The following is an 87,067-nucleotide window of genomic DNA, read 5'->3' as shown; positions in this document are numbered from 1 at the left end:
CCACCGCCGCCGTGGGCAAGACCCGCGCCGAAGTGAAGGCCGAACTGGCCGAAGCCCTGCGCACGGGCGACTACGTGATCGACGGCCAGACCGGTGTCAAGGCCAACGAACTGTTCTCCGGCCAATACGCCCAGCCGGTGCTGGCCGACAGCAAGGCACGGGGTGACGTGCGCGCCGAACGCGTGGAATCGCGCAGCAGCAACGGCGGCTAACCCGCGGTTCTGACCACGCCCCTGGCCGATGGCCGCCGATGGACGATCCGTCCATGGCGGCCATCGGCTTTCTGGGGTCCATCACCAAGACGCTATGCTGGTTGGCCGTCCTGTCCCGCAGGACCCATGAAAGGCATCGCGTGAGGAACCCATCGCAGCGGCTCATGGCCGCCCTGCGTTTTCGCCAGCTGGAGCTGCTCAGCACGCTGGCCGACACCGGCAACATGCGGGCCGCGGCGCAGCGGCTGCACATGACCACGGCCGCGGTGAGCAAGGGCCTCAAGGACGTGGAGGCGCTGTTCGAGCAGCCGCTGTTCCACCGCCTGCCGCGCGGCGTGGTGCCCACCGTGGCCGGCACGCTGGTGGTGCAGCGCGGGCGCGTGCTGCTGGCGGAGATGGAGCAGCTCTCCGACGAACTGGCCGCGCCACTGCGCCCGCTGCACGAGCGGCTGAAGATCGGCGCCACGCCGTTCCTGACCTGGACCGTGCTGCCGCGCATCCTCTCGGTGCTCGCGGCGCAGGACCAGCTGCCCGGCGTGCTGCTGCTCGAAGGGCGGCTGGCCGACATCTCGCGCCAGCTCGAGGCCGGCGAGGTGGACGCCCTGATCACCATGGACACGCCCTCCGAACTCGGCAGCCTGTCGGCCCAGGGTTTCACCATCGAGCACATCGGGCTGGAGCAGTGGCGCGTGGTCGGCTCACCGCAGCATGCGCTGGCCGCGAACCGCGGCGCGAACAGCCCGCCCCTGCGCTGGGCCGAGGTGGCGCAGGCCCACTGGATCCTGCCGCCCCGGCCGACCAACTCGCGCATGATGCTGGAGCACACGCTGCGCGGGCACGGCCTGCCGGCGCTCATCCCGCACATCGAGACCATGAGCGCGATCACCCACCTGGAGCTGGCCGAGCAGAACCTGGGCCTCACGCTCGCGGCCCAGGGCACGCTGACCGAGCGGCTGCGGCGCGGCAGCCTGGTGGAGCTGCCGATGGAGAGCCTGCCGCCGCCCGTGCCCATCGCCATGGTCTACCGCCGCAGCGGCAACGACCGGGCTCAGCTGGCCGGGCTGGCCGCCGCCGCGCAGCGCGCCAGCAGCGCGTCGGCGCCGCCGCCCGCGATGTCCAGCGCGTCGAGCAAGAAGTTGTCGGCGCGGAAGTCGCGCCCGTAGGCCACGGCCAGCAGGCCGAGGCAGGCCGAGAGCACCGGCGTGCGCACCCCGGCCGCGCGCCCGAGCGCTTCCAGGAAGGCCAGGCCGAACGGCGCGTCTTCCAGCACGTAGCGGTGCTGCAGCGAGGCCGGCCCGTTCGGGCTCATGCCGTTGGCGGTGATCGCGGCCGCCATGGTGTGCAGCGGCCCTTCGGGCACGTGGTAGGAGCGCGCGTAGTGCTGGCGCAGCGACGGGACTTCGAGCCCGAAGCCCTGCGCCACCGCGCGGCGCTCGAGGTCCAGCGCCTCGGCCATGCGGCCCACCACCGCCGTGAAATGGCCGAACAGCGACCAGGCTTCGCCGGCCTCCATGCGCGTGAGGTTCGGGATCACCTCGGCCGCGTGCGCGATCGGGTTGATGTTGGCCAGCGTGGGCGTGAGCAGGTTGTCCGCCGCGACGAAGCGGTCGCCGAACAGGTCCGCGCACAGCTGCCGCGCCTCCGAAGGGTCCAGCGGGCCCACGGTGGCCATGTCGATGCGGCTGCGCAGCGGGTTGACGTGCAGGCTGCCGTCGGGCTGGAAGTGCGTGGTCGTGAGCGTGGTGCCCCAGCCGCTGACCTGCACGCCCTCGGCCGCCGCCGCGATCCACAGCGGCGCCAGCGACAGGGCGCCGCTCACGATCACGTGCTGGCCGGGCCGCCACAGCGCGTTCAGCGGCCCGAGCACGCGGGCGTAGGCGTCGGCCGGCAGGCAGACCAGCACCACGCCGAACTCGGCGAGGCGCTCCGGCGAGGCCAGCCATTCGACCTCGACCTCGCCGCCGACGGCGCCCGAGCAGCTGAAGCTGGCGCGGCCCGCGTGGCGCCGCACCCGGCGCCCGGTGGGCGACCACAGGGCCGGCGCGATGCCGTCGCGCGCGAGAAAGGCGGCGGCGGCGCAGCCGACCGGCCCCGCGCCCACGATGGCGATCCGCGACGTCATGCGGCGCATCAGTCCAGCGAGAGCTTGCGCTCGCTGATCAGCCGGCCCCACTTGGCGAGGTCGTCGGCCGCGTCCTTGCGCAGCTCCGCCGGGCTGGCGGCGACCAGCTCGATGCCTTGCTGGCGCAGCCGGTCCTTCAGTTCGTCGTTCTTCTGCACGCTGCGCACCGCCTCGTAGAGCCGGTCGATGACGGCCGGTGGGGTGCCGGCCGGCGCGAACAGCGCGAACTTGGTGGCCGACTCGAAGCGCGGCACGCCCGCTTCTTCCACCGTGGGCACCTGGGGCAGCACCGGGCTGCGCGTGCTGCCGGAGACGGCCACCGCCTTCAGGCGGCCGGCGCGGATCAGCGGCACGGCCACGCCGATGTCGACGAAGCCCAGGTCGACCTCGCCGGAGGCCACGGCCAGCGTGGCCGGTCCACCGCCCTTGTAGGGGATGTGCGTGATGGAGGTGCGCGTGAGGTCCTTGAACAGCTCGCTGGCCAGGTGGCTGGTGGAGCCGTTGCCGCCCGACGAGTAGTTCAGCCGGCCGGGCTGCTGCCGCGCGAGCGCGATCACGTCCTTGACGCCTGGCGCGTTGAGCGTGGGCCTGACGGTGAGGATCAGCGGACTCGTGCCCACCAGCGAGATCGGCGCGAGCGCATCGGGCCCGTAGGGCAGCGGCTTGATCAGGTGCGGCGCGATCGCGTAGGTGCTGTTGGTCGCGAGGATGATGGTGTAGCCATCCGGCTTGGCGCGGCTGGCTTCGCTGTGGGCGATCGTGCCCACGGCGCCCGCGCGGTTGTCCACCACCACCGGCTGCTCCAGCTGCCGGGCCATGTGGGCCGCGAGGTGGCGCGCCAGCAGGTCGGTGGCGCCGCCGGCCGTCCAGCCCACGAGCAGCTTGATGGTCTGGTTCGGGTAGGTGCTCGCCTGCGCGAAGGCGGTGGGGGCGGTGCCGACCGCGATCGCGGCCAGGCCCGCGGCCAGGGCTTGTGTCAATGTCATCGTCGCAACCTCAGGGTGTTTCGCTGAGCGCGAGTCTAGGCAGCGGCGCGCGCCACCACCAGCGAAGCCTTCTCAAGAGGTCTTAACCGCCGGTGAACGCAGGGAGCTCAGGCCGAGGTTTCCAGCGCCGCCGAAATCGCCTGCGCGCAGCGCCGCACCTCGGCCGCGAAGGCGGCCTCGTCGTAGTGCGCGAGCTCGAACACCAGGCTCACGCCCGCCACCACCTGGCCGTCGCCGAACACCGGCGCGGCGATGCCCACCCGGCCCCGGGCCACCTCCGAATCGGTGCAGGCGAAGCCGGTCTCGCGGATCGCCTTCATCTGTTTCGCGAAGTCCTTCCAGCCCCCCAGGCCCACGGATTCGCGGATCTCCTGCTCGTGGTCGAGGTAGATCTGCTTGAGCGCGCGGTCACCCAGGTTCGCCAGGATGGCCTTGGACGTGGCCCCCTTGAACATGGGCAGGGCCACGCCGCGCTCGTAGGTGGACGAGGGCGGGTGGTCGCTGCCCTTCTCCTGGTGCACGCACATCACCTGGTCGCGAAAGCGCCGGCTGATCAGCACCACCGCGTGCTGCGTGGTGCGCGCCAGCAGCTCGCGCATCGGCCCCGAGGCCGCCTTCACCAGCGGGTCGCCCTGGCGCATCAGCAGGTCGTAGCGGATGAAGGCCGGGCCGAGCATGTACGCCGAGCGCGTCGACGGCGCCAGGAAACCCAGGGTGCTCAGTTCCTTGACATCCCGGTAGGCCGAGCTGATGGACACGCCCATCTCGGCGGCGATCGCCTCCACCGTCCACAGCGTGCGCCGCTCGAAGAGCTGAAGGATGTGCAGCGTCCGGTTGCGCGTGCGGATGCCCGCGCCCTCGCCCGAACGAACTTGTTTCGCATTTGTTTCCATTTTGCTATTATTCGCACTTGTTGCGAAAACTGATGCACCGCAAGCCGGTGCGATTTTCATCAAGGAGAGCCATTATGAGTTCCGATCGTGCGCGCTTGCCGGTGGCCCTGCTGACCGGTTTCCTGGGCAGCGGCAAGACCAGCCTGCTCAACCGCTGGCTGCGCGAGCCCGCGCTGTCGAACGCGGCGGTGGTGGTCAACGAGTTCGGCGACATCGGCATCGACCACAACCTGATCGCCAGCAGCAACGACAACACCATCGAGCTGAGCACCGGCTGCCTGTGCTGCAGCGTGCAGGGCGATCTGGTGGAGACCCTGCGCGAGCTGCTGGACAAGCGCAGCCGGGGCCTGGTGCGCGCCTTCGACCGCGTCGTGATCGAAACCACCGGCATGGCCGACCCCGGCCCGGTGCTGCAGGCCCTCATGACCTTCCCGGTCTCCAACGGCTACCGCCTGGCCCAGGTGATCACCACGGTGGACGGCGTCAACGGCGCCACCACGCTGGACGGTTTCGAGGAAGCCACCAGACAGGTGGCGGTGGCGGACCAGCTGGTCGTCACCAAGATGGACCTGGCCGACCCGCCGCAGGCCCAGGCGCTGCAGCAGCGCCTGCAGGCGCTCAACCCGGGCGCCACCGTGAGCTGGGCCACGCCGACCCAGGTGCCCTGCCTGGAGGTGCTCACCGAGCTCGACGTGTACGCCGCCGCGACGCCGACCCCCGCGGTGCGGCGCTGGCTCAACGCCGAGGCCCACGCCGACCAGCCCGCGCGCTACCGCCCGATCGGCGCGGCGGCCGCGCCCCACCACACCGAGGGCATAGCGACCTTCTCGCTCGTGTACGACGAGCCGCTGGCCTGGCAGGAACTCGCCGCCTGGCTCGATGCGCTGGTGCTCGCGCACGGCGACGACCTGCTGCGCGTCAAGGGCATCCTGAACATCGCCGGCGAGGCCCGGCCCATCGTCGTGCACGCGGTGCAGCACCTGTTCCACCCGCCCGCGCCGCTGGCCGAATGGCCCTACGAGGACCGCCACTCGCGCCTGGTCTTCATCACCCGCCGCCTGGACCGCGCCTACGTCGAACACATCTTCGACGTGATCCGCGGCCGCGCGCCCAGCCCGTCCCCTTCTTCCACCACCCCCCTCGCTCACAAGGAGAACATTTCATGGACACATTGATCCGCCACGGGCTGATCGTCACGCCGCAAGGGCGCCGCGTCGCCTCGATCGGCATCCAGGGCGGCCGCATCGCCGGCATCTACGAACCCGGGGCCGAGCCCGAGGCGCGCGAAGTCATCGAGGCCGATGGCCTGGCCATCGTGCCCGGCGCCATCGACATGCATTCGCACCACCGCCAGGGTTCGCTGCCGGGCTTCGAATACAAGGACACGATCCACACCTCCACGCTGCAGTGCGCGGCCGGCGGCGTGACCACCAGCGTGGCCATGCCCAACGTGCAGCCGCCGCCGAACTCGCTGGAGCTGCTGGAGCGCCAGTACGACATCTACCGCAGCGACGCGATCGTGGACTGGAACTTCAACCCCGCGCCCACCATCAGCGAAGAGATGCCCGGCATGGCCGACACCGGCATCGCCGCGTTCAAGATCTTCATGGTCGTGGACACCGGGCGCGACTACCCGCACATGCCCGGCATCGGCGTGCACGACCACGGCAAGATCCTGGAGATCATGCAGCGCTGCGCCGAGCTGAACGTGCCGCTGATGGTGCACCCGCACGACCAGGCGCTGATGGACGTGATCGAGCAGAAGTTCTGGGACCGCGGCGAGCGCGACGCCCTGGCCTACGCCAAGGCCTACGCCGCGCACGACGGCGTGATCTGGGAAACCGCCATCGCCACGCTGCTGCGCCTGCAGCGCGCCTCGGGCTGCCACCTGCACATCCTGCACACCCAGACCGCCGGCAGCGTGGAGCTGATCCGCCAGGCCAAGGCGGCCGGGCAGAAGGTGACCTGCGAGATCAACCCCTGGGCGCTGTTCCTGGGCTGCGAGTGGTCGGCCATCCAGCGCCTGGGCTCCTACGCGCTCTCGTACTGGGTGCCCGAGAAGAACGTGCCCGGCCTGTGGGAAGGCCTGCGCGACGGCACCATCGACATCGTCGCCACCGACCACGCACCGCACACGCGCGAAGAGAAGGAGATTGGCTGGACCGACGGCTGGAAGGCCCACACCGGCACGCCCTCGACCCAGTTCTACTACAGCATGTTCATGACCGCCGCGCTGGAAGGCAAGATCAGCCTGGAGCGCGTGGTCGAGGCCTGCAGCGCCAAGCCGGCCGAGCTGTTCAAGCTCGCGAACAAGGGCGCGCTGACCGTCGGCGCGGACGCGGACCTGGTGCTGGTCGACCTGAACCGCGAGTACGAGGTGCGCGACGAGGACGTGCTCAGCCTGATCGGCTGGAGCCCCTACGCCGGCCGCAAGCTCAAGGCCAAGCCGGTGCGCACCATCGTGCGCGGCACCACCGTCTACCTCAACGACCAGGTGATCGGCCAGAAGGGCTTCGGCCAGCACGCCAAGGCCGTGCGCGAACCCGCCGCCGCCCTGGCCTGAACAGCCCCCACCCCTGCCAGCCAAGGACTTTCCATGAAACGACGCTCCTTCGTCCAACACTCCCTGCTGCTGCCCGCCCTGGGCGGCCTGGGCCTGGCCACCACCACCAGCGCGGCGCGCGCCCAGGCCAACTGGCCCGAGCGCCCCATCAACATGGTGGTGCCCTACCCCGCGGGCGGCAACACCGACTTCGTCGCCCGCATGACGGCGGACTACCTCAACCGCGCGCTCGGCGTGCCGGTGGTGGTGGACAACCGCGCCGGCGCGGGCGGCACCATCGCCTCCATGCACGCGGCCAAGCTGCCGGCCGATGGCTACTCGGTGTTCCTCGCCTCCATCGCCCAGATCTCGCTCGCGCCCTTCCTCTACAAGATCCGCTACGACCCGTTCAAGGACTTCCTGCCGATCGCCAACGTGGCGGGCAATCCCCAGGTGGTGGTGGTGCCGGCCGCCTCGCCGCACAAGAGCCTGAAGGACCTGGTGGACCACGGCCGCGCGAACCCGGGCAAGCTGCTGATGGCGCACGCGGGCACCGGCTCCATGTCCTTCCTCGCGGGCGCGGCGTTCCTGAAACGCGCGGGCATCGACGCGGTGATGGTGCCCTACAAGGGCGGCGCGGCGGCCATCGCCGACACCATCGCGGGCATGACCGAGGTCTACACGGCCAACATCTCCGAGACCCTGCCCTACCTGCAGAGCGACCGCCTGCGCCTGCTCGGCGTGACCAGCCCGCAACCCGTGGCCATGCTGCCGGGCGTGCCCACCATCGCCTCGCTGTTCCCGGGTTTCCAGACCGAAACCTGGAACGGCCTGCTGGCGCCGGCCGGGCTGCCGGCCCCGATCGCCGACCGCCTCGCGGGCGCGGTGGCGAAGATGTTCACCGACGACGCGGTGCTCTCGCGCATGGCCAAGGCCGGCCTCATTCCGCAGACCGGCCAGCAGACACCGAAGGACTTCGCGCGCCGCATCCAGGCCGACGTGGAACTCTGGCGGCCGGTGATCAAGGCCATCGACGTCAAGCCCGAGTAGGCCCGGGCCGGGGCTTCTTCGCTGCCGGTGGGCGTGGCTGCCGTTCTCCGGCGCCTGCTCGCGGGCGCCTGCGCCCGGCAACCCCACCCACCGTCGAGAGTGCACCGCAGGCATGCGGTGCCTTCCTTTCGGCGGGCCCGGGACGACCTCTCGGCGGATGGTGTTCCCCCCGGACGCAGGCGCCCCATTCGCGGTTGCCACAGAGCTTGAGCGTCGGGGTCGTGTTGACGAAGGGGTCGCTGCGGACCCGGGCAGACGCCCTCGAGCAGGCGCCGGAGAACGGGGGGACGCCAGCCGACAGCGAAGAAGCGGCCCACAATGGCGACCATGACCCTGGAAGACTTGATGGCCATCGCCAAGCAAAGCCGCACCACCACCACTTGCCCCCACTGCCAGGCCCTGGTGTGCAAGGGCTGGGCCTCCGTGCCCGGCGGCTTCGATCTCTCGCGCCTGACACGCGCCGGCAGCTTGCGCGATCCCGACGCCGACGAACCCACACTGGCCGAGCACCACCCGAACGGCACAGGCGCCTGGTCCGACGACGCGCCCATCGCCCTCGGCTGGTTCCCCTACAACCGCTGCGACGTCTGGCAATGCAGCGGCTGCGCCCGGCCCTTCCTGCGCTACACCGAGGTCGGCGGTTACTACACCGACGAGCGCATCCGCGAACTGCAGGCCCACCTGATCGTGCGGCCTCCCCCCAACCCCGCTTGAGCGGCCGGCCGGGCCAAGCCCCTCAGAACGAGTGCCGGATGCCCAGCGCCAGGCCCGTGCCCGAGCGCAGGTTCGTGGCGCGGTCGGCGATCGCCACGCCGTACAGGTCGGTGCGCTTGGAGAGCGCGTGGATGTAGCCCGCCGACAGCGTGCTGCGCACGCGGTCGCTGACGCCGGCCTGCTCGCGCTTCGTGCGCGCCCAGGACGCGACGATGCGGCCCGCGCCCACCGGCACCTGCGCGCTCAGGCCCAGCGTGTCCAGGTCGATCTCCCGCAGGCCGCGCGCCTGCACCGTGCCGGTGGAGTACTGACCAAACACCTTCACCACCTCGAAGTCGTAGGACACGCTGGCCAGCGTGCTCTTGGTCTCCAGGATCACGTAGGGCGCACCGGCGGGTTCGGCCGCCGCGCGCGGCGTGGTGATGGCGGCCCCGTCCACGCGGCGGTGGTTCAGCGCGGCGGCGAAGGCACCCTGGCGGTAGTTCGCCGTGAGGTCCACACGGCGGCCTTCGGTGGAGGCCTCGCGCGCCACGTACTGCAGGTTCGCCGACAGGCCGCCGAAGGTGGGCGTGGTGTAGGCGACCGAGTTGCTCCAGATGCCGTCGGTGGCGCCGTTCACCGCGTTCATGGGTTGTGAACCCGTGATGGTGTGCATGAGGAAGGGACCGAGGTTCACCGACTCCGCGAAGGGCGTGAACTGCAGCGTGGCGATGTAGCTGCCGGTGGGAATGCGGCCCATGCGCAGGAAACCGAAGCCGCCGCGCAGGCCCACCCACGAGGCCAGCGAGAAGGTGCGGCCCACCGCCGTGTCGCCCGGGTGGCGGCCCGCTTCACCGGTGTCCATGCGGAAGTGGCCGCCGATGTCGAACGCGGCGCTCAGGCCGCCGCCCAGGTCTTCGCTGCCGCGCATGCCCCAGCGCGGCATGGAGAGCAGGCCGCTGTCCATGCGCGAGACCGTGGCCTCGCCGGCGAGGTTGCGGCGGTAGTAACCGCCGTCGAGCACGCCGTAGAGCGAGACCTGGCTGCTGCCGCTGCCGCCACCACCGGGCGCTTGCGCGAAGGCCTGGGGCGCGGCGCCGATCAGCGCGAGGCTGGCGAGGGCCAGGTGCACGCCACGGCCGAGCGAGCGCGGGGCACGGGAGGTTTTTGAAGAATGGGGCATCGATGTCTCCGTCCCTCTCTCTGCGGAGAGGGTGATGTGGTTGATGAGAAGAAAGAGAAGCAGATGCGATGCCTTCAGGCACCGGCGTCGGCATGATGTTCAGAGGGGGTCGCGAGCGTCAAAGCCTTGCCTCAGATGATGAGAAACGGCGCCTCACTTCGCCCACGCCGCGTCGTCCACGCGCGTCGCTTGAAAGCCGCGCAGCTTCCACGCACCGGCGGTGTGGACCCACAGTTGCGACACGAAGGCGGTGGAGGCCACGGCCTCGCCGCCCGGCATCCGCTGGCCGCGCAGGCGCATCAGGCCCGCCATCCACGCCGCGTCGCCGTGGGGGTGCACCACGAGGCCCTGGCGCTCCACGGCCTCGTAGCGGATGCGGTGCGCGAGGAAGTCCAGCAGTTGTGGCTTGTCGTTGACCAGGCCGGTCGAATGCACGTAGACCAGCTGCGCGTCCAGCACCGCGTCGATGCCACTCAGGTCGCCCGCCACCAGGGCCTGGCAGCGGCGCGCTTCGAGCGCGATCAGGGCCTCCTGCACGCTCAGGCCTCCTGCACCACGCCGTTGCTCAGCACGCCCACCGAGGAGATCTCCACCTCCACGAGGTCGCCGGGCTTGAGCCACAGCGGCGGCACGCGCTTCACGCCCACGCCGCCCGGCGTGCCGGTGACGATCACATCGCCCGGCACCAGCGTCATGAAGGTGGACACATAGGCCACCAGGCGCGGGATCGGGAAGATCATCTGGTCGGTGCGCGCCTGCTGCACCACCTTCCCGTTGACGCGGGTCTGCAGCGACAGCACGCGGTCGGCGGGCAGTTCGTCCAGCGTCACCAGCGCGGGGCCGAAGCCGGCCGTGCCCGCGAAGTTCTTGCCCGGACCGAACTGGCGCGTGTGGTGCTGCCAGTCGCGCACGCTGCCGTCGTTGAAGCAGCTCACGCCCGCGATGTGCGCCCAGGCGTCGGCCTGCGCGATGCGGCGCCCGCCCCGGCCGATCACGACGGCGAGTTCGCCTTCGTAGTCCAGCTGCGTCGATTCGCGCGGGCGCACCAGCGCCACGCCGCTGCCCCGCAGCGACTCGGGATGGCGGAAGAAGATGGAGGGGTTTTCGGTGGGGTCGCGCTGGGTCTCGACGCGGTGCTCTTCGTAGTTGTGGCCCACGCAGGCGATGGTGCGCGGCTGCGGGATCACCGGCAGCGGCGTCAGCGCCGCCAGCGCGTGGTCGGCCTTCGCGCCCGCGTGGGAACGCGCGAGCGCCTGCCAGTCCGGCAGGGCCAGCAGCTCGCGCAGCGTGGGCGCGGTCGCGCCGAGGCGGCGGCCGAGGTCGATCACACCGGCGTCGGTGCACAGGCCGTAGGAGGCACGGCCACCGATCTCAAAACTCATCAATTTCATGGGGGGTTCCTGTGAAAGAAAAAAAGAAAGGCTCAGGCCGGCTGGGGCACGACGGCGTAGACGTAGCGGTCCGGCCGCAGCACCAGGGCGGCGGCCCCGAAGCGCGCGAGCAGGGCCGCGAGTTCGCCGCTCGCATCGCGCACGCGCACCACCGCGCCGCCGTCGTCCGCGGGTGTGTCGAGAAAATCGTCTTCGCTGCGCACCAGCGCCACCTGCCCGGTGCACAGGCCGCTGGGCACCACCTGGCGCGCGGCCTCGCGCACCACGGCCGCGTCCCAGCCGATCACCGAGAAGCCCGCGCCCAGCACCTCGTCCAGCCGCAGCTCTTTCGCCGGGCGCTGCTGCACCCAGGGCTGGGGCGCGAGCTCGGTCGCGCTCAGGTTCGGCGAAGGCAGGAAGCAGCCTTGCGCGAAGCGCGGCTTGGGCTTGAACTTGAGCTGCAGGATGTAGTCGCGGCAGACCGGCAACAGGCAGGCCGCGCGCAGGGCGGTCTGGGTCAGCGCCGCGCCCACCACGCTCTTGGGCTGCATCACGCGGCCGATGCGCAAGGCCATCTGGATCAGCGCCGCCGCGTGCGGGCGCCGCTCCTGCTCGTAGCTGTGCAGCACCGACTCGGGCAGGCTGCCGCGCAACACGGCCGCGAGTTTCCACCCGAGGTTGGCGGCGTCGCGGATGCCGCTGTTGAGGCCCTGGCCCGCGAACGGCGGCGTGAGGTGGGCCGCGTCGCCCGCGAACAGCACGCGGCCTTCGCGCCAGCGCGTGGCCACGCGGGCGTGGAAACCGTAGATCACCTTGCGCACCAGCGGCAGGTCGCGGTCGGCCGGCACGCGGCGCGCGATCCACTCGCGGAAGTTGCGCTCGTCCAGCACGTCCTCGTCGCGGTCGCCTTCGCGCAGCATGAACTCGTAGCGCAGCGCGCCGCGCGGCCCCGGCAGGCGGATGGTGGGCCGCCTCGGGTCGCAGTAGGTGCTGGTGTGGCGCAGCGGCACGGTGCGCTCCGCGAGGTCCACGATGAGCCAGCGCTCGGCGTAGGTCTCGCCTTCGAGCACGATCTGGCAGAACTCGCGCACCGGGCTGCGCCCGCCGTCGCAGGCCACCAGCCAGCGCGCGCGCACGGGGCGGGCTTCGCCCTCGGCCTGCACCTGCACGGTGATGCCTTCGGCGTCCTGCTCGAAGGACGTGAAGCTGTGGCCGAATTTCACCGCCACGTGTTCGAAGCGCGCCAGCCCGTCGAACAGCGTTCGCACCAGCAGCGGCTGGCGAAACGCGTTGCGCTTGGGGTAGCCGTATTCCTGGCGCGTCGGCTGGATCGCCGCGAAGGGCCGGCCGCGCCAGTCGTGGTACTGCACGCCGTAGCCCAGCACCACGTCCTTCAGCACCGCGTCCAGCAGGCCGGCGCCCTGCAGCGTGCGCAGGCTCTCGTCGTCCAGCGTCACCGCGCGGGGCTCAGGCTCGAGCGCCGCGTTGCGTTCGATCACCAGCGTGCGCACGCCGTGCGTGCCGAGCAGGTTCGCCAGGGTGAGCCCGACCGGACCCGCGCCGACGATCACCACGTCGGGGTCTTTTCCATCCATCCACATAAGTTGCTAGCGCGGCGTTTCCAGCCGCCCTCCGATGCGCAGCGCCGCTCGCAGGACGTGGTCCGCGACGCGCTGCGGGTTGATGTTCGGTGCCTGGGCCCACATCACCACCGAGAGGCTGCCCAGCAGCAGCTCCCCCTGGTGGATCGGTGCGGCCCAGCCACAGGCTTCGGCGTCCACCTCGGCTGCCGTCACACAGACCTTGTCGCGCCGGATCTGCGCCATCAGCGCCGACAGCGCGTCGAAGCTGCCCGGCAGGCCCGCTTCGCGCAGGGCCGCCGTGTCGTGGCGCACGAGGTCGCGCAGGTCTTCGGGCGCCATGTGCGCCAGGATCACCTTGGACGTGGCGCCCCGGTACAGCGGCATGGCCCGGCCGCGCTCGTAGCTCACGTGCGGCGGCCCATGGCGCCCGCGCACCTGGTGCACGCAGACCACCTTGCGGCTGTGCAGGCGGCTGAGCAGCACCACGCCACCCGTGCGCTCCGACAGCGTCTTCATGATCTCGCTGGCGGCCGCGATCAGCGGGTCGTTGATGCGGATTAGGCGGTCGAGCTCCACGATCTCCGGGCCCAGCACGTACTGGCCGATCGAGGTGCGCTCGATCAGGCCGGCCTCCTCCAGGTCGGCGAGGTAGCGGTAGGCCGTGGCGGTGGAGATGCGCAGCTCGGTCTCCACGTCCACCGCGCGCACGTGCTTGAACCCCTGCTTGAACAGGCGAAGAACCTGCAAGGCCTTGGCGGTGGTGGTCATGGGTGGCGCTCCTGAAAGGGCAAGTCGGTGGGGCTAGCTTCGCATGATGGCCACACCCCAGCGGTTGAGGGTTGAGGGCTGGTGCGGCCATTCGCCGACCGCGCGCCCGGGCTCGCAGACCTCCAGCTCGGCGGAGATCTCCGCCATGTTGCCGTCCATGTCCTTGAGCATGAAGAAGGTGTCGTTGCCCGGCCCGTGCCGGCCCACGCCCCAGGCCAGCGGGAAGCCGGCGTCGGCCATGTGGTCGGCCCAGTCGCGCAGCGCGGCCCAGTCCTGCGCCTCGCACGAGAAGTGGTCGAAGCGCGCCAGCGGCGCGCGGAAGATGGCCATGGCGTGGTGCTCGGCGTCGGTGCGCAGAAAGGCCGCCGTGATGGCGCCGGCCTCGTCGCGCACGCGGTCCGACAGCACGAAGCCGAGTTGCTCGGTGTAGAAGGCCAGCAGCGCGGCGGGGTCGGGCGTGCGCACCGCGAAGTGCTGCAGCCGCGCGCTCGGCAGGCCGTCGGCGGTGGACGCGGCGGGCGCGGCCGGGCCGTGCTCGAAGCGGATGCGGCGGCCTTCGGGGTCGAGCACGGTGTGGGCGCTCTCGCCCACCTCCTGCAGGGCCACGCCGCGCGCCTGCAACTGCGCGCGGTGCGCGAGCAAGGCAGCGGCCGTGTCGAAGCGGAAGCAGGCCAGGTGCAGCTGGCCGCCTTCGCCGGGCCGCAGCACGAGTTCGCGTTCGGGCGCGCGGCACACGTGGGCATCGCCCTGGTGCGAGACCGCGAAACCGAAGGTGCGGGCGTAGAAGCCGGCCAGCGCGGCCGGGTCGCTGGCGGTGAGTTCGAGTCGCGCGAGGTGCGCTCCGATTTCCATGGATGTCCTTTCGAGATCGAGTGGGTCGATCATGGACATCGGGTGCCGGCCGGTCAAAACCGTTTCTCGTTTCCTGAGAAATGAGAACCCAGATGGCTCAGGCGCGCCGGCGCCGGGCCTCTTCCTTCCACAGCGCCCAGGGCCGCTCGGCCTGGGCCTCGTGGCTGCTCATGCACGAGGCGCACTCGGCCTCGCTCAGGTAGCTCACCTCGCCCAGACCCAGGGCGGTGGTCTGGACGCGCGCGTTCACCTCGGCGTAGACCGCGCGGTACACCACCTGCTTCAGGCTCTCGCCCACCACGGTGCTGCCGTGGCCGCGCATGAGCACGATGGGATGGCCCTCGAACTGGCGCGCCAGCGCGGCGCCGATGCGGCCGTCGCGCACCAGCAGGTCGCTGCCGTCGCCCACCACGTCGCGGATCTCGAACACCGGCGCGCCGGTGCCGATGAAGCCGGCCATGTGGAACACCGCGCGCAGCGGCGTGCCGCGCGAGATGGTCAGCGGCACGATGGCCGGCGAGTGGCTGTGCACGATGGCCTGCACCTGCGGGTGCGCGCGGTAGATTTCGGCGTGGATGAAGCGCTCGATGTAGACGCGCCGCCCGCCCGCGTCGATGGGCTCGCCGTCGAGCGTGAACGAGACGATGTCCGATGCGCCCACCTGGCCGGGCGCCATGTTGCGCGCGAGCAGGAAACGCTCGGGGTCGCGGTCGTGGCGCACGCTGACGTGGCCGAAGGCATCGACCACGCCCTGGTCGTAGAGGATGTGGTTGGCGCAGACCAGGTCCGCGAGCAGGCCGTCGCCCGGGGGCAGCGGCGCGCGCTTCACGTCATCGAGGGCAGCGGCCAGGGAAGTGGAGGGTGGGCACATGCGCTCATTGTCCGGGAGGCAGCTCGGTATTCAGGAAATCCAGTGTGCGCTGCCAGGCCTGGGCCGCCGCGCCTTCGCGGTACATGGCGGGGCGCGCGTCGCACAGGAAGGCGTGCCCGGCGCCCGGGTACACGTGCTGCGCGAAGCGCACACCGGCGGCCTGCAGCGCGTCATCGATGGCCTGCACCTGCGCGGGCGGGATGGTCGGGTCTTCCGCGCCCACGTGCAACAGCAGCGGCGCGCGGATGGCGCCCGCCTCGCCCAGCGTGGCGTGAGGGCCGGCGGCGATGCCCGGCCCGTAGAACACCACGGCCGCGCCCAGATCGGGCAGGCGCGTGGCGGCGGTGAAGGCGGCGCGGCCGCCGAAGCAGAAGCCCACCACGGCGGTGCGGCCGGCCTCGATCTGCTCCGCGGCCTGGAGGTGCGCGAGCACGGCCTGCACGTCTTCGAGGATGGGCGACACGCCGATCTGCGAGATCAGGGCCACGGCCTCGCTGTGCTGCGCGTAGGCGAGTTCGCGCGTGCCGCTGCGGTGGAACAGGTCGGGCGCCAGGGCCAGGAAGCCCTGCGCGGCGAAGCGCCGCGCGATGTCCTGGATGTGCGGGTTCACGCCGAAGGCTTCCTGCAGCACGATGACCGCGCGCGTGGCGGGCGCGGCGGGGCGCGCCACGTAGGTCTGCATGGGGCCGGCGGCGGTCGGCACGGTGATCCAGGGGGTCTGGTCTTGCAATTCAATCTCCGGTGGAAAGGGTCAGGGTTTCACCACCGCCATCCAGATGGGCAGGGTGCGGGTGCGGGTGGCTTCCAGCGCCTCGTTGACCTGCTGCAGGCCGAAGCGGTGGGTGATGAGGTCTTCCGCGTCGAGGCGCTGGTCGGCCAGCAGGGCCAGAACTTCGTCGGTGTCGGAGCGGGTGCAGGCGCGCGTGCCGACGAAGCGCCAGCAGAAGATCATCATGTCGCGCAGCGCGAAGGGCAGCGCGGCGTTGCTGCCGCCCATGTGCACGAAGCTGGCGCCCTGGGCCATGGCCGAGGCGGCCTGCGCCGAGCCCGGCCCGTCGGGGAAGTAGTCGAGCACGGCGTCGGCGCCGCGTGGCATGAGTTCGCGCAGGCGCTTGGTGAGGCCTTGCGTCTCGGCCCAGTCGGGCGCGAGTTCGTCGAGCACCGCGAGCTGCACCGGCAGATCGCCGGCCAGCGGGCGCAGGGCTTCGAGCCGCTCGCGCGAGCGGCCCACCAGCACCAGCTCGCGCGCACCGTAGAAGCGCGCGAGCTTGATGCTGGCCGTGCCCATGGTGCCGGTGGCGGCGGTGATGACCAGGCGGCCGGTGGCGGGCAAGGCCGCGCCCTTGAGCGCGCGCACCGCGTTGGCCAGGTCGTGCACCTTGGCGCCCACGTCGAAGCTGACATGCGCGGGCAGGCGGTCCAGCAGGTCGGCGGGCACGCAGGCGTACTCGGCCAGGCCGCCGTTGTGGTACTTCGCGTACAGCGCCATCGGGCCACGGCCGAAGCCGGCGTGGCCCATCATGGCGGCGTCGTTGCACATCTGCTGGCGGTCCGAGCGGCAGTAGTCGCACTGGCCGCACGAGAGCATGGGGTGCACGCGCACCCGCGCGTCCTGCCAGGCGGCGTCCACCCCACGGCCCAGCGCCACCACGGTGCCGGCGATCTCGTGGCCCGGCGTGGTGGGCAGGTGCTTGAAGCGGCCCATTTCGAGCAGCTTCATCATGCCGGGCGCGATGCCGGCCGACGCCACCTTGACCAGCACCTCGCCGTCGCCCGGCGTGGGCACGGGCAGGGTCTCCAGGCTGAGTTCGCGCGCACCCTGGTGGGCGCGCGCGGCCATCATCGTTGACATGTCTGTCTCCTTGTTGTGATTGGTTCTGAAGCGCTCAGGCGCCGCGCAGCCAGGCCAGCTCGTCGGCCGGCAGGCGCGTGCCCTGGCGCAGGGCCGGCGCCACCTGCGGGATCGGCAGGGTGCTGGCCAGGGCCAGGTGTTCGCTCGGGCCGCTGTGCAGGCTGGTGAAGGCGATGCCGCGCGGGATCTGCACGAAGTCGCCCGGCACCAGGTGCACGCTGCCGCGCTGCGTGACCAGGGTGCGCTCGCCCTGGATCTGATACTGCACCTCGCAGGCGTCGCGGTGCCGCGTGTACACGGCGCCGTCGTCCGAGGCCTTGCGCGAGCGGCCGATGGCAACGGCCGCGCTGCGGTACAGCCATTGCAGGCCCTCGCCCTCGGGGTGCAGCACCTGGATGCGCTCGGCGTCGTGCTCGGCGTGTTGCAGCAGCAGGGTCTCGTCGACCGGCGAGAGCGCGAGGTCCTGGCCCGGGCCGCCCACGCCTTCGGTGGTGAGCTCGTTGATCACGGCCGGCGTCCAGCCGGGGAAGGGCGTGCTCAGGTACTCGGCCTGGCGGCTGAAGGGCACGAGCTCGCGCACCGGGCCGGGCACGTAGAACAGCAGGTGCACGTCGTGCCGGCCGAAGTTGTCGTGCGCCACGCCGTTGGGGATGCGCGAGAAGTCACCCGGCCGCAGTTCCACCGTGCCCAGTTCGGTGATCAGGGTGCGCTCGCCGCACACCTGGAACGACAGCTCGTCCACGCCGGTGTTGCGGTGGTAGAAGGGCTGGCGGCCGTTCATGTTCTGCCATTCGATGCGGATGTCCGCGCTCTCGTACACACCCACGGGCGGCGCGAAGGCGCGCTCCACGTAGGCCGCGCCGAGGTGCGCCACCTCGATCGGCGGGTACTCGCGCGCCCGCTTCATCGGGGACGGCAGCGGATCGGCGAGCAACAGCGCTTCGCGGCGCTCCAGCACATAGGGCGGCGCATCGAAGGGAAAGGCATCGATGTGTTCGCGGACCAGCTTCATGGGGTTTCTGCCTGACATGGAAATTGCGTGAAGGAAAACAGCACGGTGGGAGCATGCCCACCGGGGCGGCCGGGGTCAAACCCGTTTCTCGGATGCTGAGAAACGGGGTCGGCAATCATCGCTCGTCCACGATGGGGTTGCGCAGCACCCCCACGCCTTCGACCTCCACCTCGCACACGTCGCCCGGCTTCATCCACAGCGGCGGCTTGCGCGCCAGGCCCACGCCGGCGGGCGTGCCGGTGATGATGAGGTCGCCCGGCACCAGGGCCATGGCCTCCGAGCAGGCGGCCACCAGCGTGGCCACGTCGAAGATCATGTCGCGCGTGTTGGCGTCCTGCACCACCTGGCCGTTGAGCCGGCATTGCAGGCGCAGGCCGTGCGCGCCCGGGGGCAGTTCGTCGGCGCTCACGAACTCGGGGCCGAAGCCCCCGCTGCGGTCGAAGTTCTTGCCCATCATCCACTGGTTGGAGCGGAACTGGTGGTCGCGGAGGGAGCCGTCGTTGAACAGCGTGTACCCCGCGACGTGGTCCAGCGCGTCTTCCTGGCGGATGTAGCGGCCGCCCTTGCCGATCACCGCCACCAGCTCGGCCTCGTAGTCGAACTGCGCCGACACGTGCGGCCGCACCAGCGGCTGCCCGTGGGCGACCCAGGACGAGGGGTAGCGGTGGAAGATCACCGGGTGCTTCGGTTTCTCGAAGTGGCTTTCGGTCGCGTGGTCCACGTAGTTCAGGCCGATCGCGAAGGCCTTGGCGGGCTCCAGCACCGGCGGCAGGTAAATGAGGCCGGCGAGCGGGCGCGCGTGCTGGCAGCGCTCGATGGCCGCGCGCGCCGCGCGAAAACCCGCCTCGCCCTGGCGCAGCAGCTCGTCGAGCGAATCGGGCAGGCCGGCCGCGGTGAGGTCCAGCAGGGTGTGGTCGTTCACGCGCGCGCCCAGGCGCGCGGCGCCGTTCTCGTCTTGGAAGGCAATCAGTCTCATGGGATCTCGTGGTTGGTGATGAAGTGGGTGGGAACGGCCGGGCCCCAGACGAACAGCGCGTCCTCGGCGGGGTGGTCGGCGGCGGGCCAGTCCAGGCCGGCGGGCACGTGGTCGATGCCGGCCGAGTACTCGCAGAAGCTGCCCCAGGGGTCTTGCACGTAGTTGAAATAGTTGGAGCCGAGCACGTGCCGGCCCACGCCCCAGCCGTCGCCGTAGCCGGCGCTGCGCATCTGGTCCATGCCCTGCCCCACCTCGTCGAGGCAAGGCACGTCCCAGCTGCTGTGGTGCAGGCCGGGGCCGTGGGATTTCGCGAAGGCCACCAGGTGGTGGTCGCTACCGTGCGGCGTGTGCAGGAAGGCGATCACGTCGCCCGAGCGGTCCGACAGGCGCAGGCCGAGCATCGATGAACAGAAGGCCAGCATGCCCAGCACATCGGGCGTGAACTGCAGGATGTGCGAGAGGTAACGCGGCCGCACGGGCCCGAGCCGGCTGCGCGGCGAGGCCTGGCCCTGGCCGGGCACGGCGGGCACCGGCGGCCGGGGCACCGAGGGTGCGGAGGGCGAGACCTTGGGCGCGACCACCAGCTGCAGCGCCAGGCCATCGGGGTCGCGCAGCCACAGCCCCGGCTCCTGCGCCAGCGGGTGCGGCTCGCCCGCGCGGCCCTGCGCCGCGATGCGCTCGGCGAAGGTCTCCACGTCGTCGGCGTGGATGCCGTAGGCCACATATTGCAGGCGCTTGCGCTCGCCGCCTTCGAGCACGTGCGCCCAGACGTGAGGGTGGCCGAAGGTGCGCAGCAGCAGGCGGTCGCCGTCGCGCCGCACGTCCAGGCCGAAGCAGGTGTAGAAGCGCTCGGCCTCGGCCAGGTCGGGCACGGTGAAGGTGAAGCGGTGCACCGAATGCACCGCGGCGGGCAGGCGGGTGTTCATGCGAGGGCCTTCTGTCGAGGGGAAGCCACGAGGGTGTGGCCGGTGATGCGCGCCACCAGCGCGTCCGGCGCGTCGGGCCAGTCATCGCCGCGCCAGGCCACGTGCTGGTCGGGCCGCACCAGCGTGAGCCGGGTCGGGTAGAGCTCGGCGAACGCGCCCCAGGCCGGGCGCAGCACGGTGAGCGGCACGCCCGCGGCGCGCAGGCGCTCGCGCACGGCCTGCACCACGGTCTCGGGCACGTCGGCGTGCGCGAGCAGAGTGAAGCCTTCGCCGAAGTGGTCGTACAGCGAGCTGCCGTCGTGCAGCCAGGCGTGCGGCGCGCGCGCGCCGGGCCGGTTGGACGGCACGTAGTTCAGGTAGTCCATTTGCGGCGCGCGGCTGCCGTCGTGGGCGATCACGGGCGAGTCCTCGTAGCGGTAGCCGAGCACCACACCCAGCGTGGTGAACTCGCGCGACTTGGCGGCCTGGATGCGCGCGCCCACGTCCTCGCGCAGGGCCGCGCCGGCCGGGTCGTCGGCGTCCAGCCCGGCGCGCGCGAGCTGGTTGCCCAGCAGCGCGTGGTTGGCCACGGCCTCGTCGAGCACCATCTGGTGCACCGGGCGGCGCTCGGCCATGTAGCTGTCCAGCAAGGCCTCGCCGCCCCAGCCCGCCAGCACGGCCGCGAGCTTCCAGCCCAGGTCCACGCTGTCGGCCACGCCCATGTTCATGCCGTAGCCGCCGAAGGGCGGGTGCAGGTGGCAGGCATCGCCGACCAGGAACACGCGCCGGTCGCGGTAGTTGTCGCCCAGGAATCGGCTGGCCACCCATTCGTCGGTGGACAGCGCGCGGTAGGGCAGGTCGATGCCGGTGGCGCGGCGGATCAGCGCCGCGCTGCCCTCGGCGTCGAGCCGGAAGTCAGCGGGCACGCCGGTGGGCATGAAGAACCAGGTGTCGCCCCGGTCCATCGGGCCGATCAGGCTGGGCACGTCTTCATTGATCTGCCAGTACATGATGGCCGGCCCCAGCGCGTGGGCCTGCGCCAGGCCCGGCGCGTGGAACACGATGTTGTAGTTGCGCGAGAGGCCGTACTGGCCTTCCAGCTTCGCGCCCATGCCCTCGCGCACCAGGCTGCGCGCGCCGTCGGCACCCACCAGGTAGTCGGCGGAGACGGTGTAGGTGTCCTCGCGCTGGAGGTCGCGCACCGTGACGTGCACGCCTTGCGCATCCTGCTCGAAGGCCAGCACCTCGCTGTTGAAGCGGATTTCCACGCCCGGCAGCGTCTGGGCGTGGGCGCGCAGCACCTCTTCCAAGCTGTACTGCGGGATCCACTGCGCGTGCTCGGCGTAGAGCGGGTTGCGGCCCGGCGCGCAGAAGAAGGCGTTCTCGAAGCGCGTGAGTTCGTGGCCCGAGAGGCGGGTGCAGAACACCACGTTGGACGGGTAGTCCACGCCCAGCGGCGAGGCCGCGCGCAGCTGCGGCGCGATGCCCCAGCGCCGCAGGTGCTCGCGGGTGCGCACGTTGGTGGTCTTGGCGCGCGGCGCGTAGCCCACGCGGTCGTTGCGCTCCAGCAGCAGGCAGGGGATGCGGCGCTGGCCCAGCTCGATGGCCAGGGCCAGGCCGGCGGGGCCGGCGCCGACGATGAGCACGCGGGGAATCACGGGGGGCGAGGTCTTCATGCGGCCGCATCGTAGGCAGCCACCGCGAATCGGAAAAGACGGAGAATTGCGGGATGCGATATGTTTTTTCGATCACCCCGGGCGGCGCGGCATGAAGTTCAACGCCTTGCGGGATTTCCTCGCCGTGGCCGAGCGCGGCAGCCTGCGCGCGGCGGCGCGCCAGCTCGGCAGCGCGCAGCCCGCGCTGAGCCACAGCATCAAGGAACTGGAGAAGGAACTCGGCGTGGTGCTGTTCGAGCGGCGCTCCACCGGCGTGGTGCTGACCGACATGGGCGCGGCCTTCCACAAGCGCGTGGCCTGCGCCATGCACGACCTGCGCCGCGCCACGGAAGAGCTGGACCAGCTGCGCGGCGAGGTGCACGGCAACCTCGCGGTGGCCATGTCCAGCGTGGCGCACATCGCCCTGCTGCCGTTTGCACTCGGCGCGTTCCGCGCGCGTTACCCCCAGGTGCAGATCGACATCGTGGACGCGGTGTACCCGGGCAGCGAGCCCGGCCTGCTCGACGGCAGCCTGGACCTCTACATCGGCCCGGCCCCGGCCGACGTGGTCTCGGCGCTGCAGGTGGAAAAGCTGTTCGACAACACGCGCACCATCGTGAGCCGAAAGGGCCACCCGCTGGCGCAGGCGCGCTCGCTGCGCGAGCTGGTGGACGCGGAATGGATCACGACCTCGATCACGCACAACGCGGAAGAAGAGCTGGGCCCGCTGTTCGCGCAAAACGGGCTGCCGGCGCCCCGGCTGGTGATGAAGGCGCACTCGGCGCTCACCTTCATGGTGGCGCTGGCGAACTCCGACCTGCTGATGATGCTGCCGGTGCAGTGGATCCAGTCGGAGTCGCTGGCGCCGCTGCTGGCGCGCATCGACGTGCGCGAGCCCCTGCCCGCGCCGCCGGTGTGCCTGGTGCGCCGCGCCGGCCTGCCGCCCACGCCGGCGGCGGAGTACTTCTGCGACATGGTGCGCCGCGCGGTGCAACACATGCGCGCGCCCTGAGCGAGGGCGCTGCGCGCAAGGCTCAGAGGTGGCCCGCGGCCTCGTAGTAGCGGCGCGCGCCCGGGTGCAGGGCGATCGAGGTCCGCGCCATCGCCGAGGGCACCAGCGGGTAGCTCAGCGGGCTGCGCTGCGGCGGCAGGTGGCGGTACTGGCGCTCGATGGCCGCGCGCGTTTCCACCAGGCACCAGGTCAGCAGGTGGGCGATGTCGTCGGGCATGTCGTCGCGCACCAGGATCAGGAAGTCCGAGAAATCGAGCGCGGGCAGCGAGGTCTGCAGCGAAGGCCAGTAGCCGGCCGGCAGGTCGTTGCGGCCGAAGCCGTAGTCCTTCTGGAGCTGCTGCAGCACCGCCTCTTCCGACGGCAGCGGCACCACCTTGCCGGTCTCGACGATGTCGGACCACCAGGGCGTCATGATCGCTTCCTGCAGCACGCCGTCCACCTCGCCGTCCTGCATGCGCTGCAGGCTTTCGCGCGGGTTGGAGTCTTCCACGTAGCGGCCGCCCCAGCTGGCGAAGGTGGCGTCGTCGATGCCGTGCGCCTGCATGAACAGGCGCGCCACGTAGCCGATGAAGTTGGTGCCGTCGTTGCGCGAGGTCGCGAGGCGCAGTGCCGGCTTCTTCTGGCGCAGCTCCTCGAAGCTGCGGATGCCCAGGTCCGGCCGCAGGGCCAGCACCATGCGGTCGTTCTGCGGCAGCACGGCCAGGGCGCGCAGGTGTGGCGCGGCGCGGCCCTGGAAGATCAGGCGGCCGTCGAGCGCGGCGGGCATGAGCATGGCCGGCGTGACGATGCACAGATCGGCCTCGCCTTCCTCCACCAGGTCGATGGCCTCGATGCCACCGGCGCGGATGCTCCAGATCGCCACGCGGCTGCGTGGGCCGCTGCGCTTGCAGAACTCTTCGCACAGCCAGGAGCAGATGCGGTGGAAATTGGCCTGGCCCCAGTCACCGACGAAGCGCAGGTGGTGGGAGTGTTCGAGGCGGGGTGCGGTCATGGTGGGGACTTTCATTCGGGCTTGACGTCGGCGTCCTTGATCACCTTCTTCCAGTAGGCGGTCTGCGCCACGATCAGCTTGCCGAACTCGGCCGGGCCCTGGCTGTGCGGTTCGAGGCCGAGCGTGATCAGGCGCCCCTTGACCTCGGGCTGGGCCAGCACCTTGATCACGTCGCGCGAGATCTCGTCCACCAGCGGCTGCGGTGTACCGGCCGGCACCACCAGGCCGCCGAAGCCCACGGTCTCGAAGTCCGCGTAGCCGGCCTCCTTCATCGTGGGCACGTCGCGGCTCAGCGGCGAGCGCTCGGCGCCGGTGCTGGCGAGGATGCGCACGCGCCCGCTCTGCACGTGCGGCACCAAATCGGAATAACTCGCGAAGGTGGCGGTGACCATGCCGGCGGCCAGATCCACCACGGCCGGCGCCACGCCCTTGTAGGGCACGTGCAGCATCTCGATCTTGGCCTGGTGCGCGAGCTGGCTCGCGTTCAGGTGCGGCGTGGAGCCGTTGCCCGGCGAGGAGTAGGCGAACTTCGCGTTCGGCGCCTTGGCCAGCGCCACGAACTCCTTGACGGTGCGCGCGGGCACCTGGGTGTTCACCGCCAGCCACAGGCGCGCGTCGAACATCTGCGCGACCGGCGCGAAGCTGGTGACCGGGTCGTAGTCGAGCTTGGTGGAGAGGAAGGGTGCCTGGATCGTGGGCGTGACGGACAGCAGGATCGTGCGGCCGTCCGGCGCGGCCTTGGCCGCCACGCTGGTGGCCAGGATGGTGGCGGCGCCGGGGCGGTTGTTCACCACGACCGGGATGCCCCAGGTCTTGGCCAGGCCGTCGGCCAGGGCGCGCGCGGCGTTGTCGAACGAGCTGCCCGAGGAGGCCGGCGTGATCAGCGTGACGATGCCGCCCTGGAAAGGGCCGGCCCAGGCGGCGCTCGCGGCGCCCAGGCTGAGGGCGGCCAGGGTGCGCGCCAGGATGCGGGTAGGTTTCATGGGGTCTCCAGTATCGAATGGGAAGCGGTGTGAGGGTCGGGATGGTGGCGCCGCGCCCTGGGACCGGTCAATTTGCATTCTCGTTTGATGAGAATCCGCCTCGGAGATGCGGCCCGCATTCCCCGCCGACCTAGGGTTTGTACCAATGCCTCCGACCAGACTTCAAATCTACATTTCAAATTGAAATTTGAATTTCACATGAACACCCCTGCCCCCAAACCCAAGGACTCGACGCGCTCCAAGATCGTGATGGCCGCGCTGCGCGTCTTCGCCACGCGCGGTTTCGAGGCCGCCTCGCTCAAGGAGATCACCACCGCGAGCGAGACCAACGTGGCGGCGATCCACTACCACTTCGGCTCCAAGGAAGCGCTGATCCGCGAGGTGCTGCAGACCGTGGCCGACCCGGTGAACCAGCTGCGCATGGAGATGCTGGCGCAGCAACCCGACGGCCCCGGCCGCACGCTCGAGCACGTGGTGGAAGCGCTGCTGGCGCCCCCGATCCGCCTGAGCGCCGACGCCACGGGCGACGGCCGCCTGCTCACGCGCCTGATCCTGCAGGCGCGCGCGCTGCCCAGCGAGTTCACGAACAGCGCGCTGTTCCAGCAGTACGACAGCACCGCCCTGCTGTTCGTGCAGGCCCTGATGGACGCCGAGCCCGGCCTGAGCCGGCAGGACGCGTTCTGGCGCTACGCCTTCGCCATCGGCGCCATGCACTACATCGTGTCCGACGCGGACGCGGCCTACCACCGGCTCAACCGCCTCTCGGGCGGCCTGTGCGACACCGACGACCCCGAAACCATCGTGCGCCAGCTGGTGGCCTTCGTGGTCGCCGGCCTGCGCGCGCGGCCCGCCTCGCCTTCTTCCCCCTCCTCACCGTAAGCAAGCCCCCATGCCCCGCCGCATCATCGACCTCTCCGTCACGCTGGAAGACAAGCCCACCTCGCCGGCCCACCACCGCCCGCAGATCCAGTACGCCGACCACGACCAGTCGTGGGAGCTGTTCTCCAAGCTGTTCCCCGGCATCGGCCCCGACTCGCTGCCCGAAGGCAAGGCCTGGGCGGTGGAAAAGATCTCGCTCTCCACCCACGCCGGCACGCACATGGACGCGCCCTGGCACTACCACCCCACCACCGACCACGCGCTGCAGGAAGGCGGCCGCCCCGCCCCCGGCATCGACGAGGTGCCGCTGGACTGGTGCCTGCGCCCCGGCGTGAAACTCGACTTCCGCCACTTCGAGGCCGGCTACGTGGTCACGCCGCAGGACATCGAAGCCGAGCTCAAGCGCATCAACTACGAGCTGCAGCCGCTGGACATCGTGGTGGCCAACACCCGCGCCGGCGCGCGCCAGGGCCAGGAGGACTACTGGGAGAGCGCCTGCGGCTTCGGCCGCGCGGCCACGCTCTACCTGCTGGAGCGCGGCGTGCGCGTGGTCGGCACCGACTCCTACAGCTGGGACGCGGCCTTCAAGTTCGTGGTCGAACGCTTCGAGCGCGACGGCGACCCTTCCATCATCTGGGAAGGCCACAAGGCCGGCCGCGACATCGGCTACTACCAGATGGAGAAGCTCTCCAACCTCGACCAGCTGCCCTCGCACGGCTTCGACATCAGCTGCTTCCCCATCAAGATCAAACACGGCTCGGCCGGCTGGGTGCGCGCGGTCGCGGTGCTCAACGACTGACATCCCCCTTCTCTCTTTCTTTCCCCTCTCTGGAGACAACATGAGTCACGCTTCCCTTCCTTCCACCCGCCGCCGCACCGTGATGGCCGGTGCCATCGCCCTGGCCGTGGGTGGCCTGCCGCTGGCCGCCAGCGCGCAGTCGGGCGCCTACCCGAACAAGACCATCCAGGTGATCGTGCCCTTCCCGGCCGGCGGCATCGTGGACAACGTGACGCGCAAGCTCGGCACCGAACTCAGCGCCAGCCTGGGCCAGACCCTGGTGGTGGAGAACAAGGCCGGCGCGGGCGGATCCATCGGCGCGGCCCAGGTCGCGCGTTCCAAGGCCGACGGCTACACCCTGCTCACCGCCTTCGACACGCACGCCGTCAACCCGCTGCTCTACAAGCTCAGCTTCGATTCCGACAAGGACCTCAAGCCCATCGCGCTGATCGCCACCTCGCCGCTGGTGCTGGTGGTGCACCCCTCGGTGCCGGCCAAGAGCCTGCGCGAACTCGTGGACCTGGCCAAGGCCAAGCCCGACACCCTGCACTACGCCTCCACCGGCGCGGGCAGCTCCAACCACCTCACCACCGAACTCTTCAAGGCCACCTCGGGTGCCTCGTTCAACCACGTGCCCTACAAGGGCGGCGCACCCGCCATCACCGACGTGCTCGGCGGCCAGGTGCAGGTGATGTTCGTCAGCGTCACCTCGGTGCTGGCCCACATCCGCGCCGGCAAGATGCGCGCCCTGGCCGTGACCACGCGCGAGCGCATCGCCGCGCTGCCCGACGTGCCACCCGTGAGCGACACCTACCCCGGCTTCGAGGCCACCTCCTGGGTCGGCCTGCTTGCGCCCGCCGGTGTGCCGGCCGACGTGGTCAGCAAGCTCAACGGCGGCGTGAACGCCGCGCTGAAGTCGCCCGAGTTCCAGAAGTTCCTGGAAGAACAATCGCTGCGGCCCGCCGGCGGCACGCCCGAGCAGTTCGCCGCCTTCATGAAGGCCGAGACCCAGAAATGGGGCGCGGTCATCAAGCGCCAGAACATCCAGGTGGAGTAAAGCCCCATGGCAGCGCACCGCATCGACGACACCCACGGCGCCGGCCTGCAGAGCTGGCTGGCGTCCGCCAACGAACCCGGCACCGACTTCCCCATCCAGAACCTGCCCTACGGCCGGTTCACCGTGGGCGATGAACCCGGCTGGCGCATCGGCGTGGCGATCGGCGACCAGGTGCTCGACCTGCAACGCGCCGGTGTGCTGGACCACAGCGACATGGCGCGCCTGCTGGCGCTCGCACCCGAACAACGGCGGGCCCTGCGCCGCACCCTCAGCGAAGGCCTGCGCCAGGGCAGCCCGAAAGAAGCCACGTTCAAAGCCGCGCTGCACCCGCAGGCCGGCGTGCGCATGGGCATGCCCTGCGACGTGGGCGACTACACCGACTTCTACACCGGCATCCACCACGCCACCACCGTGGGCAAGCTGTTCCGGCCCGACAACCCGCTGCTGCCCAACTACAAGTGGGTGCCCATCGGCTACCACGGCCGCGCCTCCACGCTGCGCGTGAGCCCCGATGAATTCAAGCGCCCCATGGGCCAGCTGAGCCCCGGCAACGGCGCCGCGCCCACGCTGCAACCCACCAAGCGGCTGGACCACGAACTCGAACTCGGCCTGGTCATCGGCCAGCCCAGCCAGCAGGGCGAGCCCATCGCCATCGAAGACGCGGAAGACCACCTCTTCGGCATCGTGCTGCTCAACGACTGGAGCGCGCGCGACATCCAGGCCTGGGAATACCAGCCCCTGGGCCCCTTCCTCTCGAAGAACTTCGCCAGCACGCTCTCGCCCTGGATCGTCACCCTGGAAGCGCTCGCGCCCTACCGCCAGGCCTTCACGCGGCCCGACGGCGACCCGGCCCCACTGCCCTACCTGGACTCGGCCAGCAACCGCGAACAAGGCGCGATCGACATCGCGCTGGAAGCCTGGGTGCAGACCGCCGCCATGCGCGCAGCCGGCCATGCGGCCGAGCGGCTCAGCCGGTCCAACTTCACCGACGCCTACTGGACCGCCGCGCAGCTGGTGACCCACCACACCGTCAACGGCTGCGACCTGCGGGCCGGCGACCTGCTGGGCAGCGGCACGCTCTCGGGCCCCGCGCCCGAACAGGGCGGCTCACTGCTCGAGCTCACGCAAGGCGGCCAGCGCCCCTTGACGCTCGCCAACGGCGAGACCCTGGGCTTTCTCGCGGACGGCGACACCATCGTGCTGCGCGCGCACTGCGAGCGCGCGGGGTTCCGGCGCATCGGGTTCGGGGAGTGCCGGGGGACGGTGTTGGCTCGGTAACCGAGACCCTCGGGCGCCGCCCGGCCGGCCTCAGCGCGCCAAGCACCGCGAGAGACGATCGACCACGTCTCTCTCCGCGCGGCCTTCGTCGGCCCCCGCATGAAACACCGCGCAGGTCGCCGAACGGGCACCCTGGGCGCAACGGTAGACCGCCACCACACTGCCCGGCCCGACGCCGGTGTGCCCGGCCACCGTGAGTCCCGCGTCCACGGTGCCCTGCATCAGCCCCAGGCCATAACCCGCCGACGTCCACGGCCGCCCGGGGATGGCCCCGCCCAGGTGGCGCGCCGTCTGCATCTCGCGCAACAGCGCATCGGGCAGCAGCTGCCCGGCCAGCAGACCGTCCAGGAACCGCGCCGCGCCCGACAGCGGGCCCACCAGCAGGCCGTGATAGACCCAGCCCGGGTGGTAGGCCAGGCCCGCCACATCCGCTGGCGTTTTCGCGAGAAGAGCACCCGCCACACCCAGCGGCGCCAGCGCCCGCTGCACCAGCGCGTCTTGCAGCGCGAGGCCGGTCACGCGCTCGATGAGCCGCGCGACATACAGGTAACCCACATTCGAGTACCGCCAACCGGTTCCGGGCTCATACCGCAGACGGCTGGCATCCAGGCGCTGCAGCATCTCACCCGCCGGCCAGGGCGCCTCATGGCGCGCCACGGCGGCGTGGTAGTCGGGCAGCTCGCCATAGTCCGCCAGCCCGGCCTCGTGCCGCAGGAGATGGCGCAGCGTGAACGGGCCTTCGAGTACCGCATCGTCAAGCCCGACCAGACCGTCGCGCACCAAGGTCAGCGACGCGGCCGACAGCACGGTTTTCGTGAAGCTCCACCAGGGCACCGTTGGGTCGTGCCCCTCATGAGGCAGGGGCGAACCGTTGAAGATCAGCGAGAAGGCCATGCTCAACGTTGGCCCGCCAGGTAGTCATCCATCGCCTTGAGAGACGTGGGCCCGTCGGTCATGCGCGCGAGCAGGGCTTCGGCCTGGCGGATCTGCTCGGGCGTCATGCGCTCCCGGTACGCCTTCACCAGCGGAATGGCTTCGTCGTTGTCCAGCTGTTCAGCTCGCGTCACCAAGGCCAGGGCCAGCACCAGGTCCTGAGGCGCCAGCAGACCTTCCGCATGAAAGGCCCCAAAGTGCCGGTAGGCCAACGACATGTTTTTCTCCAGGGCCAACCGGTTCAGGCGCACCGCTTCGGCCATGTCGCGGGGGGTACCACGACCGTAAGCCATCATCTCCCCGAGGTTGGCGCCTGCCCACAGGTACACGGACGGACATCAACGAACAGCTTGGGGCATATCAGCACCTGTTCGCAAACAAAACCATCATCACGTCGGCGTACGCGATGTACTTCGATAAGAACCTGCAAAAGCCCCGCAGGGGCGCTGGCGGCAAAGGAGGCGGATCGGCGCGCCGGCTCGCTACCATCGCGCGCCAACTCGAACTCACGCATGACCTGCAGGAGTGTTCTCCTGCCAAATTTCTGACGCTGCTCCCCCGCGAGTTCAAGGGTTGGGTTCGGCAGGCTGACACCCCTGCCTGAGACAACATCGAATGTCTGATTCCAAGCGGTAACCGCTTTTCTTTCGCTAGGCAGACGCAGGCGCTTTGGTCTGGGGCAGCATCCTCGACATGGTATTTTTCAGGCTTCGCCCGTGCGCAGAACAGCTAGGAGAAGTCTCGATGAAGTCCGATGAAAACTGCGACGTCCTAGTCATCGGCGGCGGCCCCGCCGGTTCGACCATCGCAGCCCTGCTCGCGCGCGAAGGCCGCAAGGTGGTGTTGCTGGAGAAGGAGCACCATCCCCGCTTCCACATCGGCGAGTCGCTGTTGCCCGGCAACGTGGCCTTGTTCGACAAGCTCGGTGTGCGCGACCAGATCGAAAAAATCGGCATGCCGAAGTTCGGCATCGAGTTCGTGCCGCCGGATCTGGACTACTGCAGCTATGTCGATTTCGCCGAGGGGTGGGACCCTTCCATGGCCTCGGCGTGGCAGGTGCGCCGCTCCGAGATGGACGAGCTGCTGTTTCGCCACGCGGCCAAGGTGGGCGCCGAGGCGCTCGAAGGCGCGAAGGTGACGGAGGTGGCTTTCGACGACGAGGGCGCCAGTGCCGAGGCCGTGCTCGACAGCGGTGAGAAGCGCCGCTGGCGCGCGCGCTTCGTGGTGGACGCCACGGGCCGCGACACCTTGCTGGCCAACAAGTTCAAGTGCAAGCAGAAGAACAAGGACCACAACAGCACGGCGCTGTTCGGCCATTTCCGAGGCGCGCGGCGCCTGGAAGGCAAGCGCGAAGGCAACATCAGCATCTGCTGGTTCGAGCACGGCTGGTTCTGGTTCATCCCGCTGGCCGACGGCACCACGAGCGTGGGCGCGGTGTGCTGGGCCTATTACTTGAAGGCGCGCGACAAGCCGCTGAAGGACTATTTCTTCGACACGATCGCCCTCTGCCCGGAGCTGCACGATCGCCTGAAGGACGCGACGCTGGTGGACGACCAGGTGCATGCCACGGGCAACTTCGCCTACTCCAGCACCCACGCCACTGGCGACCGCTACCTGATGGTGGGCGACGCGTTCACCTTCATCGACCCGATGTTTTCTTCGGGCGTGTTTCTGGCGATGCAGAGCGGCTTCGACGGCGCGCAGTTCGTCGCCACGGCGTTGGACCAACCGCAGCGCCTGCCTGCGGCCCGCGCCGCGTACGAGAAGCGCGTGCGCATCGGCCCGCGCGACTATTCGTGGTTCATCTACCGCGTCACCAACCCGACCATCCGCGACATGTTCATGCACCCGAACAACCGGTTCAAGGTGAAGCAGGGCCTCATGTCGCTGCTGGCGGCGGACATTCACCACGGCCCGAGCTATCGGCTGTCGCTGGTGATGTTCAAGCTGATCTACTACGTGGTCTCGGTGGCGAACTGGCGCCGCACCTACGCGGGCTGGAAGCGGCACCGCTTCAACATCCGCGACATGGGGGCCCTGCGCGGCGAGACGATCATGAAGGCCGACTGACTGAGATCCTCTCAGGGCCGGACGGCGGTGTACTCCGAGAACACGCCGAGCTCGGTGTGCCGCTGCACCTGCTGGAAGCCCGCGCGCTCCATGGCCTGCAGAATCTGCGCGGGCGGGATGCAGGTTTCGATGGTGTCCCAGTAGTAGCGCCACAGCTCCGCGCTGCCGCGCTCGCGGGCCACGAAGCGCGCCAGGGTGGGCACGATGCGGCGCATGTAGAACTTCACCAGGGCGCGTGAGAGGCGGCTTGAAGGCTGGCTGATTTCCAGGATCAGCAGCCGGCCGCCGGGCCGCAGCACCCGGAGGAACTCGCGCAGCGCGGCGTCCACATCCGACACGTGCCGAAAGGCATAGCCAAAGCTCAGGAAGTCGGCTTCGCCCGTGGCGCAGGGCAGTTCCTCCGCCCGGCCGGCGCGCAGTTCCACGCCCGGCAGGTCCACCTGCGCCAGCATGCCGGGGCTCGGGTCCACGCCGATCAGGCGGCCGTGCTCGCCGATCAAGTCACAGGCCTGGCGCGCGAGCAGCCCCGTGCCGATGCCCACGTCCACCACCTTGTCGCCGGCCGCCAGGCCCGCGCGGACCAAGGCTTCGCGCCGGTACCAGCCACCCGAGCCGAACGCCATGGCGCGCTCGATGCGGTCGTAGTCGACGGCGGTCTCGTCGAAGATGCGGCGCACGTAGCGCGCATGGTCCGCCTCGTCGCGGTAGTAGGCGGGCAGGGGCGCATGCGGCAGGGAAGGGGTGGTGGGTTCCATCGAAGGTCTGCTCCTTGGGTTCAAGACTGGGGCGTGGGCGCGTCCGGCTGCGCTTTCTTCGCGCGCCGGCCGACACCCGAGAACAGCGTCATCAGCGGCGTGGTCATGGCGGTGGTCACCAGGGCCATCACAAGAAGGATGGTGAAGAGCTCCGGGCCGATCAGGCCGGCGTCCAGGCCGATCTTCATCACGATGAGTTCCATCAGGCCCCGCGCGTTCATCAGCGCGCCGGTGGCCAGGCTGTCGCGCCACGAGTAGCCGGCGACGCGCGCGCCCACCGCCCCACCGGCGATCTTGCCCACCGTGGCCACCCCGAGCACGAGCAGCATGGCGCCGAGCCCGCCGCCGACGAAGGCGTTCGCCGTGGTGCCCAGGCCCGCCAGGGCGAAGAACAGCGGCATCAGCAGCACGATGGAAAACGGTTCGATGCGCTGGGCGAGCGAGTTGAGCAGCTGGTCGTCGCGCGGCAGCGCGGCCCCGAAAAGAAAGGCGCCGAAGACCGCGTGCAGGTGCAGCCATTCGGTGGCCAGCGCGGTGGCCAGCAAACCGATCATGAGCGCCGCGAGCACGGAGAGGCCAGGCTCGCCGTCGGGCGCGTGCTTGCGCAGCCACCACGCGAAGGCCGGGCGCACGACCCAGAAGAGCGTGCCCACGAGCACGACCACGCCGATGCCGATCCGGGCCAGCCCCGCGTAGCCATCGCCCGCGCCCACCAGGGCCACGACGAAGGCCACGAGCACCCAGGCGAACACGTCGACCACGGCCGCGGAGGCCAGCGAGAGTTGCCCGAACCGCGTGTGGGCGAGGCCCTGGTCTTTGAGGATGCGGGCCATCACCGGGAAGGCGGTGATCGACAGCGCCGCGGCGATGAACAGCGCGAAGGGCCAGAAGCCCACACCGGCGGGCGCCAGCGTGGGGTGCAGCGCGGGCGAGATGGCCAGGCCCAGCGCGATGGGCACGACCACGCTCAGGACACCCACGGCGCCGGCGGATCGAAGCTGCTCGCGCACGCCCTTGTGGGCGCGCAGTTCCAGGCCCACGATGAACATGAACATCACCAGGCCCACGGTCGACAGCGCGGACAGACCGGCGAGCGAGGCCTTGTCGAAGATCTGCGCGTGCAGCGAGGGGAACAGCGCCCCCATGACGACCGGCCCGAGCAGCATGCCGGCGGCCATTTCACCGACCACGCTGGGCTGGCCGAGGTAACGAAGCAGCCAGCCGCAGGCGCGCGCGGTGACCAGGATGACGATGAGCTGGAGCAGCAGAACCGTTGCCGACATGGACGCCTCGTTCGTTGATGCAGCCCGGATGGTACAAGCGCGCGCGGAAAAGCCCGGCGCATTGTTGACGCAATAGAAACAGACTACTCCTGGTTATCGTCTTTATCCGAAGCGAGGTCGTGCCTATAGTTCTTTCCATGGGCTTCCACCTTCGTCATCTTCATTGCGCCATCGGCGCAGGCGCGCTGCGCGCCGTCTTCCAGGCCGCGGCACCACCGCCTTCCTGACCGCCCCCGCCCTCCCGTTCCTTCCATGGAAATGCCAACCCCGGTTTTCGCCAGGGACGGCCTCGTTCGCCCTCAACTTTCTTTACCCAAGAAAAGACACCATGAAAAAAATCGCCGCCGCAGCCGCTCTTGCAGCACTTGCAGTTCCCTCCTTCGCCCAGTCGAGCGTCACGCTGTATGGCGTGGCGGACATGTTCTATCAGTACGCCGATGGCGCGAACTCGCTGTCCCGCGCGCAGTCGGGCGGCCTGGCCGGCAGCCGGTTTGGTCTGCGTGGCACGGAAGACCTGGGCGGTGGCCTGCGCGCGAACTTCACGCTGGAAGGTGGCGTGAACGTGGACGATGGCACCAGTGGCCAGGGCGGCGCGCTGTTCGGCCGCCAGGCGCACGTGGGCTTGTCGGGCGCCTTCGGTTCGGTCTCGCTCGGCCGCCAGTACACCGCCCTCTACGCCGCCACGAACGACCACAGCCTGTTCACCAGCGCGGCCGCCGGCCCGTCCACCGCACTCATCGGTGGCTTCGGCGGCGGCTACGAGCTGGTGCGGGGTGCGTCGGCCACCGGTGCGCCTCCGCAAGCGGGCGCCACGGGCAACGGTGGTCCCGCGCGGATCAACAACTCGATCAAGTACGAGTCCCCGAGCCTGGCCGGCTTCAAGCTGGGCGCGGTCTACGGCATGGGTGAAGTCGCCGGCGCCAGCGGCGACAACCAGGTGATGGAAGCCTCGGTGCGCTACACCGGCCATGGCTTCGACGTGATCGGCTCCTACCTCACCGACGAAGCCCGTGGCGGCATCGGCGTGAATTCGACGGACGCGCGCATCGGCACGCTGTCGGGCGCCTACAACTTCGCGCCGTTCCGCGTGGTGGCCGGCTACATCAACTTCGACGACAAGCGCGTGGCCGATCTCGATGGCGAAGGCGCCTGGATCGGTGTGGACTACCAGACCGGCAAGACCACCTGGAAAGCGCAGTACGTGCTCAACTCGCCCAAGAACCTGAGCAACGCGGACAGCAAGGCCTTTGGCGTGGGCGTGGTGTACGACCTCTCCAAGCGCACGGCCCTCTATTCGAGCCTGACCCGCTTCCGCAACGACGCCAACGCCGGCGCCGGCGGCCTGGGCCGTTTCAATGCGGCGCTGCCGGCCGGCCTGACCTCGGCGGCGGACAACGACATCACCGAATTCGCCGTCGGCATCCGCCACACGTTCTGAACTTTTTCTGGAAGGCGCCGCTCAGACACTTATCTGGCGACGCCGTCGCAACGACTCTCCAAGGGTGGTCCATCCCAGATGACTCCACCTTTTTCACAGCCCCCTCGGGGGCTGTTTTTTTTGCGCGAAGAAGAAGCGCTGGGGTCGCTGAAAAGATGCATAGATTGGATCAATAGTTAGCGATAAATTTTTGAATGGATTAAATGGCTGAGGGGGCGTGCGCTGTCACGGATCTGTCAAACGGCGTCGAAATACTGCCCTCATCCCAGTTGCAAGGCCCATCGCCACCCCGGCGCGCAAGGCCTCCATTCCATGAATCCCATCGTCTTGAGCGCAAGCGCCGTGCACCGCAGCTACGGCAGCCATCAGGCATTGCGCAATGTGTCTCTGGAGGTCCGGCGCGGTGAGCGCGTGGCCCTGCTGGGGGCGTCCGGCTCCGGCAAGTCGACGCTGATCCGGTGCCTGTGCGGGCTCGAAACCACCGACCCGGACGGCGGGCGCATCGAGGCCTTCGGCCAGTTGCTGCAGGCGCGGGGCCGGCTCAGCCCGGACATCCGCGCCCTGCGGCGGCGCATCGGCGTGATCTTTCAGCAGTTCAACCTGGTCGGCCGCCTGAGCGTGATGCAAAACGTGATGACGGGCCTGGCCGCGGAGGCGCCGCTGTGGCGCGCACTCGCCGGCCGGTACGACATGAGCGACCAGGCCCGGGCCTTGGACGCGCTCGATGCCATCGGCCTGATGCCTCAAGCCTTCCAGCGGGCGTCCACGTTGTCGGGTGGGCAGCAGCAACGCGCGGCCATCGCGCGCGTCCTGTTGCAAGGCGCCGAACTGGTGCTGGCCGACGAGCCGGTCGCGTCCCTGGATCCGCAGTCCACCCACCGCGTGATGGAGCAACTGGCCGCCCTGAACCGCGAGTCGGGCATGACGCTGGTGGTGAGCCTTCACCACGTGGCGCTGGCGCAGCGCTACTGCGATCGCGTGGTGGCGCTGCGCGATGGCGCCCTGGTCTACGACGGCCCCAGCAATGCACTGACGCCGGGTTTCCTCCAGCACCTCTACGGCACCGCCGCGGCGGAACTGCTGCACGAGCCCGGCACCGAGGCCCCTGCGCGCGACATGTTCCCACTGGCGCTGGCGGCCTGAGGCCGGCGCCCGCTTCTCTCACACCCCAACCTCCCAAAGGAAATTCCATGTTCAAGCTTCACACCCTGGCCATCGCCGCGCTGTCGCTCGCGGCCACCGTCGCCCATGCGCAGGACATCAACTTCGGCATCATCGCCACCGATTCGGCCTCGACCCAGCGCGAACGCTGGGAGCCCTTCTTCCGCGACATGGAGAAGAAGACGGGCCTGAGCGTCAAGTCCTTCTACGCACCCGACTACGCGGGCGTGATCGAGGCCATGCGCTTCAACAAGATCCAGGTGGCCTGGTACGGCAACAAGTCGGCCATGGAAGCGGTCGATCGCGCCAACGGCGAGGTCTTCGCGCAGGTCATGTTCGCCGACGGCAGCTTCGGCTACAAGAGCCTGCTCATCACCCGCCAGGACAGCCCGCTGAAGTCGTGGGACGACGTGGTGAAGAACGGAAAGTCGCTGAACTTCGGCATCGGCGACCCGAACTCCACGTCCGGCTTCCTCGTCCCGACCTTCTACCTGTTCTCGCAGAACAAGATCGACTACCGCACGGCCTTCAAGACCGCGCGCAACGCCAGCCACGGCGCCAACATCCAGGCCGTGCTGGCCCGCCAGATCGATGTGGCGACCAACAACACCGAAGAGCTGGACAAGCTCAAGGCCAACAAGCCCGAGCTGGCCAGCCAGATTCGCGTGCTGTGGGAAAGCCCCCTGATCCCCAGCGACCCCTTCGTCTGGCGCAAGGACCTGGACCCGACCGTCAAGGCCAAGCTCAAGGGCTTCATCCTGAACTACGCCAAGACCGACGAGCAGGAAAAGACGATTCTCAAGAACATCTACAACTACGGGGGCTTCCGCGAGTCGAGCAATGAACAGCTGGTGCCGATCCGCCAGCTCGAGCTGTTCAAGGACCGCAGCAAGATCGAGAACGACACCGCGCTGGATGCCGCGACGCGGGCCAGGCAGATCGCCGACATCGACGCCAGGCTGGCGGCCCTGAAGCTGTGAGCGCCACGACCCTCCCCCGCGCCGCGCCCAGCGCGGCGGCGCTGGATCGACTGAGGGCGCGCGCCGAAAGCGAGCGGCCGGGCCTGCTGACCTACCTGGCGTGGGCCGTGGTGCTGGGCGTGCTGGCCTGGGCCTGGCGCGGCGCGGAGATCCGGCCGCTCGATCTGATCCGCGACGCCGGCAACATCGGCACCTACGCCAGCGACTTCTTCCCGCCGGACTTCCGCGACTGGCGCATCTACGCCAACGAGATGCTGGTCACCGTGCACATCGCCATCTGGGGCACGGTGTTGGCGCTCGTGGCGGCGGTCCCGGCCGGGTTGCTGTGCGCCTCGAACGTGGCACCGCCCTGGGTGTACCAGCCCATGCGCCGCCTCATGGACGCCTGCCGAGCCATCAATGAAATGGTGTTCGCGATGCTGTTCATCGTGGCGGTCGGCCTGGGTCCGTTCGCAGGTGTGCTGGCGCTGGCCATCCACACCACCGGCACGCTCGCCAAGCTCTTCTCCGAGTCGGTGGAAGCCATCGACCCGCGCCCGGTCGAAGGCATCCGCGCCACCGGGGGCCACCGTCTGGTGGAGGTGATCCACGGTGTCATTCCGCAGGTGCTGCCGCTGTGGCTCAGCTTCACCTTGTACCGTTTCGAGTCGAACGTGCGCTCCGCCTCGGTGGTGGGCATGGTGGGCGCCGGCGGCATCGGGGTGGTGCTGTACGAGGTGATCCGCAGCTTCCAGTACGGGCAGACCGCCGCGGTGCTGTTGATCCTGGTGGTGACGGTCTCTCTGATCGACCTGGTGTCGGCCAAGGTGCGGAAACGATTCATCTGAAAAAAAGCGCCTGGCCTGTTTCTCATCGAACTCCAAAAAAATGACGGACATCCTTCACACGCCCAGCACCGCGCCGTCCCACTTCGACCTGATCGTCGTGGGCGCCGGCATCGTGGGCCTGGCCCACGCCTACACGGCGGCCAGCCGAGGCCTGAAGGTCTGCGTGGTCGAGCGCGACGCCGCCTGCATCGGCGCGTCGATCCGCAACTTCGGCTTCGTCACGGTCACGGGCCAAGGCGCGGGCAGCACCTGGCGCCGGGCGCGCCGCTCGCGCGAGGTGTGGGACACGGTGGCCCCACAAGCCGGCATCGACGTCCTGCACCGCGGCCTGTACCTCTGCGCGCGGCGACCGCTGGCGCGCGCCGTGGTGGAAGCTTTCATGCGCACGGAGATGGGTGAGGGCTGCGAGCTGCTCACGCCGGCCGAGGCCCGGCGCCGTGCACCGGTGCTGCAACTGGATGAAGCGCAGGCCGTCCTGTACAGCCCGCACGACATGCGGGTGGAGTCCCGCACCGCCATCGGCTTGCTGGCCCGCTGGCTGGCCGAGCGGCACGGCGTGGTCTTCCGCTTTGGCGAAGCCGTGCTGGAGGTCGCCACGCCGCGCGTTCGAACCTCGCGCGCCGTGCTGCACGCCGATCGCGTGGCCGTGTGCACCAACACCGAATTGCACGGCCTGTTTTCCGAGCGGCTGGCCGCACAAGACTTGCGCCTGTGCCAACTGCAGATGTTGCGGGTCACGCCAGAGGCCGGGTTCCGGCTGCCGGGCTCGGTGATGGGCGATCTGAGCCTGGTCCGCTATCACGGCTACAGCCAGTTGCCCGAAGCCGCGCCCTTGCTCGCCCAGCTTCGGCACGAAGAGAGCGAATCGCTGGCCCACGGCATCCACCTCATCGTGGTGCAAAGCGCCGACGGTTCGCTGGTGGTGGGTGACTCGCATCACTACGGCGCGGCACCCGAGCCGTTCGCGCAAGAGCACGTGGACGCATTGATCCTGCGCCACCTTCGCGAAACGCTCAAGCTCCAGCAGGCGACCGTCAGCGCCCGGTGGGTCGGCACCTACCCCTCGTCCGCCACCCGCGACTGCTTCATCGACGCCCCCGACGATGCCACGCGCCTCGTGCTCGTGACCAGTGGCACCGGCGCGAGCACCGCCTTCGGCATCGCCGAAGACGTGTTCGCGGCCTGGTAGCCGCCGTTCGGCCCTCAGGCCAGCTTGAGCCCGATCACGCCAGCGAGGATGAGCGCGATGCACAGCAGGCGCAGCGGCGCGACCGGGTCGCCCAGGAGCGCCATGCCGAGCAGCGCGGTGCCCGCCGCGCCGATGCCGGTCCACACGGCGTAGCCCGTGCCCACGGGCAGCGTGCGCAGCGAGAGCGAGAGCAGCACCACGCTGCACACACCGGTGGCGACCGTGAGCAGCGAAGGCCACAGGCGCGTGAAGCCCAGCGAGGACTTCATCGCCAGGGCGAAGGCGATTTCGAGCAGGCCGGCGATGCCGAGCAGGGTCCACGCCATGGCGTTCAGGCCTTGGCGGCGGCGGCAGGCGTGGCGCGGAAGGCCACACCGAAGCGGTTGAAGGCGTTCATGAGGCCGATGGCGTAGGTGAGGTCGGCCAATTCCTTGTCGCTGAACTCGGCGGCGGCGGCCGCGTAGTCGGCATCGGGCACGCCGGTGTCGGCCACGCGCGTGACGCTCTCGGCCCAGGCCAGCGCGGCGCGCTCGCGGGGGGTGAACAGGCCGCGCGCGTCGTGCCACACGGGCACCAGCGCGAGCTTGTCCACCGCGAGGCCGCCCTTGAGCAGGTCGCGGGTGTGCATGTCGATGCAGAAGGCGCAGCCGTTGATCTGCGAGACGCGCAGGTACACGAGGTCGACCAGGCCCTTGGGCAGGCCGCTTTTCTGGACGCTGGCGTACACGCCGCCAAAGGCCTTGTAACTCTCGGGCGAGACCTGGGCGTATTCGATGCGATACGGGCTCATGGCGGTTCCTTGAAAGAAAGTTTCGAAGGTCGCCATGGTGCGCATTCATGGCCCATCCAGAAAGAGCCAAGATGCGCGTTTCTCTCTGGGCCATGATCTGGCCCCTTCCGCTACAGCAGCCGCAGGATGCGCGCGCCGAGCTTCTCGGCCATGGCCTGGGTCTCGATGTTCGTGAAGCCGAGCAGCAGGGCCGGCGCCACGGGCGCGTCCATCGCCCAGTCCGACAGCGCCTCGGCGGACAGGCCTTCTTCGCGCAGGCGCGCGGCCAGCCGGCGGTCGGAGCGGCGGGCCTTGAGCCGCAGCACCAGGTGCATGCCGCCGGGCGGGGCATCGATGCTGAAGTGGGCACCGAGCACGCGGTCGAGGCCCGCCGTCGCGGCCTCGCGGCGCTGCGCGTACAGCTTGCGCATGCGCTGGATGTGGCGCGCGAAATGGCCTTCGGTGATGAAGCCTGTGACGATGGCCTGCGTGAGCGCGGGACTGCCGCCGGCAAAGACCTCGCTGACCTGCTCGAAGCGCGCCACCTCCGAGGGCGGCACCACCAGGTAGGCCAGGCGGATGCCGGGAAACAGCACCTTGCTGAAGGTGCCCGCGTACAGCACGCGGCCTTCGCGGTCCAGGCTCTTGAGCGCGGGCAGCGGGCGGCTGACGTAGCGGTACTCGCCGTCGTAGTCGTCCTCCACGATCCAGGCCTTGGCGCGCGCGGCCCAGTCCAGCAGGGCCTGGCGGCGCGGCAGCGAGAGCGACACGCACAGCGGGCTCTGGTGCGCGGGCGTTACCACCGCCGCGCGCGCCCGGGGCGCGAGCTTCAGGCCCTGGGCCACCTGCAGGCCCTCGCCATCCACCGGCACCGGCACGGGGGTGATGCCCCGCTGGCCGAGCAGCTCGCGCGTGGGCGGGTAGCCGGGGTCTTCCAGCCACACGCGGTCGCCCTCTTTCAGCAGGGCGTGCGCGATCAGCTCCATGGTCTGGCGGTAGCCCGAGGTCACGAACACCTGCGAGGCCGAGCAGGCGATGCCACGCGAGACCTGGAGGTAGGCGGCGATCTCGGCGCGCAGCGCGGGCAGCCCTTGCACCGGCGGGTGCGCCATGTCGGCCGGCTGCATGGCGCGCACGCAGCGCGCGCCCAGGCGCGCCCAGATCTTGCGCGGGAAGGCGTCCAGCGCGGGCAGGCCCAACTGGAACGGCAGGATGGAGTCGGGCCGGAAACCCGCCGCCGCGCTGCCGCTGCGCGGCGGCCGCTCGGGCAGGGCCACGGGCATGCGCGGCTTGAGGCCCGGCGTCACGATGGTGCCGGCCTGGCCCCGCGCCTGGATGTAGCCCTCGGCGCCGAGCAGCGCATACGCCGCCTCCACCGTGCCCCGGGCCAGGCCCAGCTCGGTCATCAGCGCCCGCGCGGACGGAATGCGGTCGCCGGGCTTGAGCACGCCGCTGGCGATGGCGCTGCGAAAGCGCTCGTGGATCTGGCGGTAGAAGGGCTCGGTGGACGACGGGTCCAGCGGCGAGAGGGCGGGGGGCGGTCGGTTCGGCATGGCCCAGCCATCTTATCGATTCATGGCTCTTTTCGATGGGCCATGCCGGCCCAAGAATGCCGCCCATGAACATCCTTCACCTCAGCTTCAGCCCCCGTGGCCCCGACTCCGAGAGCCACCGGCTCGCCCTGCGCATCATCGAGCACCTGCAACGCGCCCACCCCACGGCGGCGCGGGTCGAGCGGGCGCTGGGCACCGACGCGCCGCCGCCCATCGATGGCGCGCACGCCACCGCGCTGGGCGCCGCGCAGGCCTCGCCGGCCGAGGCATCGAACGCGGGCACGCTGTCCTTCTCCGAAACGCTCATCAGCGAACTCGAGCAGGCCGACGTGTTGGTGATCGCCACCCCCATGCACAACTTCAGCGTGCCCGCCGCGCTCAAGGCCTGGATCGACCACATCGTGCGCGTGCGCCGCAGCTTCGACGTGGGGCCTCAGGGCAAGCTCGGCCGGCTGCGCGACCGCCCGGTGCTGGTGGCCGTGTCCTCGGGTGGTGCGTTCTCGGGCGAGCGCGCGCGCCAGCCCGACTTCCTCACGCCCTACCTGCGCGCCGTGCTGGCCGTGATCGGCCTGCGCGATGTCACCTTCTTCACGGTCGAGGGCACCGGCGGCGGCGCGGAGGCCGTGGCGCAGGCCCGCGCCCGGGCCGAGCGCGCGCTGCAGGCGCACTTCGACGCGATCTGAACGCCCGCTCAGGCCACCTGCGCCGCCACGCGCGCCACGCCGTCGCGCAGCCACACGTGCGCCGGGTCGTGGTCGTTGCGGCTGTGCCAGACCGCGCGGAAGGTGGACAGGGCGCTGGGGTAGGGCGGTTCGCGCATGCGCAGTTCGCCGCCTTCGGCCAGGTTGCGCGCGAGCGACGACGGCATGATGGACAGCATGTCCGAGCCGCGCAGCAGCGCGGGAATCGCCAGCGAGTGCGGCACGGTGGCGCGGTAGCGCGGCGCCAGGCCCACGGCGGACAAGGCCTCTTCGAGCGCATGGCGGTCGAACATCTCGGCCTGCCGCGCCAGCCCCCGCTCCAGGATGAAGCCGCCCACCGCGCCCTCTTCCTGCCCACCCACCGACACCGTCACCAGCGGGTAGCGCGCGAGGTCCGCCAGCGCGAGCTTGCGGCGCGAGGCCGGGTGGTCCTTGCGCATCACGATCCGCTCGCCCTGCGTCATGAGCGTGCGCGAACTCAGGCGCGAAGGCACTTGCGCGAAGATGCCCACCGCGAGGTCGATGCGGCCCACGTCGATCTGCTCCGCGAGGTCCAGCCGCGTGGAGGGGCGCACCACCAGGTCGATGCCCGGCGCTTCCAGCGCCATCAGCCGGCTCAGCTCGGCCACCATCACCGCCGTGAGGTGGTCGTTGGCGGCGAGCACGAAGCGCCGGGTGGAGCGCGCCGGGTCGAACGGCTCCACGCCCAGCGTGGCCTCGATGCGGCGCAGCGCATCGCGCAGCTCGTCGGCCATGGCCATGGCGCGCGCCGTGGGCACCATGCCCTTGGCCGTGCGCACGAACAGTTCGTCGCCCACCACCTCGCGCAGGCGTGTGAGCGCGTGGCTCACCGCCGACTGGCTCAGGTTCAGCCGTTTGCCCGCGCGCAGCAGGTTGCGGTCTTCGTGCACCGCGTCGAACACCTTGATGAGGTTCAGGTCGATGCGTCCGATGCTCATGGCGTGTCCTTGGCGAATTGCATGGCGTGCATTTTTCTCTTGCAAAAACAGCGATTCCGTTCAAGTCGATCGATGGCGATCATCCGCACATCCCCCCTGAACCCACGGAGCCCCACCATGAACACCCTCTCGCGCCGGCGCTTCGGCGCCACCAGCCTCGCCGCCCTGGCCGCCACCGCCTGGCACCCCGCCAGCTGGGCGCAGACCACCGTGCGCCGGCTGCTCGTCGGCTACCCCCCGGGTGGCACGCTGGACCAGACCGCGCGCCGCGTGGCCGAGGCCTGGCGCAAGCAGGGCGCGAGCTTCATCGTGGACAACCGCGCGGGCGCCGCCGGCCGCGTGGCCAGCGCGCAGCTCAAGCGCGAGCGCGCCGACGGCAACACCCTGCTGTGCACCCACACCTCGGCGCTCAGCATCTACCCGCACGTCTACACCAAGCTCATGTACGACGCGGTGGCCGACTTCGTGCCCATCTCGCCGGTGGTCTCGGCCACCTGCGCGCTGGCGGTGGGCCATGCGGTGCCCGCCTCGGTGAAGACACTGGCCGACTACGTGAAGTGGGTGCGGCAGTCGCCCGCCCACGCCATGTACGCCTCGCCCGCCGCCGGCTCGATGGCGCACTTCCTGGGCTTCCAGTTCTCCGAGGCGGCCGGCCTGCAGCTGCAGCACGTGGGCTACCGCGGCTCGGCCCCGGCCATGAACGACCTGCTCGGCGGCCAGATCCCCGCCTACCTCGGCTTCGTGGCCGACTTCCTGCCCTACCTGCAGAGCGGCAAGCTGCGCATTCTGGCCGTGAGCGGCGAGAAGCGCTCGCGTTTCCTGCCGGCGGTGCCGAGCTTTCCGGAGCAGGGCCACGCCGCGCTCACCGGCGTGGAGTCGTACGGCCTCTTCGCGCCGCCCGGCACGCCCGAGGCCACGGTGAAGACGCTGCACGAGGCGGTGACCGCCGCCAGCCGCGACGAGACCCTGGTGGCCGGTTTCGAAGAGGTGGGCCTGGATCTGTTCAGCCTCAGCCCCAAGGCCTACGAGCGCTACATCCAGACCGAGCGCGACAAGTGGGGGCCCGTGGTGCGCGCATCCGGCTTCAAATCGGAGGAATGAAGATGTCACCCCAGACCACCGACGACCGCGAAGCCCTCATCCAGCGCAGCATCGCCTTTCTGGACGAGGTCAAGGACATGACCGCCGGCACGCCCCTGGAGCGCTGGCTGAACAGCACGCACGGCCCGGGCAGCGCGCTGTACGAAGACCTCGCCCGCCTCGTGAAAGCCGGCGTGCGCGACGGCTGGGCCGCCAACGTCGAGATCACCGGCCCGCACTACCGCCGCAGCCGCATCGCCGAGCCTTCGGCGCGCACGCACTGGTTCAGCATCACGGCGGTGGTCATGGACAGCACCGGCAACACGCAGGGCAATCCGGGCCACACCTTTCGCGGCCAGTACCACGCCCACCCCTACGGCGAGCTGAACATGGTGATCCCGCTCAACCCCGGCGCCGCGCTGGCCGGCCCCAATGGCTGGTGCGAAGGCGGCTGGACCGCGCCCGGCCCGGGCAGCCACCACTACCCCGAGGCGCGCGGCGGCGCGGTCATCGCGCTGTTCTACCTGCCCGCCGGGCGCATCGCCTACCACCCGCCGCCGGTGGAAGCGGCCACGGAGAACGCAACGTGAACAGGCCTTCCATCCAAGACACCACCCGCGTGGTCGATGGCGTGATGCGCTCGCGCCGGACCCTGCGCGCCTTCCGGCCCGAGCCGGTGCCGCGCGCGCTGCTGGAGGAACTGCTGGCCGTGGCCGCCACCGCGCCGAGCAACTCCAACACCCAGCCCTGGCGCGTGCACGTCCTCGCCGGCGCGCCCCTGCAGGCGATGGGCGACGCGCTGGTGGCCGCCTTCCGCGAGAACCGCCTGCCACCCTCGCCGCATTTCCCCGAGCCCCTGCCCGAGGAACACGCGCAGCGGCAGCGCGATTTCGGCGCGCTCTACTACCGCACCCTGGGCATCGCCGTCACCGACATGCCGGCCCGCATGCGCCAGACCGAGAAGAACTTCCATTTCTTCGGCGCGCCGGTCGGCCTGATCTTCACCATCGACGCCCGCCTGGCGCCGCACAGCTGGCTGGACCTGGGCCTGCTGGTGCAGAACGTGATGATCGCGGCCAGCGCGCGCGGCCTGGGCAGCTGCCCACAGGTGTCGTTCGCGCGCTTCCACCCGGTGGTCGCTCAGCACCTCGGCCTGCGGGAGCACGAACTCACGGTGTGCGGCATGTCGCTCGGTTACCCCGAGCCAGACGCACCCGTCAACCGCATGGCCATGCCGCGCCGCGAGGTGAGCGAGTTCGTCAGCTTCGAAAGCTTCGACGCGCCACCGCGCGCGTGAATGGGCGTGCTCAGCGCGCCGGCGTCACGCGCCAGACGGTGTTGGACAGGTCGTCCGCCACGATCAAGGCGCCCTTGGGGTCCACGGTCACGCCGACCGGTCGGCCCATGGTCTTGCCGTCGCTCTGGAAGCCGGTGACGAAGTCGACCGCCGGGCCGCTGGGGCGGCCGTTGGCGAAGGGCACGAATACCACCTTGTAGCCCACAGGCTCGTCCCGGTTCCAGCTGCCGTGCATGCCGATGAACGCCCCCTCGGCGAACGGCGCCGCGAACCCCGTCTGCACAAAGGACAGCCCCAAAGGCGCCGAGTGCGAGGGCAGGGCAACGTCCGGGCGCACCGCAGCCTGGACCTTCTTGTCGTCCTGAGGCTGCACGCGGCGGTCGACGTTCGGGCCCCAGTACGCATAGGGCCAGCCATAGAACGCCCCTTCCTTCACCGACGTGAGGTAGTCCGGCACGAGGTCGGGGCCGAGCTCGTCGCGCTCGTTCACCACGGCCCAGAGCTGCCGGCTGGTGGGCTCGAACGCCAGCGCCGTGGGGTTGCGCAGGCCGGTGGCGAAGGTGCGCGTGGCGCCATGGCTGGCGTCGATCTGCCAGACCACGGCGCGGTTCTCTTCCACCGCCATGCCGCGCTCGCCGATGTTGCTGTTGGAGCCAATGCCCACGTAGAGGTAACGGCCCTCGGCATCGGCCGCGAGCGATTTCGTCCAGTGGTGGTTGACCGCCGAAGGCAGCTTGGTGACGCTGACGGGCGCCGCCGTGGCCTGGGTCTGCCCGGCCACGTAATCGAAGCGCACCAGTTCGTCCTGGTTGGCGACGTACAGCTTGTTGCCCACCAGCGCCAGGCCGTAGGGCGCATTGAGGTCCTTCGCGTAGACCCATCGGCCTTCGTAGGTGCCATCGCCATCGGCATCGCGCAACAAGGTCAGCTGGTCGCCGCCCTTGACGGCGGTGTTGCCCTTGGCCTTGATGATGCCGGCGATGTAGTCCTTGGGCCGCAGGGTCGGCGCACCGCCGCCCTTGCCCTCGGCCACCAGGATGTCGCCATTGGGCAGCACCAGCGACTGGCGCGGGACTTTCATGTCGGTGGCGATGGACTTGATCGTCCAGCCTGGCGGCACGGTGGGCCGGCGCTCGCCCCAGCCGGCGGGTTCCGCGATGCGCATGCTCGGCAGCAAGCCCCGCTGCGGGGGCGGCAGCTCGGGGTTGGCGGGTTGCTGTGCGCCGCTCGCCGCGGCCGCCAAGGCTAGGGTGGTGCCCATCCACAGGGCCCGGGCCGTCATGCCGTCCTCCGCAGAAAACCGGCCAGCCCGCTCGCGCTGGCCGCCACGGCGAGCACCACCACCACGGCCGACAGGATCAGGCCGGCCGGCATCGTGGCCCAGCCATCCTTGCCGTGGATCAAGGCGTTGACGAAGCCCACGACGAAGGTGATCAGCAGCAAGGCCAGATAGAGCAGGCCCCCACGTGGACGTTGGGCCGACGCACGCAGCGCGTCCACGGCGGCCCACAACAGCACCGGGCCGGCGATCAGCAAGCCGCCCGCGTTCAGCCACGCGGCGAAGTTGAGCCACTGGATTTCCTGGCTGCCGGCGTAGGCCCAGTCGCTGAGCAGCGCGCCCAGGAAGAGCGGCACGGAGGAGAGGGCGAAGAGGGCATGCATTCGGGTATTCACGGTCCAACTGCGGTGTTGCTGAGGCCATGATCGCCAGGGGCTGGGGCAGGTGTCTGTTCGCCACCGAACAGTGCACGATGTCGCTCCGTGGTGTCATGCACGTGGAGGTACATGCCTTGGACGAACTGAGGAGGTGGGTTCCCTACTGCGGCGAGGCGCCCGGCCCGGAGGTCTGGCTGAGCCGATGGAACCTCGACCCCGTGCTCGGGGCCGTTCTGTTGCTCGCGGCGCTGGCCCTCTGGCGCATGCCGGTGGGCAGCGACGCCACGCCCCGCCGGCGCCTGAGCCTGCGGGGCGCGTGGGCCCTCGCGGTGGTGCTCTACGTGTCGCCGCTGTGCGCGCTGAGCTCGGCCTTCTTCACCGTGCGGGTGATCCACCACCTCGCGCTCGTGCTGGTGATGGCGCCCTTGCTGGTGTTCGGCCTGGAGCCCTGGCTGCGGCGCTTGCCGGTGTCGCTCTGGAGCGCCACGGCCATCGCCACCGTGGTGTTCTGGATCTGGCATGCGCCGGCGCCGTACGCGGCGGCCCTGTCGTCGGACGGGATCTACGCGCTGATGCAAGGCACGCTGCTGGCCAGCGCCATGGCGTTCTGGCTCGCCGTGCGTCGGGCCGCGCCGGCCGCGGCGATGGGCGCCGTGCTGGTCACGACGGTGTGGATGGGGCTGCTGGGCGCCTTGATCACCTTCGCCGGGCGGCCGCTGTATCCCCCGCACTTCGCGTCCGCCCTGAGCTGGGGCGTGGCGCCGCTGGAAGACCAGCAACTCGCCGGCATCACGATGTGGGCGCCGGGCAGCATCGCCTACCTGGCCGCGGCGATGTGGATCGGCTGGCGCTGGATGGGCGCCGAACGCGCGCGCGGCGTGCGCGCCGACCTCGCATGAACCTCATTGCCGCCATCGAATGGGCCGAGGGCTACAACCGGCGCGGCCTGTACTCGCCGATCGGCGTCACCTTCCACTGGGTGATGGCGGCGCTGATGATCTTCCAGCTGGCCCATGGCTGGTACCTGGGCTGGCAGCCGGTGGGGGGCGACAAGTACGTCGGTTACCAGACCCACACGCAGATCGGCCTGACGATCATGCTGCTGGGCACGCTGCGCCTGTTCTGGCACAGCCAGCTCAGCGGCCCCGACACCGTGGACGAGACCTCGTTGGCGGGCAAGGCCAGCCGCCTGCTGCAGACCTGGTTCTACATCAGCTTTTTCGCTTTGCCGATCAGCGGCTGGGTGATGTGGTCCACCTTGCCCAGCGACCTGCCGCTGTCGATCGCCGGCCTGATCCCGTTCCCCAACCTGCCGTTCGATCAGTTGTCCGAGGGCCTGCAGCACCGCCTGATGCAGTGGGCCGCGACCGCCCACTTCTGGATCGTGTGGATCACGGCGCTCCTCATTCCCGGCCATGCCGGGGCGGCCGTGCTGCACTACGTGATCAAGCGCGACCGCGTCCTGCCTTCGATGTTCGACCTCAACGGCCCGGACTCGCCGGGTGTGGTGGGATCCGCGCCAGATAAAGGCCCAGTTGCCTGACCTGCCCGGCATCGAGCTGCTGAGCCACCTCCAACATCCCATGCTTGCCGTCATTGCGCCGTTTCGACCGCTGCCAGTCCTGCAGTTGCTGGCTCAGGTAGAAGGCCGGCTGGGCGTTCAGCGGCGGCCCGTTCTCGCTGCCCACGCCTTCGGCGCCGTGGCACTGCTGGCACGCGCGCGCATACAGCGCCGGCGTCGCGGCATCGATGGTTTCCTGCGTGGCGGGTGCCACCGCCTGCGGCGGCAAGGCGGCGTAGTGGTTGGCCACCCGCACGCGTTCGTGGCTGTCGAGAAAACGCGCCACGTCGCGCATCACCTCGTGCGGCCGCAGGCCGGCGGCGTAGTCTTCCATCTGCTTCTGCAGGTAGCCCGCCGGCAGGCCGGCGAGCCGCGGCGCGTCGAAACCATTGCCCTCGCCGCGCACACCGTGGCAGGTCGCGCAGGCGTAGCGCGCGCCGGCTTCGCCGCCGCTCATCGCGATGAGTTCGCCGCTGCGGCTCCAGCGGTCGTCGCTGGGGGTCTTGCGGTCGGTGCAGGCCGTCGTCAGGAGCAGGGCGCACAGGGCCAGCCACAGCCGGCCGGGGTTCGCGGGCCGGTGTGTGTGCAGCAGCGGGTGGGTGCGCATGGAATCTAGATCATCGTTCATGCCGGGCCCCGGCGGCACATTGAGGGGCTATTGCGGCCGCTGGCTGGTGCTGGCCTGCTTCAGCCTGGTGGCCTGCGACGGCCCGCCCGACCGCACGCCGACGCTGGGCGACGCCGACGCCGCCACCGGCCGACGCCTCGTCGCCGACAAAGGCTGCGTGGCCTGCCACACCTTCCCCGACGTGAAGTGGCCGCGCGGCGGGCTCGGGCCGTCGCTGCACGGCTTCGCCCGGCAGGGCCTGATCGCCGGGCAGCTGCCGAACCAGCCCGGCGTGCTGATGCAGTTCGTCAGAAACGCGCCCGGGCTGGTGCCCGGGACGGCCATGCCGGCCATCACGATGTCAGACCAGGAAGCCCGCGATGTCACAGCCTACCTCCTCACGCTCCAGTCTCGCTGAGGCCCTGAGCGGCTGGCCCCCGCCCGTGCTCGATCCGCACGGCCCGTTCTCGAACACGGTCACCTCGCTCGCCTGGGTGCTGATCGCGCTCGTCACGCTGATCTTCGTGCTGGTCTGCGCGGCCCTCTGGGTGGCGCTGTACGGCAGCGACGAATTGCGCGCCAGGCTCGGTGGCGAAGGCGTCGTCAGATGGTTCGGGCTCATCGTCCCGACCGGCATCCTCTTCCTGCTGCTGGTGTGGGGCCTGACGCTGGCCGCAGGCATGAGCACCATCAAGGGCGACGAGCTGCGCATGCGCGTCTCGGGCAACATCTACTGGTGGCGCGTGTCCTACCTGGACGCGGCGGGCAACGAGGCGCACGCCGATGCCAACGAACTGCACATCCCGGTGGGCCAGCCGGTGGTGGTGGACATGGTGTCCGAGGACGTGATCCACAGCTTCTGGGTGCCCAAGCTCGGCGGCAAGATGGACATGATCCCGGGCCGCACCAACCGGCTCAAGCTGCAGGCCGACAAGGCGGGCGTCTACGGCGGGCAATGCGCCGAATTCTGCGGCGGGGCGCACTCGCTGATGGGCTTCGTGGTGGTGGCGCACGAGCCGGCCGACTGGCAGCGCTGGCGCGAGGCGCGGCTGGCGCGCCAGCAGCCACCGCCGGCCCCGGCCGCAGCCCCCGTGAACGACGAGGTGCTGCGTGGCCGCCAGCTCTTCGGCGACATGGGCTGCGCGGCCTGCCACCGCATCGCCGGCACGGCCGCGCAAGGCCTCTCGGGCCCCGACCTCACGCACATCGGTTCGCGGCAGTCGCTCGGCGCCGGCATCCTGCCCAACAACCGCGGCACGCTGATCGGCTGGATCGGCGACAGCCAGTCGATCAAGCCCAACAACCGCATGCCCGCCTACCGCTCGCTGCAGGCCGCCGAGCTGCACGCCTTGGCCGCGTACATGGAGTCCTTGAAGTGACGAGCCGGATTCCCTCCGGCGTGGCGGGCGCGCTCGACGACGCGGCGAGCGCGCCGTCGGAAACCGGTTTCGACGCGCGGCTCTACGAGCGTTTTCCCACCAAGGGCCGAAGGCCGCGAGGCGAGCTCGAGGAACTGAAGAAGGTCTGGGAAACGCCCACGGGCTGGCGCGCCTTCAGCGCCGTCAACAACAACTTCATCGGCTTCCTGTTCATCGTCACGGCCTTCGGCTTCTTCGTCGCCGCCGGTGTGCTCTCGCTGGTGATGCGCGTGCAGCTGTCCGCGCCGCTGGCCGGCATCGTGCCGCAGGAGACCTACAACCAGCTGTTCACCATGCACGGCTCGGTGATGATGTTCCTGTTCGCCGTGCCCGCCGTCGAGGCCATCGCCGTGCTGCTGCTGCCGCAGATGATCGGCGCGCGCGACCTGCCGTTCCCGCGGCTGTCGGCGTATTCGTACTGGGCCTACCTGATCGGCGGCGTCGTCTTCTTCTGCTCGATCTTCTTCAGCCTGGCGCCGTCCGGCGGCTGGTTCATGTACCCGCCGCTGAGTTCGGCGGTCTACGCCCAGGGCATCAACGCCGACTTCTGGCTGCTGGGCATCGGCTTCATCGAGATCAGCGCGATCGCCGGCGCCATCGAACTCACCGTGGGCGTGCTGCGCACGCGCGCGCCCGGCATGACGCTGGCCAAGATGCCGCTCTACGCCTGGGCGGTGCTGATCTTCGGCGTGATGATCATCCTGGCCTTCCCCGCGATGATCATGGTGACCTTTCTGCTGGAACTCGAGCGCGCCTTCAACTGGCCGCTGTTCGACGCCACGCGCGGCGGCGACCCGCTGCTGTACCAGCACCTGTTCTGGTTCTTCGGCCACCCCGACGTCTACATCATCTTCATCCCGGCCTCGGCGATGCTCTCGACCATGATCGTCACGGTCGCGCAGAAGCCGCTGGTCGGCCACGAGATCGTGGTGCTGGCGCTGATCGCCACCGGCTTCATCAGCTTCGGGGTCTGGGCCCACCACATGTTCACGGTGGGCCTGCCCGGCCTGTCGGCCGGCTACTTCTCCGCCGCGTCGATGGCGGTGGCCATCCCGGCGGGCGCCCAGGTGTTCGCATGGATCGCCACGCTCGCGGCGGGCAGGATCCAGCGCAACGTGCCCTCGCTCTTTCTCGTCGGCGGCATCCTCATCTTCGTGATGGGCGGCCTCACCGGCGTGATGGTGGGCATGGTCGCTTTCGACGGCCAGGTGCACGACACCTACTTCGTCGTCGCGCACTTCCACTACGTGCTGATCGGCAGCATGGTGTTCCCGCTGTTCGCCGCGTTCTACTACTGGACGCCGATGATCAACGGCCAGCAGCTGTCCGAGCGCGTGGGGCGCTGGGTCTTCTGGCTCAACTTCGTCGGTGTGCATGTCTGCTTCCTGCCCATGCACCTGAGCGGGCTGATGGGCATGCCCCGGCGCGTGGACACCTACCTGCCGGGCCGGTCCATGGAGGTGCCCAACCTGATCTCGACCGTGGGCGCCTTCATCATGGCGGCCGGGGTGCTGCTCTTCCTGATCGACGCCATCCGCTGCTACAGCCGCCAGGGCATGGGCGGCGGCGGGGGGAACGCGCGCAACGTCTACCACGGCGGCACGCTGGAGTGGCTGTCCACCGGCAACTACGGCATCCGTTCCATCCCCGTCGTCAGCTCCCTCGAACCCCTGTGGGCCGATGCCCGGCTGCGCGAGAACGTCGAGGCCGGGCGCTACTTCCTGCCCGGCACCACCACCGGCGCGCGCGAGACGCTGATCACCAGCAGCTCGCGCGCCGAGCCGCAGTACGTGCAGATCATGCCCGGGCCCGCCTGGTCGCCGCTGCTGGCGGCGCTCTTCACCGCCGGCTTCTTCCTGCTGCTCACGGTGAAGGCCTTGACGCTGAGCGCGATCTGCGGCGTGCTCACCATCGTCTGCGTGATGCGCTGGGTCTGGCACAACGATCGGCACATCCCGCAGAAGCAGGTGGACGCGGGCGGGGGCATCCTGCTGCCCACCTACGTGACCGGCCCGCAATCGCACGGCTGGTGGGCCGCGGTGCTGCTGGTCATCGTGCTCGGGATGATCTTTCTGATGGCGATGTTTTCCTACCTCTACCTGTTCGGCGCCCACCCGGACTGGTGGCGCATCACCGCGCCACGCGGCGCGCTGGCGCCTGGCCTGCTGCTGCTCGGCGCCTCGGCGGGCCTGGCCTACGCGGCCCGGCCCTTGCTGGCGAGGTTCAAGCGCGGCAGCGGGCTCAGCGCCGTCGCCATGGCGCTGAGCATGGTGTGCCTCGTCGCGGCGCTGGCGGTGGACAGCCTCGACTGGTGGAACGCCGGGCTGCGCGGCGATGCCAGCGGGCAAGGCGCGGCCATCTACGCCATGTTGGCGTGGCACAGCTCCATCGTGCTGGCGGTGATGCTCTCGGCCGTGTACTACCTGGCGCGCTGGATGCGCGGCCTGGCGCCGGGCCCGGCCAACAAGACCCTGGAGGCGTTGCGCATCCTGTTCATGTTTGCCGCGTGCGAAGGCGCGGCCGGCCTGCTGTTGCCGCGCGTGCTGCCGTGGGGTGGCGTGTGAACGCGCTCAAGCCCTCCAGCGGGCGGCCGATCGTCACGGCCCTGGCCATCTGGTTCGCGCACTTCATGGTGATCTGGGCGGCCAGCGAAATCTGGCCGCACCAGTGGACGGCCAACGCGGTGGCCTGGGGCGCCACGGCGATCGCGCTGCTGGCCGTGGGCGTGCACGACGTTCGACTGAAGGCCCGACACGCCGATGGCCGCCTCCCGGGCTGGAGCTACCGCATCGCGCGAGGGTCCACCGCCATTGCCACGGCGGCGGTGGTGTTCAGCGCATTGCCTTCCCTGGTGTTTCTGCCCTGAGCGGCAAAACTTGCAGACCTCGGGGAACAGGCCGGCCACCGCGCCCAGGGCAGACGGGCGGGCACGCCAACTGCCGGAGACCCTGTGGGCGCGGCACACCGCGCCCATCGACCCGAAAGGAAACCACACCATGGCACGCAGCAGCATCCAGGGCACCACCCCTGCACCACCCGAACCCGCCGGCCGCGACACCGCGTCGCTCGGCCCCGGGGACTCCTCCGACAGCGGCAGCGACATGATGGGCATTGCCGACAGCGACGGCGGCGACCCCAACGCGCCCGCCGACTTCGACACCCGCGACGAACAGCGCCCCAGCTTGCTGTCGCCCGACGCGCTGGCCTCCCCGAGCGACGCCGCCGGCACCGGCGAGAGCCGCAGCGCCGGCGGCGACGGCGGCAAGCGCGATGGATGGGACATCGGCGTGGATCACGTGATCACGCCCGGCGGCACGGACGCCGCCTCCGACGACGAAGACCCCGACCTGGCCTTCATCGACGACGCCGAAGCCGGCGACCCGCTGAGCGACGAGGGATTGGATGAGAGTGAGGAGGACGGCGCGGCGCCACCGAGGCCGAGTTCGCCGAAGTCTCCGAAGGCGTGATCTGGAGCGATCGGGGTTAACCGCTCTTCTTTCGCTTGGAGAGTGCTTAGCCCTTGGCCTGGGGCTTTCGCGCTGGAGCAATTGGCACCGTGGGCAATGGTGGCGGCGTCATGCCTGCGGCGAGCATGCCCACGTACTTCACCGCCTCGACCTGCTTCTCCGGAGAGCAACGTTCGAGGTCATCCACCACGGCGCGCAGCATCGGATTCAGGCCCGATCGCTTGACAAGGCGCTCGCCCGTCAGAACGTAGAGAGCGTCCACGCCCTCGGCAGCAAACCGCGCCAGCAACTCGGCCGTAAGGCGCTTGCGGCCGTTGCACACGTCGCGAAGACCGGCTCCATTCGGCTCGCCGATTTTCCGGGAGGCTTCGGCGATCGAGCCAAACCGATCCAGCTCGGCACGAAAACGAGTAACTAATTCTTCCACATCGACGGTTGACATTATCTGATATTTCCTCAAAACTACATCCAAAGTACTTATTTAAAAGACAAGCCTCTCACTTGCTTGTGTATTTTTCCGTTACTCAATGCTAGCCCAGGGAAGGAGCTACTTCGCCATGACCCGATCAGCTGACTCTTCGACACGCAAGCGCGTGCCCAACGGCGTCAACAGCTCGCGCCCCATCGCGCTGCGGCTCACGCCGGCCGAGCTGGAACGTGTGAAAGAACGGGCCGAACGCGAACACCGCTCCATGGCCAGCGTGTGCCGCCTCGCGGTGCTGCGTGAGCTGGGCATGAACGACACGGGGACCACCCCATGAAACTCCGCCAGATCCCACTGCCCGAGCCGGTCTACCTCATGCGCTGCACCGTGCCGGCACAGCGCATGTCACTCTCGATTCAGCAACGCACGATGGCAGGCCTGAGCGTGGCCGCGAGCCGCACGGCGGAACCAGATGTGCCTGCGGTGGTGCTGCTGCAGGCACGCGAAGCCCCCTTCGACCTGGAATGGAGCCTCAGCCCCGCGCAGGCACGGGCGCTTGCGGCCAGGTTGATTGACGCTGCGGCGAACTGCAACAGGCTTGATAGCTTGGCTTGCACTGCCCCGTGCGGTTGAAGGACTCGCACTAACGCAGTAAATCGATCGCAGCGATTGCTGACGGCTGCGCTTGCGCACCGAACGTGCGATCTGCGCCACGTGGCGGTCATCCAGTCGTGACTATGAAGGTGTACGGCTTGCACACAGCGGTGCCACGGCTAGACTTCCGCAATCGGCCAGAAGCGGACATTGCATTCATGATCAAATTGCCCATTCGCGTTGATGAAAGTGGAGACCTGACGGAGTACTGGTCGGTTGCCGAAGTCGAAGCGAAGCTTGAGCCAATTGATGTCCTAAATGGCGAGTACGTGGTGACAGACGCGGATGGTCGCCCTTTACATCTCGACGTTGTGAGAGAACGGCGCCCATGGTTCTTCGGCCTCTTCAGCGTTGACGTGGAAGTCACAAAGCTATCGCCACCCCAATAGCGGGAATCGGCCAGAAGCGGACGTTCCCAGGACGAGCTGAGAACGTCCGCTTCTGGCCGATTGCGGCAGTCTAGCGGTGACACTGCTTCCTGCAAGTCCTAGACCTTCACCGCCAATGGCTGAATGACTGCAATGTGTTGCAGATCGCACCTTGGCCACCCCCGCCCCGCGAAGGCTTTTCGGCCCACGCCAGAAACATCCGTTTACTCAAAACCTGCCGGATCGATAGACGCGAGCCCAGCTCGAAGGCAAGCTGTTTGTTGGTGGAGCGCTTGGACCCCACCCCCCAGGAGAAGGCGATGAGCATCCTGCAGGCACCCGTGGGCAAAGGGCACACCGTTCAAAGCGTGCACCATCTCGCGCGAATTTGCTGCACGCCCGCTGCAAGCAAGCTCAAGCGCGAAGCCTCCACTTCCACCCATTGGCAGACAGCGGATCCCGCTGTTCTTCAGACGCTCAGGACCGTGGTCGAAGCGGGCAATGAGAAGTTCGGCCACGGCTCACACTGGATAGAAAGACGCTACACGGCAGACGATCCTTCTTCTGCCCGCTAGAGAGCAAGAGCACTCAGCAGCGCATTCGACGAGGCCGGACAGGGCCTACAGGTCCACAGAGAGTTGGCCTACCGGGGCGAAAGCGCTTCAACCTGACACTGAGTCTTCGGACCGATGTCCGGTCCCGCAAACGCTCAGGAGCCCCGCAGCATGTCCATCACCCCCAACCCGCCAGGCCAGACCCCCGGCAAGCCCATCGACCAACAGCCCCCTGGCGACGACCGCGCGCCGGGTGCCAACCCGACGCATCCGGATCGGGCGCCTCAGACCAATCCCGCCGATCGCAAGCCGGGCGAAGCGTCGGGTGGCTTGGGCTTCAAGCCCGGGCAATGACCAAATCGGCCATGGGCCGGGCCACGCAGGGCAGGCAATAGCCGTCCTGCTTTTCGTCGGCGCTCAGGCCGGGCCAGGGAATGTCGTAGCGCACTTGCCCCTGCAGCAAGCGGGCGATGCAGGTGCGGCAGGTGCCGTTGCGACAGGACACCGGCCACTCGATTCCCGCGCGCGCCATCGCCGCGAACAGGCTGGTCTCGCTGTCGGCCTCGGCGGCCACGGCCTGGCCGTCAATCTGGATGCGGAAGGTTTTCATGCGCGTCGAAAGGGGAATGGCGTGGGCTTAGACTTTCCCCATGACCTTGGAATATTGGAAGTATGACGCGGGCACCGAATCCGTCGCCTCCCTGGTGATTCCCGCAGCACTGGGCCGCGCGCGCACCTTCGACCTTGATGCCACCCTGCTGGTGTCGGTGCTGGCGGACGCCGCCGAGCCCTCGCACGAACTGGTCGTGGAGGTGGACGGCCGGCGCTTGTGGGCTCGCCGCGTCCCGGGCCACAGCCCCGGCGAGACCGACGGCCTGGATTACCACTGCCGCCTGACGGTCGAGGCCGATGCCGAATGCCGCGTGCGCGCCAAGGCGAACTGCAAGGGATCGCGGGTGCTGTCGCTGGTGCTGGAAGCCCGCGAGACGGCTTACTGAGACCCCTCCATGGATGGTGGCTTCGGTTGCCGCTGACACGGCGCTGCGCTAGCCTGCGGCTTCCTTCCACCGTGCCCAGGAGCCTCCCATGCCCAGCCGTTCCCTTCTTCTCGCCAGCGCCGCCGTTGCCACTGTCGCCCTGATCGCGGGTTGCGGCGCCATGAAGCCATCGGGCGGCTCCCCCATGGGCTTCTTCATCACCAGCGCCAACCCCGGCAAGGGCGGCGACCTCGGCGGCCTGGCCGGCGCGGACCGCTTCTGCCAGTCGCTGGCCACCGCCGCCGGCGCGGGCAGCAAGACCTGGCGCGCCTACCTGAGCACCGCGGCCATGGATGGGCAGGCGGCGGTCAATGCGCGTGACCGCATCGGCTCCGGCCCATGGACCAATGCGAAGGGCGTCGTCGTCGCCACCAGCGTGGCCGACCTGCACAGCGCCAACGCCAAGCTCGGCAAGGACACCTCGCTGACCGAGAAGGGCGAAGTGGTCTCCGGCTTCGGTGATGCGGTCAACCGCCACGACATCCTCACCGGCTCGCGCCCCGACGGCACGCTGGCCGTGCCCGAGCCCGGCAAGGACACCACCTGCGGCAACTGGACCAAGAGCGATGGCGGCTCCGCCATGGTGGGCCACCACGACCGCAAGGGCACCAACCCCGACCCGGTGGCCAACGCGTCGTGGAACGCGTCGCACGGCACGCGCGGCTGCAGCGTCGATCAGCTCAAGATGAGCGGCAGCGCGGGGCTCATGTACTGCTTCGCGACGAACTGACCTGGGTGGAGGTGCGCCGCCCCACCGCGTGCATCACCGCCCGCCAGGCAAACACCATCGCCGGCCCCAGCGTCACTCCCGGCCCGGGGTAGCGCCCGCGCATGATGGACGCCATGTCGGCCCCGGCCGCGTACAGCCCTTCGATCGCCTGGCCGTCGCGGCCTAACACCCGCGCGTCCACATCGGTGCGCAGGCCCACGCTGGTGCCCGCGTCGCCGGGCCACACGGTCACCGCGTAGAACGGCGCCGTCGCGATGGGGCCGATGCAGGGGTTGGGCGTGTGGGTCGGGTCGCCGTTGAAGCGGTTGAGTTCGCTCGTGCCTTTGCCGTAGTCCAGGTCCACGCCGGTGTGCGCGAAGCCGTTGTGGCGCGACACGGTGACGCGCAGGCCTTCGGGGTCGATGCCGAGCTGGCCCGCGAGCGCGGCCAGCGTGGGCGCGCGCTTGAGGTAACCGGCGCGCAGGTAGGGCCGCAGCCGCCATGCGCCCGGGCGCACCAGGCCCAGGCCGTAGCGGTGCAGAAAGTGGGCGTCGCAGATCAGGTGCGCGGGCACGGCGGGCTCGGGCGAGGCGTTGAGCATCGCGAGCACGAAGTCGTGGTACGAGTCGCCTTCGTTGACGAAGCGCCGGCCGCTCGCGTCCACCGCGATCAGGCCGGGCTTGGCGCGGTCCAGCGCGAAGTGCGGAAACCGGCGTTCCTCGCCGTTGGCCTGCCGCAGCACCGACACCGGCACCCAGAAGGCAGGAGTGCGGTGCCCGGTCTCGTCGATGGCGGCGCCCACGCTTTGCGCGAGGCGCAGGCCGTCGCCGGTGTTGCCCTCGAACAGGAGCGATTGCGTCTGCGCGGGCGCGGGCAGCAGGCGTTGGCGCCACTCGGGCGCGTGGCCAAAGCCGCCGCAGGCGAGCACCACGCCGCACCGCGCCTGCACGCGCCAGGTGCGCCCGCCTTGCGAGAGCGTGGCGCCGCTCACCCGGCCGCCGTCTTCGTGCAACTGCTGCACGGCCACGCCCATGAGCGGGTCCACGCCGCGCTGGCGCAGGCTCAGCAGCAGGCGCGCGATGAGCGCGTTGCCCATCACCAGCCGCGTGCCGCGCGGGTGGCGCAGGCGGTCGCGCGCGTGGCGGCTCAGCAGGGTGACCACGTGGCGCAAGGCGGCCCGGGAAGCGAGGGGTTTGAGCAGGGGCGCGATGTCGTCCTTGCTGACGGACATGCCGCCCAGCACCATCATGTGGCTCATGGGAGGGCGCACGCGCGCGAAGTCCGGGCCGAGCTCGCGCCCGTCGAAAGCGCGCGCGACGAGCGCCCGGCCGCCGATGGCCGCGCCGGCGTGCTGGTCGTGGTAGTCGGGGTGGCGCGCGGCGGGCACGAAGCTGACGCAGGAGTGTTGGGCCAGGTAGTCGAGCACGCGCGGGCCGGTGGCCAGGAAGGTGTCGCGCAGGTCGGCGCCGCTGTCGGTGTCGATCTCGGCGGCCAGGTAGTGGTGCGCGCGCACCACCGGGTCGGCCAGGCCGGCGCGCTCGCTCTGGCTGCTGCCGGGTATCCACACGGTGCCGGCCGAGGTGGCGGCCGTGCCGCCGAGCTGCTCGGTCTTCTCGCAGACCAGCACGCTCAGGCCTTCGATGGCGGCCACCAGCGCGGCCGTGAGCCCCGCCACGCCGCCGCCGATGACGAGCAGGTCGACCGTTTCCTCAGTGCGCATGCGGGAGGCCGCTCACCGGCGGGCGCCGGTGGAACCAGGGCCGCGCGGCTTCGAGTTGCGCGCACAGGCGCAGCAGCAGGCCTTCGTCGCCGTAGCGCGCCGCGAACTGGCAGCCGATGGGCAGGTTGTCGGCCGTCCAGTGCAGCGGCACCGAGGCCGCGGGCTGGCCGGTGACGTTGAAGGGGTAGGTGAAGGGCAGGTAGGCCGCGAGCTTGCTCATCCAGTCGCGCACGTCGCTGGAGCGGATGTTGAAGTGGCCGATGGCCCGGGGCGTCTGCGCGAGCGTGGGCGTGAGCCACACGTCGAAGCGCTCGAAGAAGCCCGCGATGCGCCGCGATTGCCGCTGCAGCGCATGCAGGTTGAGGATGTATTCGGCCGCGCTGGGCACGCGGCCGACCTGGGCCAGCGCGTAGGTCAAGGGCTCGACCAGTTCCGGGTCGGGCAGGGGGCCGCCGGTGGCGCGCGCGATGTTGGCCATGGTGTGGGTGGCGAACACCATTTCGAAACCGCGCTCCACCACCTGGGCGTCGTAGTCGGGCGAGGCTTCTTCCACGTGGTGGCCGAGCTGTTCGCACAGGCGCGCGGCGTCTTCCACGGCGGCCACGCAGGCCGCGTCCACCGGCACGCCGGTGGGCGCGGTCTTCGCGAAGGCAATGCGCAGGCGCCCGGGCGCGCGGCCCATCTCTTCCAGGTAGGGCCGCTCGGGCGGCACGGCGGTGTAGGGGTCGCCCGGCATGGGGCCGGCGATGGCGTCGAGCAGGGCCGCGCTGTCGCGCACGCTGCGGCTCACCACGTGCTGGTGGGCCAGGCCGTTGAGGCCCTCGCCGCCTTCGGGGCCGGCGGTGATGCGCGCGCGCGTGGGCTTGAGGCCGAACAGGCCGCAGCACGAGGCCGGGATGCGGATGGAGCCGCCGCCGTCGGTGGCGTGGGCCAGCGGCACCATGCCCGAGGCCACGGCCGCCGCCGCGCCGCCGCTGGAGCCGCCGGGCGAGAGTTCGGTGTTCCAGGGGTTGCGCGTCACGCCGTACAGCAGCGACTCGGTGATGGGCGAGAGCCCGAACTCGGGCGAGTTGGTCTTGCCCGCGATCACCAGCCCCGCGCGGCGCAGGCGCGCCACGATCTCGCTGTCGGCCGCCGCGGTGTTGTGCGCGTACAGGCGCGAGGACGCGGTGGTGGCCGCGCCCGCCACCGAGGCCACCAGCTCTTTCACCAGAAAGGGCACGCCCTGGAACGGCCCGGCCGGCAGGCCGCGCGCGATCTCGGCGCGCGCCGCGTCGTACAGCGGCGTGACCACCGCGTTGAGCGCCGGGTTGTGCGCGGCGATGCGCGCGAGCGCGGCCTCCAGCAGCTCCTGCGGCGTCACCTCGCCTTGCTTGACCAGCTGCGCCAGGCCCAGGCCGTCGTGGCTTTCGTAGTCGATGGTGCTCATGGGGTCTCCGATGCGTGGGGGGGCCAGTCGGCGCGCGGCATGGCGGCGGTGCCGCTCAGCTCCGGCTCCACGGCGGAGCCGAAGCCCACACCGGCGAGCGAGCCCAGGGCCAGCTGCCCGCGCGCTATGCGCAGGCGCACGCCACCAGTCTGCCGGTGGTAGAGGTCGGGGTGCGCGGCGAGGTAGGCGTCGGCCTCGGCCGGCGGGCGGCCGTTGAAGCCGTCGATGAAGTGGTGGGCGTTGCGCTCCACGTGGGTGATGCCGAGCAGGCTGACCAGCGCCAGGTCCTGCTGCACGCTGATGCCGGGCTGGGTGGTGAGGTCTTCGGCCGACATGAAGAAGGTCTCGCGGCCCTCGGCCTGGTTCCACACCTGGCAGCGCGCGAGGTTGAGCACCGATTTGTAGAAGCCCTTGCAGGCCTTGGTGGAGACGCCGGTGTAGCCCAGCGCGCGGGCGCAGGGGAAGGCGTCGAGGTCACCGTCGGACTCGTCGATGATCACGGGCTTGTGCCGCGCCAGCGCCGCCACCGGCTGGGCCAGCGCCATCTGCCGCTTGATGGGCTGTTCGATCAGCAGCGTGGCCTCGCACAGGCGGCGCAGCGCGGGCTCGGCGGCCATGCGCTGCCACAGCGCGGCAATGGCCTCGGCGTTTTCGTACTGCTCGTTGCCGTCGAGCGTGACCACGTAGGGGTCTTGCAGGCGGTCGAGCACGGAGGCGATGCGGCGCAGCCGCTCCAGGTCGGCGTCGGCCTGGCCCGAGACCTTGAGCTTGAAGTAACGGTTGCCGTATGCGGCCACCACCTCTTCCAGGGTTTCGGGCAGGCCGTCGTTCACGCGCGTGCCGGCGGCCTGGTCGCCCGCCACGATGGGGTCGAGCAGGCCCACGGTGTGGCGCACGGCCAGCGAGGTCAGCGGCGCGAGGCCGCGCAGGAAGGGCGCGAGCGCGAAGCCTTGCAGGTCGGGCGCGATGGGGTGCGCGCGCATGCCGGGCCGGTTGTGCTGCATCGCCTGCCAGAAGCTCAGGCCTTCGATGCGGCACAGCGCGTCGAGCACCGCGCGGTCGATCAGGGCCGGGCCGTAGCTGGTCACCAGCGGGTTCAGGCCACACGCGGCGCCGGCCTCCAGCAGCTCGCGGTAGTGGTTGACATACAGGTCGAAGGCGCTGAGCGGGGGCGCCGCGCCGTAGGCCTCGGCGGTGAGTTCCAGCGCCTTGCGCAGCTGGTCGTGGTTCTGCGCGTCGGAGAGCGCGGGGTTCTTGTCGAACCACTTGGCGCCCAGCGCTTCGGCGGCGTAGCCCGTGCCTTCGCGCCCGTTCTCGTGGCGCACGCGCACGCGCACGATGGCCTGGCGGCCTTCGGTCACGGTGATGACGCCGAAGCGGAACGGCAGGCGCAGCCGGTAGGGCGACTCGAAGCGCTCGACGGACAGGACTTGGACGCGGGGGGCGGTGGGCATGGCGGTCATTTCCTCAATGCAGGGCCTCCAGCAGGCCCCGCAGGTAACCGATGGCGCGGGCGGCGGCCATGGGGCCATCGGGTTGGTAGTCGAAGGGCTCCACTGCCACCCAGCCGGCGTAGCCGTGCTGGCACAGCGTGCGCAGGATGTCGGCGAAGGCCAGCGCGCCCTGGCCGGGGCCGCGCAGGTTGGGGTCGTTCACCTGCACGTGGGCGAGCAGGCCGGTGGGCAGCCAGCGCGCGAGCACGGCAGGCACCGGCTCGGCCTCGGCGCGCGCGGCGGCGCAGCAGTCGAGCATGGTGCGCAGCGCGGGGCGGCCGATGGCGCGCACGATGGCGGCGGCCTCGGCCACGGTGTGGATGAAGTCGGCCTCGGGCGCGGCCAGGGGTTCGATGCAGTAGACGACGCCGGCCGCCTGCGCGTGCGCCGCCACGGCGGCGAAGGCCTCGATGCCGCGTTCGCGCGCTGCGGCTTCCTCACCCGGCGGCAGGCGGCGCTGCGCGGGCGAGCCGTGCACCAGCACCGCGCCGCCGAGGTCGGCGCAGAGGTCGATCTGGTGGCGCAGGGTGTCGAGCGTGCGGGCGCGCACGGCGGTGTCGGCCGAGGTGATGGACAGGCCCGCCGGTTGCCGCAGCAGCCAGTGCAGGCCCGAGACCTCGATGCCCGCGTCCGCCGCCGCGCGGCGCAGTCCGCTGCGCCGCGCGCTCGACAAGGCTTCCTCGCCCAACGTGAAGGGCGCCACCTCCAGCCCGTCGTAGCCCAGGGCGGCCGCCACCTCGCACTGGCGGGCGAACGGCAGCGGCGCCAGCACCTCGTTGCACAGGGCGATGCGCACGGGGCCGCTCTTTCAGCCGCGCGGGCGGTGGCGAAGGTTCACCACTGCGGGCCGGCCCGCGTCTCGCGCCGGCCGGTGGCGCCCGAGAGTTCGGTGTACAGCTCGAAGGACATGCGGCCCAGCGCCGGGTCGGCGCGCGTCTCGGCGGTGCGCGGGCGCGCGATGTCCACCTGGCGGATGTTGGCCACGCGGCCCGGGCGCGGCGACATCACCACCACGCGGTCGGCCAGGAACACGGCCTCGGGAATCGAGTGCGTGACGAAGACGATGGTCTTGCGCTGCCCGCCGCTGCTGCTCTCGCCCCAGATGCGCAACAGCTCGATGTTCATCTCGTCGCGCGTCATGGCGTCGAGCGCGCCGAAGGGCTCGTCCATCAGCAGGATGGGCGGGTCCAGGATCAGCGCGCGGCAGAGCGAGGCGCGCTGCTGCATGCCGCCCGAGAGTTCGCCCGGCCGCTTGTTCGCGAAGTCGCCCAGACCCACCATCTTGAGCAGCGCGTGCGCGCGCTCGCGGTACTGCGCGGGGTTGCCGCCGGAGAGTTCCACCGGCAGCAGCACGTTGTCGAGCACCGAGCGCCACTTGAGCAGCAGCGCGGCCTGGAACACCATGCCCACCTTGGGGATGGGTTTGTCCACCGGCACGCCGTCGACCAGGATGCGCCCGCTGGTGACGGGGCGCAGGCCGGCGATGGCGCGCATCAGCGTGGACTTGCCGCAGCCGCTGGGGCCGACCAGCGCCACGAACTCGCCTTCGCGGATCTGCAGCGAAATGTCGCGCAAGGCCTCCACCGGGCCGCTCTCGGCCTGGTAGATCATGCCGGCATGGTCCACCTCGATGAGGACGCGGCCCGAGGCCACGCCATCCGTTTGTTCTATTGCTGGGCTCATCTCGTCGGTGTCCTGCATGCCTGGTTTCTTGCGCGCTGTGGGCTTACTTGACCGGCAGCGGCATCGCCACCTTGGTGAAGTACTCGGTGCTGAACACCGTCTTGCAATCCACCTTCTTGGGCAGGCCCATGTAGGTGTTGACGATGTCGGTGGAGGCGCACATCTTCTTCTCGTCGATCCAGCCGATGCCGTTGTCGGCGTAGTTCTTGGTGCGCATGAGGTCGAAGCCCATCATCATGTTGGACTCGATGATGGCCACGTCGATCTCGGGCACGCGCTTCTTGAAGATGGCCAGCGCTTCCTTGGGGTTGGCCATCACGTCGCGCCAGCCCATGTACGAGGCTTCGAGGAAGGCCTTGAGCTGCTTGGGCTTGTCGGCCATGGTTTTCTCGCCCGCGATGATGGACATGGCGTAGAGGTCGAAGCCGTAGTCGGCCCACTGCAGGCGCACGGCCTTGCCCGGGCCCATGGCCTTGTCGTAGAAGGGCTGGCCGGTGGTGTAGTCGGCCACGCCGTCCACGCGCTTCTCGGCGATGGAGGCGACCTTGGCGGTGGGCTCGATGTTCACCCAGCTCACCTTGTTCGGGTCGATCTGGTTCAGGCGCGCAAAAGCGGGGAAGGCCAGGCGCTGGCTGTCGCCAGCGGGCGCGGCCACGGTCTTGCCTTCGAGGTCCTTGGGCTTGAGCAGCGGCGCGTCGGCGTGGCTGAAGAAGGTCATGGGCGTCTTGTCGAACACCATGCCCACCATCTTCACGCGCGCGCCGCGCGAGGCGGCCGAGATCACCGGTACCGCGTCGGCCAGGCCGGCGTCGGCGCGGTTGGTGTCCACCTTGGCGATGGAGTCGCCCGAGCCCTTGGAGTTTTCCAGCGTCACGTCCAGGCCGCGCTGGGCGTAGTAGCCCTTGTCCAGCGCCACCCAGTAGGCGGCGTGGTCGCCCACGGCGAACCAGTTGAGGGCGAAGGTGAACTTCTCCTTGGCCTGGGCCGAGGCCGTGGCCGGCAGCAGCGCCAGCAGGGCCGCGCAGACGGCGGCGGCGGAAACAGCGATCCTGGGAGTCATGGTGCTTTCCTTTCGGAGGACGGGTGGGGAAGAGGAGAACGGCGGGGAGGGAAGGGGTTGTTGTTTTGTTTGATCAGCGCGGGGCTTCTTCGGCCCAGGGCGCGAGCAGGCGCGAGAGCAGGGCCACCAGGCCGTACAGCAGCAGGCCCAGCACCGAGATCCACACCAGCGCGGCGAACGCGGCCGGCGTGTTCATGCTGCTCTGCGTGGTGATGATCACGTAGCCCAGGCCCTTCTGCGAGGCCACGAACTCGCCCACCACCGCGCCCACCACGGCCGAGGTGGCGGTGACCTTGAGCGCGCTCAGGATGTAGGGGTAGGCGTTGGGGATGCGGATCTTCATGAACACCTTCCACTTGGGCGCGCTGAACACGCGGCCCAGGTCCACCATGTCCTGGTCGATCTGGGTCAGGCCCACGGCGGTGTTGATGACCACCGGGAAGAAGCCGATCAGCGCGCCGATCAGCATGTTGGGCAGGATGCCGTAGCCCAGCCACATCAGGAACAGCGGCGCGATCGCCACCTTGGGCAGCGTGTTCACGAACACCAGGAAGGGCGTGAGCGCGCGCGAGATGCCTTGCGACCAGGCGATGGCCATGCCCAGCATCACGCCGGCCACACCGGCCAGCACGAAGGCGCCGAGGATTTCCACACCCGTGATCCACGCGTGGCTGAACCAGGGGATCTCGTCGCTCAGCATGGCCTGCCACACCGAGTACGGGCTGGGCAGCAGGTATTCGCGGATGCCGAACACCGACACCGCGAGCTGCCACAACACGATGAAGCCCACGAACAGCCCGATGGCGGGCAGGTAGTGGGCGGTCCAGCGGGCGATTCTGTTTTGCGTCATGGTGGGTTTCTTCTTTCCGTCACGCGAGCCAGCGGCTCAGGCCGGCCTTCACGAAGGCGTCGTCGGCCAGGTCGCCGTGCTCGGCGCACACGCGGTCGATGGCTTCCTTCTGGCCCGGGCTCAGGCCTTCGTTCGGGTCCAGGCACCAGATGCCTTCGAGCAAACCTTGGCGGCGCAGGATCTCATGGCAGCCGGCGATGCAGCCGTGGAAGTCGTTGGCCACGTCGAAGAAGGCGCTGTTGCAGTCGGTCACGCGGCTGTCCAGCGCCAGCATCTCGGCCGTCACCACCGAACCCTTGGCCGCCGACTTGCACAGCTCCAGCATGCGCACCGCGCCCGAGGTCCACACCGACCAGTGGCCGAGCAGGCCGCCCCGGAAGCGCACCGTCACCGGCACACCGTCGCGCGGCACGGTGAAGGGCGTGATCAGGTCGAGCACGATGTGGTCGTCGTTGCCGGTGTAGAGCGTCACGCGCTCTTCGGCGCGCGCCTGCACCAGGCCGCGCACCACGTCCAGCGTGCGGTAGCGGTGGAAGGGCGCGACCTTGATCGCCACCACGTTCGGGATCGCCGCGAAGCGGGCCCAGAAGGCGGCGCTCAGGTTCATGCCGCCCACGGCGGGCTGCAGGTAGAAGCCGATCAGCGGAATCTCTTGCGCCACCGCCTCGCAGTGCGCGATCAGCGCGTCCTCGCTCTGGCCCTTCATCGCGGCAAGGCTCAGCAGGCCGGCGTTGTAGCCCAGGCCGCGCGCGAGTGTCGCTTCGGCCACGGCCTGTTCGGTGCGGCCGCACACGCCGGCCACCATGGCGAGCTCGCGGCTGGGTTCGACCCAGGCGCGCGCGGTCTCCATGGCCAGGCGCAGCACCTCTTCATACAGCCCCACCTCGCGGATCGCGAACTGCGTGGTGTGCACGCCCACGGCCAGGCCGCCGGCGCCGGCATCGAGGTAGTAGCGGCTGAGCGCGCGCTGGCGGCGCACGTCGAGCTGGCGCTGCGCGTTGAGCGCGAGCGGGTGCGCGGGAATGGCCAGGCCCCGGCGCAGCAGCGCGCGGGTGTGTTCGACTTGAGAGGCAGTGAGGCTCATGGGTTCAACCAAATTCGGGACCGGCCAATACGAACAGGCGGTCGTTGACAGAGGCGATGGGGGCGGCGCCGAGCGACATGCGCACGAAGGCGCGCTGGCGCGCGAAACCGGCCTGCTCCAACCAGGCGCGCAGCGCGGCCCAGCGTTCGGGCACATCGAGGAACACGCGGCCGCTGACACCGGCCAGCGCGGCCTGCAGCAGCGAGAGCGCCGAGCTTTCGTCGTCGGCCACCAGCGGGCCGATCTGCGTGGCGCGGCGGCCTTCGCGGGCGATCACGAAACCGGTGCGCGCCGGCGACAGGCCCACGCGCGTGCCGGCACGTTGCAGGAAGTCGGTCAGCAGAAAGCCCCGGCCGCAGCCGTTGGCCTGGGCGTCGAGCGCCGACACCGTGGCGGCATCGGCCGGCGGCGCGGGGCGCGGCTCGGCGGCGGCATCGGCGACCGTGCCTTCCCAGCGCGCGAGCGCGAAACCGTCCTCGAAACCGATGCGCAGGTAGGCATGCTGGCCGGCGGGCGTGGCGTCCAGCACCGGCGTGGCGCCGAGCGAGCGCAGGTGCGCCACGCAGCGCGCCATCAGCGCGGTGGCCAGGCCCTGATGCCGCCACGCGGCGTTCACCAGCACCATGGAGACCCAGCCGATGCCACCTTCGTACGGCAGCGCGGCGGCCGTCGCCACCAGCGGGCCTGCATCGCCGTCGCGCAGGCCGAAGACGCGGCCCTGCGTGATGAACAGGCGCCAGTCGTCGGCGGTCTGGTTCCAGCCCGCGGCGTCCGACAAAGCGAGGCCCTCCGGCACATCGTCCGGACCGAGGATGACCGAGGTCAGTGCCTCAGAAGGCGCCATCCCGGACCTCGAACTTGGTCGGCTTGCCGTGCGCCGGCTGCTCGCGCTTGACCCAGTCGGCCACCCAGTCGAGCATGGCGCCCAGCGGCACCAGCGGGTAACCGAACAGCTTGCCCGCCAAAGTGGTGTCCGACAGCAGCGCGGTGGCCGCCTCCTGCCCGCTCACCTGCGCCTTCACGCCCAGGCGCGCGGCGAACTCGTCCACCAGCCAGCGCACCGAGAGCGTTTCCGGCCCGGTGCAGTTCACCGGGGTGGACGGCACCGTGCAGTGGCGCAGGCAGCGCAGCACCTGCGCGTTGGCGTCGCCCTGCCAGATCACGTTCACGTGGCCCATGGTCACGTCCACCGTCTCGCCGCGGTGCACCTTGGAGGCGATGTCGTACAGCACGCCGTAGCGCATGTCGATCGCGTAGTTGAGCCGGAAGATGCGGCCCGGCGTGCCGTGCTGGCCCGAGAAGTACTCGAACATGCGCTCGCGCCCGATGCACGACTGCGCGTACTCGCCCAGCGGCGCGGGCGGCGTCTTCTCGCTCGCGCCCTGGCGGCCCACCGTGGTCAGCGGGTAGATGTTGCCGGTGGAGAAGCCGACGATGCGCGACTCGCGGAAGGTGTCGGCCACCAGGGCCGGCACGTGGGTGTTCATGGCCCAGGTCAGGGCCTGGTTGTCCTTGGCGCCGAACTTGTGGCCGGCCGCGAAGATGATGTTGGGCACGCGCGGCAGCGCCTCGATGGCGGCGCGGTCCAGCAGGTCGGCGGCGATGGTCTCGATGCCCCAGGCTTCCATGCGCTGGCGCACGGCGGGGTCGCTGAAACGCGCCACACCGATCACGCGCTTGTGCGGCGCGGCGTTCTTGGCCAGGCGCGCGAGTGTGGGGCCCATCTTGCCGGCCACGCCCAGGATCATGATGTCGCCGTCCACCTGCGCCAGGTCGTCGATCAGGGCCTGGCTCGGCCGCGACAGGAATTCCTCCAGCGCCTCGACCGACTCGAAACGAGCCGGCAGCTGCGCGGGATCCAGCAGTGTGACAACGTTGCCTGACATGGCATGACCCTTTTCTCAAACGCGATGGGATGAGCATATGGGCGTGTCAACTTCGTGTCAACCGTTTGGTTGAAATCGGGACAAAGGGTTTGCCCGGATGCGTTCGCGCCCTCGAATGGTGCGGTGGAATCAGGCGCGCAGACCGGCCATGGCGAAGGCCACGACGTGCGCGCGGTAGGCGCCCACCGCGTCGGCCGACGAGAGATCGCGGCTGAAGATGGACGACAGGGTCAGGCGGTTGGAGAAGAAGAAATACGACATGCCGGCGACCGAGATGTAAAGCTCCACCGGGTCGATGCCACGGCGGAACACGCGCGCGCGGATGCCGCGCGCCAGGGTCTTGGCGATGAGCTCGATCAGCGGCGAGTTGGTGTCTCGGATCGCGCTCGAATCGCGCACGTGCTGCGCGCCCTGCGCGTTCTCGTGGTTGAGCAGGCCGATGAAGTCGGGGTGCTCGGCGAGGTAGTCGAACGAGAAACCGATCAGCCTGGCCATCGCCTCCTCGGGCTGCATGTCGCCCAGCTTCAGGCTGCGTTCCTGCGTGCGGATCTCGGTGTAGACCACCTCGAGCGCGGTGCGGTAGAGGTCTTCCTTGCTGCCGAAGTAGTAGTAGATCAGCTGCTTGTTGACGCCGGCGCGGGCCGCGATCTCGTTGACGCGCGCGCCCGTCAGCCCCTTGGCGGAAAACTCCGCGCGGGCCGCCGCGAGGATGGCCGAACGGGCGGCGCTGCTGTCGGCATCGGTGGGGCTGGAAGCGGAAGCGCGGCGTGGTGGCATCGTGGGTCTGCGGCTGGCTGTGCGGTGGGGCGGATTATGTGCACGGTCTCTCGTTAGGTTGAAAATCGCATCACTTGAACAAAAGTAATGCAAATATTAAACTCATACTTCATGAACCAGTCTGACCACATCCTCGAACTGGCCCGGCACCGGCGTGTGCTGCGGGCCGCGGACGTGCGCGAGCAGGGTTGGTCGCCACAGCTTCTGATCCGGCTTCACCACGCAGGCAAGCTGCAACGGTTCGCGCGGGGCCTGTACGGGCTGCCCGACGCCGACATCACCGAACATCAAACGCTGATCGAGGTCTGCCAGCGTGTGCCAAAGGCCGTGCTGTGCCTGCTGACTGCGCTGCAATTCCATGAGATCGGCACGCAACTGCCGCACGATGTGTGGATCGCGCTGCCCGAGGCAACGCAGGCACCGGTGCTGAGCTACCCGACGCTGCGCATCACGCGCCTGCGGGGCGCCGCGTACAGCGAGGGCATCCAGACCGTGATCGACCACGGGACGCCCATCCGCGTGTACAGCGCGGCCAAGACGGTGACCGACTGCTTCAAGTTCCGCAACAAGATCGGCCTGGACGTGGCGCTGGAGGCACTGAAAGACGCCTGGCGCACCCGCAAGGTCACCATGGCCGAGCTGAGCCACTTTGCCAAAATCAACCGGGTGGAGCGTGTCATGCAGCCCTACCTGGAGGCGGTGACGCAATGACCGGCAACCGCTCGGCATCCATCCTGGCCCGGCTGCTGACGCTCGCCAAACAGCGCGGTGATGACTACAACCTGCTGCTCAACCGGTTTGGCACGGAGCGCCTGCTGGCTCGCATCAGCCTGTCTCCCCATGCCGACCGCTTCCTGCTCAAAGGCGCCCTGCTCTTTGCGCTGTGGTACGACACCCCGCACCGCCCGACAAGGGACGCCGACCTGCTGGGCTTCGGCCCCGACGATGAGGCCAACCTGATCGCCACCTTCCGCGAAGTCGCCGCCATGGACCTGGGCGACGGCATGGTGTTCGACCCCGACTCCGTGAAGGCCGATGCCATTCGCGAAGACAACACCTACGGCGGCACCCGCATCCGGCTGGTGGCACGCCTGGGCTCCGCGCGCTGCGCCCTGCAGATCGACGTGGGCTTCGGTGATGCCGTGACGCCGGGACCGCAGACCGTGGCGTACCCCACCTTGCTGGGGGACTTTCCAGCCTCCCTGCTGCGGGTGTATCCGGTCTACACCGTGATCGCCGAGAAGTACCAGGCCATGGTGATGCTGGGGCAGGCGAACAGCCGCATGAAGGACTTCTTCGATCTCGCGGTGATTGCCCGGCGCACGGAACTGGAGGGCGCCACGCTGGCCGCAGCCATCGCCGCCACCTTTGCCCGGCGCCAGACGGCACTGCCGACCGAGCGGCCCTTGGCACTGACCCGGCAGTTCAGCGAAGACGGCGCCAAGCTGCGCCAGTGGCAGGCCTTCCTGAGCAAGAACCGCATCGCGGCAGCCAGCCTTGGAGACACCGTCGCGTTGCTGGATGACCTGCTGTGGCCAGCCACCGAGGTCGCCGCCGCCCACAGTCAGGCAACGGCCACCTGGCGCCCTGAAGCCTCACGGTGGGTATGAGCAGCGGGTCCGGTCAAGGCAAACGCGCGATCTGTTTTTCGAGCAGGCGGTAGAAGCCGTCGATGTCCACCGCGTTGACCCACAGCGTGTTGGCCTTGCGCTTGGTGTAGCCGCGGAAGTCCACCACGGTGGCGCCGCTGGTGAACTCGCCCCGGGTCTCGATGTCCACCGGCACGCGCGCGCCCTTGAACAGCTCGGGCTGCAGCAGGTAGGCGATGACGCAGGGGTCGTACATCGGGCCCACCTTCACGCCCCGGCGGCGCATGGCGTAGTCCATGGCCGAGTCCAGGATGTCGGCCACCACTTTGCCGGCGTTGTTGCCCATCTGGCGGAAGGGCGCGATGCGCTCGGGCGTGACGAGCACGCGCCGCGCGGCGTCGTGCGAGATCGCCGTGACCGGCACGCCACTGCGGAACACCACCGACGCGGCCTCCGGGTCGGCGTACAGGTTGAAGGTGGCGGCCGGCGTGATGTTGCCGCCCACGCCCCACGAGCCACCGAGCACCACCACCTCGCTGATGGCGGCCTTGATGTCCGGCGCCATGTTGAGCGCGGCGGCGATGTTCGTCAGCGGGCCCAGGCCCACCACCACCACGCTGGCGGGCGCGGCGGCGCGCAGGGTGCTGATGAGGTAGTCCACCGCGTGGCCGGGCGCGAGCGGGCCGCGCGGCTCGTGCAGCGTGGGGCCGTCCAGGCCGGTCTTGCCGTGCACGTCGTCGGCGAAGATGGGGTCGCGGATCAGCGGCCGGGGGTAGCCGGCGTACACCGGCACCTCGGTGCGCCCGGCCCAGTCGCGCACGCGGCGCGTGTTCTTCTCGGTCACGCTCAGGGGCATGTTGCCCACCGAGACGGTGAGCGCGCGCACGTCCAGCCGCTCGGGCGCGGCCAGCGCGAAGAGCAGCGCGATGGCGTCGTCCTGGCCCGGGTCGGTGTCGATGATCACGGTGCGCTTGCTCGCCGGAATGGCTGGCAGCTGCTGCGCCGCCACGCCCAGCAGCACCTGGGTCTGCGCGTCCTGCGCGAACGCGGGCAGCAGGCCGGTGGCGGCCACGCTGGCCAGGGCCAGCGAACCGGTGGAAAGAAAACCGCGACGGGAAGCCAGGTCGATGGGCATGTTGTTTCAGTCCTTCAGGTTGAGGGTGGGCACCAGCTTCTGGTTGCGCGCGAATTCGGCCTGGGCGAAGCTGCCCAGCGCCTCGGGTGAACCACTGCCCGGCAGGGCGCCCTGCTCGGCGAGGCGGGCGCGCACTTCGGGGTCTTTCAGCGCGTCGTTGAGCGCGTCGTTGAGCTTGCTCACGATGGCGCCCGGCGTGCCCTTGGGCGCGAAGATGCCGGTCCAGGTGAGCACGTCGTAGCCCTTGAGGCCGGGCATCTCGTCGAAGGTGGGCACGTCGGGCAGCGAGGCGATGCGCTGCTTGCCGGTCACGCCCAGCGCCTTGAGGCTGCCGGCGCGCACGTGGGGAATGCTGCTCGCGCTGACCAGCATGGCCAGGTCCACCTGCTTGCCCATCACGTCGTTGGCGATCTGCGCGCCGCCCCGGTAGGGCACGTGCGTGACGAAGATGCCCGAGCGCTGCTTGAGCTGCTCCATGGCGAGGTGCAGCACGGTGCCCACGCCCGAGGTGGCGTAGGTGTATTTGCCGGGCTCGGCCTTGGCGAGCTTGACGAAGTCGGCGTAGCTCTTGATCGGCAGGTCGGTGCGCGCCACCAGCAGCATGGGCGCGGTGTTGAGCATGCCCACCGGCACCAGGTCCTTGAGCGGGTCGAAGCGGTAGGCCGCCGGGTTGGCCAGCTTGCCGATGGCGATGGCGCTGTCGGGACCGGCCACCAGGGTGTAGCCATCGGGCGCGGCGTTCACGGCCTTCTGCAGGCCGATGGCGCCGCCGGCGCCGGCCACATTCTCGATCACCACGGTCTGGTTGAGGCGCTCGCCCAGTTTGGTGGCGACCTGGCGGGCGATGAAGTCCACGCTGCCGCCGGCCGTGAACGGCACGATCAGCGTCACCGGTTTGGCCGTGGGCCAGGCGGGGCCCTGGGCGTGGGCCGAGAAGGCCAGCAGCAGCGAGGCGGCGAGGACGAGGCTTGAGCGTTCGTGGGCCATGGGGGTCTTTCAGGTGGGGATGGAAGCGGAAGAAAAAGAAGTGGCGCGCAGCGCGTCGAACTCGGCGGACCACTCGGTGCGCCAGCGGCGGCGCTGCGTGTCGTCGATCCACGCGCCGTCCAGGCCGTTGTGCATGAAGCCGCGCAGGTCGTCGAGGTGGAAACCGAAGTCGCGCACCATCATGGTCCACGCGCCGGTGGGCGTGACGTGGTGCAGGGTGGGGTCGTCGGTGTTGGGGTGGATGCGCAGGCCCAGGCCGGGCATGCGACGGATCGGGTGGTCCAGCGCCCAGCGCTCGGGCGGCAGCGTGCGCAGGTAGTAGGAGTTGGTGGGCACCACGGTGAACAGCACGCCGCGCCCGGCGCAGTAGCGCGCGAACTCCGGGTCGTCCACCACGGTGTAGCCGTGGTCGATGCGGTCCACCTGCAGCAGTTCCAGGGCGGTGCGCACGTTGGTCCAGGGCATGCCGAACTCGCCCGCGTGCGCGGTGGTCTTGAGGCCGGCGCGCCGCGCGTTCTGGTACGCCTGCGCGAACAGCTCGGGCGGGCGCTCGTTCTCGCGGTAGTCGATGCCGATGCCGATCACCTCGTCGCAGCGGTGCGCGCCGACCCACTCCACCATCTCGGTGGCGGCCTGCGGGCTGGCTTCGCGGTCCACCGCCGCGATGAGGCGGCCCACGATGCCCAGCGGCCGCTCGGCGTCGCGGATGGCCTGCACGATCGCGTCCTGCGCGGCGGCATAGGGAATGCCGGAGACCCGCACCGTGCCGGTGGGATTCCAGAAGAACTCGGCATAACGCACGTGGTGCGCGGCCGCGTCTTCCAGGTACTCGATGGTGAGGCGGTACAGGTCGGCCGGGGTGCGCACCAGTTGCGCGTCCAGCGAGCGCAGCACGCGCAGCACGCCCACGGGTTTTTCGCCACGGGTGTAGAAGCCGGCCACTTCTTCGTCCGTCAGCGGCGCGCCGGCGCGGCGGTTCAGCTCGGCGAAGGTGTCGCGCCGCACCGTGCCGAACAGATGGCAGTGCAGCTCCATCTTCGGGATGGCCTGCAGAAAGCGGTCCAGGGCCTGGTCGGCCGGGTCGGTCGGGGGGGGCATGCGGCCAGTCTAGGCAGGCGTGCTTGATAAGAGAAGTTTTAAGTTTCTATAATTTCATTCATCCGATTTATCACCAGGCCGCCGTGGAAAACCCCGCCATCCGCGCGCTCACGCTGCGCCACCTGCAGTTCTTTTCCGTGCTGATGCAGGAAGGCCACTTCGGCCGCGCGGCCAAGCGGCTGGCCATCACGCAGCCGGCGCTGAGCAACGCCATCAAGCAGATGGAGAAGCTGCTGGGCGCGCAGCTGCTCACGCGCAACACCCACCGGCTGGAGATCACGCCGCTGGGCACCGAGGTGCTGGCGCGCACCGACTTTCTCGTCAACACCGTGGACCTGGCCCTGCAGGACATCCACCACGTGGTGCAGCGCGGCCGCGCGCTGGTGCGCGTGGGCGTGATCCCCTCGGCCAGCACGCGGCTGGCGGCGGCGGTCAACGCCTTCAAGCCCACGGGCGGGCCGGCGGTGGAATTCGTCTGGCGCGACGCGCCCTCCACCGTGCTGCTGCAGGAGGTGCGCGAAGGCCGGCTGGACCTGGCCCTGGCCGCCATCACCGAGCCGCCGGGCGGCCTCACCTGCATCGACCTCTTTCAAGACCCGCTGGTGCTGGTGGTGCGGCGCGACCACCCCTTGGCGCGCGAGGGCAAGGCGAGCTGGAAGGCCATCGGCCATGAACGCCTGGTGCTGTTCGAAAGCGGCAGCATGCCCGCCCTGGGCGAGCCGGCGCGCGCGCAGTTCGGCCAGCAGGGCGCGCAGGCGCCGTACCACGTGCGTTACTCGGAAACGCTGTACGCCCTGGTGCGCGGCGGCATGGCGCTGGGCCTCATGCCCCAGCTCTACACCACCTCGCTGCACGACCCCGAGCTGGCCGTGCTCGCGCTGCAGGACCCGCGCATCGAACGCCGCGTGGTGCTGGTCTACCGGCCCGGCCCCATGCGCAACGCGGCGGCGAAAGACTTCATCGACTTCCTGCGCGAGCACCTCACCCAGCCGAAGAAGCCGAAGGTGAGGCGCTTCACGCGCAAGGCCGGACCGAAGCTCAGTCCAGGCTGACGTTGGCCGCCTTGGCCACCGCGCTCCAGTCCGCCCCCTCGGCCTTGATGACCGCCGCCGTCTCCTCGGGGCTGCGCCCGGTCACGTGCAAACCCTGCGCGTCCAGGCTCTTCTGGAACTCGGGGTCCGAGGTGATGGCCTTGATTTCGGCGGACAGCCGCGCGATCACCGCCGCCGGTGTGCCCGTGGGCGCGAACAGGCCGATCCATGCGTTGCGCGCGGTGCCCAGGCCCTGGTTCTTCAGCAGCGGCACACCGGCGAAGCGCGGCGAGGGCGTGTCGCCCAGCACGGCCAGCGCGCGCAGCTTGCCCGCGTCGATGTGCTGCGCCACCAGCGAGTACGACAGGCTCGACACCTGCACCTGGTCGCCCAGCAGGCCGTTGAGCGCGGGCCCGCCGCCCTGGTAGGGCACGTCCACGATGCGCGCGCCCAGCTTCTCGTTGACCTGCGCCATGAACAGGTGCGACGAACTGCCGATGCCGAAATGGCCCCAGTTCAGCTTGCCCGGGTGGGCGCGGTCGTACTGCACCAGCTCCTGGATGCTGCGGATCGGCAGGCCCGCGCTCACCACCACCGCCGTGTCGATGCGGCTGATCTCCGAGATCGGCGCGAAATCGCCCACCGCGTACGGCAGCTTCTTGTAGATCGCGGGGTTGATCACCAGCGTGTCGCTCAGCAGGATGCACAGCGTGTGCCCGTCGGGCGCGGCGGACTTGCAGGCGTTGGCGCCGATGATGCCGTTGCCGCCCGCGCGGTTCTCCACCATCACCGGTTGGCCCAGCTGCTTCGAGAGCCGGTCGCTCACGCGCCGCGCCACGAGATCCACCGGGCCACCGGCCGCCAGCGGCACGATCACCTTCACGGCGCGGCTCGGGTAGGCAGTCTGTGCGCCGCAGGTGCCGGCGAGCACGGCCAGCGCGAGGGTCAGGAAAGGGGTTGTCTTCATGGCTCAGTCCCCTCAGTCCAGTTGAATGCCGGTCTGGCGCACCAGCTCGCCCCAGACCTCGCGGTCCTTCTTCAGGAAGGCGGCGAACTCTTCCGGTGTCTGCGCGCGGGTGCGCATGGCCATGGTCTGGTTCTGCTCGCGCATGGCGGGGGTCTGCATCGCGGCGGTGATCTGCGCGTTGAGCTTGTTGACGATGCCGCGCGGCGTGCCGGCCGGCGCCATGAGGCCGAACCAGGTGAAGGTGCCGGGGTCGCCCACGCCGGCCTCGGTCAGCGTCGGCACCTCGGGCAGCTGCGCGGAGCGCGTGGGCGCCAGCACCGCCAGGGCGCGCATCTTGCCGGCCTTGGCCTGCGCCACGATGCCGGGGTTGCCCACCGACACGTAGAGCACCTGGATGTCGCCCGTGAGGAAGGCCTGCATCATCGGGCCGAAGCCGTTGAAGGGCACGTGCAGCAGGTCGGTCTTGGTGGCGCGCTTGAGCCACTCCATGGTGAGGTGCGTGTCCGAGCCGTTGCCGAACGATCCGTAGGCCAGCTTGCCCGGGTGCTTCTGCGCGTGCGCGATCAGCTCCTTCATGCTGTTCACCGGCACCGAGGGCGAGACGAGGAAGACCATGTCCGGCACCACCAGCGGCGTGACCGCCTCGAAGTCCTTCGCGGCGTCGTAGGGCAGCTTGCGGTAGAGGTGCGGGTTGATCGACAACGAACTGCCGCTGACCACGCACAGCGTGCTGCCGTCGGGCGGGGCCTTGGCGCAGGTGTCGGTGCCGATGATGGTGTTGGCGCCGGGCCGGTTCTCCACCACGAAGGAGGGGCCGTTCTTCTCGGTGAGGATCTGGCTCAGCAGCCGCGTCACCACGTCGGGCGCGCCGCCCGCGCCCAGCGGCACGATGAGGCGCACGGGCTTGGTGGGGTAGGCTGCCTCGGGCTGTGCCCAGGCGGGGGCCGCGCAGGCCAGGGCCAGCGCGCCGACCGCCAGGCGGCCCAGGCCCATCCAGCTTGTCGTTGTCTTCATGTCTCTTGTCTCCTTGTTGTCAAAAATCCGGAACAGGGTTCGCCTAGCCCGAGAGGTGCCGGCCCGCGCGCTGAATGCGATCGGCCAGCAGGCCGGCCGGCGCGCCGGCGGCCAGCAGGATGACCAGCTTGGTCAGGAACAGCTCGCGCTGCGGCGCGGGCACCTGGTCGATCGCGCCGGCGAGGTCGACGAAATCGCGTTCGGCAAAGGTGGCCGAAGAAGAGGCGTTGTCGGTGGTGGTGCTCATTGCAGTTCCTCGGTGCGGGCGGCGCACAGGGCGATGTTCAGGGCTTCGTCCACCTGCTCGGGCGTGGCCTCGCGCCAGCGCGCGGCCACCCGGTTGTCGGGGCGGACGAGATAACAGCTGCCCGGGCGCGCGTCGAACAGCCGGCCCACGGTGCTGTCCGCCTCGAAGCCCAGCACCTGCAGCGGCAGGGCGGCGAAGCGCGCGGCGTCGGTGAAAGCGATCAGCGTGAAGCGCGGGCCGAAGCGGTCGTACAGGCGTTCGCCCGCCGCGCCGACCACGGCATCGGGCACCAGCGCGCCTGGGCGGCAGGCGGGCCCGAAGTCGCCGCCGGCGTCCGCCGTGTTGAGCTGGCTGTCGGTGCAGTCGTGCGGCGGCGTGGCGTAGGGGTCGAACAGGTTGCCCAGGAAGTTCTCGCTCAGCGAGAGCGACAGGATCGCCTCGCGCACCAGCGCAATGCCCGGCGAGGGCGTGGTGATGAAGATGGTGGTGCGCGTGAGCTCAGCCAGCGTGGCCAGCAGCGCGCCCCGGCGCTCCTGCGTGTACGAGTCCAGCAGCTGCGGGTCGGACACGCCCTGGACCACGCGCGCCAGCTTCCAGGCCAGGTTGTGCGCGTCTTCGTAACCGTGGTTCACGCCGCGCCCGCCGAAGATCGGCACCTGGTGCGCCGCGTCGCCCGCGAACAGCACGCGCCCCGTGTTGTAGGTGGGCAGCGACACCGCGTTGGCCTTGTAGACCGAGGTCAGCACCAGCTCGTAGTTCGGCTCGATGCCCATCAGCTCGAAGTGCGCGCGGATGCGCGCATGCACCTGCGCGGGCTGCATCTCGGTCTCGGCGTCCTGGTCGTCCATCAGCTGGAAGTCCAGCCGCCACATGTCGAACGGCGCCTTGTGCATCAGCACCGTCTTGCCCGGCAGGTAGGGCGGGCTGAAGAACAGGCGCCGGCCTTCGGGCAGCGGCTCCTTGCAGAGGATGTCGTTGATGACGAAGCGCTGCGAATACGAGGTGCCCTCGTAGTCGATGCCCACGCTGCGCCGTGTGAGGCCGCGCGGGCCGTCGGCCGCCACGAGGTAGGCCGCGTCCAGCGTGCAGGCGCCCTCGGGCGTGGACACCGAGAGCCGCACCCCCTCGTCGCCCGCCTCGATCTGCGTCACCGTGTGCTGGTAGCGCACGTCCGACAGGCCGCTGGCCAGCAGCTCGTCGAGCAGCAGCTGTTCCATCCAGCACTGCTGCAGGTTGGTCTGGCCGTGTTTCTCGTGCGGCGGCGAGGCGATGTTCATCGAATGCACCTCCTGGCGGCCATAGAAGGTCCAGCCGGCCGACCAGGTGAGCGACTTCTCGAGCACGCGCTCGCCCACGCCGAGCTGGTCCAGGATCTGCATCGAGCGCCGGCTCATGGCCAGCGCGCGGCTGCCCTTGGAAATCGTGTCGCGCGCTTCGAGCACCACGGTGCGCACGCCCTCGCGGGCCAGGCCGAGCGCGGTGGCCAGGCCGACGGGGCCGGCGCCCACGATCACCACCTCGGCCGATGCGTTGTCCAGGCTGGCGAGCGGTTGGAGCGGCAGGGTTTGCCAGTTGAAATACATGGGAGGTTCTCTTTCTCTCTCAACGAAGAAAAGCGAGCAGGGCCCGGTTGAAGGCCTCGGGCTGCTCCAGGTTGCTCAGGTGGCCGGCGCGCTCGATGCGCGCGTGCGCCACGCCAGGGATGCGCGCCAGCAGCTGGCGCGTGACCGGCTCGGGGTACACGCGGTCCTGGTCCGAGGTGATCACCAGCGTGGGGCAGGCGATCTGCTCCAGGCGGTCGCCCCGGTCCTGCCGCGTGGAGGCGACCAGCACCGCCAGGTAGTTCTTCAGGCGGATGCGCTGCATCGCCTCGGCCGCGCTGCGCAGCGCCTCGGGCGCGGCGTCGGGCGCGCACATGGCGCGGGCCTGGTCCATGCCGAAACTGGCCGGCACCTGCCCACCCTGAAACGCCGCCGAGCGCTCGGCGATGAAGCGGTCCACCTCGTCGGCCCCCATCGCGTCAAAACCCGGGCTGCTGTTGGCCAGCACCAGCGAGGCCACGCGCTCGGGGTGGCGCAGCGCCAGCGAGCGCGCCACGCGGCTGCCCATGGACAGGCCCACCAGGTGCGCGCGCGGCACCTGGAAATGGTCCAGCACCGCCAGCAGGTCGGCGCCGAAATCGCGGTGAAAGTCCAGCGCGCCTTCAATGTCGCCGCTGCCGCCGTAGCCGCGCAGGTCCACGCTGGCGGCGGTGAAGCCCTGCTGCGCCAGCGCCTTCATCTGCGCCCGCCAGGTGTGGCGGTCACCGCCCATGCCGTGCACCATGAGCACCAGCGGCCCCTGGCCGGCCACGCTCACCGCCAGGTGCGGCGACGGCGGCGTGCGCGCCACGGTGATCGTCTGCGAGTCCATGGCCCGGCTCAGCCCCGCGCCGGCAGGGCCAGCGCGTCGATCAGCACAAACGCCACCGAGGCCGGCGCCGCCGTGCGGTTGCTCCAGCCGTGGCTGGTGCCGCGCTGCACCAGCACGTCGCCGGTTTTCAGCAGCGTCTCGCCCTCGTCCATCACCGCCCAGATCTCGCCCGAGAGCACGATGGCGTAATCCACCGACGCGGTGGTGTGCATGCCCACCGTCTTGCCCTTGCGGGTGGCCGAGCCGGCCAGGTCGTGGCCCATCGCGGCGAAGGCCGCGTGCTCGTCCCAGCCGTCCATGTAGCCCGCGTCGGGCGGGAACTGCACCACGCGGAACACGCTGCCGCCGGCGGGCGGGGCCAGCGTCACGTCCCCGCAGGGTTCGGCGGCGTCGCTGTTGTCGGCGGGGGTGCGAAAGGTTTTCCAGAGGTCCGTCACCACCGGGCCGGTGGCCGTCGTCCTCAACACGAACGGCGAAGCGCCGTCCTGCACGATCACCGAGCGGCCCGCCGCGTCGTGACCCGTCACCACACGGCGCACCGCGCCGAGCTTGTCTGTAGCCATGGTCTGTCTCCTTGAGCCGCGATGGTAGGGACGGCGCCGGATATGCGATACATGAAAATCGACATGGCAGTTCAACGACAATCGTTGAACTCGAACCCGACCCCGATGGAGCCCGCATGGACCTGAAACTGGTGGACTGTTTTCTGCGCGTGGTCGAAGCCGGCAGCATCAACAAGGCCGCGCTCGACATGGAGATCACCCAGCCCGCGCTCTCGCGCCGGCTCAACGCGCTCGAGCACGACCTCGGCATCCAGCTGCTGGTGCGCGAAGCGCGCGGCGTGAAACTCACCGAAGCCGGCACCCTGCTCTACAACGGCGCGCGGCCCCTGCTGCGCCAGGCCGAGCTGCTGCGCGACGAGCTCGGGCGCGAGGCGCGCACGCAGGTCTCCATCGGCCTGCCGTTCTCCATGCACCGGCTCATCACCGCGCCCTTTGCCGCCGCCGAGATCCAGCAGCGCTCGGCCGTGTCGCTGCGCATCTACGAAGGCTTCATCCACCACCTTCGCGAGTGGCAGCACCAGGGCCTGGTGGACGTGGCCATCATGGACTTCGAGGAAGGCAGCTCACCGCTGCACGACCAGACCCCGCTGGTGCGCGAGCCCCTGCTGCTGGTGGGCCCGGTGGACGCCGGCCTGCGCCCCGACCGCCCCGCCAGCGCCGAGAAGCTGGGCGCGTGCAAGCTCATCCTGCCGGGGCGGCCCAACCTCGTGCGCAAGAGCGTGGACGCCTACCTGAAACGCCACGGCCAGAAGTTTCGCCGCGCGGCCGACGCGGAGACCCTGCAGCTGTGCCTCTCGCTCGTGAAAGACGGGCTGGGCTACACCGTGATGCCCTACTGCGCGATGCACGACTTCCCGCAGATGAGCGAACTCAGCGCCACGCCCATCAAGGGCCTGACCATCACCTGGTCGCTCTACGTGAGCCAGGCGCGCCGCCACAGCGCGGGCGTGCGCTCCACCGCGTTGAGCCTGCAGCGCATGATGCTCGGCTTGGTCGAGCGCGGCGAGTGGCCGCTGGCGCAGGCGGTGGCTACTTGAAGAAGCGCTCCATCAGGCCTTCCTTCTTGATCTTGTCCGTGCGGTCCTGCTGCTTCTGCTCGGCCGGGCTCATGGCGGCCTGGTTGCAGCGCGCGGCCGCGCGCGGGAAGTCCTTCGCGCACGCCTGCGCGCGGCGCTTGGCTTCGTCCCAGCCCTTGGTTTCGCCGTAGAAGCGCACGGCATACGGCATGGCTTCCTCGGCCCGGCTGAAGTACGCCAGGCCCTGGTCCACCACGCGTTGCGCGGCGGGCACCTGGCGGTTGTCCTTCAGCTTGCTGCTGCGCTCCTTGTAGGTGATCCAGGCGCGGTCGGCCTCGGCGTTGAAGTTCGCTTCCAGCATCTGGCTGGGGTCGGCCGCGCGCGGGTTGCGGGGTGCCGGCGGCGCTTCGTTGGTGGCCACGTAGAGCGCGAACAGCGGCACGGCGTGCGAGGCCGTGGGCGCCGCCACCGCCTTGCGCGCGGTCTCGAGCGCGTCGGGCGCGTTCGGGGCGTCGATCACCTTGAAGGCCAGCGCGTAGTTGCGCAACAGGTTCGCGGTGTTGCGCTCCTGGCGCGCGGCGTCCAGCGGCTTCTGCTTGGCCTCCCGCTCCACGGCGACCGCCGGGAAAGCGGCGGCGGTTTCCGCCATCGCGTCCAGCCGCTTGAGGGTGGAGGGGTGCGAGCCGGCCACCTTCTCAAAACCCTTGGTGAGCTCGAAGGACAACTGGCTGGCCGCGGCCGCCACCTCACCTTGCGCGGCGGCGCCGGTGGCGGCAATGCCCTGGTTGAGCGGGTTGTTGGCCGCCGCACCGGGCCGGGGAGGCGGCGCGGTGGCGGCCTGCGCGCGGATCGCGGCCAGCAGGGCTTCCTGCTGCAGTTTCTCGCGCTTCTCCTGCTCGTCTTCCCAGGTGGCCAGCCGTTCCAAAAATGCCTTGATCCCGTGCTCGTAGGAATACCCGAGCTTGTGCGTGAGGCTGAGGCTGAAACGGTCCGCCGCGCTCTCTTCGGACTGGCTGTAGATGGTGGTCACCAGCCCGCGCCCGAGCGTGTAGGTGGTGAGCAGCGTGTCCACCTTGTTCCAGCGCGCCGCCTCGCCGGTCTTGAGCGTCAGGCCCACGCCCAGCCCGAGCACCGAGGTCACGGTGTCGGCGTCGGCCACGGCGCTCTCCAGCTGGTGGTAGTGCAGGTAGATGTGCGCGAACTCGTGGCTGAGCAGGGCGACGAGTTCGTCTTCGCTCTCCATGTCGGTCAACCACGACAGCGAGATGTAGATGTTGCCGGCGCCGGTGGCATAGGCGTCGAGCGCGTGGCTGGCCAGCACGTGTACGCCCCCGGGCCAGTTGGGCACGCCCGCGGCGGTCTTGATGCGGGTGAGCAGGCCGTTCAGGTAGCGCTGCAGCTCGGGGGCGTTGACCAGCCCGAAGCCGCGGGCGCGCTGGTTGAGCACATCTTGCCGCACGTCGGGCCAGGTGCGCGCCACCGGCGGCGGCAGTTCGGCCAGCGGGTTGCTGGGCCCCGAACCGCGGATCTGGGATATGACGGGCAGCGAGGCAATGCTCTGCGGCATGGTCTCGCAGCCGGCCAGCAAGCCCACCGCGAGCAAAGCCGCTGCCAGTGCGGGTGCGCCACCACCCGGAAGCCGGCGACGGTCAGCACGCATTCTTGCCGGCTCCGGGGGTGCTGGTGGTCTGGGTGGTGGGCGCGATGCGGGCGGTGGTGCAGCCGGCCGAACTCCCCCGGCTGATGCGCACCTGCGGCCCTCTCACCCAGTAGTCTTTTCCTTTGTAGTTCACCCGGTGATGGCCCGCCTTGGTCTCCAGCACGTTCATCGGCAAGTCGGCCAGCGTGGCTCGCGTGTCCGTGCCCGAGTCGCCCACGTTGTTGTACAGATCCAGGGTGGTCTGGTTGCTGGGCATCAGGCCCACGATTTGGGACTGCGCCAAGGCCCATGGGCTGGCGAAGACCGCGAAAAGACCGATTGCAATGACCTGATTTTTCAAGAGACACCTCGCCTGAAATCTCAAAACAATGGGTGAATTCACATGGAAGGCGTTGCCCGCCTGGGCGGCGCAGTGGGCTCGAACAGAAAGTTCTTCAACCGCCGGACGACGTCCAACCCCTCGGCCACCAGCGTCATGCCCACCAGCTCCGCCACCGGCACCATCCCGATCCGAAAAACTTTTTGTAACAACGCGATCAGAATCATGGCGGCAATGGTCTGCAGCGTCAATCGAACGATCCAGCCCAGCCCCTTCAAAAGCCGCGGGGTCGCCCATTTGGCCCATTCGGGCGATGCCCGGTAGCGCCTGCGCCAGCGCTGAAAGTCCGGAAACGCATGGAGGTGGCGCCAGAACGCCCACACCCGGCGCCGAACCAGATTCCACAGCAGGTGGATCAGAAAGACCACGGCCACCACCACCAGGGACGGCAGGAACAGCTCCTTGCGCGAGGGCTTGTCCCATTCGGCGCTGACCAGGTACCGGTCGCCAAAGGTCAGGAAATTGTCCAGCGCCATGGCGTGCACGTGAATCCCGGGCAGCAGCCCGTGCACGGGCGAGTGAACAAAGTCGTTGTAGCCCGGCACGTTCGCCCCCACCATGACGAACTTGTCCTTCAGGTGGGCATTGATCTCCACCGGGTTCATGACATTCAACTGGTCCATCGACAAGGTGGCGTGGTAAGGGCACAGCGGCAGCTTGTCCTCGGGCTCCCAGAGTTTGCGCAACACCCCGGGAATCAGGCGCGACCAGCTCGGCTCACCCCGGATGCAGTTCTTCAGGGTCGCGGCGCGCTGCTCCTTGGCCGAGTTGAGGCCCCACACCAGCGCCATCGGGCCCACCTCCGGGCCCAGTTTCTTGTCCAGTTGGGCCATGGCCAGGGCGGCGCTGCGGTAGGTGGGATCCCCCGGGGCGCCCGGGCCGTGGCGCCAACCCTCGACGGTGCGGTGGCGGCTCAGCTCGTAAGTCCAGGCCAGGCCGTCGAGCGGATCGGGGAAATAGTCCACCCCCACCAGGGTGGCGCACGCCGCCATGCCCTTGTCATTCATGAGTTCCTGGCGCACCGCCAACGGTGTCAGCCCGTTGGACGGCAGCGCCGCCAGAAACACCGGGACTGCATGCTCCTTCTTCTTCGGGTTCTGGATCTCGCACAGCGCTTCGGCCAGTTGCGAGATCGTCTTGTCGTCTCGCACCTGGCCGAACGTGATGTCCAGAAAAATGGCCTTGGGCAGCGCGTTCGTGTCTGCCACCAGGCGCTTGAGGTTGCTGGCGTGCTCCCCGTAGCTGATGGGCCAGGCGCTGCCCGTGCCGGTGAGAAATTCTTCGTCGTACAGAAGAACGGTGATCTGGTCGCGGGCTTGCGGGAGATAACTCCATTGCGCGGTAAGCGGCGCCTGGGCCCGGGCGAGGAAGCGCGTCAACACCGCGCCCTTGGCATTCAATGCATCGCCGATCGCCAGAAAGACGATCGACACCAGCATGAGCATCACGACCGACAGCAAAAGAATGGGCCACCGTGGGCAGCGCCATTGCTTGCTGTTGTCGCAAAAACTCAATGCCTCCTTCAGCCACTGGAAGCGCGCTTGCTCACCCACATCAGCCCCCCGCCCAATGCCATGCGATCAGGAATGATCAAGGGCCGCGCCGCGAATTGCAAGCAAATGTATTCGCCGCGCGATGCGCGGCCGGCCGGCCGGGGGGCGCGCCGGCTAGGGGCGCGGCAGCGGTGCGGGGGCAAGCCCCTGGCGCATCAGCAGATCCACGCTGCCGCCGCCTTTCGGCGTGCCGTGGGCGTTGTTGTTCTTGTCGCCATCGCTGCCGTCCAGAAACACGAACTCGTCGCAGGCCGCCACGAACGCGGGCGAAGCGCTGTGCTGGCCGAAGCCGTAGACCACGTGTCCGTGCTCCTGAATGCGACCCACGAGGCCGACGAAATCGCTGTCGCAAGAGACGATGCAGATGCCGTCCACCCGGCCCCGGTGCAGCCGCTCCATCACGTCCATGATGAGCGCGGCGTCGCTCGCGTTCTTGCCCTGCGAGTAGTGGAACTGCTGCACCGGCCGGATGCCCAGCGGATGCAGCCACTTCTTCCAGGAGAGCAGGAAGTCGGTGGTCCAGTCGCCATACGCGCAGCACAGCGTGGGCCTGCCGCGCTGGTTGACCAGCCGCATGAGCTGCTCGGCGTGCTGGCCGCTCACGTTCTCGGCGTCGATGTAGACAGCCAGACGCGGGCGGCGGCGATGGTGGTGGGAGAGATGAGACGAAGAAATGCGGGGATGTTGCATGTGCCTTCCCTATCAGGTGGGTGATACCACCGCCCCCTTTGTGAGGGGGCGGTGGCCCGAGTGGGTTGGCATACCGAGACCGCGTTAACGACCGGCGAGACTTGCGTCTCCCCGCCCGGGCCACCAAAACTGGAAGCACAGACGAAGGACAAGATGGCCGCAACGAAGAAACATTGCGGCCATCTCAGTAAACGCGGTCTTCAGGATGCCAATCCCGGTCGTACTTTCGATGTACGACGTGGGGAGTATAGGGGAGGGGCACCACCACTCGCGCCAGGACAACGAAAGCGCGGCGAGTTCGTGAATCTCGATGAACGACTAACGGATAGGCCGCAATTCGTGGACGTCTGACTGGGTGCCGCGATTCAGGTTTCAATCCTGTCCGGCACTCCCCCGGCAGCTCGGCTCGATTCAAGCGTTAGGCGTCACAATCGCACAAGGACCCTTTTAAGGAGAGTAAAAGTGCAAGTGCTACGCAGAGGAGTAATCGAGGAACTAAGAAGAAACCTGAATCGTGGGTTCCTTACTACCCACTCGTTCAGCACAGAGTTCAACGCCCAAGACGGAACTCTTGTGAAGGTGGTGTACCTCGACCGACCGGAGTTCAGCTTCTCGCTTTTGCATCCTCAGACAGCGGTGAACCAAACTTCTATATGGAAGACCACTGAGTCACCGGGTCGTCACTTCAATTCGCCGGAAACGTATGAGCACCCTCTGTTGTCTTCCGCTGAAAACTGACCCAGTTAGAGCTGCAATTTCCATTTAAAGCTGACCCACGTAAGAACCCTATC

General features: G+C 69.6%; 93 protein-coding genes and 1 pseudogene. 39 read left to right on the top strand and 55 right to left on the bottom strand.

Translation table 11 applies throughout. The features are described 5' to 3' along the window. A pseudogene (locus AC1Q9M_RS25045) lies at positions 1 to 212 on the top strand (hypothetical protein); the annotation flags it as partial. A 140-nt stretch (positions 213 to 352) separates the two neighbouring features. After that, the gene (locus AC1Q9M_RS25040) at positions 353 to 1,375 is read left to right on the top strand and encodes a LysR family transcriptional regulator (RefSeq protein ID WP_492436341.1); all 1,023 of its coding nucleotides are present in this window, start codon (positions 353 to 355) and stop codon (positions 1,373 to 1,375) included. On the opposite strand, the gene AC1Q9M_RS25035 is transcribed toward AC1Q9M_RS25040, so the two are convergent. The 3 genes from AC1Q9M_RS25035 to AC1Q9M_RS25025 form a co-directional block, all read right to left on the bottom strand. Next, positions 1,261 to 2,334: an NAD/NADP octopine/nopaline dehydrogenase family protein gene (locus AC1Q9M_RS25035; protein WP_492436339.1), complete on the bottom strand. Its 1,074-nt coding sequence runs from the start codon at positions 2,332 to 2,334 to the stop codon at positions 1,261 to 1,263. The genes AC1Q9M_RS25040 and AC1Q9M_RS25035 overlap by 115 nt on opposite strands. Before the next feature lie 8 nt (positions 2,335 to 2,342). After that, a complete protein-coding gene (locus AC1Q9M_RS25030) occupies positions 2,343 to 3,320 on the bottom strand; it encodes a Bug family tripartite tricarboxylate transporter substrate binding protein (RefSeq protein WP_382152649.1) in 978 nt (325 codons plus the stop codon). A gap of 107 nt (positions 3,321 to 3,427) precedes the next feature. Beyond that, on the bottom strand, positions 3,428 to 4,213 hold the full coding sequence (locus tag AC1Q9M_RS25025; RefSeq protein ID WP_382322458.1) for an IclR family transcriptional regulator: 786 nt from the start codon (positions 4,211 to 4,213) through the stop codon (positions 3,428 to 3,430). A gap of 74 nt (positions 4,214 to 4,287) precedes the next feature. Here AC1Q9M_RS25025 and AC1Q9M_RS25020 point away from each other — a divergent pair, with 74 nt between their 5' ends. The 4 genes from AC1Q9M_RS25020 to AC1Q9M_RS25005 all read left to right on the top strand — a co-directional run bounded on the left by AC1Q9M_RS25020 (position 4,288) and on the right by AC1Q9M_RS25005 (position 8,519). Further along, entirely contained in the window at positions 4,288 to 5,388 is a 1,101-nt protein-coding gene (locus AC1Q9M_RS25020; RefSeq protein ID WP_492436336.1) for a CobW family GTP-binding protein, read from the top strand. After that, complete coding sequence (locus AC1Q9M_RS25015; protein ID WP_382152640.1) at positions 5,376 to 6,776, top strand: dihydroorotase; 1,401 nt, start codon at positions 5,376 to 5,378, stop codon at positions 6,774 to 6,776. Before AC1Q9M_RS25020 ends, AC1Q9M_RS25015 begins: the two co-directional genes overlap by 13 nt. Before the next feature lie 33 nt (positions 6,777 to 6,809). Next, positions 6,810 to 7,805, top strand: a complete 996-nt coding sequence (locus AC1Q9M_RS25010; protein WP_492436334.1) for a Bug family tripartite tricarboxylate transporter substrate binding protein — start codon at positions 6,810 to 6,812, stop codon at positions 7,803 to 7,805. Positions 7,806 to 8,132: 327 nt separating this feature from the next. Then, positions 8,133 to 8,519, top strand: a complete 387-nt coding sequence (locus AC1Q9M_RS25005; protein ID WP_492436332.1) for a hypothetical protein — start codon at positions 8,133 to 8,135, stop codon at positions 8,517 to 8,519. A gap of 22 nt (positions 8,520 to 8,541) precedes the next feature. On the opposite strand, the gene AC1Q9M_RS25000 is transcribed toward AC1Q9M_RS25005, so the two are convergent. The 13 genes from AC1Q9M_RS25000 to AC1Q9M_RS24940 form a co-directional block, all read right to left on the bottom strand. Next, a complete protein-coding gene (locus AC1Q9M_RS25000; RefSeq protein ID WP_382322464.1) occupies positions 8,542 to 9,681 on the bottom strand; it encodes a porin in 1,140 nt (379 codons plus the stop codon). A 153-nt stretch (positions 9,682 to 9,834) separates the two neighbouring features. After that, the gene (locus AC1Q9M_RS24995) at positions 9,835 to 10,218 is read right to left on the bottom strand and encodes a nuclear transport factor 2 family protein (protein ID WP_444688849.1); all 384 of its coding nucleotides are present in this window, start codon (positions 10,216 to 10,218) and stop codon (positions 9,835 to 9,837) included. A gap of 2 nt (positions 10,219 to 10,220) precedes the next feature. After that, positions 10,221 to 11,072: a fumarylacetoacetate hydrolase family protein gene (locus AC1Q9M_RS24990; protein WP_492436330.1), complete on the bottom strand. Its 852-nt coding sequence runs from the start codon at positions 11,070 to 11,072 to the stop codon at positions 10,221 to 10,223. A gap of 32 nt (positions 11,073 to 11,104) precedes the next feature. Next, on the bottom strand, positions 11,105 to 12,646 hold the full coding sequence (locus AC1Q9M_RS24985; RefSeq protein ID WP_492436328.1) for a bifunctional 3-(3-hydroxy-phenyl)propionate/3-hydroxycinnamic acid hydroxylase: 1,542 nt from the start codon (positions 12,644 to 12,646) through the stop codon (positions 11,105 to 11,107). A 12-nt stretch (positions 12,647 to 12,658) separates the two neighbouring features. After that, positions 12,659 to 13,402, bottom strand: coding sequence for an IclR family transcriptional regulator (locus AC1Q9M_RS24980; protein WP_382152621.1), 744 nt, complete (start codon positions 13,400 to 13,402; stop codon positions 12,659 to 12,661). Between the two features lie 33 nt (positions 13,403 to 13,435). After that, positions 13,436 to 14,254, bottom strand: a complete 819-nt coding sequence (locus AC1Q9M_RS24975) for a VOC family protein (protein WP_492436325.1) — start codon at positions 14,252 to 14,254, stop codon at positions 13,436 to 13,438. A 97-nt stretch (positions 14,255 to 14,351) separates the two neighbouring features. Beyond that, on the bottom strand, positions 14,352 to 15,125 hold the full coding sequence (locus AC1Q9M_RS24970; protein ID WP_382322469.1) for a class II aldolase/adducin family protein: 774 nt from the start codon (positions 15,123 to 15,125) through the stop codon (positions 14,352 to 14,354). A gap of 4 nt (positions 15,126 to 15,129) precedes the next feature. Next, positions 15,130 to 15,855 carry a dienelactone hydrolase family protein gene (locus tag AC1Q9M_RS24965; protein ID WP_492436323.1) on the bottom strand — a complete coding sequence of 242 codons (726 nt, stop codon included), beginning with the start codon at positions 15,853 to 15,855 and terminating at the stop codon, positions 15,130 to 15,132. 21 nt (positions 15,856 to 15,876) lie between these two features. Beyond that, the gene (locus tag AC1Q9M_RS24960) at positions 15,877 to 16,977 is read right to left on the bottom strand and encodes an alcohol dehydrogenase catalytic domain-containing protein (protein WP_492436321.1); all 1,101 of its coding nucleotides are present in this window, start codon (positions 16,975 to 16,977) and stop codon (positions 15,877 to 15,879) included. A 34-nt stretch (positions 16,978 to 17,011) separates the two neighbouring features. Next, positions 17,012 to 17,989, bottom strand: a complete 978-nt coding sequence (locus AC1Q9M_RS24955) for a hypothetical protein (RefSeq protein WP_492436319.1) — start codon at positions 17,987 to 17,989, stop codon at positions 17,012 to 17,014. A gap of 115 nt (positions 17,990 to 18,104) precedes the next feature. Next, positions 18,105 to 18,965, bottom strand: coding sequence for a fumarylacetoacetate hydrolase family protein (locus AC1Q9M_RS24950; RefSeq protein ID WP_492436317.1), 861 nt, complete (start codon positions 18,963 to 18,965; stop codon positions 18,105 to 18,107). Further along, complete coding sequence (locus tag AC1Q9M_RS24945; protein WP_492436316.1) at positions 18,962 to 19,891, bottom strand: VOC family protein; 930 nt, start codon at positions 19,889 to 19,891, stop codon at positions 18,962 to 18,964. The genes AC1Q9M_RS24950 and AC1Q9M_RS24945 overlap by 4 nt, the downstream gene beginning before the upstream one ends. Beyond that, entirely contained in the window at positions 19,888 to 21,546 is a 1,659-nt protein-coding gene (locus tag AC1Q9M_RS24940; RefSeq protein WP_492436315.1) for an FAD-dependent monooxygenase, read from the bottom strand. Before AC1Q9M_RS24940 ends, AC1Q9M_RS24945 begins: the two co-directional genes overlap by 4 nt. Before the next feature lie 91 nt (positions 21,547 to 21,637). Between AC1Q9M_RS24940 and AC1Q9M_RS24935 the strand changes: the two genes are divergently transcribed. Then, entirely contained in the window at positions 21,638 to 22,537 is a 900-nt protein-coding gene (locus AC1Q9M_RS24935; RefSeq protein WP_444688839.1) for a LysR substrate-binding domain-containing protein, read from the top strand. A gap of 22 nt (positions 22,538 to 22,559) precedes the next feature. On the opposite strand, the gene AC1Q9M_RS24930 is transcribed toward AC1Q9M_RS24935, so the two are convergent. Together AC1Q9M_RS24930 and AC1Q9M_RS24925 are read right to left on the bottom strand one after the other, a co-directional pair. After that, positions 22,560 to 23,528, bottom strand: a complete 969-nt coding sequence (locus tag AC1Q9M_RS24930) for a TAXI family TRAP transporter solute-binding subunit (RefSeq protein WP_382322477.1) — start codon at positions 23,526 to 23,528, stop codon at positions 22,560 to 22,562. Between the two features lie 11 nt (positions 23,529 to 23,539). Next, entirely contained in the window at positions 23,540 to 24,511 is a 972-nt protein-coding gene (locus AC1Q9M_RS24925) for a Bug family tripartite tricarboxylate transporter substrate binding protein (protein WP_492436312.1), read from the bottom strand. Positions 24,512 to 24,709: 198 nt separating this feature from the next. Here AC1Q9M_RS24925 and AC1Q9M_RS24920 point away from each other — a divergent pair, with 198 nt between their 5' ends. From AC1Q9M_RS24920 to fahA, 4 genes are read left to right on the top strand one after another with little or no spacing between them, the layout of a single operon-like run. After that, a complete protein-coding gene (locus AC1Q9M_RS24920; protein ID WP_492436310.1) occupies positions 24,710 to 25,390 on the top strand; it encodes a TetR/AcrR family transcriptional regulator in 681 nt (226 codons plus the stop codon). A 10-nt stretch (positions 25,391 to 25,400) separates the two neighbouring features. Then, complete coding sequence (locus tag AC1Q9M_RS24915; RefSeq protein ID WP_444688835.1) at positions 25,401 to 26,189, top strand: cyclase family protein; 789 nt, start codon at positions 25,401 to 25,403, stop codon at positions 26,187 to 26,189. A gap of 40 nt (positions 26,190 to 26,229) precedes the next feature. Beyond that, on the top strand, positions 26,230 to 27,225 hold the full coding sequence (locus tag AC1Q9M_RS24910; protein ID WP_492436307.1) for a Bug family tripartite tricarboxylate transporter substrate binding protein: 996 nt from the start codon (positions 26,230 to 26,232) through the stop codon (positions 27,223 to 27,225). 6 nt (positions 27,226 to 27,231) lie between these two features. Next, a complete protein-coding gene (gene fahA / locus AC1Q9M_RS24905) occupies positions 27,232 to 28,503 on the top strand; it encodes a fumarylacetoacetase (RefSeq protein WP_492436305.1) in 1,272 nt (423 codons plus the stop codon). Between the two features lie 30 nt (positions 28,504 to 28,533). On the opposite strand, the gene AC1Q9M_RS24900 is transcribed toward fahA, so the two are convergent. Both AC1Q9M_RS24900 and AC1Q9M_RS24895 read right to left on the bottom strand, forming a co-directional pair. Further along, positions 28,534 to 29,397, bottom strand: coding sequence for a serine hydrolase domain-containing protein (locus tag AC1Q9M_RS24900; RefSeq protein WP_492436344.1), 864 nt, complete (start codon positions 29,395 to 29,397; stop codon positions 28,534 to 28,536). Positions 29,398 to 29,399: 2 nt separating this feature from the next. Then, positions 29,400 to 29,699 carry a hypothetical protein gene (locus AC1Q9M_RS24895; protein ID WP_492436303.1) on the bottom strand — a complete coding sequence of 100 codons (300 nt, stop codon included), beginning with the start codon at positions 29,697 to 29,699 and terminating at the stop codon, positions 29,400 to 29,402. Between the two features lie 481 nt (positions 29,700 to 30,180). On the opposite strand from AC1Q9M_RS24895, the gene AC1Q9M_RS24890 reads away from it, so the two are divergent. Beyond that, on the top strand, positions 30,181 to 31,506 hold the full coding sequence (locus AC1Q9M_RS24890) for an NAD(P)/FAD-dependent oxidoreductase (RefSeq protein ID WP_492436301.1): 1,326 nt from the start codon (positions 30,181 to 30,183) through the stop codon (positions 31,504 to 31,506). A gap of 11 nt (positions 31,507 to 31,517) precedes the next feature. Here the strand turns inward: AC1Q9M_RS24890 and AC1Q9M_RS24885 are convergent, their stop codons facing one another. Beyond that, positions 31,518 to 32,261 (bottom strand): class I SAM-dependent methyltransferase, encoded by a 744-nt coding sequence (locus AC1Q9M_RS24885; protein ID WP_492436299.1) that lies wholly within the window; start codon positions 32,259 to 32,261, stop codon positions 31,518 to 31,520. 20 nt (positions 32,262 to 32,281) lie between these two features. Beyond that, positions 32,282 to 33,544 (bottom strand): cation:proton antiporter, encoded by a 1,263-nt coding sequence (locus tag AC1Q9M_RS24880; RefSeq protein WP_492436297.1) that lies wholly within the window; start codon positions 33,542 to 33,544, stop codon positions 32,282 to 32,284. Between the two features lie 328 nt (positions 33,545 to 33,872). On the opposite strand from AC1Q9M_RS24880, the gene AC1Q9M_RS24875 reads away from it, so the two are divergent. The 5 genes from AC1Q9M_RS24875 (at position 33,873) to AC1Q9M_RS24855 (ending at position 39,139) form a co-directional block, all read left to right on the top strand. Further along, on the top strand, positions 33,873 to 34,982 hold the full coding sequence (locus tag AC1Q9M_RS24875) for a porin (RefSeq protein ID WP_492436295.1): 1,110 nt from the start codon (positions 33,873 to 33,875) through the stop codon (positions 34,980 to 34,982). A gap of 312 nt (positions 34,983 to 35,294) precedes the next feature. Continuing rightward, positions 35,295 to 36,125, top strand: coding sequence for a phosphonate ABC transporter ATP-binding protein (gene phnC, locus AC1Q9M_RS24870; protein WP_444688823.1), 831 nt, complete (start codon positions 35,295 to 35,297; stop codon positions 36,123 to 36,125). A gap of 47 nt (positions 36,126 to 36,172) precedes the next feature. Beyond that, positions 36,173 to 37,123 carry a phosphonate ABC transporter substrate-binding protein gene (gene phnD, locus AC1Q9M_RS24865; protein ID WP_382322494.1) on the top strand — a complete coding sequence of 317 codons (951 nt, stop codon included), beginning with the start codon at positions 36,173 to 36,175 and terminating at the stop codon, positions 37,121 to 37,123. 41 nt (positions 37,124 to 37,164) lie between these two features. Continuing rightward, positions 37,165 to 37,950 carry a phosphonate ABC transporter, permease protein PhnE gene (phnE, locus tag AC1Q9M_RS24860; protein ID WP_382163808.1) on the top strand — a complete coding sequence of 262 codons (786 nt, stop codon included), beginning with the start codon at positions 37,165 to 37,167 and terminating at the stop codon, positions 37,948 to 37,950. A 40-nt stretch (positions 37,951 to 37,990) separates the two neighbouring features. Continuing rightward, positions 37,991 to 39,139, top strand: a complete 1,149-nt coding sequence (locus AC1Q9M_RS24855) for a TIGR03364 family FAD-dependent oxidoreductase (protein WP_492436292.1) — start codon at positions 37,991 to 37,993, stop codon at positions 39,137 to 39,139. A gap of 14 nt (positions 39,140 to 39,153) precedes the next feature. Here AC1Q9M_RS24855 and AC1Q9M_RS24850 read toward each other — a convergent pair whose 3' ends face one another. The 3 genes from AC1Q9M_RS24850 to pdxR all read right to left on the bottom strand — a co-directional run bounded on the left by AC1Q9M_RS24850 (position 39,154) and on the right by pdxR (position 41,461). After that, the gene (locus tag AC1Q9M_RS24850; protein WP_382322496.1) at positions 39,154 to 39,465 is read right to left on the bottom strand and encodes a DMT family transporter; all 312 of its coding nucleotides are present in this window, start codon (positions 39,463 to 39,465) and stop codon (positions 39,154 to 39,156) included. A gap of 5 nt (positions 39,466 to 39,470) precedes the next feature. Continuing rightward, positions 39,471 to 39,929 carry a carboxymuconolactone decarboxylase family protein gene (locus AC1Q9M_RS24845; protein ID WP_492436290.1) on the bottom strand — a complete coding sequence of 153 codons (459 nt, stop codon included), beginning with the start codon at positions 39,927 to 39,929 and terminating at the stop codon, positions 39,471 to 39,473. A 110-nt stretch (positions 39,930 to 40,039) separates the two neighbouring features. Next, a complete protein-coding gene (gene pdxR, locus AC1Q9M_RS24840; RefSeq protein WP_492436288.1) occupies positions 40,040 to 41,461 on the bottom strand; it encodes a MocR-like pyridoxine biosynthesis transcription factor PdxR in 1,422 nt (473 codons plus the stop codon). Between the two features lie 65 nt (positions 41,462 to 41,526). Here pdxR and AC1Q9M_RS24835 point away from each other — a divergent pair, with 65 nt between their 5' ends. Then, a complete protein-coding gene (locus AC1Q9M_RS24835; RefSeq protein WP_492436286.1) occupies positions 41,527 to 42,144 on the top strand; it encodes an FMN-dependent NADH-azoreductase in 618 nt (205 codons plus the stop codon). 8 nt (positions 42,145 to 42,152) lie between these two features. Here AC1Q9M_RS24835 and AC1Q9M_RS24830 read toward each other — a convergent pair whose 3' ends face one another. Then, a complete protein-coding gene (locus tag AC1Q9M_RS24830; RefSeq protein WP_492436284.1) occupies positions 42,153 to 43,121 on the bottom strand; it encodes a LysR family transcriptional regulator in 969 nt (322 codons plus the stop codon). A gap of 117 nt (positions 43,122 to 43,238) precedes the next feature. Between AC1Q9M_RS24830 and AC1Q9M_RS24825 the strand changes: the two genes are divergently transcribed. The 3 genes from AC1Q9M_RS24825 to AC1Q9M_RS24815 are packed head-to-tail and all read left to right on the top strand — an operon-like array spanning position 43,239 to position 45,498. Next, complete coding sequence (locus tag AC1Q9M_RS24825; RefSeq protein ID WP_492436282.1) at positions 43,239 to 44,222, top strand: tripartite tricarboxylate transporter substrate-binding protein; 984 nt, start codon at positions 43,239 to 43,241, stop codon at positions 44,220 to 44,222. Between the two features lie 2 nt (positions 44,223 to 44,224). Continuing rightward, positions 44,225 to 44,791 carry a 4-hydroxylaminobenzoate lyase gene (locus AC1Q9M_RS24820; protein WP_382322501.1) on the top strand — a complete coding sequence of 189 codons (567 nt, stop codon included), beginning with the start codon at positions 44,225 to 44,227 and terminating at the stop codon, positions 44,789 to 44,791. Next, the gene (locus tag AC1Q9M_RS24815) at positions 44,788 to 45,498 is read left to right on the top strand and encodes a nitroreductase (protein WP_382322502.1); all 711 of its coding nucleotides are present in this window, start codon (positions 44,788 to 44,790) and stop codon (positions 45,496 to 45,498) included. Before AC1Q9M_RS24820 ends, AC1Q9M_RS24815 begins: the two co-directional genes overlap by 4 nt. Before the next feature lie 10 nt (positions 45,499 to 45,508). Here the strand turns inward: AC1Q9M_RS24815 and AC1Q9M_RS24810 are convergent, their stop codons facing one another. Together AC1Q9M_RS24810 and AC1Q9M_RS24805 are read right to left on the bottom strand one after the other, a co-directional pair. Beyond that, the gene (locus tag AC1Q9M_RS24810) at positions 45,509 to 46,780 is read right to left on the bottom strand and encodes a PQQ-dependent sugar dehydrogenase (protein ID WP_492436279.1); all 1,272 of its coding nucleotides are present in this window, start codon (positions 46,778 to 46,780) and stop codon (positions 45,509 to 45,511) included. Beyond that, positions 46,777 to 47,160, bottom strand: a complete 384-nt coding sequence (locus tag AC1Q9M_RS24805) for a hypothetical protein (RefSeq protein ID WP_382322504.1) — start codon at positions 47,158 to 47,160, stop codon at positions 46,777 to 46,779. The genes AC1Q9M_RS24810 and AC1Q9M_RS24805 overlap by 4 nt, the downstream gene beginning before the upstream one ends. Positions 47,161 to 47,288: 128 nt before the next feature. On the opposite strand from AC1Q9M_RS24805, the gene AC1Q9M_RS24800 reads away from it, so the two are divergent. Then, the gene (locus tag AC1Q9M_RS24800) at positions 47,289 to 48,053 is read left to right on the top strand and encodes a cytochrome c oxidase assembly protein (protein ID WP_492436277.1); all 765 of its coding nucleotides are present in this window, start codon (positions 47,289 to 47,291) and stop codon (positions 48,051 to 48,053) included. Further along, positions 48,050 to 48,697, top strand: coding sequence for a cytochrome b (locus tag AC1Q9M_RS24795; protein ID WP_444688812.1), 648 nt, complete (start codon positions 48,050 to 48,052; stop codon positions 48,695 to 48,697). Before AC1Q9M_RS24800 ends, AC1Q9M_RS24795 begins: the two co-directional genes overlap by 4 nt. Here the strand turns inward: AC1Q9M_RS24795 and AC1Q9M_RS24790 are convergent. Continuing rightward, positions 48,636 to 49,322 carry a c-type cytochrome gene (locus tag AC1Q9M_RS24790; protein WP_382327865.1) on the bottom strand — a complete coding sequence of 229 codons (687 nt, stop codon included), beginning with the start codon at positions 49,320 to 49,322 and terminating at the stop codon, positions 48,636 to 48,638. The two genes, AC1Q9M_RS24795 and AC1Q9M_RS24790, sit on opposite strands and share 62 nt — an antisense overlap. Between AC1Q9M_RS24790 and AC1Q9M_RS24785 the strand changes: the two genes are divergently transcribed. From AC1Q9M_RS24785 to AC1Q9M_RS24765, 5 genes are all read left to right on the top strand, one after another. After that, positions 49,321 to 49,740, top strand: a complete 420-nt coding sequence (locus AC1Q9M_RS24785) for a c-type cytochrome (RefSeq protein ID WP_382325802.1) — start codon at positions 49,321 to 49,323, stop codon at positions 49,738 to 49,740. The genes AC1Q9M_RS24790 and AC1Q9M_RS24785 overlap by 2 nt on opposite strands. Beyond that, the gene (gene coxB, locus AC1Q9M_RS24780) at positions 49,703 to 50,701 is read left to right on the top strand and encodes a cytochrome c oxidase subunit II (protein ID WP_492436274.1); all 999 of its coding nucleotides are present in this window, start codon (positions 49,703 to 49,705) and stop codon (positions 50,699 to 50,701) included. Before AC1Q9M_RS24785 ends, coxB begins: the two co-directional genes overlap by 38 nt. After that, positions 50,698 to 53,304 (top strand): cbb3-type cytochrome c oxidase subunit I, encoded by a 2,607-nt coding sequence (locus tag AC1Q9M_RS24775; RefSeq protein ID WP_492436272.1) that lies wholly within the window; start codon positions 50,698 to 50,700, stop codon positions 53,302 to 53,304. The genes coxB and AC1Q9M_RS24775 overlap by 4 nt, the downstream gene beginning before the upstream one ends. After that, positions 53,301 to 53,606, top strand: coding sequence for a hypothetical protein (locus tag AC1Q9M_RS24770; RefSeq protein WP_492436270.1), 306 nt, complete (start codon positions 53,301 to 53,303; stop codon positions 53,604 to 53,606). Before AC1Q9M_RS24775 ends, AC1Q9M_RS24770 begins: the two co-directional genes overlap by 4 nt. A gap of 130 nt (positions 53,607 to 53,736) precedes the next feature. Next, on the top strand, positions 53,737 to 54,207 hold the full coding sequence (locus AC1Q9M_RS24765) for a hypothetical protein (protein WP_382152505.1): 471 nt from the start codon (positions 53,737 to 53,739) through the stop codon (positions 54,205 to 54,207). Positions 54,208 to 54,253: 46 nt separating this feature from the next. On the opposite strand, the gene AC1Q9M_RS24760 is transcribed toward AC1Q9M_RS24765, so the two are convergent. Continuing rightward, positions 54,254 to 54,649 (bottom strand): hypothetical protein, encoded by a 396-nt coding sequence (locus tag AC1Q9M_RS24760; protein ID WP_382152502.1) that lies wholly within the window; start codon positions 54,647 to 54,649, stop codon positions 54,254 to 54,256. 115 nt (positions 54,650 to 54,764) lie between these two features. Between AC1Q9M_RS24760 and AC1Q9M_RS24755 the strand changes: the two genes are divergently transcribed. From AC1Q9M_RS24755 to AC1Q9M_RS24735, 5 genes are all read left to right on the top strand, one after another. After that, positions 54,765 to 54,968 carry a hypothetical protein gene (locus AC1Q9M_RS24755; protein ID WP_382322513.1) on the top strand — a complete coding sequence of 68 codons (204 nt, stop codon included), beginning with the start codon at positions 54,765 to 54,767 and terminating at the stop codon, positions 54,966 to 54,968. Beyond that, positions 54,965 to 55,264 (top strand): hypothetical protein, encoded by a 300-nt coding sequence (locus tag AC1Q9M_RS24750; RefSeq protein ID WP_382322514.1) that lies wholly within the window; start codon positions 54,965 to 54,967, stop codon positions 55,262 to 55,264. Before AC1Q9M_RS24755 ends, AC1Q9M_RS24750 begins: the two co-directional genes overlap by 4 nt. A 179-nt stretch (positions 55,265 to 55,443) precedes the next feature. Next, on the top strand, positions 55,444 to 55,674 hold the full coding sequence (locus tag AC1Q9M_RS24745; protein WP_382158994.1) for a hypothetical protein: 231 nt from the start codon (positions 55,444 to 55,446) through the stop codon (positions 55,672 to 55,674). 299 nt (positions 55,675 to 55,973) lie between these two features. Beyond that, positions 55,974 to 56,228 (top strand): hypothetical protein, encoded by a 255-nt coding sequence (locus AC1Q9M_RS24740; protein WP_382322515.1) that lies wholly within the window; start codon positions 55,974 to 55,976, stop codon positions 56,226 to 56,228. A 150-nt stretch (positions 56,229 to 56,378) separates the two neighbouring features. Further along, positions 56,379 to 56,561, top strand: coding sequence for a hypothetical protein (locus AC1Q9M_RS24735; RefSeq protein WP_382322516.1), 183 nt, complete (start codon positions 56,379 to 56,381; stop codon positions 56,559 to 56,561). Here the strand turns inward: AC1Q9M_RS24735 and AC1Q9M_RS24730 are convergent. Next, positions 56,545 to 56,817: a 2Fe-2S iron-sulfur cluster-binding protein gene (locus AC1Q9M_RS24730; RefSeq protein ID WP_382152493.1), complete on the bottom strand. Its 273-nt coding sequence runs from the start codon at positions 56,815 to 56,817 to the stop codon at positions 56,545 to 56,547. The genes AC1Q9M_RS24735 and AC1Q9M_RS24730 overlap by 17 nt on opposite strands. 40 nt (positions 56,818 to 56,857) lie before the next feature. On the opposite strand from AC1Q9M_RS24730, the gene AC1Q9M_RS24725 reads away from it, so the two are divergent. Together AC1Q9M_RS24725 and AC1Q9M_RS24720 are read left to right on the top strand one after the other, a co-directional pair. Further along, positions 56,858 to 57,205, top strand: a complete 348-nt coding sequence (locus tag AC1Q9M_RS24725; RefSeq protein ID WP_492436265.1) for a hypothetical protein — start codon at positions 56,858 to 56,860, stop codon at positions 57,203 to 57,205. An 88-nt stretch (positions 57,206 to 57,293) separates the two neighbouring features. Next, positions 57,294 to 57,974 carry a hypothetical protein gene (locus AC1Q9M_RS24720; RefSeq protein ID WP_444688803.1) on the top strand — a complete coding sequence of 227 codons (681 nt, stop codon included), beginning with the start codon at positions 57,294 to 57,296 and terminating at the stop codon, positions 57,972 to 57,974. On the opposite strand, the gene AC1Q9M_RS24715 is transcribed toward AC1Q9M_RS24720, so the two are convergent. The 11 genes from AC1Q9M_RS24715 to AC1Q9M_RS24665 form a co-directional block, all read right to left on the bottom strand. Then, on the bottom strand, positions 57,949 to 59,673 hold the full coding sequence (locus AC1Q9M_RS24715) for an FAD-dependent oxidoreductase (RefSeq protein WP_492436263.1): 1,725 nt from the start codon (positions 59,671 to 59,673) through the stop codon (positions 57,949 to 57,951). The genes AC1Q9M_RS24720 and AC1Q9M_RS24715 overlap by 26 nt on opposite strands. Beyond that, the gene (locus AC1Q9M_RS24710) at positions 59,663 to 61,102 is read right to left on the bottom strand and encodes an amidase (protein ID WP_492436261.1); all 1,440 of its coding nucleotides are present in this window, start codon (positions 61,100 to 61,102) and stop codon (positions 59,663 to 59,665) included. Before AC1Q9M_RS24710 ends, AC1Q9M_RS24715 begins: the two co-directional genes overlap by 11 nt. Beyond that, positions 61,099 to 62,556 carry an enolase-like domain-containing protein gene (locus tag AC1Q9M_RS24705; RefSeq protein WP_492436259.1) on the bottom strand — a complete coding sequence of 486 codons (1,458 nt, stop codon included), beginning with the start codon at positions 62,554 to 62,556 and terminating at the stop codon, positions 61,099 to 61,101. Before AC1Q9M_RS24705 ends, AC1Q9M_RS24710 begins: the two co-directional genes overlap by 4 nt. Before the next feature lie 13 nt (positions 62,557 to 62,569). Then, positions 62,570 to 63,391, bottom strand: a complete 822-nt coding sequence (locus AC1Q9M_RS24700) for a sugar phosphate isomerase/epimerase family protein (protein ID WP_444688799.1) — start codon at positions 63,389 to 63,391, stop codon at positions 62,570 to 62,572. Between the two features lie 38 nt (positions 63,392 to 63,429). Continuing rightward, positions 63,430 to 64,206: an ABC transporter ATP-binding protein gene (locus AC1Q9M_RS24695; protein ID WP_382163806.1), complete on the bottom strand. Its 777-nt coding sequence runs from the start codon at positions 64,204 to 64,206 to the stop codon at positions 63,430 to 63,432. Positions 64,207 to 64,321: 115 nt separating this feature from the next. Continuing rightward, positions 64,322 to 65,338 (bottom strand): ABC transporter substrate-binding protein, encoded by a 1,017-nt coding sequence (locus AC1Q9M_RS24690; RefSeq protein WP_382322524.1) that lies wholly within the window; start codon positions 65,336 to 65,338, stop codon positions 64,322 to 64,324. A 73-nt stretch (positions 65,339 to 65,411) separates the two neighbouring features. Further along, positions 65,412 to 66,188 (bottom strand): ABC transporter permease, encoded by a 777-nt coding sequence (locus AC1Q9M_RS24685; protein WP_291120880.1) that lies wholly within the window; start codon positions 66,186 to 66,188, stop codon positions 65,412 to 65,414. Positions 66,189 to 66,207: 19 nt separating this feature from the next. Beyond that, complete coding sequence (locus tag AC1Q9M_RS24680) at positions 66,208 to 67,272, bottom strand: dihydrodipicolinate synthase family protein (RefSeq protein WP_492436256.1); 1,065 nt, start codon at positions 67,270 to 67,272, stop codon at positions 66,208 to 66,210. Between the two features lie 4 nt (positions 67,273 to 67,276). Further along, a complete protein-coding gene (locus tag AC1Q9M_RS24675; RefSeq protein ID WP_492436254.1) occupies positions 67,277 to 68,116 on the bottom strand; it encodes a GNAT family N-acetyltransferase in 840 nt (279 codons plus the stop codon). Continuing rightward, positions 68,103 to 69,158: an NAD-dependent epimerase/dehydratase family protein gene (locus AC1Q9M_RS24670; protein WP_291120876.1), complete on the bottom strand. Its 1,056-nt coding sequence runs from the start codon at positions 69,156 to 69,158 to the stop codon at positions 68,103 to 68,105. The genes AC1Q9M_RS24675 and AC1Q9M_RS24670 overlap by 14 nt, the downstream gene beginning before the upstream one ends. A 129-nt stretch (positions 69,159 to 69,287) precedes the next feature. Then, entirely contained in the window at positions 69,288 to 69,935 is a 648-nt protein-coding gene (locus tag AC1Q9M_RS24665) for a TetR/AcrR family transcriptional regulator (protein ID WP_492436252.1), read from the bottom strand. A 111-nt stretch (positions 69,936 to 70,046) separates the two neighbouring features. On the opposite strand from AC1Q9M_RS24665, the gene AC1Q9M_RS24660 reads away from it, so the two are divergent. Together AC1Q9M_RS24660 and AC1Q9M_RS24655 are read left to right on the top strand one after the other, a co-directional pair. Continuing rightward, complete coding sequence (locus tag AC1Q9M_RS24660; protein WP_382322530.1) at positions 70,047 to 70,646, top strand: type IV toxin-antitoxin system AbiEi family antitoxin domain-containing protein; 600 nt, start codon at positions 70,047 to 70,049, stop codon at positions 70,644 to 70,646. Then, positions 70,643 to 71,545, top strand: a complete 903-nt coding sequence (locus AC1Q9M_RS24655; RefSeq protein WP_492436250.1) for a nucleotidyl transferase AbiEii/AbiGii toxin family protein — start codon at positions 70,643 to 70,645, stop codon at positions 71,543 to 71,545. Before AC1Q9M_RS24660 ends, AC1Q9M_RS24655 begins: the two co-directional genes overlap by 4 nt. A gap of 13 nt (positions 71,546 to 71,558) precedes the next feature. Here the strand turns inward: AC1Q9M_RS24655 and AC1Q9M_RS24650 are convergent, their stop codons facing one another. The 3 genes from AC1Q9M_RS24650 to AC1Q9M_RS24640 are packed head-to-tail and all read right to left on the bottom strand — an operon-like array spanning position 71,559 to position 74,744. Beyond that, complete coding sequence (locus AC1Q9M_RS24650; protein WP_382152458.1) at positions 71,559 to 72,659, bottom strand: nucleoside hydrolase; 1,101 nt, start codon at positions 72,657 to 72,659, stop codon at positions 71,559 to 71,561. 6 nt (positions 72,660 to 72,665) lie between these two features. Continuing rightward, a complete protein-coding gene (locus AC1Q9M_RS24645) occupies positions 72,666 to 73,646 on the bottom strand; it encodes a Bug family tripartite tricarboxylate transporter substrate binding protein (protein WP_492436248.1) in 981 nt (326 codons plus the stop codon). 9 nt (positions 73,647 to 73,655) lie between these two features. Then, the gene (locus AC1Q9M_RS24640; RefSeq protein WP_492436246.1) at positions 73,656 to 74,744 is read right to left on the bottom strand and encodes an adenosine deaminase family protein; all 1,089 of its coding nucleotides are present in this window, start codon (positions 74,742 to 74,744) and stop codon (positions 73,656 to 73,658) included. 83 nt (positions 74,745 to 74,827) lie between these two features. On the opposite strand from AC1Q9M_RS24640, the gene AC1Q9M_RS24635 reads away from it, so the two are divergent. After that, the gene (locus AC1Q9M_RS24635; RefSeq protein WP_382322533.1) at positions 74,828 to 75,796 is read left to right on the top strand and encodes a LysR family transcriptional regulator; all 969 of its coding nucleotides are present in this window, start codon (positions 74,828 to 74,830) and stop codon (positions 75,794 to 75,796) included. Here AC1Q9M_RS24635 and AC1Q9M_RS24630 read toward each other — a convergent pair. The 6 genes from AC1Q9M_RS24630 to AC1Q9M_RS24605 are packed head-to-tail and all read right to left on the bottom strand — an operon-like array spanning position 75,783 to position 80,978. After that, positions 75,783 to 76,742, bottom strand: coding sequence for a Bug family tripartite tricarboxylate transporter substrate binding protein (locus tag AC1Q9M_RS24630; RefSeq protein WP_444688790.1), 960 nt, complete (start codon positions 76,740 to 76,742; stop codon positions 75,783 to 75,785). The genes AC1Q9M_RS24635 and AC1Q9M_RS24630 overlap by 14 nt on opposite strands. Before the next feature lie 12 nt (positions 76,743 to 76,754). Further along, a complete protein-coding gene (locus AC1Q9M_RS24625) occupies positions 76,755 to 77,756 on the bottom strand; it encodes a Bug family tripartite tricarboxylate transporter substrate binding protein (RefSeq protein WP_382322535.1) in 1,002 nt (333 codons plus the stop codon). A 43-nt stretch (positions 77,757 to 77,799) separates the two neighbouring features. Beyond that, a complete protein-coding gene (locus AC1Q9M_RS24620; protein WP_382322536.1) occupies positions 77,800 to 78,003 on the bottom strand; it encodes a hypothetical protein in 204 nt (67 codons plus the stop codon). Then, on the bottom strand, positions 78,000 to 79,586 hold the full coding sequence (locus AC1Q9M_RS24615) for an FAD-dependent oxidoreductase (RefSeq protein ID WP_382322537.1): 1,587 nt from the start codon (positions 79,584 to 79,586) through the stop codon (positions 78,000 to 78,002). The genes AC1Q9M_RS24620 and AC1Q9M_RS24615 overlap by 4 nt, the downstream gene beginning before the upstream one ends. A gap of 19 nt (positions 79,587 to 79,605) precedes the next feature. After that, complete coding sequence (locus AC1Q9M_RS24610) at positions 79,606 to 80,415, bottom strand: alpha/beta fold hydrolase (protein WP_382327843.1); 810 nt, start codon at positions 80,413 to 80,415, stop codon at positions 79,606 to 79,608. A gap of 8 nt (positions 80,416 to 80,423) precedes the next feature. Next, the gene (locus AC1Q9M_RS24605; protein ID WP_382322539.1) at positions 80,424 to 80,978 is read right to left on the bottom strand and encodes a cupin domain-containing protein; all 555 of its coding nucleotides are present in this window, start codon (positions 80,976 to 80,978) and stop codon (positions 80,424 to 80,426) included. Between the two features lie 116 nt (positions 80,979 to 81,094). Between AC1Q9M_RS24605 and AC1Q9M_RS24600 the strand changes: the two genes are divergently transcribed. Continuing rightward, positions 81,095 to 82,015 carry a LysR family transcriptional regulator gene (locus tag AC1Q9M_RS24600; protein ID WP_382322540.1) on the top strand — a complete coding sequence of 307 codons (921 nt, stop codon included), beginning with the start codon at positions 81,095 to 81,097 and terminating at the stop codon, positions 82,013 to 82,015. Here AC1Q9M_RS24600 and AC1Q9M_RS24595 read toward each other — a convergent pair. From AC1Q9M_RS24595 to AC1Q9M_RS24580, 4 genes are all read right to left on the bottom strand, one after another. Beyond that, positions 82,008 to 83,654: a M48 family metalloprotease gene (locus tag AC1Q9M_RS24595; RefSeq protein WP_492436240.1), complete on the bottom strand. Its 1,647-nt coding sequence runs from the start codon at positions 83,652 to 83,654 to the stop codon at positions 82,008 to 82,010. The two genes, AC1Q9M_RS24600 and AC1Q9M_RS24595, sit on opposite strands and share 8 nt — an antisense overlap. After that, a complete protein-coding gene (locus AC1Q9M_RS24590) occupies positions 83,644 to 83,937 on the bottom strand; it encodes a hypothetical protein (RefSeq protein ID WP_382322542.1) in 294 nt (97 codons plus the stop codon). Before AC1Q9M_RS24590 ends, AC1Q9M_RS24595 begins: the two co-directional genes overlap by 11 nt. Before the next feature lie 95 nt (positions 83,938 to 84,032). Next, on the bottom strand, positions 84,033 to 85,586 hold the full coding sequence (locus AC1Q9M_RS24585) for a CHASE2 domain-containing protein (RefSeq protein ID WP_492436238.1): 1,554 nt from the start codon (positions 85,584 to 85,586) through the stop codon (positions 84,033 to 84,035). A gap of 114 nt (positions 85,587 to 85,700) precedes the next feature. Then, the gene (locus tag AC1Q9M_RS24580; protein WP_492436236.1) at positions 85,701 to 86,276 is read right to left on the bottom strand and encodes an NYN domain-containing protein; all 576 of its coding nucleotides are present in this window, start codon (positions 86,274 to 86,276) and stop codon (positions 85,701 to 85,703) included. Positions 86,277 to 87,067 lie beyond the last annotated feature (791 nt).

This window comes from Hydrogenophaga sp. GW823-FHT04C09 (genome assembly GCF_058796355.1).
This window is presented reverse-complemented; position numbering and strand designations above follow the sequence as displayed.

Bases quoted from the DNA above. Each gene is read 5' to 3' on its own strand.
- AC1Q9M_RS24830 (WP_492436284.1), bottom strand. From the start codon at position 43,121: ATGAGCATCGGACGCATCGACCTGAACCTCATCAAGGTGTTCGACGCG.
- AC1Q9M_RS24615 (WP_382322537.1), bottom strand. From the start codon at position 79,586: ATGTATTTCAACTGGCAAACCCTGCCGCTCCAACCGCTCGCCAGCCTG.
- AC1Q9M_RS24625 (WP_382322535.1), bottom strand. From the start codon at position 77,756: ATGAAGACAACGACAAGCTGGATGGGCCTGGGCCGCCTGGCGGTCGGC.
- AC1Q9M_RS24705 (WP_492436259.1), bottom strand. From the start codon at position 62,556: ATGCCCACCGCCCCCCGCGTCCAAGTCCTGTCCGTCGAGCGCTTCGAG.
- AC1Q9M_RS24680 (WP_492436256.1), bottom strand. From the start codon at position 67,272: ATGAGCCTCACTGCCTCTCAAGTCGAACACACCCGCGCGCTGCTGCGC.
- AC1Q9M_RS24690 (WP_382322524.1), bottom strand. From the start codon at position 65,338: ATGACTCCCAGGATCGCTGTTTCCGCCGCCGCCGTCTGCGCGGCCCTG.
- AC1Q9M_RS24670 (WP_291120876.1), bottom strand. From the start codon at position 69,158: ATGTCAGGCAACGTTGTCACACTGCTGGATCCCGCGCAGCTGCCGGCT.
- AC1Q9M_RS24910 (WP_492436307.1), top strand. From the start codon at position 26,230: ATGAGTCACGCTTCCCTTCCTTCCACCCGCCGCCGCACCGTGATGGCC.
- AC1Q9M_RS24715 (WP_492436263.1), bottom strand. From the start codon at position 59,673: ATGCGCACTGAGGAAACGGTCGACCTGCTCGTCATCGGCGGCGGCGTG.
- AC1Q9M_RS24810 (WP_492436279.1), bottom strand. From the start codon at position 46,780: ATGACGGCCCGGGCCCTGTGGATGGGCACCACCCTAGCCTTGGCGGCC.
- AC1Q9M_RS24580 (WP_492436236.1), bottom strand. From the start codon at position 86,276: ATGCAACATCCCCGCATTTCTTCGTCTCATCTCTCCCACCACCATCGC.
- AC1Q9M_RS24605 (WP_382322539.1), bottom strand. From the start codon at position 80,978: ATGGCTACAGACAAGCTCGGCGCGGTGCGCCGTGTGGTGACGGGTCAC.
- AC1Q9M_RS24675 (WP_492436254.1), bottom strand. From the start codon at position 68,116: ATGGCGCCTTCTGAGGCACTGACCTCGGTCATCCTCGGTCCGGACGAT.
- AC1Q9M_RS24755 (WP_382322513.1), top strand. From the start codon at position 54,765: ATGACCCGATCAGCTGACTCTTCGACACGCAAGCGCGTGCCCAACGGC.
- AC1Q9M_RS24725 (WP_492436265.1), top strand. From the start codon at position 56,858: ATGACCTTGGAATATTGGAAGTATGACGCGGGCACCGAATCCGTCGCC.
- AC1Q9M_RS24925 (WP_492436312.1), bottom strand. From the start codon at position 24,511: ATGAAACCTACCCGCATCCTGGCGCGCACCCTGGCCGCCCTCAGCCTG.
- AC1Q9M_RS24765 (WP_382152505.1), top strand. From the start codon at position 53,737: ATGGCACGCAGCAGCATCCAGGGCACCACCCCTGCACCACCCGAACCC.
- AC1Q9M_RS24920 (WP_492436310.1), top strand. From the start codon at position 24,710: ATGAACACCCCTGCCCCCAAACCCAAGGACTCGACGCGCTCCAAGATC.
- AC1Q9M_RS24750 (WP_382322514.1), top strand. From the start codon at position 54,965: ATGAAACTCCGCCAGATCCCACTGCCCGAGCCGGTCTACCTCATGCGC.
- AC1Q9M_RS24930 (WP_382322477.1), bottom strand. From the start codon at position 23,528: ATGACCGCACCCCGCCTCGAACACTCCCACCACCTGCGCTTCGTCGGT.
- AC1Q9M_RS24790 (WP_382327865.1), bottom strand. From the start codon at position 49,322: ATGCGCACCCACCCGCTGCTGCACACACACCGGCCCGCGAACCCCGGC.
- AC1Q9M_RS25010 (WP_492436334.1), top strand. From the start codon at position 6,810: ATGAAACGACGCTCCTTCGTCCAACACTCCCTGCTGCTGCCCGCCCTG.
- AC1Q9M_RS24970 (WP_382322469.1), bottom strand. From the start codon at position 15,125: ATGTGCCCACCCTCCACTTCCCTGGCCGCTGCCCTCGATGACGTGAAG.
- AC1Q9M_RS24735 (WP_382322516.1), top strand. From the start codon at position 56,379: ATGTCCATCACCCCCAACCCGCCAGGCCAGACCCCCGGCAAGCCCATC.
- phnC (WP_444688823.1), top strand. From the start codon at position 35,295: ATGAATCCCATCGTCTTGAGCGCAAGCGCCGTGCACCGCAGCTACGGC.
- AC1Q9M_RS24805 (WP_382322504.1), bottom strand. From the start codon at position 47,160: ATGCATGCCCTCTTCGCCCTCTCCTCCGTGCCGCTCTTCCTGGGCGCG.
- AC1Q9M_RS24730 (WP_382152493.1), bottom strand. From the start codon at position 56,817: ATGAAAACCTTCCGCATCCAGATTGACGGCCAGGCCGTGGCCGCCGAG.
- AC1Q9M_RS25035 (WP_492436339.1), bottom strand. From the start codon at position 2,334: ATGACGTCGCGGATCGCCATCGTGGGCGCGGGGCCGGTCGGCTGCGCC.
- AC1Q9M_RS24825 (WP_492436282.1), top strand. From the start codon at position 43,239: ATGAACACCCTCTCGCGCCGGCGCTTCGGCGCCACCAGCCTCGCCGCC.
- AC1Q9M_RS24885 (WP_492436299.1), bottom strand. From the start codon at position 32,261: ATGGAACCCACCACCCCTTCCCTGCCGCATGCGCCCCTGCCCGCCTAC.
- AC1Q9M_RS24665 (WP_492436252.1), bottom strand. From the start codon at position 69,935: ATGCCACCACGCCGCGCTTCCGCTTCCAGCCCCACCGATGCCGACAGC.
- AC1Q9M_RS24945 (WP_492436316.1), bottom strand. From the start codon at position 19,891: ATGAACACCCGCCTGCCCGCCGCGGTGCATTCGGTGCACCGCTTCACC.
- AC1Q9M_RS24785 (WP_382325802.1), top strand. From the start codon at position 49,321: ATGGAATCTAGATCATCGTTCATGCCGGGCCCCGGCGGCACATTGAGG.
- AC1Q9M_RS24890 (WP_492436301.1), top strand. From the start codon at position 30,181: ATGAAGTCCGATGAAAACTGCGACGTCCTAGTCATCGGCGGCGGCCCC.
- AC1Q9M_RS24795 (WP_444688812.1), top strand. From the start codon at position 48,050: ATGAACCTCATTGCCGCCATCGAATGGGCCGAGGGCTACAACCGGCGC.
- AC1Q9M_RS24720 (WP_444688803.1), top strand. From the start codon at position 57,294: ATGCCCAGCCGTTCCCTTCTTCTCGCCAGCGCCGCCGTTGCCACTGTC.
- AC1Q9M_RS24960 (WP_492436321.1), bottom strand. From the start codon at position 16,977: ATGTCAACGATGATGGCCGCGCGCGCCCACCAGGGTGCGCGCGAACTC.
- AC1Q9M_RS24985 (WP_492436328.1), bottom strand. From the start codon at position 12,646: ATGGATGGAAAAGACCCCGACGTGGTGATCGTCGGCGCGGGTCCGGTC.
- AC1Q9M_RS25005 (WP_492436332.1), top strand. From the start codon at position 8,133: ATGACCCTGGAAGACTTGATGGCCATCGCCAAGCAAAGCCGCACCACC.
- AC1Q9M_RS24595 (WP_492436240.1), bottom strand. From the start codon at position 83,654: ATGCGTGCTGACCGTCGCCGGCTTCCGGGTGGTGGCGCACCCGCACTG.
- coxB (WP_492436274.1), top strand. From the start codon at position 49,703: ATGTCACAGCCTACCTCCTCACGCTCCAGTCTCGCTGAGGCCCTGAGC.
- AC1Q9M_RS24610 (WP_382327843.1), bottom strand. From the start codon at position 80,415: ATGGACTCGCAGACGATCACCGTGGCGCGCACGCCGCCGTCGCCGCAC.
- AC1Q9M_RS24955 (WP_492436319.1), bottom strand. From the start codon at position 17,989: ATGAAGCTGGTCCGCGAACACATCGATGCCTTTCCCTTCGATGCGCCG.
- pdxR (WP_492436288.1), bottom strand. From the start codon at position 41,461: ATGCCGAACCGACCGCCCCCCGCCCTCTCGCCGCTGGACCCGTCGTCC.
- AC1Q9M_RS24620 (WP_382322536.1), bottom strand. From the start codon at position 78,003: ATGAGCACCACCACCGACAACGCCTCTTCTTCGGCCACCTTTGCCGAA.
- AC1Q9M_RS24855 (WP_492436292.1), top strand. From the start codon at position 37,991: ATGACGGACATCCTTCACACGCCCAGCACCGCGCCGTCCCACTTCGAC.
- AC1Q9M_RS25030 (WP_382152649.1), bottom strand. From the start codon at position 3,320: ATGACATTGACACAAGCCCTGGCCGCGGGCCTGGCCGCGATCGCGGTC.
- AC1Q9M_RS24745 (WP_382158994.1), top strand. From the start codon at position 55,444: ATGATCAAATTGCCCATTCGCGTTGATGAAAGTGGAGACCTGACGGAG.
- AC1Q9M_RS24710 (WP_492436261.1), bottom strand. From the start codon at position 61,102: ATGAGCACCATCGACTACGAAAGCCACGACGGCCTGGGCCTGGCGCAG.
- AC1Q9M_RS24640 (WP_492436246.1), bottom strand. From the start codon at position 74,744: ATGCCCCCCCCGACCGACCCGGCCGACCAGGCCCTGGACCGCTTTCTG.
- AC1Q9M_RS24645 (WP_492436248.1), bottom strand. From the start codon at position 73,646: ATGGCCCACGAACGCTCAAGCCTCGTCCTCGCCGCCTCGCTGCTGCTG.
- AC1Q9M_RS25000 (WP_382322464.1), bottom strand. From the start codon at position 9,681: ATGCCCCATTCTTCAAAAACCTCCCGTGCCCCGCGCTCGCTCGGCCGT.
- AC1Q9M_RS24630 (WP_444688790.1), bottom strand. From the start codon at position 76,742: ATGAAGACAACCCCTTTCCTGACCCTCGCGCTGGCCGTGCTCGCCGGC.
- AC1Q9M_RS24740 (WP_382322515.1), top strand. From the start codon at position 55,974: ATGAGCATCCTGCAGGCACCCGTGGGCAAAGGGCACACCGTTCAAAGC.
- AC1Q9M_RS24980 (WP_382152621.1), bottom strand. From the start codon at position 13,402: ATGACCACCACCGCCAAGGCCTTGCAGGTTCTTCGCCTGTTCAAGCAG.
- AC1Q9M_RS24975 (WP_492436325.1), bottom strand. From the start codon at position 14,254: ATGGAAATCGGAGCGCACCTCGCGCGACTCGAACTCACCGCCAGCGAC.
- AC1Q9M_RS24600 (WP_382322540.1), top strand. From the start codon at position 81,095: ATGGACCTGAAACTGGTGGACTGTTTTCTGCGCGTGGTCGAAGCCGGC.
- AC1Q9M_RS24845 (WP_492436290.1), bottom strand. From the start codon at position 39,929: ATGAGCCCGTATCGCATCGAATACGCCCAGGTCTCGCCCGAGAGTTAC.
- AC1Q9M_RS24875 (WP_492436295.1), top strand. From the start codon at position 33,873: ATGAAAAAAATCGCCGCCGCAGCCGCTCTTGCAGCACTTGCAGTTCCC.
- AC1Q9M_RS24650 (WP_382152458.1), bottom strand. From the start codon at position 72,659: ATGCCCATCGACCTGGCTTCCCGTCGCGGTTTTCTTTCCACCGGTTCG.
- AC1Q9M_RS25025 (WP_382322458.1), bottom strand. From the start codon at position 4,213: ATGGAAACAAATGCGAAACAAGTTCGTTCGGGCGAGGGCGCGGGCATC.
- AC1Q9M_RS24835 (WP_492436286.1), top strand. From the start codon at position 41,527: ATGAACATCCTTCACCTCAGCTTCAGCCCCCGTGGCCCCGACTCCGAG.
- AC1Q9M_RS24915 (WP_444688835.1), top strand. From the start codon at position 25,401: ATGCCCCGCCGCATCATCGACCTCTCCGTCACGCTGGAAGACAAGCCC.
- AC1Q9M_RS24950 (WP_492436317.1), bottom strand. From the start codon at position 18,965: ATGAGACTGATTGCCTTCCAAGACGAGAACGGCGCCGCGCGCCTGGGC.
- AC1Q9M_RS24900 (WP_492436344.1), bottom strand. From the start codon at position 29,397: ATGGCCTTCTCGCTGATCTTCAACGGTTCGCCCCTGCCTCATGAGGGG.
- AC1Q9M_RS24880 (WP_492436297.1), bottom strand. From the start codon at position 33,544: ATGTCGGCAACGGTTCTGCTGCTCCAGCTCATCGTCATCCTGGTCACC.
- AC1Q9M_RS24850 (WP_382322496.1), bottom strand. From the start codon at position 39,465: ATGGCGTGGACCCTGCTCGGCATCGCCGGCCTGCTCGAAATCGCCTTC.
- AC1Q9M_RS24760 (WP_382152502.1), bottom strand. From the start codon at position 54,649: ATGTCAACCGTCGATGTGGAAGAATTAGTTACTCGTTTTCGTGCCGAG.
- AC1Q9M_RS24685 (WP_291120880.1), bottom strand. From the start codon at position 66,188: ATGACGCAAAACAGAATCGCCCGCTGGACCGCCCACTACCTGCCCGCC.
- AC1Q9M_RS24660 (WP_382322530.1), top strand. From the start codon at position 70,047: ATGAACCAGTCTGACCACATCCTCGAACTGGCCCGGCACCGGCGTGTG.
- AC1Q9M_RS24895 (WP_492436303.1), bottom strand. From the start codon at position 29,699: ATGGCCGAAGCGGTGCGCCTGAACCGGTTGGCCCTGGAGAAAAACATG.
- AC1Q9M_RS24695 (WP_382163806.1), bottom strand. From the start codon at position 64,206: ATGATCTACCAGGCCGAGAGCGGCCCGGTGGAGGCCTTGCGCGACATT.
- AC1Q9M_RS25015 (WP_382152640.1), top strand. From the start codon at position 5,376: ATGGACACATTGATCCGCCACGGGCTGATCGTCACGCCGCAAGGGCGC.
- fahA (WP_492436305.1), top strand. From the start codon at position 27,232: ATGGCAGCGCACCGCATCGACGACACCCACGGCGCCGGCCTGCAGAGC.
- AC1Q9M_RS25020 (WP_492436336.1), top strand. From the start codon at position 4,288: ATGAGTTCCGATCGTGCGCGCTTGCCGGTGGCCCTGCTGACCGGTTTC.
- AC1Q9M_RS24990 (WP_492436330.1), bottom strand. From the start codon at position 11,072: ATGAAATTGATGAGTTTTGAGATCGGTGGCCGTGCCTCCTACGGCCTG.
- phnD (WP_382322494.1), top strand. From the start codon at position 36,173: ATGTTCAAGCTTCACACCCTGGCCATCGCCGCGCTGTCGCTCGCGGCC.
- AC1Q9M_RS24655 (WP_492436250.1), top strand. From the start codon at position 70,643: ATGACCGGCAACCGCTCGGCATCCATCCTGGCCCGGCTGCTGACGCTC.
- AC1Q9M_RS24935 (WP_444688839.1), top strand. From the start codon at position 21,638: ATGAAGTTCAACGCCTTGCGGGATTTCCTCGCCGTGGCCGAGCGCGGC.
- AC1Q9M_RS24940 (WP_492436315.1), bottom strand. From the start codon at position 21,546: ATGAAGACCTCGCCCCCCGTGATTCCCCGCGTGCTCATCGTCGGCGCC.
- AC1Q9M_RS24820 (WP_382322501.1), top strand. From the start codon at position 44,225: ATGTCACCCCAGACCACCGACGACCGCGAAGCCCTCATCCAGCGCAGC.